Annotated in this window: 106 protein-coding genes, 6 tRNA genes and 11 pseudogenes (2 of these 123 cut by a window edge); 52 read left to right on the forward strand and 71 right to left on the reverse strand. The window is 70.6% G+C overall.

Annotated features, from left to right (window positions below; translation table 11 throughout):
- Both Pflav_RS33510 and Pflav_RS33515 read right to left on the reverse strand, forming a co-directional pair.
- Positions 1 to 68, reverse strand: partial view of a PAS domain-containing protein gene (locus Pflav_RS33510; RefSeq protein ID WP_173040763.1) — the 5' end (the start) only. The gene continues 391 nt to the left of window position 1, outside the view; 68 of the gene's 459 nt are visible here — the first part of the coding sequence; its start codon is at positions 66 to 68; its stop codon lies beyond the left edge, outside the window.
- Between the two features lie 109 nt (positions 69 to 177).
- Positions 178 to 834 (reverse strand): hypothetical protein, encoded by a 657-nt coding sequence (locus tag Pflav_RS33515; protein WP_415624356.1) that lies wholly within the window; start codon positions 832 to 834, stop codon positions 178 to 180.
- A gap of 250 nt (positions 835 to 1084) precedes the next feature.
- Between Pflav_RS33515 and Pflav_RS33520 the strand changes: the two genes are divergently transcribed.
- Positions 1085 to 2287 (forward strand): arginine deiminase, encoded by a 1203-nt coding sequence (locus Pflav_RS33520; RefSeq protein WP_173042784.1) that lies wholly within the window; start codon positions 1085 to 1087, stop codon positions 2285 to 2287.
- Positions 2288 to 2310: 23 nt separating this feature from the next.
- Here the strand turns inward: Pflav_RS33520 and Pflav_RS33525 are convergent, their stop codons facing one another.
- The 11 genes and pseudogenes from Pflav_RS33525 to Pflav_RS33575 form a co-directional block, all read right to left on the reverse strand.
- Entirely contained in the window at positions 2311 to 3189 is an 879-nt protein-coding gene (locus tag Pflav_RS33525; protein ID WP_173040764.1) for a DUF5926 family protein, read from the reverse strand.
- A gap of 53 nt (positions 3190 to 3242) precedes the next feature.
- Entirely contained in the window at positions 3243 to 3707 is a 465-nt protein-coding gene (locus tag Pflav_RS33530; RefSeq protein WP_173040765.1) for an ATP-binding protein, read from the reverse strand.
- Positions 3708 to 3725: 18 nt separating this feature from the next.
- Positions 3726 to 5186 (reverse strand): ATP-binding protein, encoded by a 1461-nt coding sequence (locus tag Pflav_RS33535; RefSeq protein WP_173040766.1) that lies wholly within the window; start codon positions 5184 to 5186, stop codon positions 3726 to 3728.
- Between the two features lie 86 nt (positions 5187 to 5272).
- Positions 5273 to 5608: a rhodanese-like domain-containing protein gene (locus Pflav_RS33540; protein WP_173040767.1), complete on the reverse strand. Its 336-nt coding sequence runs from the start codon at positions 5606 to 5608 to the stop codon at positions 5273 to 5275.
- Between the two features lie 14 nt (positions 5609 to 5622).
- On the reverse strand, positions 5623 to 6525 hold the full coding sequence (locus Pflav_RS33545; protein WP_462933168.1) for an LCP family protein: 903 nt from the start codon (positions 6523 to 6525) through the stop codon (positions 5623 to 5625).
- A 349-nt stretch (positions 6526 to 6874) separates the two neighbouring features.
- Complete coding sequence (locus Pflav_RS33550) at positions 6875 to 8062, reverse strand: LCP family protein (RefSeq protein WP_232072201.1); 1188 nt, start codon at positions 8060 to 8062, stop codon at positions 6875 to 6877.
- Positions 8063 to 8181: 119 nt separating this feature from the next.
- Positions 8182 to 9419, reverse strand: a pseudogene (locus tag Pflav_RS33555) (LCP family protein).
- A gap of 71 nt (positions 9420 to 9490) precedes the next feature.
- Positions 9491 to 10492, reverse strand: coding sequence for a UDP-glucuronic acid decarboxylase family protein (locus tag Pflav_RS33560; protein WP_173040770.1), 1002 nt, complete (start codon positions 10490 to 10492; stop codon positions 9491 to 9493).
- A gap of 165 nt (positions 10493 to 10657) precedes the next feature.
- The gene (locus Pflav_RS33565; RefSeq protein WP_173040771.1) at positions 10658 to 12334 is read right to left on the reverse strand and encodes a solute symporter family protein; all 1677 of its coding nucleotides are present in this window, start codon (positions 12332 to 12334) and stop codon (positions 10658 to 10660) included.
- Positions 12331 to 12684, reverse strand: coding sequence for a DUF485 domain-containing protein (locus Pflav_RS33570; protein ID WP_173040772.1), 354 nt, complete (start codon positions 12682 to 12684; stop codon positions 12331 to 12333). The genes Pflav_RS33565 and Pflav_RS33570 overlap by 4 nt, the downstream gene beginning before the upstream one ends.
- A gap of 162 nt (positions 12685 to 12846) precedes the next feature.
- Complete coding sequence (locus Pflav_RS33575; protein ID WP_173040773.1) at positions 12847 to 13389, reverse strand: flavin reductase family protein; 543 nt, start codon at positions 13387 to 13389, stop codon at positions 12847 to 12849.
- Between the two features lie 46 nt (positions 13390 to 13435).
- On the opposite strand from Pflav_RS33575, the gene Pflav_RS33580 reads away from it, so the two are divergent.
- Positions 13436 to 14404 (forward strand): glutamate ABC transporter substrate-binding protein, encoded by a 969-nt coding sequence (locus Pflav_RS33580; protein WP_173040774.1) that lies wholly within the window; start codon positions 13436 to 13438, stop codon positions 14402 to 14404.
- A gap of 86 nt (positions 14405 to 14490) precedes the next feature.
- Here the strand turns inward: Pflav_RS33580 and Pflav_RS33585 are convergent, their stop codons facing one another.
- The 12 genes and pseudogenes from Pflav_RS33585 to Pflav_RS33640 all read right to left on the reverse strand — a co-directional run bounded on the left by Pflav_RS33585 (position 14491) and on the right by Pflav_RS33640 (position 27597).
- Positions 14491 to 16152 carry an ABC transporter permease gene (locus Pflav_RS33585; RefSeq protein WP_173040775.1) on the reverse strand — a complete coding sequence of 554 codons (1662 nt, stop codon included), beginning with the start codon at positions 16150 to 16152 and terminating at the stop codon, positions 14491 to 14493.
- Positions 16143 to 16903: pseudogene (locus tag Pflav_RS33590) on the reverse strand (ABC transporter ATP-binding protein). Before Pflav_RS33590 ends, Pflav_RS33585 begins: the two are co-directional and overlap by 10 nt.
- A 16-nt stretch (positions 16904 to 16919) precedes the next feature.
- Positions 16920 to 18371 (reverse strand): DUF4153 domain-containing protein, encoded by a 1452-nt coding sequence (locus Pflav_RS33595; RefSeq protein ID WP_173040777.1) that lies wholly within the window; start codon positions 18369 to 18371, stop codon positions 16920 to 16922.
- 204 nt (positions 18372 to 18575) lie between these two features.
- Complete coding sequence (locus Pflav_RS33600; protein ID WP_173040778.1) at positions 18576 to 19607, reverse strand: HAMP domain-containing sensor histidine kinase; 1032 nt, start codon at positions 19605 to 19607, stop codon at positions 18576 to 18578.
- Entirely contained in the window at positions 19604 to 20290 is a 687-nt protein-coding gene (locus Pflav_RS33605; RefSeq protein ID WP_173040779.1) for a response regulator transcription factor, read from the reverse strand. The genes Pflav_RS33600 and Pflav_RS33605 overlap by 4 nt, the downstream gene beginning before the upstream one ends.
- 80 nt (positions 20291 to 20370) lie before the next feature.
- Positions 20371 to 22032 (reverse strand): sodium/solute symporter, encoded by a 1662-nt coding sequence (locus tag Pflav_RS33610; protein WP_173040780.1) that lies wholly within the window; start codon positions 22030 to 22032, stop codon positions 20371 to 20373.
- Positions 22032 to 22424 (reverse strand): DUF485 domain-containing protein, encoded by a 393-nt coding sequence (locus tag Pflav_RS33615; RefSeq protein ID WP_173040781.1) that lies wholly within the window; start codon positions 22422 to 22424, stop codon positions 22032 to 22034. Before Pflav_RS33615 ends, Pflav_RS33610 begins: the two co-directional genes overlap by 1 nt.
- 48 nt (positions 22425 to 22472) lie before the next feature.
- A complete protein-coding gene (locus Pflav_RS33620; protein WP_173040782.1) occupies positions 22473 to 23228 on the reverse strand; it encodes a LytR/AlgR family response regulator transcription factor in 756 nt (251 codons plus the stop codon).
- Positions 23225 to 24433, reverse strand: coding sequence for a sensor histidine kinase (locus tag Pflav_RS33625; protein ID WP_173040783.1), 1209 nt, complete (start codon positions 24431 to 24433; stop codon positions 23225 to 23227). The genes Pflav_RS33620 and Pflav_RS33625 overlap by 4 nt, the downstream gene beginning before the upstream one ends.
- Positions 24434 to 24456: 23 nt before the next feature.
- Positions 24457 to 25962, reverse strand: coding sequence for a sugar transferase (locus Pflav_RS33630; RefSeq protein ID WP_173040784.1), 1506 nt, complete (start codon positions 25960 to 25962; stop codon positions 24457 to 24459).
- Positions 25963 to 26241: 279 nt separating this feature from the next.
- Positions 26242 to 27114 (reverse strand): Fpg/Nei family DNA glycosylase, encoded by an 873-nt coding sequence (locus Pflav_RS33635; protein WP_173040785.1) that lies wholly within the window; start codon positions 27112 to 27114, stop codon positions 26242 to 26244.
- A 33-nt stretch (positions 27115 to 27147) separates the two neighbouring features.
- Positions 27148 to 27597 (reverse strand): NUDIX domain-containing protein, encoded by a 450-nt coding sequence (locus Pflav_RS33640; protein WP_173040786.1) that lies wholly within the window; start codon positions 27595 to 27597, stop codon positions 27148 to 27150.
- Between the two features lie 107 nt (positions 27598 to 27704).
- Here Pflav_RS33640 and Pflav_RS33645 point away from each other — a divergent pair, with 107 nt between their 5' ends.
- The 3 genes from Pflav_RS33645 to corA all read left to right on the forward strand — a co-directional run bounded on the left by Pflav_RS33645 (position 27705) and on the right by corA (position 30913).
- Positions 27705 to 28097 (forward strand): CBS domain-containing protein, encoded by a 393-nt coding sequence (locus tag Pflav_RS33645; protein ID WP_173040787.1) that lies wholly within the window; start codon positions 27705 to 27707, stop codon positions 28095 to 28097.
- A gap of 107 nt (positions 28098 to 28204) precedes the next feature.
- Entirely contained in the window at positions 28205 to 29299 is a 1095-nt protein-coding gene (locus Pflav_RS33650) for an aminotransferase-like domain-containing protein (protein WP_173040788.1), read from the forward strand.
- Between the two features lie 465 nt (positions 29300 to 29764).
- Positions 29765 to 30913, forward strand: coding sequence for a magnesium/cobalt transporter CorA (corA, locus tag Pflav_RS33655; protein WP_173040789.1), 1149 nt, complete (start codon positions 29765 to 29767; stop codon positions 30911 to 30913).
- Positions 30914 to 30959: 46 nt separating this feature from the next.
- Here corA and Pflav_RS33660 read toward each other — a convergent pair whose 3' ends face one another.
- A complete protein-coding gene (locus Pflav_RS33660; protein WP_173040790.1) occupies positions 30960 to 31541 on the reverse strand; it encodes a hypothetical protein in 582 nt (193 codons plus the stop codon).
- A gap of 118 nt (positions 31542 to 31659) precedes the next feature.
- Between Pflav_RS33660 and Pflav_RS33665 the strand changes: the two genes are divergently transcribed.
- Positions 31660 to 32193 carry a peptidylprolyl isomerase gene (locus Pflav_RS33665; RefSeq protein ID WP_173040791.1) on the forward strand — a complete coding sequence of 178 codons (534 nt, stop codon included), beginning with the start codon at positions 31660 to 31662 and terminating at the stop codon, positions 32191 to 32193.
- Between the two features lie 17 nt (positions 32194 to 32210).
- Positions 32211 to 33140 (forward strand): rhomboid family intramembrane serine protease, encoded by a 930-nt coding sequence (locus tag Pflav_RS33670; protein ID WP_173040792.1) that lies wholly within the window; start codon positions 32211 to 32213, stop codon positions 33138 to 33140.
- Here Pflav_RS33670 and Pflav_RS33675 read toward each other — a convergent pair.
- Positions 33117 to 33539, reverse strand: coding sequence for a PH domain-containing protein (locus Pflav_RS33675; RefSeq protein WP_173040793.1), 423 nt, complete (start codon positions 33537 to 33539; stop codon positions 33117 to 33119). The two genes, Pflav_RS33670 and Pflav_RS33675, sit on opposite strands and share 24 nt — an antisense overlap.
- A 70-nt stretch (positions 33540 to 33609) precedes the next feature.
- On the opposite strand from Pflav_RS33675, the gene Pflav_RS33680 reads away from it, so the two are divergent.
- The 6 genes from Pflav_RS33680 to Pflav_RS33705 all read left to right on the forward strand — a co-directional run bounded on the left by Pflav_RS33680 (position 33610) and on the right by Pflav_RS33705 (position 39007).
- Positions 33610 to 34743 (forward strand): acetyl-CoA C-acyltransferase, encoded by a 1134-nt coding sequence (locus Pflav_RS33680; protein WP_173040794.1) that lies wholly within the window; start codon positions 33610 to 33612, stop codon positions 34741 to 34743.
- Between the two features lie 131 nt (positions 34744 to 34874).
- Positions 34875 to 35369, forward strand: a complete 495-nt coding sequence (locus Pflav_RS33685; protein ID WP_173040795.1) for a hypothetical protein — start codon at positions 34875 to 34877, stop codon at positions 35367 to 35369.
- A gap of 96 nt (positions 35370 to 35465) precedes the next feature.
- Positions 35466 to 36152 (forward strand): response regulator transcription factor, encoded by a 687-nt coding sequence (locus Pflav_RS33690; protein WP_232072204.1) that lies wholly within the window; start codon positions 35466 to 35468, stop codon positions 36150 to 36152.
- Positions 36145 to 37536, forward strand: coding sequence for a sensor histidine kinase (locus tag Pflav_RS33695; RefSeq protein ID WP_173040797.1), 1392 nt, complete (start codon positions 36145 to 36147; stop codon positions 37534 to 37536). Before Pflav_RS33690 ends, Pflav_RS33695 begins: the two co-directional genes overlap by 8 nt.
- Before the next feature lie 119 nt (positions 37537 to 37655).
- Positions 37656 to 38183 carry a hypothetical protein gene (locus Pflav_RS33700; RefSeq protein ID WP_173040798.1) on the forward strand — a complete coding sequence of 176 codons (528 nt, stop codon included), beginning with the start codon at positions 37656 to 37658 and terminating at the stop codon, positions 38181 to 38183.
- Positions 38184 to 38305: 122 nt separating this feature from the next.
- The gene (locus Pflav_RS33705; protein WP_173040799.1) at positions 38306 to 39007 is read left to right on the forward strand and encodes a glycosyltransferase family 2 protein; all 702 of its coding nucleotides are present in this window, start codon (positions 38306 to 38308) and stop codon (positions 39005 to 39007) included.
- Here Pflav_RS33705 and Pflav_RS33710 read toward each other — a convergent pair.
- Entirely contained in the window at positions 38958 to 39857 is a 900-nt protein-coding gene (locus Pflav_RS33710) for a transketolase family protein (protein WP_173040800.1), read from the reverse strand. The genes Pflav_RS33705 and Pflav_RS33710 overlap by 50 nt on opposite strands.
- A 5-nt stretch (positions 39858 to 39862) precedes the next feature.
- Entirely contained in the window at positions 39863 to 40540 is a 678-nt protein-coding gene (locus Pflav_RS33715) for a transketolase (protein ID WP_173040801.1), read from the reverse strand.
- Between the two features lie 44 nt (positions 40541 to 40584).
- On the opposite strand from Pflav_RS33715, the gene soxR reads away from it, so the two are divergent.
- Together soxR and Pflav_RS33725 are read left to right on the forward strand one after the other, a co-directional pair.
- On the forward strand, positions 40585 to 41034 hold the full coding sequence (soxR, locus tag Pflav_RS33720; protein WP_173040802.1) for a redox-sensitive transcriptional activator SoxR: 450 nt from the start codon (positions 40585 to 40587) through the stop codon (positions 41032 to 41034).
- Positions 41035 to 41140: 106 nt separating this feature from the next.
- A tRNA-Ser gene (locus Pflav_RS33725) sits at positions 41141 to 41229 on the forward strand.
- Positions 41230 to 41303: 74 nt separating this feature from the next.
- Here Pflav_RS33725 and Pflav_RS33730 read toward each other — a convergent pair.
- Positions 41304 to 41705 (reverse strand): type II toxin-antitoxin system VapC family toxin, encoded by a 402-nt coding sequence (locus tag Pflav_RS33730; protein WP_173040803.1) that lies wholly within the window; start codon positions 41703 to 41705, stop codon positions 41304 to 41306.
- Positions 41702 to 41998: a type II toxin-antitoxin system Phd/YefM family antitoxin gene (locus tag Pflav_RS33735; RefSeq protein ID WP_173040804.1), complete on the reverse strand. Its 297-nt coding sequence runs from the start codon at positions 41996 to 41998 to the stop codon at positions 41702 to 41704. Before Pflav_RS33735 ends, Pflav_RS33730 begins: the two co-directional genes overlap by 4 nt.
- Positions 41999 to 42096: 98 nt before the next feature.
- Here Pflav_RS33735 and Pflav_RS33740 point away from each other — a divergent pair, with 98 nt between their 5' ends.
- The 5 genes and pseudogenes from Pflav_RS33740 (at position 42097) to Pflav_RS33760 (ending at position 45827) form a co-directional block, all read left to right on the forward strand.
- Positions 42097 to 42681: a hypothetical protein gene (locus Pflav_RS33740; protein ID WP_173040805.1), complete on the forward strand. Its 585-nt coding sequence runs from the start codon at positions 42097 to 42099 to the stop codon at positions 42679 to 42681.
- A 305-nt stretch (positions 42682 to 42986) separates the two neighbouring features.
- Positions 42987 to 43535: pseudogene (locus Pflav_RS49135) on the forward strand (ImmA/IrrE family metallo-endopeptidase); the annotation flags it as partial.
- A 389-nt stretch (positions 43536 to 43924) separates the two neighbouring features.
- On the forward strand, positions 43925 to 44812 hold the full coding sequence (locus Pflav_RS33750; RefSeq protein ID WP_173040806.1) for an NAD-dependent epimerase/dehydratase family protein: 888 nt from the start codon (positions 43925 to 43927) through the stop codon (positions 44810 to 44812).
- 9 nt (positions 44813 to 44821) lie between these two features.
- The gene (locus Pflav_RS33755) at positions 44822 to 45289 is read left to right on the forward strand and encodes a MarR family winged helix-turn-helix transcriptional regulator (protein WP_173040807.1); all 468 of its coding nucleotides are present in this window, start codon (positions 44822 to 44824) and stop codon (positions 45287 to 45289) included.
- A gap of 4 nt (positions 45290 to 45293) precedes the next feature.
- The gene (locus tag Pflav_RS33760; RefSeq protein ID WP_173040808.1) at positions 45294 to 45827 is read left to right on the forward strand and encodes a YbhB/YbcL family Raf kinase inhibitor-like protein; all 534 of its coding nucleotides are present in this window, start codon (positions 45294 to 45296) and stop codon (positions 45825 to 45827) included.
- Here Pflav_RS33760 and Pflav_RS33765 read toward each other — a convergent pair.
- Positions 45817 to 46542 (reverse strand): hypothetical protein, encoded by a 726-nt coding sequence (locus Pflav_RS33765; RefSeq protein WP_173042786.1) that lies wholly within the window; start codon positions 46540 to 46542, stop codon positions 45817 to 45819. The two genes, Pflav_RS33760 and Pflav_RS33765, sit on opposite strands and share 11 nt — an antisense overlap.
- 422 nt (positions 46543 to 46964) lie before the next feature.
- On the opposite strand from Pflav_RS33765, the gene Pflav_RS33770 reads away from it, so the two are divergent.
- Both Pflav_RS33770 and Pflav_RS33775 read left to right on the forward strand, forming a co-directional pair.
- Positions 46965 to 48485, forward strand: a complete 1521-nt coding sequence (locus Pflav_RS33770) for a peptide deformylase (RefSeq protein ID WP_173040809.1) — start codon at positions 46965 to 46967, stop codon at positions 48483 to 48485.
- Between the two features lie 143 nt (positions 48486 to 48628).
- Positions 48629 to 49414 carry a CPBP family intramembrane glutamic endopeptidase gene (locus Pflav_RS33775; RefSeq protein WP_232072206.1) on the forward strand — a complete coding sequence of 262 codons (786 nt, stop codon included), beginning with the start codon at positions 48629 to 48631 and terminating at the stop codon, positions 49412 to 49414.
- A gap of 12 nt (positions 49415 to 49426) precedes the next feature.
- On the opposite strand, the gene Pflav_RS33780 is transcribed toward Pflav_RS33775, so the two are convergent.
- Together Pflav_RS33780 and Pflav_RS33785 are read right to left on the reverse strand one after the other, a co-directional pair.
- The gene (locus Pflav_RS33780) at positions 49427 to 49846 is read right to left on the reverse strand and encodes a hypothetical protein (protein WP_232072208.1); all 420 of its coding nucleotides are present in this window, start codon (positions 49844 to 49846) and stop codon (positions 49427 to 49429) included.
- Positions 49810 to 50769, reverse strand: a complete 960-nt coding sequence (locus Pflav_RS33785) for a hypothetical protein (protein ID WP_173040811.1) — start codon at positions 50767 to 50769, stop codon at positions 49810 to 49812. The genes Pflav_RS33780 and Pflav_RS33785 overlap by 37 nt, the downstream gene beginning before the upstream one ends.
- A 901-nt stretch (positions 50770 to 51670) precedes the next feature.
- Here Pflav_RS33785 and Pflav_RS33790 point away from each other — a divergent pair.
- The 6 genes from Pflav_RS33790 (at position 51671) to Pflav_RS33815 (ending at position 54689) form a co-directional block, all read left to right on the forward strand.
- Positions 51671 to 51761 (forward strand) — tRNA-Ser (locus tag Pflav_RS33790).
- Positions 51762 to 51795: 34 nt separating this feature from the next.
- Positions 51796 to 51868, forward strand: a tRNA-Arg gene (locus Pflav_RS33795).
- Between the two features lie 227 nt (positions 51869 to 52095).
- Positions 52096 to 52362, forward strand: a complete 267-nt coding sequence (locus Pflav_RS33800) for a hypothetical protein (RefSeq protein WP_173040812.1) — start codon at positions 52096 to 52098, stop codon at positions 52360 to 52362.
- Positions 52359 to 52625 (forward strand): type II toxin-antitoxin system RelE family toxin, encoded by a 267-nt coding sequence (locus tag Pflav_RS33805; RefSeq protein WP_173040813.1) that lies wholly within the window; start codon positions 52359 to 52361, stop codon positions 52623 to 52625. Before Pflav_RS33800 ends, Pflav_RS33805 begins: the two co-directional genes overlap by 4 nt.
- A 171-nt stretch (positions 52626 to 52796) precedes the next feature.
- A complete protein-coding gene (gene purD / locus Pflav_RS33810) occupies positions 52797 to 54044 on the forward strand; it encodes a phosphoribosylamine--glycine ligase (RefSeq protein WP_173040814.1) in 1248 nt (415 codons plus the stop codon).
- A 51-nt stretch (positions 54045 to 54095) separates the two neighbouring features.
- Entirely contained in the window at positions 54096 to 54689 is a 594-nt protein-coding gene (locus tag Pflav_RS33815) for a hypothetical protein (RefSeq protein WP_173040815.1), read from the forward strand.
- On the opposite strand, the pseudogene Pflav_RS33820 reads toward Pflav_RS33815, so the two are convergent.
- From Pflav_RS33820 to Pflav_RS33830, 3 genes and pseudogenes are all read right to left on the reverse strand, one after another.
- Positions 54676 to 56230: pseudogene (locus Pflav_RS33820) on the reverse strand (AMP-binding protein). The gene Pflav_RS33815 and the pseudogene Pflav_RS33820 sit on opposite strands and share 14 nt — an antisense overlap.
- Positions 56227 to 57441 carry an acyl-CoA dehydrogenase family protein gene (locus Pflav_RS33825; RefSeq protein WP_173040816.1) on the reverse strand — a complete coding sequence of 405 codons (1215 nt, stop codon included), beginning with the start codon at positions 57439 to 57441 and terminating at the stop codon, positions 56227 to 56229. The pseudogene Pflav_RS33820 and the gene Pflav_RS33825 overlap by 4 nt, the downstream one beginning before the upstream one ends.
- A 1-nt stretch (position 57442) precedes the next feature.
- Entirely contained in the window at positions 57443 to 57895 is a 453-nt protein-coding gene (locus Pflav_RS33830; protein ID WP_173040817.1) for an SCP2 sterol-binding domain-containing protein, read from the reverse strand.
- Positions 57896 to 58022: 127 nt separating this feature from the next.
- Here Pflav_RS33830 and Pflav_RS33835 point away from each other — a divergent pair, with 127 nt between their 5' ends.
- Positions 58023 to 58601, forward strand: a complete 579-nt coding sequence (locus Pflav_RS33835; RefSeq protein ID WP_232072210.1) for a TetR/AcrR family transcriptional regulator — start codon at positions 58023 to 58025, stop codon at positions 58599 to 58601.
- Here Pflav_RS33835 and Pflav_RS49140 read toward each other — a convergent pair.
- Positions 58602 to 59412 (reverse strand): annotated as a pseudogene (locus Pflav_RS49140) (MaoC family dehydratase).
- Positions 59413 to 60738, reverse strand: coding sequence for a 3-oxoacyl-ACP reductase (locus Pflav_RS33845; RefSeq protein ID WP_173040819.1), 1326 nt, complete (start codon positions 60736 to 60738; stop codon positions 59413 to 59415).
- A 47-nt stretch (positions 60739 to 60785) separates the two neighbouring features.
- Here Pflav_RS33845 and Pflav_RS33850 point away from each other — a divergent pair, with 47 nt between their 5' ends.
- Positions 60786 to 62060, forward strand: a complete 1275-nt coding sequence (locus Pflav_RS33850; RefSeq protein ID WP_173040820.1) for an acetyl-CoA C-acetyltransferase — start codon at positions 60786 to 60788, stop codon at positions 62058 to 62060.
- Here the strand turns inward: Pflav_RS33850 and Pflav_RS33855 are convergent.
- Positions 62047 to 62478, reverse strand: coding sequence for a MarR family winged helix-turn-helix transcriptional regulator (locus Pflav_RS33855; protein ID WP_232072215.1), 432 nt, complete (start codon positions 62476 to 62478; stop codon positions 62047 to 62049). The two genes, Pflav_RS33850 and Pflav_RS33855, sit on opposite strands and share 14 nt — an antisense overlap.
- 100 nt (positions 62479 to 62578) lie before the next feature.
- On the opposite strand from Pflav_RS33855, the gene Pflav_RS33860 reads away from it, so the two are divergent.
- Both Pflav_RS33860 and purB read left to right on the forward strand, forming a co-directional pair.
- On the forward strand, positions 62579 to 62935 hold the full coding sequence (locus Pflav_RS33860; protein WP_173040821.1) for a hemerythrin domain-containing protein: 357 nt from the start codon (positions 62579 to 62581) through the stop codon (positions 62933 to 62935).
- A gap of 10 nt (positions 62936 to 62945) precedes the next feature.
- A complete protein-coding gene (purB, locus tag Pflav_RS33865) occupies positions 62946 to 64364 on the forward strand; it encodes an adenylosuccinate lyase (protein WP_173040822.1) in 1419 nt (472 codons plus the stop codon).
- A 160-nt stretch (positions 64365 to 64524) separates the two neighbouring features.
- On the opposite strand, the pseudogene Pflav_RS33870 reads toward purB, so the two are convergent.
- A pseudogene (locus tag Pflav_RS33870) lies at positions 64525 to 64872 on the reverse strand (heavy metal-binding domain-containing protein); the annotation flags it as partial.
- Between the two features lie 87 nt (positions 64873 to 64959).
- Positions 64960 to 65637, reverse strand: coding sequence for a S1 family peptidase (locus Pflav_RS33875; RefSeq protein WP_173040823.1), 678 nt, complete (start codon positions 65635 to 65637; stop codon positions 64960 to 64962).
- 281 nt (positions 65638 to 65918) lie between these two features.
- On the opposite strand from Pflav_RS33875, the gene Pflav_RS44210 reads away from it, so the two are divergent.
- The 6 genes and pseudogenes from Pflav_RS44210 (at position 65919) to Pflav_RS33900 (ending at position 70727) form a co-directional block, all read left to right on the forward strand.
- Positions 65919 to 66236 (forward strand): TMEM165/GDT1 family protein, encoded by a 318-nt coding sequence (locus Pflav_RS44210; RefSeq protein WP_197938801.1) that lies wholly within the window; start codon positions 65919 to 65921, stop codon positions 66234 to 66236.
- Positions 66233 to 66526 carry a TMEM165/GDT1 family protein gene (locus tag Pflav_RS44215; protein ID WP_197938802.1) on the forward strand — a complete coding sequence of 98 codons (294 nt, stop codon included), beginning with the start codon at positions 66233 to 66235 and terminating at the stop codon, positions 66524 to 66526. The genes Pflav_RS44210 and Pflav_RS44215 overlap by 4 nt, the downstream gene beginning before the upstream one ends.
- Before the next feature lie 136 nt (positions 66527 to 66662).
- Entirely contained in the window at positions 66663 to 66944 is a 282-nt protein-coding gene (purS, locus tag Pflav_RS33885) for a phosphoribosylformylglycinamidine synthase subunit PurS (RefSeq protein ID WP_173040824.1), read from the forward strand.
- A complete protein-coding gene (purQ, locus tag Pflav_RS33890; RefSeq protein WP_173040825.1) occupies positions 66941 to 67639 on the forward strand; it encodes a phosphoribosylformylglycinamidine synthase subunit PurQ in 699 nt (232 codons plus the stop codon). The genes purS and purQ overlap by 4 nt, the downstream gene beginning before the upstream one ends.
- A pseudogene (gene purL / locus Pflav_RS33895) lies at positions 67636 to 69979 on the forward strand (phosphoribosylformylglycinamidine synthase subunit PurL). The gene purQ and the pseudogene purL overlap by 4 nt, the downstream one beginning before the upstream one ends.
- A complete protein-coding gene (locus Pflav_RS33900) occupies positions 69972 to 70727 on the forward strand; it encodes a 2-phosphosulfolactate phosphatase (RefSeq protein WP_173040826.1) in 756 nt (251 codons plus the stop codon). Before purL ends, Pflav_RS33900 begins: the two are co-directional and overlap by 8 nt.
- 114 nt (positions 70728 to 70841) lie before the next feature.
- On the opposite strand, the gene Pflav_RS47670 is transcribed toward Pflav_RS33900, so the two are convergent.
- Positions 70842 to 73244, reverse strand: a complete 2403-nt coding sequence (locus tag Pflav_RS47670) for a carboxypeptidase regulatory-like domain-containing protein (RefSeq protein WP_173040827.1) — start codon at positions 73242 to 73244, stop codon at positions 70842 to 70844.
- A gap of 161 nt (positions 73245 to 73405) precedes the next feature.
- On the opposite strand from Pflav_RS47670, the gene Pflav_RS44220 reads away from it, so the two are divergent.
- From Pflav_RS44220 to amcA, 5 genes and pseudogenes are all read left to right on the forward strand, one after another.
- The gene (locus tag Pflav_RS44220) at positions 73406 to 73759 is read left to right on the forward strand and encodes a sterol carrier family protein (protein WP_377307641.1); all 354 of its coding nucleotides are present in this window, start codon (positions 73406 to 73408) and stop codon (positions 73757 to 73759) included.
- 122 nt (positions 73760 to 73881) lie between these two features.
- Positions 73882 to 75462, forward strand: coding sequence for an amidophosphoribosyltransferase (gene purF / locus Pflav_RS33915; protein WP_173040829.1), 1581 nt, complete (start codon positions 73882 to 73884; stop codon positions 75460 to 75462).
- Positions 75463 to 75531: 69 nt separating this feature from the next.
- Positions 75532 to 76679, forward strand: a pseudogene (purM, locus tag Pflav_RS33920) (phosphoribosylformylglycinamidine cyclo-ligase).
- A gap of 124 nt (positions 76680 to 76803) precedes the next feature.
- Positions 76804 to 77910 (forward strand): cyclophane-forming radical SAM peptide maturase AmcB, encoded by a 1107-nt coding sequence (gene amcB / locus Pflav_RS33925; protein ID WP_173042790.1) that lies wholly within the window; start codon positions 76804 to 76806, stop codon positions 77908 to 77910.
- Entirely contained in the window at positions 77879 to 78115 is a 237-nt protein-coding gene (gene amcA, locus Pflav_RS33930) for a multiple cyclophane-containing RiPP AmcA (RefSeq protein ID WP_173040830.1), read from the forward strand. The genes amcB and amcA overlap by 32 nt, the downstream gene beginning before the upstream one ends.
- Before the next feature lie 140 nt (positions 78116 to 78255).
- On the opposite strand, the gene Pflav_RS33935 is transcribed toward amcA, so the two are convergent.
- Together Pflav_RS33935 and Pflav_RS33940 are read right to left on the reverse strand one after the other, a co-directional pair.
- Positions 78256 to 78468 carry a DUF3073 domain-containing protein gene (locus Pflav_RS33935; RefSeq protein WP_173040831.1) on the reverse strand — a complete coding sequence of 71 codons (213 nt, stop codon included), beginning with the start codon at positions 78466 to 78468 and terminating at the stop codon, positions 78256 to 78258.
- Between the two features lie 215 nt (positions 78469 to 78683).
- Positions 78684 to 79766 carry a Leu/Phe/Val dehydrogenase gene (locus tag Pflav_RS33940; protein WP_173040832.1) on the reverse strand — a complete coding sequence of 361 codons (1083 nt, stop codon included), beginning with the start codon at positions 79764 to 79766 and terminating at the stop codon, positions 78684 to 78686.
- A gap of 170 nt (positions 79767 to 79936) precedes the next feature.
- Here Pflav_RS33940 and Pflav_RS33945 point away from each other — a divergent pair.
- Together Pflav_RS33945 and Pflav_RS33950 are read left to right on the forward strand one after the other, a co-directional pair.
- A pseudogene (locus Pflav_RS33945) lies at positions 79937 to 80775 on the forward strand (hypothetical protein).
- 256 nt (positions 80776 to 81031) lie between these two features.
- On the forward strand, positions 81032 to 81241 hold the full coding sequence (locus Pflav_RS33950; protein ID WP_007073996.1) for a BldC family transcriptional regulator: 210 nt from the start codon (positions 81032 to 81034) through the stop codon (positions 81239 to 81241).
- A 141-nt stretch (positions 81242 to 81382) separates the two neighbouring features.
- On the opposite strand, the gene Pflav_RS33955 is transcribed toward Pflav_RS33950, so the two are convergent.
- From Pflav_RS33955 to Pflav_RS33970, 4 genes are read right to left on the reverse strand one after another with little or no spacing between them, the layout of a single operon-like run.
- Complete coding sequence (locus tag Pflav_RS33955; protein ID WP_173040833.1) at positions 81383 to 82126, reverse strand: ABC transporter ATP-binding protein; 744 nt, start codon at positions 82124 to 82126, stop codon at positions 81383 to 81385.
- A complete protein-coding gene (locus tag Pflav_RS33960; RefSeq protein WP_232072217.1) occupies positions 82123 to 83076 on the reverse strand; it encodes an ABC transporter ATP-binding protein in 954 nt (317 codons plus the stop codon). Before Pflav_RS33960 ends, Pflav_RS33955 begins: the two co-directional genes overlap by 4 nt.
- 58 nt (positions 83077 to 83134) lie before the next feature.
- A complete protein-coding gene (locus tag Pflav_RS33965; RefSeq protein ID WP_173040835.1) occupies positions 83135 to 85771 on the reverse strand; it encodes an ABC transporter permease in 2637 nt (878 codons plus the stop codon).
- Positions 85768 to 88875: an FtsX-like permease family protein gene (locus tag Pflav_RS33970; protein ID WP_232072219.1), complete on the reverse strand. Its 3108-nt coding sequence runs from the start codon at positions 88873 to 88875 to the stop codon at positions 85768 to 85770. The genes Pflav_RS33965 and Pflav_RS33970 overlap by 4 nt, the downstream gene beginning before the upstream one ends.
- Positions 88876 to 89105: 230 nt before the next feature.
- On the opposite strand from Pflav_RS33970, the gene Pflav_RS33975 reads away from it, so the two are divergent.
- Positions 89106 to 89663 carry a hypothetical protein gene (locus tag Pflav_RS33975; RefSeq protein WP_173040837.1) on the forward strand — a complete coding sequence of 186 codons (558 nt, stop codon included), beginning with the start codon at positions 89106 to 89108 and terminating at the stop codon, positions 89661 to 89663.
- Positions 89660 to 90991 (forward strand): PrsW family intramembrane metalloprotease, encoded by a 1332-nt coding sequence (locus Pflav_RS33980; protein WP_232072221.1) that lies wholly within the window; start codon positions 89660 to 89662, stop codon positions 90989 to 90991. Before Pflav_RS33975 ends, Pflav_RS33980 begins: the two co-directional genes overlap by 4 nt.
- Positions 90992 to 91048: 57 nt before the next feature.
- On the opposite strand, the gene Pflav_RS33985 is transcribed toward Pflav_RS33980, so the two are convergent.
- The 3 genes from Pflav_RS33985 to Pflav_RS33995 form a co-directional block, all read right to left on the reverse strand.
- Positions 91049 to 91297 (reverse strand): hypothetical protein, encoded by a 249-nt coding sequence (locus Pflav_RS33985; RefSeq protein ID WP_173042792.1) that lies wholly within the window; start codon positions 91295 to 91297, stop codon positions 91049 to 91051.
- A gap of 157 nt (positions 91298 to 91454) precedes the next feature.
- Entirely contained in the window at positions 91455 to 92120 is a 666-nt protein-coding gene (locus Pflav_RS33990) for a hypothetical protein (protein ID WP_173040838.1), read from the reverse strand.
- A gap of 94 nt (positions 92121 to 92214) precedes the next feature.
- Positions 92215 to 93558 (reverse strand): ABC transporter substrate-binding protein, encoded by a 1344-nt coding sequence (locus tag Pflav_RS33995; protein WP_173040839.1) that lies wholly within the window; start codon positions 93556 to 93558, stop codon positions 92215 to 92217.
- Positions 93559 to 93735: 177 nt separating this feature from the next.
- Between Pflav_RS33995 and Pflav_RS34000 the strand changes: the two genes are divergently transcribed.
- On the forward strand, positions 93736 to 94125 hold the full coding sequence (locus Pflav_RS34000) for a hypothetical protein (RefSeq protein ID WP_173040840.1): 390 nt from the start codon (positions 93736 to 93738) through the stop codon (positions 94123 to 94125).
- A 284-nt stretch (positions 94126 to 94409) separates the two neighbouring features.
- Here the strand turns inward: Pflav_RS34000 and Pflav_RS34005 are convergent, their stop codons facing one another.
- From Pflav_RS34005 to crtI, 7 genes are all read right to left on the reverse strand, one after another.
- Positions 94410 to 94886 (reverse strand): NUDIX hydrolase, encoded by a 477-nt coding sequence (locus tag Pflav_RS34005; protein WP_173040841.1) that lies wholly within the window; start codon positions 94884 to 94886, stop codon positions 94410 to 94412.
- 94 nt (positions 94887 to 94980) lie between these two features.
- Positions 94981 to 95056 (reverse strand) — tRNA-Phe (locus Pflav_RS34010).
- Between the two features lie 23 nt (positions 95057 to 95079).
- A tRNA-Asp gene (locus Pflav_RS34015) sits at positions 95080 to 95153 on the reverse strand.
- 25 nt (positions 95154 to 95178) lie between these two features.
- Positions 95179 to 95251, reverse strand: a tRNA-Glu gene (locus Pflav_RS34020).
- 172 nt (positions 95252 to 95423) lie between these two features.
- Positions 95424 to 96239, reverse strand: a complete 816-nt coding sequence (locus Pflav_RS34025; RefSeq protein ID WP_173040842.1) for a polysaccharide deacetylase family protein — start codon at positions 96237 to 96239, stop codon at positions 95424 to 95426.
- Between the two features lie 44 nt (positions 96240 to 96283).
- Positions 96284 to 96835, reverse strand: coding sequence for an isopentenyl-diphosphate Delta-isomerase (idi, locus tag Pflav_RS34030; RefSeq protein WP_173040843.1), 552 nt, complete (start codon positions 96833 to 96835; stop codon positions 96284 to 96286).
- Positions 96832 to 98325 (reverse strand): phytoene desaturase family protein, encoded by a 1494-nt coding sequence (crtI, locus tag Pflav_RS34035; protein WP_173040844.1) that lies wholly within the window; start codon positions 98323 to 98325, stop codon positions 96832 to 96834. The genes idi and crtI overlap by 4 nt, the downstream gene beginning before the upstream one ends.
- 235 nt (positions 98326 to 98560) lie before the next feature.
- Here crtI and Pflav_RS34040 point away from each other — a divergent pair.
- The 3 genes and pseudogenes from Pflav_RS34040 to Pflav_RS34050 all read left to right on the forward strand — a co-directional run bounded on the left by Pflav_RS34040 (position 98561) and on the right by Pflav_RS34050 (position 102543).
- Positions 98561 to 99564, forward strand: a pseudogene (locus tag Pflav_RS34040) (LacI family DNA-binding transcriptional regulator).
- Positions 99565 to 99755: 191 nt separating this feature from the next.
- The gene (locus tag Pflav_RS34045; protein WP_173040845.1) at positions 99756 to 101342 is read left to right on the forward strand and encodes a glycoside hydrolase family 13 protein; all 1587 of its coding nucleotides are present in this window, start codon (positions 99756 to 99758) and stop codon (positions 101340 to 101342) included.
- Positions 101343 to 101982: 640 nt separating this feature from the next.
- Positions 101983 to 102543 carry a phosphatase PAP2 family protein gene (locus Pflav_RS34050; protein WP_173040846.1) on the forward strand — a complete coding sequence of 187 codons (561 nt, stop codon included), beginning with the start codon at positions 101983 to 101985 and terminating at the stop codon, positions 102541 to 102543.
- Between the two features lie 12 nt (positions 102544 to 102555).
- On the opposite strand, the gene Pflav_RS34055 is transcribed toward Pflav_RS34050, so the two are convergent.
- From Pflav_RS34055 to Pflav_RS34110, 12 genes and pseudogenes are all read right to left on the reverse strand, one after another.
- Positions 102556 to 103665 carry a LysM peptidoglycan-binding domain-containing protein gene (locus tag Pflav_RS34055; RefSeq protein WP_173040847.1) on the reverse strand — a complete coding sequence of 370 codons (1110 nt, stop codon included), beginning with the start codon at positions 103663 to 103665 and terminating at the stop codon, positions 102556 to 102558.
- A 27-nt stretch (positions 103666 to 103692) separates the two neighbouring features.
- Positions 103693 to 104124: a pilus assembly protein TadG-related protein gene (locus Pflav_RS34060; protein ID WP_173040848.1), complete on the reverse strand. Its 432-nt coding sequence runs from the start codon at positions 104122 to 104124 to the stop codon at positions 103693 to 103695.
- Positions 104121 to 104516 (reverse strand): TadE/TadG family type IV pilus assembly protein, encoded by a 396-nt coding sequence (locus tag Pflav_RS34065; protein WP_232072223.1) that lies wholly within the window; start codon positions 104514 to 104516, stop codon positions 104121 to 104123. The genes Pflav_RS34060 and Pflav_RS34065 overlap by 4 nt, the downstream gene beginning before the upstream one ends.
- A gap of 23 nt (positions 104517 to 104539) precedes the next feature.
- Positions 104540 to 104989 carry a TadE/TadG family type IV pilus assembly protein gene (locus Pflav_RS34070; RefSeq protein WP_173040849.1) on the reverse strand — a complete coding sequence of 150 codons (450 nt, stop codon included), beginning with the start codon at positions 104987 to 104989 and terminating at the stop codon, positions 104540 to 104542.
- A 5-nt stretch (positions 104990 to 104994) separates the two neighbouring features.
- On the reverse strand, positions 104995 to 105177 hold the full coding sequence (locus Pflav_RS34075) for a hypothetical protein (RefSeq protein ID WP_173040850.1): 183 nt from the start codon (positions 105175 to 105177) through the stop codon (positions 104995 to 104997).
- A 24-nt stretch (positions 105178 to 105201) separates the two neighbouring features.
- A complete protein-coding gene (locus tag Pflav_RS34080; protein ID WP_173042794.1) occupies positions 105202 to 106065 on the reverse strand; it encodes a type II secretion system F family protein in 864 nt (287 codons plus the stop codon).
- Positions 106065 to 106970, reverse strand: a complete 906-nt coding sequence (locus tag Pflav_RS34085) for a type II secretion system F family protein (RefSeq protein WP_173042795.1) — start codon at positions 106968 to 106970, stop codon at positions 106065 to 106067. Before Pflav_RS34085 ends, Pflav_RS34080 begins: the two co-directional genes overlap by 1 nt.
- Positions 106971 to 106995: 25 nt before the next feature.
- Positions 106996 to 108525: pseudogene (locus Pflav_RS34090) on the reverse strand (CpaF family protein); the annotation flags it as partial.
- On the reverse strand, positions 108515 to 109318 hold the full coding sequence (locus tag Pflav_RS34095; RefSeq protein ID WP_173040851.1) for a P-loop NTPase family protein: 804 nt from the start codon (positions 109316 to 109318) through the stop codon (positions 108515 to 108517). The pseudogene Pflav_RS34090 and the gene Pflav_RS34095, both read right to left, overlap by 11 nt.
- A 2-nt stretch (positions 109319 to 109320) precedes the next feature.
- Positions 109321 to 110007, reverse strand: a complete 687-nt coding sequence (locus Pflav_RS34100) for an SAF domain-containing protein (protein ID WP_173040852.1) — start codon at positions 110005 to 110007, stop codon at positions 109321 to 109323.
- Positions 110004 to 110909 carry a hypothetical protein gene (locus tag Pflav_RS34105; RefSeq protein WP_173040853.1) on the reverse strand — a complete coding sequence of 302 codons (906 nt, stop codon included), beginning with the start codon at positions 110907 to 110909 and terminating at the stop codon, positions 110004 to 110006. The genes Pflav_RS34100 and Pflav_RS34105 overlap by 4 nt, the downstream gene beginning before the upstream one ends.
- The gene (locus tag Pflav_RS34110) at positions 110903 to 111448 is read right to left on the reverse strand and encodes a hypothetical protein (RefSeq protein WP_173040854.1); all 546 of its coding nucleotides are present in this window, start codon (positions 111446 to 111448) and stop codon (positions 110903 to 110905) included. The genes Pflav_RS34105 and Pflav_RS34110 overlap by 7 nt, the downstream gene beginning before the upstream one ends.
- Positions 111449 to 111824: 376 nt before the next feature.
- Between Pflav_RS34110 and Pflav_RS34115 the strand changes: the two genes are divergently transcribed.
- A protein-coding gene (locus Pflav_RS34115) for a prepilin peptidase (RefSeq protein WP_173040855.1) crosses the window boundary here: on the forward strand, positions 111825 to 112139 show its start. 402 nt of this gene lie beyond the right edge of the window; only the first 315 of its 717 coding nucleotides appear in the window; it begins with the start codon at positions 111825 to 111827; the stop codon falls past the right edge of the window.

Consider the following 112139-nt stretch of genomic DNA (forward strand, 5'->3'; position numbering starts at 1 on the left):
TCCGGCTGTATTGTCGCGCGGGCTTCCGGCACGAACGCTTCCGAAATGGAGAGTTCGACGTGCGCCACTCCGCGCCTCCAATACGCTCCGCCGGCCCACCGCTACGCTAACCGGTCTCGGCACTCAACGCCGACCCGATCCTTCCGGCGGGTTTGTCCGGTACGGCTGGCTGGGACGCTACCGGCGGGAGCCCTTCTTGTCAGCGGCCGTTCGGCCCTCCTCGTACCACCGGTAGTTGGCCGCCGACCGGTACGGAGCGTTTAGCCAGGTGGACGGGTGACGAGCGACCCGGGAAAGCTTTTCCGCCGTGGCGGGTGTGATCTTCTGCCCACCGGCCACGAGCAGGCGGTCGAGCTCCCGGTGGGTCGCCACGAGGCAGTCCTTGGGCAGCCCGTACACACTGATCTGGCCCGAACCCACGAAGGTCAGCACGGGGGTGACCGGCACGGTCATGCCGACCGCGGCTGTGAGGGCCTTGCTCGCACGCTTGGCGTCGCGCCGCGCCTCGGCGAAGTAGGCCGGGCGCTTGCCGTTGATCTGCACCACGTCTCCGGCGATCATCACGCGGGCGCGACCGTGGTCGGCGACGGTGACGGCGAAGATGCCGCTCGGGCCGATCGCCAGGAAGCCGGCGCGCTCGTCGCGCGCCCGTCCCTCGACGTCGAGGACGACGGGCGCGTCATTCCGCGGCCAGTCGACGACGTGCCATGCGGGGCCGAGGTGGTCGAGGCGGGTGAGAGCGCGGGCACCCGCGGCCTCCACACGCCGCGCGTCGCGCTCGGCGCGCCGCCTGCGGGCCCACTCAAGGGCGGTTGGTCGAACCGCTTCGAGCATCGCTGACTGGTCGTCGCTCGTCGGGCCCTGGCCAGCGGGGGGTAGCGCCCGCTGCGGGGGACAGCACGACGCGCGGGGAAGACGGTCATCGCGGACCTCCGGCAAAAGGTCTCTCTAGTTGTGGTTTCACTACCGTACGTGGTTGAGCGGGTACTCAAGAAGGAGTGACCGGGAGATGAGTGGGGATGAATGCCGCATTCACGACCCGCCTCTTTTGTCAGATGGTGCTACCTGACTGACTACGCTGACCATTGTGGCCCATTACGTGGACAGTGAGGTTGGAAGACTCGTCACAGTGCTCCTCCACCGTCCGGGGCCTGAGCTGGCCCGGCTGACCCCGCGAAACAACGACTCGCTGCTCTTCGACGCGATCCCCTGGGTGGGCCGGGCGCAGGAAGAACACGACGCCTTCGCGGGCGCCCTGCGCGATCGGGGAGTCGAGGTCCTCTACCTGAGCACGCTGCTTGCCGAGACGCTCGCGATCGACGAGGCGCGGGCCGAGCTGACCGGCTTGGTACTCGCCGACGCGCGGCTGGGCGACACCCTGCGCCGGCGGGTGGCCGACCACCTGAGCTACCTGGACCCGGCGGGACTGTCCGGTGTGCTCATCGCCGGGCTCGCCCACGAGGAGCTGCGCGGCCGCACCGGAGGGCTGGTCTACACCCTCATGGACACGCACGAGTTCATCATCGACCCGCTGCCCAACCTGCTCTTCACCCGCGACTCGTCGGCGTGGGTACAGGACCGGGCCGCGGTGACCAGCCTCGCCATGCCGGCCCGGCGGCGGGAGACCACGCTGCTGCACACGATCTACCGGCACCATCCGCGCTTCGCCGGTACCCAACTCCTGTACGAGCCGGCCCTCGAACCCATCGAGGGTGGCGACGTCCTGCTCCTCGCGCCGGGGGTCGTGGCGGTCGGCGTGGGGGAGCGCACCACCCCGGCCGGTGCCGAGCGGCTGGCCCGGCAGATCTTCGCCGACGGGTTGGCGCACACGATCCTTGTCGTGCCGATCGCCCAGGAGCGGGCCACCATGCACCTCGACACGATCGTGACCATGGTCGACGTCGACGCCGTGCTGATGTACCCGAACGTGGCCGGCGCCCTCACCGCGTACACGGTGGTGGCCGGCGACGACGGCGAGCTACAGGTGGACGGGCCGGCACCGTTCCTGGCAGCGGCGGCCGACGCGATGGACCTCGACGCGCTCCGGGTCATCGACACCGGGCTCGACCCCGTGACCGCCGAGCGGGAGCAGTGGGACGACGGCAACAACACGTTGGCCATCCAGCCGCGCCTGTGCGTGGCCTACGAGCGCAACGTGGGTACAAACGCCCAGCTCGAACGCGCGGGCATCGAGGTGATCCCGATCCCCGGGTCCGAGCTGGGCTCCGGTCGCGGCGGCCCGCGGTGCATGTCCTGCCCGATCGTCCGCGAACCGCTGAGGCCCTAGCCGCACGGGGCTTAGCCAGCGGCTCAGCGCAGGGTCAGCTGGCGGCCCAGCAAGCCCTGCTTGGCGCGTCGAGCGGTCGCGTCGAGCGGGCTGTCGTCGGCGAGCACGTCGCTGTACCGCTTGGCGAAGTCGGCCAAGGGCGCTTCCCACTCCGCCGCCTCCGGGTCGCGGGGGATGTCCCACACCGGGACCAGCCGCCCGTGCGCGCGGAACATGCCGGCGAACTTCGTGTTTTCCCCCAGCAGCAGGTCGCCCGCCCCGGCGAGCCGGGCGAGGGCGTTGAGCGCGGCGTCCTCGTCGTCGGGCAGCACCCAGCGCACGTGCCCCTTCTCGGGGACCCGGCACCAGTACGCCGCCTTCGCCGCCGCCAAACGCACGGTCGGGTAGATCGAGGCGTTGGCCCGCTCCAGCGACGCCTTGACGTTGGGGTCGTCGGCGGCGTCGGCGTCCAGCCAGAACTCGAACGTGTCGTGCATGGTCACGTCGAGCGCGCCGTCGACCAGGATGTCCTGGAGACGGGGCCCCTCGCCGGGCAGGGCGGGCACGGCGACGGTGCCGCCCGGCTCGGTCTCCAGCGCGGAGAGCAGGGCGACGGCGAGATCGCGGGAGATGTCGCCGGACTGCACGTGGCGCTGGAGCCCGACGAAGACCCGGCCGTCCGGCTTGGTCATCGCCGGCCACGCCATCGGCAGCACCGTGGCCAGGGTGACGGACCGCTCGCCGTACTTCGTCACCAGCTCGGGGGTCAGCCGCAGGGGCGCTGACGCGGCCGGGACAAGCTCACGCAGCGCGATCCACTCGGCCTCGTCGGCCAAGCCCTCGAACGGACGGGGTACGAAGATGTCGCGCAGCTTCTGGCGCTTCGGCGCCGCCTCGGCGGAGTTCTTTCGACGCTTACTCACGGCGGTCCAGCCTAGGCTCTATGCGCGCGGCGCGGGGGCAAAGGCGCGGGCGGTCACGGACTTTCCCGCCGATCGTGGTCGAGGCTGCCGGACAGCTCGGCCCAGACGCTCTGCCCGAGACCGTCGCGGTCGACGCCCCACCGGTCGGAGAGGGCGGCGACGATGCTGAGCCCGCGCCCGTCGATGGCGTCCGCCGCGATCGCTCGGATCCGCGGCTGCTCCGTCGCGCCGCCGTCGGTGACCCGCACCTCGACCGTGTCGCGGTCGACCTCCTGGTCGGAGCCCGCCGGCCGCAGCCGCCAGGCCACTCGGACCACGCCGCCGGGCAGCGGGGTGGCGTGGCGCACGGCATTGCCGACCAACTCGGCCAGCACGGCGACGGCGTCTGCGAGGAGGGTGGGGTGGACCGCGTTACGAAGCTCGGTGGTGAGGCGTTGGCGGGCGATCCGCGCCCCGCGGGGATGGTGCGGGATGACTACACACCAGGCTCGCTCGGCCAGTGCCATCGAGACCACCATCGTGCCTCCTGCCCTCACCTATCCGCGCGGGAGTCGCACCTCTGCGACGGTACCGCCCCCTTCGCGGGGACGGAGGGACACCCACCCGTTTTGTCGCTCGACAATCCTTCTAACGAGATAGAGGCCCAAACCGGTCCCCGGATACCTCCTCCGGTCTCCCTGCTCGCCCTGCCAGAACCGATCGAACGCCCGCTCGACGTGCTCCGGTCGTACCCCGATGCCGCGATCGCTAACCCGGAAAACCACCGTGCGCTCCTCCGCCTCGGCGGTCACCTCCACAAAGGTGCCGGGATTCGAGTACTTCTCCGCGTTGGTCGCCAGCTCGGTGAGGACGGTGGTCATGCTCGCCCGGTCGCCATACGCCTTCGGGAGGTCGTCGGGAAGGTCGAGGGTGAGCCGCCGGCGCGAGTCCGCAGGGAGGGCGACGGCCGCCGTGCGCAGGGCATCCACGAGGTCGAACGGCGTGGGTGGGGCGCCGCCCACCTGACCGCCGTCGTTGGCCGCGGAGAGCAGGCGGTCGACGAGGCGGGCCAGCTCGCCGGCCCGCAGCCCGATCACGCGGGCGGCCTCCAGCCGGTCAAGCTCCGAGAGCGAATCCCAGTGATTACTGAGCGTATCCGCGTATCCCTTGATGACGGTCACCGGCGTACGAAGCTCGTGGCTGGTCACCGCGACGAAGAGATCGCGGTCGTGGTCGCGCCGGTATTGGTCAGTGGTGTCACGGAAGGTGACCACCCGTGACCCATACGTCCCCGGGAGCTCGCCCGCCGTGACCTTCAGCCAGCGGCCGTCGTCGAGCCGGTGATCGAGCACCTGGCCGGGGGTCGGCAGCGGGAACGGCAGCCGCTCGCCGAGCATCTTTTCCGCCGGGAAGCCGGTGACCTGCTCGGCGGTCGGATTCCACAGGCGGATGCGCAGGTCGCGGTCGACCACCGCGAGACCGTCGGCGAGCGCCGCGACCACCGGCCCGCTGCCGTGCACGGGTAGGCCGGCCTGGTCGCCGTAGAGGTGGGCGATGCAGCTGGCCAGGTAGGTCATCAGGGAGTGGTGCTCGGCGGTCGCGCCGCCCGCGGCATCGGCGAAATACGCATACAGGCTGCCGATCGTCGCGCCACTGATCTCCGCGCGCGCGTGCATCGCGCGGTGCAGGCCCCGGGCGCGCAGCTGGAGCGCGAAGCCGGCCTCGAACGCGGTGGCCGTCAGCTCGCTCGACTGCGCGCCGGCCAGCAGTCGCGCGTTTGCCGGGGAGCCCGGATTGACAGGGCGCCCCAGCGTCCAGTCGGTGGCCCCGCTCGCGGCGATGACCCGGCCGCCGGACGGCCCATACTCCACGAAGGTCATCCCGTCGGCGTGCAGCGCCCGCTGGCCGAGGCCGAGTAGGTCGCCCACCACAGGCAGGCCGGACACGCCTGACCTGGCCATCTCGACGACGGCAGCCTGGCCGACGATCAGAGCGGCGTAGTCAGGGCTCGGTGGCATGCCCCGAGTCTGCCCTGTGGGACTCCCGTTTCGCTATCACCGCGCTTTCTCTATCCCACACGGTGTCCGTCCCGGTTTCTGGAGATCTACAGCACGCGGGCCGGCTGTCCGCCCTCGCTGACCAGCTCACGGCCGGTGGCGGCCCAGTCCTGCATGCCGCCGTCCAAGTTGCTCACATTTTCCCAGCCGTTGCCGAGCAGGTAGGCCACCACCTGGCCGGAACGCCCGCCGGAGCGGCAGACGACGACGATGTCGCCGTCGGTGGGCAGCTCGGACAGGCGGGCGGGGATGTCCATCATGGGCACGTGGTGGGCGCCGGGTGCGTGGCCGGCCTCCCACTCGTCACGCTCGCGCACGTCGAGCAGGTAGGCGGTGGCGGGGATCTCCGCCGTGGTCACCGTGGGAATGTGAGGTCCGAACACAGGCCCCACTCTAACTACAGTTTGTTGATCCACTTGGGGTTGGCGTTGGCCCATTGGGGTACCTCCGCCCGCTTCAGGGCCGCGAAGAGGTCCGGGGCGGGGTCGTCCAGCAGCGCGTACGACGTGCCGCCGACCGTCTCCAGGTGGGCCGGGACCTGGAGGCCCACGAGGTCGTCGGCGCGCATGCCGTGCATCGCGAAGATCAGATCCTGGAGCGGTACCCCGTTGGTGTCCACGGTCAGCGACGACCCGACAGTCCGGATCAGCTGGTCCAGCTTGATCGGGTTGGTGACCATGCCGTTCTCGCCAACCTTCACCACGATGGCCTTGAGCAGCTGCTGCTGGTGCCGCTGCCGGTCGAAGTCGCCGCCCGGCAGGTCGTACCGCTGGCGGGCGTAGTCCAGCGCCAGCGCGCCGCTCATCTGGTGGCAGCCGAGGTCGAAGACATGGCCGGTGTGGATCGAGCGGGTCGGCGTGTCGACGCACATCGTCACGCCGCCGAGCAGGTCCACCACCCGCTGGAAGCCGGAGAAGTCGACGATGGCGGCGCCGTCGAAGCTGACGCCGGTGAGCCCGGTCAGGGTGGCGGAGAGCAGTTGCGTCCGCCCGTACGCGAACGCCGCATTGATCTTGTCGGTGCCGCGGCCCGGGATCTCCACGCGCAGGTCGCGCGGGATCGAGATCAGATACGCCTTGTCGTGCCCGGCGGGGATGTGTGCGATCACGATGGTGTCCGCCCGCTCCCCGTCCTCCGGGTCGTTCGCCCGCAGGTCAGTGCCGACCAGGAGGTAGTTGAGCGGCCCATCCGTGGCCGTAGCGCGCTGGCGGGCGGCGTCGTCGAGCAGCCGCTCCTGGGCGACCGAGCGCTCGTATCGCGATACGAGCACGCGCAGCCCCACGCTGCCCGCCACGGACATCAGCATGAGCGCGAGGCCGATACCGATGGCGAGCTTCGCCCAGCCGGGAGCCGGCGGCCGACCGGGTGGCCCCGGCGCCCCTGGTTCCCGCTCGATCGTCGACGTCGTCCCTCCCAGACCCGGCGGTGGCCGCTAAGCCCAGGCTAGGTCCGATTTACGGAGAGAGTGCCGATTTCAGCGAACGCCCGCACATCGCGCGCCCGGGTTTGGAGCCCGGGTCGGCCGCGGCGGCGGCCTCACCGCCAGCCGAGGTTTGGTCGTGAACCGCGCAGGGTGAGGCCGCGGGAGCGACGGTCTGGACCACCGCGGACATCGCGGTAGCTCATATCTCGATCTTGAAATTGATCTTCTAGGTCTTCGCGGTGAACTGCGGGTTGTTGAGCACGAACTCGGCGAGTCGGCCGTCGCGGACGGCCGCCAGCATCTGCAGAGACTCGTCGGTGAGCTGCTGGTAGTCGACGCCGCCGACCTTGACCGTATTGAACTTGCCGGCGTTGGTCTTGACGAGCACCAGGTCGTTGGCGGCTACGCCGCGCAGGGTGAAGACGAAGTCTTCGACCGGGATGCCCTGGGTGTCGAGCACGAACGCCTTGCCCGCCGCCTTGATGACGTCGTTGAGCTTGAGCGGGTTGGTGATCACGCCCTTGCTCGTCGCCTCCTTGGCGATGGCCTTGATGAGCTGCTGCTGGTGGCGCTGGCGGCCGTAGTCGCCGTCGGAAAGGCCCTTACGGATGCGGGCGTAGTCGAGGGCGAGCTCGGCGGACATCCGGCGGCACCCCTTCTCGTGCACGACCGGCTTGGCGCCCGGCGGCAGGTCCTGGATGCCGACGCCCTCCTTGTACCAGAGCTTGTAGATCTTGCCGGTCTTCTTGTCGATGCCCAGGTGGATCGACTCGGCGCGCTCGTCGACGCACATGTTGACGCCGCCCAGCGTCCTGACCACCTTCTCGAAGCCGGCGAAGTCGATGATCGCCGCGCCGTTGAACTTGATCCCGGTGATCGTGTGCACGGTCTGGGCGAGCGAGTCGACGCCGCGAGCCCGCTTCTCCAGCTCGGTGCCGGGACCCTGGTAGCCGTACGAGAAGGCGGCGTTGATCTTGTCGGTACCGCCGTTGAAGCCGGTCTTCGAATACGCCGGGATCTCCACCCGCCAGTCGCGGGGGATCGAGACCAGGTAGGCCTGGTCGTGCGAGGCGGGGATGTGCAGCACGACGATCGTGTCGGCCAGGACGGCCGTCTCGGAGCTGCCCTTGGGCCGGGCGTCGATGCCGACCAGCAGCATATTGACCGCGCCCTTGATGTCGTTGCCACCGGGCTGGCCGGCCGCGGCCGCGGCACCGCCGAGCAGGTTGGTGGTCTCGATGTTGGACGTGGCGTTGCCGATGATGACGCGGGCGCTGACGATCGCGGTGCCGCTACCCATCATGAGGACCGCGCCGAAGATGACCGCCAGGCGCGCCCAGAGCGGATCCCGCCGGCGCTTGCGCGGAGTGGTGACGTCCATCCCGGGGCGCCGCTGCCCGCGCTCCACCTGCATTCTGGGTCCGATCGCTGGGGGTCAGGTCCAGCCGGCAAGATACAGCCACTGGAGAGATTGAAGGTTAACAGCAGATGGCGTAGCCGGAAAGTTCCGGCTACGCCACCGACGGTTGTCGATCAACTACCCTGCTTGGGTGGCGGCGACACGTTGGCCGCCGCCCATTCCGCCATCTTGTCAGCGGACATCGCCTCGTACAGGGCCAGGGCCTTCTCCCTGTCGGAGACCACCACCGACTCGCCGTTGATGGTCTCGCTGCCCTTGTGCGGGCTGGTGAAGAACTGGAGGTTTTCGCCGCGCAGGCTGCGGAACTGGAGGGCCATGTCGACCAACGAGAAGTCCTGGTCCACGGTCACCGCGTCGGTCGTCGCCTTGAGGAACGAGTTGAGCTTCTTCGGGTTGGTCAGCGTGCCCGTGCTCGCCGCCTTGTCCATCAGCGCCTTCAGGAACTCCTGCTGGTGCCGTACCCGGGCGAAGTCGCCGTCCGGGAACTGCTTGCGCTGGCGGACCCAGTCGAGGGCCTGGTCGCCGTTCATGTGCCGCACGCCCTTGTGGAAGGTGCGGTACGGCTTGTGGATCGAGGTGACGGTGCGCTCCACCTTGAGGTCGACACCGCCGAGCGCGTCGGTGACCTCCTTGAAGCCGCCGAAGTCGATCGCCATCACGTGGTCGATGTGTACGTCGGTGAAGCACTCCACCGTGCGTACGGCCAGCGGGAGCCCGCCGAACGCGAAGGCCGCGTTGATCTTCCCGCGCTGGCCGCTGTCGCACGCCGCGCCCGCCTCCTTGGGGATGGGCACGTAGAGGTCGCGGGGCATGGAGACCAGGTACGCCTTGTCGTGGCTGGCCGGGATGTGCATCAGGATGATCGTGTCGGCGCGCCACTCGCTGGCCGAGTCGACCTGGGAGTCGGGGTCGCGGGAGTCGCTGCCGACCATCAGGATGTTGAGCGTCCCGTCGACCGTCTTGGCCGGCCGGCCGCCGGTCAGGTTCGAAAACGCGTCGGTGCGCTGTAGGTCGTTGTCGAGGTCGTTGACGTACTTCCACAAGCCCAGGCCGCCCAGCAGGCCGAGCACGAGGACCGCGATGCCGGCGACGAGCGCGATGCGCCGCCAGCGGGGACGCAGGCGGGGTCGCCGGCCACCGGGGTAGACGGGGCCGCCCGGCCCACCGGGGCCACCCGGGCCGCCAGGCCCCCGGCCGCCGCCGAATCCCCGGAGCGCACTGGTGCCCGACCGGGGGCAGCCGTGCCCGGCACGTAGGCGCGCCCGGAGATTCGTCCGGAATCGGGCTGGTTCATGCCCGGTACGGACGCCCGGCCGGTGCCGCCGCCGTGGGGAGACCTGGTCGCTGTCATGTAGTTCAGGGTAGGTCGGGAACGCTCGCGCGCCGTTAAGCCATCGCCGAGGCGGCACAAACCCGGGAGTGTCAGCCGACCCGCTGAGCGCTGAGCTTGCCAATCCGCTGGGCGAAGTGCTCGATCGTCCGGCGCAGCCCTTCCTCGACTCCCACTCGAGGGGCGAAACCAAGGCGGGTACGGGCGAGGGTCAGATCGGGGCGGCGCATCTCCGGGTCGTCGGCGGTGCGCGGCAGGTACGTGACGACGGACTCGCTGCCGGTCAGTCGGACGATCAGCTCGGCGAGCTCGCGCATCGAGAACTCGTCCTCGGTGCCGCAGTTGATCGGCCCGGTCTCGGTCGAGTCGAGGAGCATCAGGATGCCGCGGACGAGGTCGTCGACGTAGCAGATCGAGCGGGTCTGCGTGCCAGTGCCGTGCAGCGTGATCGGCTGGCCGCGCAGCGCCTGCGTGATGAACGTCGGCACCGCCCGCCCGTCGTCCGGGCGCATCCGCGGCCCATACGTATTGAAGATCCGCACGATGCCCACGTCGACCCCGTGGTGCCGGTGATAGGCCATCGTGGCCGCCTCGGCGAAGCGCTTTGACTCGTCGTACACACTCCGCACGCCGACCGGGTTGACGTTGCCCCAGTACGACTCGGGCTGGGGGTGCACCTTCGGATCGCCATACGCCTCCGAGGTGGAGGCGAGGATGAAGCGGGCGCCGTCCGCCCGCGCGCGGTCGAGCAAATGCAGCGTGGCCTGGGAGCCGACGCGCAGGATCTCGATCGGCAGCGTGGCGAAGTCGGTCGGGCTGGCTGGCGAGGCCATGTGCAGGATCGCGTCGAAGCGCTGGGCGAGCGCCGGATGGTGGTCGGGCAGCCCATCGGCAACGTCGGCCTCGACGAGCGTGAAGTCGGGACGCTCGCCCAGGTGGGCCACGTTGTCCTTGGTCCCGGTCACGAAGTTGTCGACGGCCACCACCGCGCAGCCGCGCGCCAGCAGCGCGTCGACAAGGTGCGACGGCACAAATCCCGCACCCCCGGTAACGAGGACGCGGTGACCTGCTCCGTATCGCGGGACTACGACCATGAGCGCAAGCCTACCGATTGATACCTACAGCCTCGCCCCCACGTACCCCGCCCGCGGCCAGCAGAACCCTCCACGCGCCCCCAAGCGGGCACGGAGGTACCCCAGACAGGGACGGACCCGCGCGGCTGTGGGCAGGCCGCGCGGGTCCGTCAGTGCGCCGGTGGATCAGTGCGCGCCCGCACCAGTGAGGGAGCGCACCTCCAACTCGGCGTATTTCTGCTCGTCCGTCTCCTTCGAGAGCATCGTGCCGATCCAGCCGCACAGGAAGCCGAACGGGATCGAGATGATGCCCGGGTTGTTCAACGGGAACCACTGCCAGTCGGCGGTCTTGAACATCGACGTGGGCGTCCCCGACACGACCGGCGAGAAGAACACGAGCACGACCGCGGCGAGCAGGCCGCCGTAGATCGCCCAGGTCGCGCCGGCGGTGTTGAACCTCTTCCAGAAGAGGCTGTACAGGATGGCCGGCAGGTTGCCGGAGGCGGCCACCGCGAACGCGAGCGCGACGAGGAAGGCCACGTTCAGGCTCTGGGCGAAGAGGGCCAGCACGATCGAGACCGCGCCGATGACGAACGCGGAGATCCGGGCCACGTTCACCTCCTGCTTTTCGGAGGTCTCGCCCCGTTTGATCACATTGGCGTAGAAGTCGTGCGCGAGGCTCGACGACGACGCGAGTGTCAGGCCGGCCACCACCGCCAGGATTGTGGCGAAGGCGACCGCGGCTATGACCGCTAGTAATACCGCCCCACCTGTGTCGCCACCGAAGAAGTCCACGCCGAGCGCCTCGGCGAGCTGCGGTGCCGCGGTGTTGCCGGCGGCGTTCTGGGCGCTGATCGCCTCGCCACCCACGAGCGCCGCGGCGCCGAAGCCGAGCGCGAGGGTGAAGAGATAGAAGGTACCGATGATGCCGATCGCCCAGAGCACGCTGCGCCGGGCCGCCCGGGCGGTGGGCACCGTGTAGAAGCGGATCAGGATGTGTGGCAGGCCGGCCGTGCCCAGCACCAGCGCGATGCCGAGCGAGAAAAGGTCGACCTTGTTATAGAAGGTCTGGGTGGCGTTGCCCGCGACTTCCTTGCCGTAATAGAGGCCGGGCTGGAGGAACGCCTCACCCTTGCCGGACGCGTCGGACGCGGCGCCGAGCAGCGAGGAGAGGTTGAAGTTGAACTTCGCCAGCACAAGCACGGTCATCAGCGCCGCGCCGCCCATGAGCAGGAACGCCTTGACGATCTGGACGTATGTGGTGCCCTTCATCCCGCCGACCGTGACGTAGATGATCATCAGGGCGCCGACCAGGACGATAGTGGCGATCTTGGCGGCGTCGGCGTCCATGCCGAGGAACGTCGTGCCGGGCCGGATGCCGAGCAGCAGCGCGACGAGCGCGCCCGCGCCCACCATCTGGGCGATCAGGTAGAAGATCGACACCGTGATCGTCGAGACGGCGGCCGCCGTACGCACCGGGCGCTGGCGCATCCGGAACGCGAGCACGTCCGCCATCGTGTACTTGCCCGAGTTGCGCAGGAGTTCGGCGACCAGGAGCAGCGCGACAAGCCACGCCACCAGGAAGCCGATCGAGTACAGGAAGCCGTCGTACCCGTACAGCGCGATGAGGCCGGCGATGCCGAGGAACGACGCCGCCGACATGTAGTCGCCGCCGATCGCCATGCCGTTCTGGAAGCCGGAGAACGACCGGCCACCGGCGTAGAAGTCGGTCGCCGTCTTGGTCTGGCGGCTCGCCCACACCGTGATCGCGAGCGTCGCGGCCACGAAGACCAGGAAGAGCGTGATGGTGAGCGTACGGGCGGTGGAGTCACCGGCCTCGGCCGCGAGGAAGGTGAGGTTCACGCGGCCTCTCCCTTCTCGGTCAGCTCGGCCGCGATCTTGTCGGCGAGCGGGTCGACCTGGCGGGCCGCGAACCGGGAGTACAGCCACGCGATCAGGAACGTGGACACGAACTGGAGCAGGCCGAAGACGAGCGCCACGTTGATGTGGCCGACGACCTTTGTGTCCATGAAGCCGCGCGCGTAGGCGGACAGGATCACGTAGAGCGCGTACCAGAGAAAGAACGCCACTGTCATCGGGAAGATGAAGCCGCGCAGGGTCTTACGCAGCTTCGCGAAATCCTCCGACTGCTGTACGGCGAGGTACCGCTCCTCTGGCACCGAGGTGGCGGGAGCGGGGGTATCCGTCGTCATGCGAAGTTCACCACCTTCGTAGGCGTAGGCGGGTGTCGGCAGGACGTTAAGAAGGGCGGTACGGATGACGGAACCCGCGATCGCGATCAAGGTCGTCGATTGCGCCGAACGGTTGTCTGCCTGCGCCGAGTGACGTGGATCACGCCGGTAACCGGTCGGGCCCTAACGCAACTCGCGGTACCGCCCACGGAAGTGGATCAAAGGCGAGTCGTCCGGGCCGACCTCGACCGCCTCGATCGTCGCCTCCACCAGCAGCCCCCAGCCGAACTCGCGCGCGCCATCCAGCCGGCAGCCGACCCAGGTGCCCACGCCGGCAGGCACCGGCCCGTACGGCGTCTCGGTCCAGTCATCGCCCCGGAAGAGGCCGCCGGGTGCGGGCAGGATGCCGGCGAAGCGGTCGGCCAGCTGCCTGTGCGCGGCGGCCAGCGGCGCCACCGCGAACCGCTCGGCGGCGCTCGCCGCGGCCCAGAGGTCGGACTCGTCGTCGACGATGCCGAGCAGCCGGCCAGGCTCGCCCCCGGCGACGACAGTGGACGAGACGGTGAGGCCGGCGGGGCCGGGAGCGGTCCAGAGCGTCACGGTCGAGGCGAGGCGACCGCGCAGCTGGCGTACGGGTGAGCGGGCCTGCCCGGGCGTCGCGAAGGGATCGGTGCTGTGGATCTGCGCCCCGGGCTCGGGAAAGCTCACCGACCCATCTTCGTTCATGCACCGTTCCGGCTGTCGTTAACCCCGTCCTCCTACCTTGCCGGCCATGAAGGCCAGGATCGGCGCGTCGTTGCTTGTGGTGGCGCTCCTCGCGGGTTGTGGGTCGGAGCCGGTGGCCGGGCCGATCCAGGAAAAGCTTCCGCCGCCGCGCCCGGTCGGCGTGGAAGACCCCGCGCCGGCATCGAGCAGCTCGCCCGAGGAAGGTGGGTGTGATCCGCGGGCCAGCTACCGGCCGCGCGGCGAGCGCCCAGCGCCGGGCGCCATGCCGGCCGGCTCGACGATGGCGAAGATCGCGGCCCGCGGCCACCTGATCATCGGTGTCAGCCAGACCACGTATCTCTTCGGGTACCGCGACCCGGAGTCCGGCGAGATCGTCGGCGTCGACATCGACATCGCCAGGGAGATCTCCCGCGCGCTCTTCGGCGACCCGAATAAGATCCGATTCCGATCGATGGCCGCCGCCGAGCGCATTCCCGCGATCAAGGCGGGCGAGGTCGACATGATCATCCGGACCACCTCCATGAACTGCGAGCGGTGGCGCGAGGTCGCCTTCTCCACCTCTTACTACGAGGCGCAGCAGCGGGTGCTCGTGCGAAGCGACTCGACGGTGCGCGGGCTCCAAGACCTCGGCGGCAAGAAGGTGTGCGGCGCGGCCGGCAGCTCAGACCTCGCCAACATCGCCGCCGCGCCCTCCAACCCGATCCCGGTCTCCGCAGTCGAGGTGCTCGACTGCCTGGTGCTGCTCCAGCAGGGACAGGTCGACGCGATCTCCAACGACGACGCCCAACTCGCCGGCTTCGTCGCCCAGGACCCCACCACCCGAGTGGTCGGCCCCGCGATCCGCGTCGAGCCCTACGGCATCATGATGTCGCAGTCGACTGTGGACCTGATCCGCTTCGTAAACAGCGTGCTCGACCGCATGCGCTCCGACGCCTCACTAGCCGCGATTTACAACAGGTGGCTAACCCCACTAGGCCAGGTCCCCAAGCCCCCACCAGCCCGCTACCGCGACTGACCTCAGCCCGCCGTGTTGATCAGGGAGCTGGTGGGCGTGTCGGTCGGCGCGTCGCTACACAAGGTCCCTGATCAACTGCGGCGGGGCTAGCGGTTTGGGCTTACCGCTTGGAGTAGTTCGGGCATTTGGCGGTCGAGCATGTCGCCGACCACGTAGGTGGCCAGCCAGGCGGCGGCCACGCCGTATGCGATGCCGGCCGGTGCGGCCAGCCACAGCCAGACCGGCGCGCCGCCGACGAGCGCGGTGACCACCACGATCGGGATGGCGACCGCGGTCGCGCCGATTAGGCCGAGGATGCTGAGCAGGCTCTTCGCCACGCCGGAGCCGGCGTTGATGGCGAATGGGTTGGAGGTCTCGGGCAGCGCATACGCGCCGTGCAGCGAGACGAAGAGGTTGATCGCGAGCCCCGAGCCGTACGCGGCGCCGAGCGAGCCGAGCATCAGACCGATGTCGGCCGGCTCGCGCAGGAATGCGGCCACGATCGCGGCGATCACGAGCAGCAGCGGCCCGAGGTACGTGGTGAACGCCATCAGCCGCGCGCGCAGCTCGACCGCGCCCGGGACGCCGGCCACCACGTTGGCCGCGTAGGCGCTGCCGTCGTACCCGAACTGGTTGGCGAGCGAAGCCGCGCCGATCACGCCGACGAAGACCATGGTCAGGCTGATCATGACGGGCGAGGTGGAGCCGGAGAGGCCACCCGAGCTGACATTGACCATCACGGGCATGACCACGCCGATCACCGCGAACGTGATCAGGCCGGCCCGTCGGCGCGCGTCCCGCCACCAGTAACGGGCCTCGCGGGCGGCAAGCGCGCCGTACCTGTTGCGCGGCAGCCACGGCATGCTCCGCGGGAAGAGCTGGTCGACAGCCGAATCGCTGGTCGCGGCGGCGGCCTTGGCCGGCCCCGCGCTCTCCGCGCCAAGCATCGCGGACTCCAACGTCCGCGACCACCACCACAGCAGCGCGGCCACCGTCGCGGCGGTGATGAGGAGCTTCAGGGGTACGGCCCAGGCGCGACCCGCCGCGACGTCGATGCCCATCGTGTACGGCGCGGCCAGCGGGGTCCAGCCGATCACCCGAGCGGGGCCGAGCAGCCGCTGCCAGTCCGCGTTCTCCAGGAGGGCGACCACGCCGATCTGTACCGGGCCGATCAGCGCAGCCACGCAGGCGAGCAGGATCGCGGCCATGTCACGCACCCGGCGGGACCGCAGCATAGTGGCGAACGCGCTGGTCACCGCCCGGCTAGCGACGATGCAAAGGATCAGCCCGGCGACCGTGCCGACGGCCTGCACCACCGCCGCGACCCACCCGCCGAGCAGCGCGGCCGCGATGACAAGGCCGCTTGTCGCCACTACCGCGGCCAGCGCCGGGACACCGATCATCGCGGCGGCCACCAGACCGGTGACGAGCGTGCGGCGGCGTAGCGGCAGCAGCGCGAACCGAGCTGGGTCGAGCGTCTCGTCGACGCCGAAGAAAACCAGCGGGAGGAGCGCCCAGCCGAGCACGAGCAGCCCGCCGCCGAGCGCCGAGGCCAGCACGGCGGCGTCGACGTTGTCGGTGAAGCCGGGTGCGGCCAAGAGGAAGAAGGCGCTGGCCGCCCACCACAGCCCGACCGCCAGGCCGAGGACGAAGAGGGCGATCCGCCATGATTTGCCGCGCATGTTGTTGGCCAGCACGCGCAGCTTGAGCCGGACAAAGAGCGCCGCCGAGGGCTGCCTCAGGGTCGGCTGCTGCTGGGTCAGAGCCACGCCAGCTCCTCACCGGTCGCCGTACGACCGCCGACCACCTCGACGAACACGTCCTCCAGCGACCTTTCGCCGCGTACCTCGTCCAGCGTGCCGACCCGCTTGATCGTGCCCTCGGCCATGATCGCGACGTGGGTGCACAGCCGCTCCACGACCTCCATCACGTGACTGGAGAAGATGACCGTGCCGCCGCCCGTCACGTACCTGTGCAGGATGTCGCGGATCCGCGCGGCGGACACCGGGTCGACCGCCTCGAACGGCTCGTCGAGTACGACCAACCGGGGCGCGTGCAGCAGCGCGCAGGCCAGCCCGATCTTCTTCTTCATGCCGGCCGAGTAGTCGACCACCAGCGTGCGGCCGGCGTCCGCCAGAGCGAGCACGTCGAGCAGCTCGCGCGCCCGCTGGTCGACGACCGCGGGGTCCATGCCGCGGAGCAGCCCGTGGTACGCGAGCAGCTCCGCGCCACTCAGCCGGTCGAAGAGCCGTACGCCGTCGGGAAGCACGCCGAGCAGCGCCTTGGCTCGCACCGGATCGGACCACACGTCGTGCCCCAGCACCCAGGCCGTGCCGGCGTCCGGCCGCAGCAAACCCACCGCCATCGAGAGGGTGGTGGTCTTTCCGGCGCCATTCGGCCCGAGGAGCCCGTAGAACGAACCGGCCGGCACGTCCAGGTTGACGCCTGCGACCGCCACCTTCGCGTCGAACCGCTTGACCATCCCCGGACCGCCAGCGCGGCATGCTCTACAGTCGTCACCTCTCCGACGTTAGCCCTACCAGGAGATGCGGACCGGGCCGCAGGCCTCCGACCAGGTGTACGTCGACGCGGGCTGCCCGCCGAGCGCGTGGCGGGCGCGGTCGGTGCCGATGTTCCAGCCGCGCCAGTCGTGATCCCGCTCCAGGTCGCGGGCCACGTCACTGAGCGCGCAGGAGCGCTGCGTGGCGGGGAGGCGATCCAGCGCGGGCACGGCGTCCGCGGAGAGCCCGGACAGGTACGCCACGTCGATCCGGCCACTGTCCTGGTAGCGGGCCACGTTGCGGTCGGCGATGAAGTGGTCCGGGTTGAGGACCGCCAGCCCGATCAGCGCCGCCACGCCACTGCCGATCGCGGCCTGGGGGAGCCAGCTCGCCCGCAGCCGTACGCCGGCGGCCAGCACCATCACGAGTACCGAGCCGAGCCACAGCTCGCAGGCGCTGACAAGTACCCGGAGGCGGGTGAAGCCGTACGCCTCCTCGTACGTGTGCATCCGGAAGAGCGCGGACGCCACGATCACCAGGCAGAGCGCGGCGAGCCCGCCAAGCAGGACGCGGATCATCAGCCGGTCGCGCGGGGTGTCGCGCGGTGCCCACCGGGCGGCCAGCGCCAGCACGCCGAGCGCCAGCGCGGTCACCACGAGGAGCTGCCAGAAGCCGCTTCGGGCGTACTCGGCGTAGGTCAGGCCGGCGGTGCTGAGCACGTGCTCCGCGCCGCCGAAGAGCACCGTGAGCTGCACCGCCACGAACGCGAGGAAGATCGCGTTGAGCACGACCAGCGGGAGTGTCCACTCCAGACGGCGCAGGCGCGTCTTGGCCGGCCGCTCCAGCCCAGCGAGGCGGGGTGGGGCGGCGAGCAGGTACGCGCCGCCGAGCAGGCCCAGGGTGGCGAAGGCGAAGACGTACACCCAGCGGGCGACGGCGGACGCGCTGATCTCCGGCGTCACCCTGCCGACGAGTTCGGCGAAGGCCGCGTCCGCCGATGCGAACAGTCCACCGAAGACCAGGAGGAGCAGCACCGACACCCCGATGGTGGCGCCGATCCGGGCCCCCGGTCCGCCGCGCTGCTGCCGGGCCAGGATCGCGGTGCCCCGGGTGACCCAGGGCAGGCCGCGCAGCGCCGCCACCGGCACGGCCACCGAGGTGACCAGCAGCGCCGGAAGGCTGCGGCCGGCGGTAACCGCGAGCGAGCCGGTCACCGCGGCGGTCAGCAGGCACAGGACGAAGAGCCAGCCGGCGGCGCGCACGGTGCCGACGCTGAGCAGTACCACCGTGGCGATCGTCCACAGTGGCCGGATGGCGCCCGCCTGGATCGTCGGCGGTACCGCCGGGCCCCGGCCGAGCATGGAGGGATGGGCCCAGCCGCGCAGCGACAGTGCCGTCAGGGCCGCCGCACCGGCCAGCCCGGCGATCGCCCACCCGACGCCTGGCCGGTCCAGCGGCACGCTCGCGGCGGCGACCAGACCGGCCATCCCCGTGGCGCCGAGCGCGACCGCGTCAGCCGGTCTGGATGGACCTGGCCAGCGGCTTTCTAGCGCTGTGGGCGGGCGTGGACCGTGTACCGGCCGGAATGGGCGCATCGGGGGTGCGGTCTGTACTGTCATCGCTTTCCTCCGGTTTTGGGCAGGGTCCATCGGCCCGGCGCGGTGCGCGAGGGCATGTGTGGTGCTGGAAAGTCAGGCGGGCGTGGGGATGGTGACCCTGATGCGGCAGCCGCTCTTCGCCTCAGCGGGCGGGTCGAGCGCGGCGATCGTGCCGCCGTGCATCTCGACTACCCATTGCGCGATCGCCAGCCCGAGCCCGGTACCCCCGTCGGTGTCGTCCCGCTCCCCGCGGGTGAACCGCTCGAAGACCCGGGCGCGCTGGTGCCGCGGGATGCCGTCGCCCTCGTCGAGCACCTCGAAGCGGCAGTGGTCGGCCTCGGGGCGCGCGGTCACGAGCACGGTGCCGCCGGGCGGGCTGTGGCGAGCCGCGTTGTCGAGCAGGTTGGCGAAGACCTGGCGCAGCCGGTCCGGATCCGCCTGTACGGTGCCGGCCGCCTCGGGCACCCGTACCCGAAAATCAACCTGGCGCCCCGCCCCGACCGCGGTCACCTCGGCCTCCCGGACCACCTCGTCCAGGAAGTCGGCGATGTCGAGGTCGACCCGGTCGAGCGGCACCACCCCCGCGTCCAGCCGGGAGAGGTCGAGCAGCTCGGTGACCAGCCGGCCGAGCCGCTCGGACTGGGCCAGTGCGGTGCGCAGGGCCTCGGGGTTGGGCTGCGCGACGCCGTCCACCATGTTTTCCAGTAGGCCCTGTAGGGCGGTGATGGGCGTACGCAGCTCGTGCGAGACGTTCGCGATCAGCTCCCGCCGCTGCCGGTCGGCGGCGGCGAGGTCGGCGGCCATCTGGTTGAACGCCCGCGCCAGCTCGCCCACCTCGTCGCGGGAGGTGGCCCGCACCCGCCGCGTGTAGTCACCGCGCGCCATCGACCGTGCCGCGGCGGTCATCTCCCGCAGCGGCGAGGTCATGCCGTGGGCCAGGATCTGCGAGGTCACCAGCGCGACGGCGATGGCGGTGAACGACGTCCGGTACGCGATCCACCCGATCCCCAGCCGAAACACCACGAGCCCGGCAAAACCGGAGCAGACAAGGAGTATGCCCAGCTTGAGCTTGATCGACCGGACCGGGTCGAGCGGTCGCGGGAGCAGATCCCAAAGCGCGGTCATGGGGCAACCTCCAGTGCGTACCCGACCCCGTGCACAGTGCGGATGAGGTCGCCGCCGAGCTTTCGGCGCAACGCTTTGACGTGGCTGTCGACGGTACGGGTGCCACCCGCCGCCGCCCACCCCCACACGTCGGCGAGGAGCTGCGCGCGGGGGAGAACGGTCCGTGGCCGCCCAGCGAGGTGTACCAGCAGGTCGAACTCGGTCGGCGTGAGGTGCGCCTCGACCCCACCCCGCCGTACCCGCCGCTCGGCCTGGTTGATCTCGAGGTCACCCAGCCGGATCGTGGGCGCGTCCTCTCGCACCGCCGCGGTCGCCCGCTCGAACCGGCGCAGCAGCGCCTGCACCCGCGCGGACAGCTCGCGCATGGAAAACGGCTTTGTCAGGTAGTCGTCCGCCCCGACGGCCAGCCCGACGAGCAGGTCAGTCTCGTCGTCGCGCGCGGTGAGCATCAGCACGGGTACCGGCCGCTCCGCCTGGATCCGCCGGCACACCTCCAGCCCGTCGAAGCCGGGCAGCATGACGTCGAGCACGACGAGGTCCGGCCGCATCTGCCGGGCCGCCTCCACGGCGCCCGGCCCGTCGCCCGCGATCCGCACGGTGAACCCTTCGGCCCGCAGCCGTGCAGCGACAGACTCGGCGATCGTTCGCTCGTCCTCCACCACCAAAACCCGCCGCTCGCTCATGTCCGGCACTCTATGCACCGTCGATGGAGACCTAAGGCGCGAGTTGTGAACGACCTGTGGAGAACCGCGTCAGGCATCGATCAGAGGCGCAGGGACTCGGGGGCGTGGAGGCGGAGCATCGTCGTACCCACGTCCGGCGGCGTGCGGCGGCGGGTGGCCAACGATACGGCGACCATGACCGCGAACGCCAAGGGCACCGTCCACGCGGCAGGCTGGGCGATCAGCGCGGCCGACCACCCGTGCAGCGGCGGGCCGAGGATCGTGACGAGCACCGCGCCGACCGCGGCACCGCCGCCGGCCAGGATGCCGGCCGCCGCGCCGAGGTCGGTCAGCCGGCGCCACCAGATGCCGAGCACGAGCAGCGGGCAGAAGCTGGATGCGGCGACCGCGAAGGCAAGCCCCACCACCTGAGAGACGTCGAGGCTGGCCACGTTGAGCGCGAGCACGACCGGCACCAGGCCGCCGACCAGCGCGGCCACCCGGAAGTCCCGTACCGAGCCGCGCTGGCCGGGGCCTCGGTCGCCGGCGTGGGCCAGCACGTCGGTGGAGATGACGCCGGCGACGCTGGTGAGCAGGCCGGAGCTGGACGACAGGAACGCGGCGAACGCGCCCGCCGCGACAAGCGCGGCCAGCATCTGACCCAGCATGCCCGAGCCGAGCACCGCGACCGGCAGCAGCAGCACGACCGCGTCGGTCTCGCCGGTTATCAGCAGCTGTGGCGTGTAGACGCGGCCGAGCACGCCGTACAGCGTGGGTAAGAAGTAGAAGAGGCCGACCAGCGCGAGGACCACCAGCGTGGTGCGGCGGGCGGCGGCGCCGTTGGGGTTGGTGTAGAAGCGCACGAGTACGTGTGGCAGCCCCATCGTGCCGAGGAACGTAGCCAGGATCAGGCTGTACGTGCCGAAGAGCCCACCCGCGTCGTTTCCCGGCAACAGCCAGTCCAGGTCGTTAGCGGTGTCCACACCGGACACATGCGGCACCTGGTCACCTGCCTGGAACGTCAGCTCCTCGCCGGCGCGTACCTCCTGTGTGGACCCGTCGGGGAAGGTGAGGGTCGCATGGTGCTCGACCACGAGGCTTGTCGCGGCGGGGAAGGTGAGGCCGTCGGACGGTGTCACCGGCGGACGTCCGTCCGCCTGCCAATGCAAAACCATAAATATCACGGGTACGGCGAGCGCCGTGAGCTTCAGCCAATACTGGAACGCCTGCACGAACGTGATCGCGCGCATACCGCCCAGCGCCACGTTCGCGGTGACGACCACGCCGACGAGGAGCGCGCCGAGCTCGTAGGGGCCGCCGGCGACGGTGGTCAGCGTCAGCCCCGCGCCTTGGAGCTGCGGCACGAGGTAGAGCCACCCGATGAACACGACGAACGCGGTGGCCAGCTTGCGAAGGCCGCGCGAGTGCAGCCGTACCTCGCAGAAGTCCGGCAGTGTGAACGCGCCCGAGCGGCGCAGCGGCGCGGCCACGAAGAGCAGCAGCGCGAGGTATCCGGCGGCGAAGCCCACCGGGTACCAGAGGACGTCGACGCCGTACTTGAGGATGAGCCCGGCGACACCGAGGAACGACGCCGCCGACAGGTACTCGCCACCGATCGCGGCCGCGTTCCAGGTGGGGCTGACCACGCGCGAGGCGACCAGGAAGTCGGACGTGGTGCGGGCCAGCCTGAGGCCGTAGAAGCCGATCGCCAGCGTGGCGAGCGTGACCGCGACGATAGCGGGGACGGTGTACGGGTTGTCCATCAGCGTTCCGGGCGGCGGACCACGGCGGTGAAGTCCTGCTCGTTGCGCTCGGCCAGGTAGACGTAGGCCCAGCCGACCGCGACGAGGAACGGAAACGCGACGACGCCGAGCAACACCCACGGCAGGCTGATCCCGACGACCTTGATGGTGCTGGTGGCCGGCGCGATGGCGAAGAGCAGCGGCAACGCGCCCAGCCCGATGGCCACCACCACGGATAGCCGCAGGGCGAGCGCGAGCTGTGCGCGCACGAGCCCCCGCACGAGCGCGTCGCCCACCTGGGTCTGCTCGGCGAGCTCCGCCCGAGCCCGATCATGGTCGCGGCGGCGCACCACCTCGGCCAGCACGATCCTGGTCCGCTCCGGCGTACCGGCGCCGGTGGTGAGCTGCTCCATGTCCGGCAGTCTCACCCACCACGAGCCGATGTCAAGCGCTGAGGCCTTCTAGCGGTTCCAGTCCTGCTTCGCCGCGCGTACCAGCTTGTCTTTCAGCTCTCGGGTATGGCGGCGGGAGACCGGCAGCTCGGTCTCGTCGACGACCACGACGTAGCCGGAGCCGGTCAGTCGCAGCTCGGCGATGAGCCGAAGCTGTACCAGGTACGACCGGTGGATACGGACAAACCCGGCATCCGCCCAGCGCTCGGCAAGCGTGGCCAGCGGCACCCGGACCAGGTGCGAGCCGTCTGCCGTGTGCAGGCGGGCGTAGTCGCCCTGGGCCTCGACCCACCGCACCGCCGAGCGGGGCAGCATGCGCGTGGTGCCGGCCAGCTCGACCGGGATCGTCGGGTCTTCCTCGGGGCGTGGTGCCGCCGCCGCGCCAGCCGGTACGACGCGTGAGCTGACCACCCGGCGTAGCGACTCGCCGATCCGCTCCGGCTGTACGGGCTTGCGCACATAGTCCGTAACGCCGAGGTCGAAGGCGTCCACCGCCGCGTCGTCGTAGGCGGTGACGAACACGATCGCGGGCGGGCGGGCGAAGCGGCGCAGCACGCGGGCCAGCTCCATGCCGTCGAGGCCCGGCATCCGGATGTCCAGGAACACCACGTCGACATCGGTGTCGCGCAGGACGCGCAGCGCCTCGGTGGCGTCGGAGGCGGTGTGCAGGCGGCCGACGCGCGGGTCCGTGCGCAGCAGGTAGGCGAGCTCGTCGAGGGCCGGCGGCTCGTCGTCGACGGCCAGGACGCGCAGGAAGGCATTCACGGGCTCGTCCGGACCGCGGGGTGGAACTTCGGCACTCGCATGCTCACCTTCGTACCCGCTCCGAGCCCGGTCTCCACTACCAGGCCGAACTGGTCTCCGAAGACGGAGCGGAGTCTTTCGTCCACATTGGACAACCCAACGTGGCCGGAGTCGTGGCTGTCGGCCGCCTCGGCGACCCCGGCGACCAGCACTGCCGGATCCATGCCCACGCCGTCGTCCTCGACGGTGATGTGGCACTCGGCGCCGGCGTCACGGGCCTCGATGCTCACCATACCCACGCCCGGCTTGCGGGACAGGCCATGCCGCACGGCGTTCTCCACCAGCGGCTGGAGGCACAGGAACGGCAGGCCGACCGGCAGCACCTCCGGCGCGATCTGTAGCCGCACCTGGAGGCGGTCGCCGAAGCGGGCCCGCTCGATGGTCAGGTACCGGTCGATGGAGCGCAGTTCCTCGGCGAGCGTGGTGAAGTCGCCGTGCGAGCGGAAGGAGTACCGGGTGAACTCGGCGAACTCCAGGATCAGCTCGCGCGCCCGCTCCGGGTCGGTACGCACGAACGAGGCGATCGCGGAGAGCGCGTTGTAGACGAAGTGCGGGCTGATCTGGGCGCGGAGTGCGCGTACCTCGGCCCGGGCCAGCATCTCCCGGGAGGAGTCCAGCTCGGCGAGCGCGAGCTGGGCGCCGGCCCAACGGGCGGTCTCCAGCGTCGCCTGTACGAGCCCGGGTGCCGGCTGGTCGTCGGCGATCGCCACGAGCGCGCCGGGTGCCGAGCCGTCGGGGCCGGACATCGGCGCCACCACCGCGCCCCGTACCGGGCAGTCCACCCGGTCGCAGGGGAGCTCGCCGGGACCGAGCACGGTGGAGCGGCCGGCAGTGAGCGCCTTCCGGGAGGCGGCGACGAGCTGGGCGGAGTGGTGGGTGCCGCGACCGTCGAGCGCCAGGACCGCCTCGCCGTCGACTAGCGCCAGGCCGGGCGCTTCGACGAGCGCGCGCAGGTGCCGGATCGCCTTCCCCGCGCTCGCCTGGCTGAGCCCGGTGCGCAGCGAGTCGGCAGCGAGGCCGGCGGTGTGCAGTACATCGTACGTCGCCCGCTGGGTCGCGGTGGCGATGCTGCGGCGGGCGCGCAGCCGGGCCACTCCCCAGACCGCCGCCGCCAGCGCGCTGACCAGCGCGACGACGGCGAGCACCGCGGAGAGGTTCGATCCCACAGCTTGTATTCTGCGCGGATCTTCTAGTAGGCGCCCTTCCGGGCGAGCACCACGCCGACCGTGCGCCAGAGGATGCTCAGGTCGTACGCCAGGGACCAGTTGTCCACGTAGTACAGGTCGAGGCGCACCGCCTCGTCCCAGGAGAGGTCGGAGCGGCCCGAGACCTGCCAAAGGCCGGTGATGCCGGGGCGGACCAGCAGCCGCCGCCGCACGTCGCCGAGGAAGTCACCGTCGTCGGCGGGGAGCGGGCGGGGGCCGACGAGCGACATTTCGCCCCAGAGCACGTTGATCAGCTGGGGCAGTTCGTCGAGCGAGCTGGCACGCAGGAAGCGGCCGACCGGGAAGACGCGGGGGTCTTCTCTGATCTTGAAGAGCATGCCGTCGGACTCGTTCTGGTCGACCAGCGAGGCGAGCCGGTCCTCGGCGTCGACGTACATGGTCCGGAACTTCCAGACCCGGAACGTCCGACCCTCGTGACCGACGCGCGGCTGGCGGAAGAAGACCGGGCCACGGTCGGACAGCTTGATAGCGATCGCGATCGCGAGGAACACCGGAATCAAGACCAGGAGTCCGAGGCCGGCGGCGATCCGGTCGAGCAGGTTTTTCGCCAGCCAGCCGATACCGGAAAGCGTGGGCTCTTCGACGTGCAGCAGCGGCAGGCCCTCGATCGGCCGGATGTGCACGCGCGGGCCGGCGATGTCGGTGAGCTGCGGAGCGACGACAAGGTCGATACCGGTGCCCTCGAGCTGCCAGGCAAGGCGGCGCAGCTCGCCGGGCTCGGCGCTGGCCGAGCCACACACCGCGATCGTGTCGGCACCGACCTCGCGGACCAGCGTGAGCACGTCGCGGCCCGAGTGCACCGGCACCGGAGTCTCGATCCCGCGGGCCGCCGCGTACCCATCGGTGATGTGGATGGCGACCGGCACCAGGCCGGCTGCCGGGCTGCGGGTGACCGCCGTGTAGACCTCCAGCGTCTCCGGCAGCGTGCCGATGAGCAGCATGCGGTGGCCGGCGTGGCCCGCGCGTTTGCGCACCTGGTGCAGGACGAACCGGGCCGCGTAGCGGGCGACGAGGATCAGCACCGTGGCGCCGACGAGGGCTGTGGCCACGGTCAGTCGGGATAGGTCGGTCTTGGTGGCGAAGGCGAGGAACGACACGCTCGCCATGACCGTCACCGAAGCGCGCACCACTCGTTTGAACTCATCGGTACCGAGGCCGAGATAACGGCGGTCGTAGGCGCCATTGGCCCAGAGCATGATGAGCCAACCAAGCGGCAGCAGCACGTACGCCACTGTCTGGAACCACGTCTCGTCGGCGTCCTGGAAGCCGGAGACGGCCTGGTCGTACGCGCTGATGGAGATAAGGCTGGCCAGCGCGGCCGCCGCATAGTCGAGCAGAAGCAGCATCGCCGTGTACGGGCGGTGCCAGCGGGATGCCCGCCTGCGGGCGCGGGCCCACGCCGAGCGCGGCACACCGTTGTGCGATGGCGGCGTCGGCGTCTGGATCTCGAAGCTGTCGACGTGGCGCACGGTCCTGCTCCGGCCTGTGTTGGCTACCGGGCGTTGGAGGCTTGTCGTCACCTCACCTACGTCCTCCCGCTTTGCACGTGCCGCCCATGTGCCGTCAGGCTCGGGACTGACCACCGCATCAGTCTCCCATGGTCACCGCGGCGGATCGGTGACCGCAGAGACAATACGCCCCACCGTGATCGAATGGGACCATGGACCGGGCCACTATACCGAGCGTTGTCCACCCGGGATGTGCCCATTGGGTCCGGTTTGCAAAACCGTAGGTCACAGCCACTTCGCCTAGCGCACGAGCCGTGACAGTCTGCGATCGGCGAGTGGCTTCCCGCCGGTCTGACAGGTTGGGCAGTACTGGAGGCTGGAGTCGGCGAACGACACCTCCCGGACCGTGTCGCCACATACCGGGCAGGGCAGCCCGGTGCGCGCGTGCACCCGCAGACCCGAGCGCTTCTCGCCCTTGAGCTCGGCGGCGCGCTGGCCCACCGAGCGGGTCACCGCGTCGGTCAGGATCTCCCGGACCGCCGCGTGTAGCCGGGCCATCTGCTCGTCGGTCAGCCGGGTCGTGATCGCGAACGGGGAGAGCTTCGCCGCGTGCAGGATCTCGTCCGAGTAGGCGTTGCCCACCCCGGCCAGTACCTCCTGGGCGGTCAGCACCCCCTTGAGCTGTCCTTTGCGGCCGCGGATGCGCTCGGCGAACGTGGCCTCGTCGGCGGCCAGCGCGTCCGGCCCGAGCCGGGAGATGCCCGGCACCAGCGCCGGGTCCTTCACGAGGTAGGCGGCGAGGCTCTTCTTGGTGCCCGCCTCGGTGAGGTCGAAGCCGGAGCCGTCGTCGAGCCGCACGCGCAGCGCGATCGGACCCTTGCCCGGCTTGAGCGGCGCGCCGCTGTTGAACGAGTCGCGGTAGTGCAGCCAGCCGGCGCGCGAGAGATGCACGACCAGGTGCAGGTCGGTGTTGGACGCCTCGCCGATGTGGACGTCGAGGAACTTGCCGTACCGGCCGGCGCCGGTGATCTCCAGTCCGGCGGCCGCGGTCGGCGGCGGGTCGTACGTCTTGAGGGCGCTGAGCGCGACGACCTCGATGCGGTCCACGCGCCGTCCAGCGGCCCGCTCGCGAAGGTACGCGGCGAGCGCCTCCACCTCGGGCAGCTCAGGCATGTCACAAACGGTAGCCGGAAATGGCCCGGTCGATCAGAGGCCAAGCAGGTGCAATGCGGCGAAACCGTCGTCGGCGATGCGGCGGATCAGCCCGTTGTTCAGGTCGCGGTGCTCGTCAAGGACGCTGGCTTCACTCTCCGTAATCCATCGCCACTCGGTGTGCTTCCCTGGCTCCAGCCGTGGGCGGCCGAGATCGCCGTCGACGCGCACCAGGAAGTCGGTCTCGACGCGCTCGATGCCGTCATCGCCGGTGTACGTGTACTCACCGACCGTGCCGAGGACGACCGAGACGGTCCAGCCGGTTTCCTCCTCGACCTCTCGCCGTAGCGCGTCCTCGAGGCCCTCTCCGGCTTCCAGGTGACCGCCGACGATGTCCCAGGTGTTGGGAAACAGGCGCCGATCGGGTGACCGGCGCTGGATGAAAATGCGCCCGTCGTCGTCGACGATCAAGGCGCCAGCGCAGCGTAGAGGCTCCGTGGGCACGGTAAGAATCTATCTACCTGACCCGCTTCCGGACAGAACGCAAGTCTTGTAGTTCTGTCTCCGTTCGGGTGACCATGTCCGTACGGTGCCTTGAGGGGTGATGTGCGATGCGCGTCCGCGATGCCATGTCCAGCCAGGTTCTCGTCGTCGGCCCCGAGCACACGCTGCGCCAGGCCGCCCAGATGATGGCCACCCGCCGCATCGGATCGGCCGTCGTGATCGACCCCGACTCCGAAGGGGTCGGCATCATGACTGAGCGTGACGTTCTCTACGCCATCGGCCGGGGCCTCGACCCCGACGTGGAGCACACTTCCGCCCACCTCACCTGGGACGTGGTCTACGCCAGTCCCGACTGGACGCTCGAAGAGGCGGCCGTGGCGATGGCCCGCGGCGGGTTCCGCCACCTCGTCGTCATGGAGGAGAGCGAGGTGCTGGGGGTGATCTCGGTCCGCGACATCATGCGGGTGTGGGCCGAGCAGCACACCGCCGCCAACGTCTGAGGGCGCCGAGGGCCGCCCCGGGTGGCCCGATTTGGCATCCCACGAACGGTCACTTCTCCGTATATCTGTATCGTGAAGATCAACTTCGGTCCGTACGCTGTGCAACCATGACCGCCGAGCAGCTGATCTCCTTCGCCCGTGGCGCGCCGTCGCTGGACATCGTCGATGTCGAGGGCCTCAAGGCCGCCGCCGTCCGCGCGTTCGACGCCGATCCCGGCGGGATCACGGCCTACGGGACATCCGTCGGCTACCCGCCCCTGCGTAAGTGGATCGCCGACAAGCACGGCGTCTCCGTCAACCAGGTGCTCGTCACCAACGGCTCGCTCCAGGCCGACGCGTTCCTCTTCGACTACCTCGTCGGGCCGGGCGACGCCGTTGTCGTGGAGCGGCCGACGTACGACCGCACGCTGCTGAACCTGCGCAAGCGGGGTGGCGAGATCCACGCGGTCACGCTCCAGGAAGACGGCATCGACACCGACGAGCTGCGCAAGCTCCTGGAGTCCGGGGTGCGCCCGAAGCTCGCGCACATCATCCCGAACTACCAGAATCCGGCCGGCGTCACGCTCTCCATGGCCAAGCGCGAGGCGCTGCTCGAGCTCGCCACCGAGCACGAGTTCACGATCTTCGAGGACGACCCGTACGTCGACATCCGCTTCCGCGGCGAGGCGCACCCCTCGATGCTGTCGCTCGACGAGACCGGCGTCGTCGTGCACGCCTCCAGCTTCACCAAGACGGTCTGCCCCGGCGTGCGGGTCGGCTACCTCGTCGGGCCGGCACCGCTGATCGGCGACATCGCCAAGCGGGCCACCAACCTCTACATCTCGCCCGGCATGGTGGCGCAGGCGATCGTGCACCAGTTCTGCGCGTCCGGCGACATCGACCGCTCGGTCGAGACCGTCCGAGCCGCGCTGGGCGAGCGCGCCCGCGTCCTGGCGACCGCGCTGCGCGAGCACATCCCAGGTGTGCGGTTCACCGAGCCGGACGGCGGCTACTTCCTCTGGATCGAGCTTCCGGACGACGTACTGGCGGACGACGTCTTCACCGCGGCCGCCGAGCGGGGCGTCGCCGTGGTCAAGGGCAGTGACTTCCTGCTGGAGGGCGGGGAGCACGCGCTGCGCCTGGCGTACTCCGCCGTGACCGTGGATCAGATCGAGGAAGGCGTACGCCGGCTCGCCGCCGCGGTCCAGGCCGTCCGAGGCTGATTCGCATCCCAGCAAGACGCCGGGGCGCAGCGGAGTGATTCCGCGGCGCCCCGCAATTATTCTGTCGGATTTCCGACAATGTGCCATCGTCACCGGCCCGGGGTTCCCCTAGGGCCGGCTAACGGATCACAATGCTGCGAGCAATCGCTATGCGGTTGACCCCATAAGCAAAACCCCCGCCCCCATCGGCGCCGGGTGGGCCGCTCGCACCCCCCACCCCCGACGCGGCCGGTCCACCTGGCGCCTCAGCCATCAAGCGGTACAGCTCCCTCCCCGCAAGCAGGGCATCTCTCTCGCCAGGGGCGCCCGCAGGGGCTGGCCGGGCGGATCTTTCGCGAACGCTGCAACGGTCCGGATGGCGACCGGCGGCGCCCACGGACGGCTGCATACAACGTCGGTATGCGACCCTCAGGAGCGCGCCGGTCTGAGACGGGCGGGAGCCGTGATGCATAGGAAGATGGATGTATGGCGGATGAGGGCGCCCCGCGCGCGGACGGGGTAGCGCGGCCACTGGCTCGCACCTGGGCCGCACCCGTTCGGCGAGCGATGACCAAGATGCTGAGCCCGGTCGAGGCGCCGGCCCGGCGGGAGCACACGCCCCCCTCGGTGCGGAGTTCGATCGTCGACTGCGCCCTCTACATCGATGGCGAGCGCCAGCCCGGCACGTGGCACTACGCGGAGGCGCTGGCCGCGGCCCGCCGGGAGAAGCAGCGGCACGCGTTCGTCTGGCTGGGGCTGCACGAGCCGGGCGCCGCCGAGATGGCCGACATCGCCGAGACGTACGGGCTGCACGAGCTCGCCGTCGAGGACGCGGTCAAGGCGGAGCAGCGCCCCAAGCTGGAGCAGTTCGGCGAGGTGAGTTCGCTGGTGCTACGTACCGCCCGCTATGTCGGCGAGGGCGAGCTGACCGAGACGTCCGAGGTGGTGGAGACCGGGCAGGTGATGCTCCTGATCGGTCCGGCCTTCGTGATCACCGTCCGGCACGGCGACGCCTGCCGGCTCACCCCTGTCCGGGCCGACCTGGAGAGCAAGCACGACCTGCTCGCCCAGGGGCCGTGGTCGGTGGCGTACGCGGTGACCGACCGGGTCGTCGACCTCTACGTGGAGGTGGCCGACCAGGTCGAGGTCGACCTCGACCTGCTGGAGGCGGAGGTCTTCGGCCGCCACTCGCACGGGCGGATCCAGCGGATCTACCAGATGAAGCGGGAGCTGGTGGAGTTCAAGCGGGCGGTGATGCCGCTCCAACGACCCCTGATCACGCTGACCGCGCAGGTCAACCGCGATGTGCCGAAGGAGATCCGGCGCTACTTCCGGGATGTACAGGACCACCTGACCCGTACCGTCGAACAGATCAATTCGTACGACGACCTGCTCAACTCGGTGCTCCAGGCGCGGCTGGCACAGGTGACGGTCGATCAAAACAACGACATGCGCAAGATCGCGGCGTGGGCCGCCATCGCCGCCGTGTGGACCGCGATCGCCGGCATCTATGGCATGAACTTCACACACATGCCGGAGCTGACCTGGACCTACGGCTATCCCGTGGTGCTGGCGCTGATGCTGAGCATCTCGCTCGGGCTCTACCGCTTCTTCAGGAAGAACGGCTGGCTCTAGCTAGGCGCGGACCGGCGGGGCCCCGGACAGGCCCCGCCGGTAACGGTCAGCGACGGCCCTTGGTCGTGTCGACGACGCCGTCGAGCGTCTCGGAGGCGATCGTCCCGTTCATCGTCGGGTCGACCGTTCCGTCCATCTTCTCGTCGGCGTCGGCAGCGATCGGCCCCATCGCCTGGCTGGGGTCGTACTCCTGCCACTGCTGAAGCTTGCGACGGCGCATGACCAGCGCGCCCGTCGCACCCATCGCGGCTCCGGCGACCATCAGCCCGGCCAGCATCGGCCAACGCCTGCGGGACGTCCGCGACTCCCTCTTGGGAGTGACCGCCCGCATCTTGGCGGCGCCGGCCCGGCCCGCACTGCGCCCAGCCCGCTTGGTGGTGCGGCCGGCCTCACGAGCGCCCTCCGCCGCGGCTGCGGCCAGCGGCCCGAGCGCCGCCAACGTGGACTCCCACCCGTGTGACGCGCCATCCCGGACCCGCTGCATGCCATCGGCTGCCTTCGGGCCCATCGTCTCACCTACGCCGCCCGCGGCATGCGTGGCGGCCTGCATGAAGTGATCGAAACTCTCGCCCAGCTCAGCCTTGACCAACTGGCTACGCGTCTGGTTGCGCCGCGCAAATCCGAGCACCGATACCCACCTCCTCGCCTTTCTACCCAGTCATCCTGCCTCTTCGGATGCCTTCGCACTGCCGGAACGGGCACATGGGAGGATCCGCATTGAACTGACCAACAACCGAGGAGTACCCGTGGCTGACGCTCTCTACGCCACCCTGCACACCAACCACGGCCCTATCAGGTTGGAGCTCTTCCCCAACCACGCGCCGAAGACGGTCGAGAACTTCGTGGGGCTCGCCAAGGGCACGAAGGCCTACACCGACCCGACGACGGGGCAGCCGGGCTCGGGGCCGTACTACAACGGCACGCTCTCGCACCGCGTGATCAGCGGCTTCATGGTCCAGATGGGTGACCCGACCGCCACCGGCCGGGGCGGACCGGGCTACACGTTCCCGGACGAGATCCACCCCGAGCTGTCCTTCGACCGCCCGTACCTGCTGGCCATGGCGAACGCCGGGCCGGGCATCAACAACGAGGGCACGAACGGCTCGCAGTTCTTCATCACGGTCGGCCCGACGCCGCACCTGAACCGGCGGCACACGATCTTCGGGCAGGTCGCGGACGAGGCGTCGGCCAAGGTCGTCGACTCGATCGCGAACACTCCGACCGCCGGCGACCGCCCCGTCAACGACGTGGTCATCGAGCGCGTCGAAATCGAAGGCTGACAGGTACCTTTGCCTCTATGAGTGAGTCTCCCGTGACCGTGCCGGTCTGCTACCGCCACCCGTCGCGCGAGACGTATGTCCGGTGCGTCCGGTGTGACCGGCCGATTTGCCCGGACTGCATGCGAACGGCCTCCGTCGGGCACCAGTGCCCGGAGTGCGTGGCCGAGGGACGACGCACCCAGCGACCGGCGCGCACCGCCTTCGGGGGCAGTGCCGCCGGTCGTGAGGGGTACGTCACAAAGGTGCTGATCGGCCTCAACGTCCTGGTGGCGCTGATCGGCGTCGCCTTGGCCGGTTCGAGTTCGCTCTTCGACGGCGGGCTCTTCACCAGTGGCGGTCGCCTCCAGGCGATCGGCGGGGTGGTGGCCCACTCGGTCACCGTCAACAACCAGGGCGTGTTCCTGGGCAACATCCCGGGCTTCGGCGACGTCTATCCCGGCGTCGCGGACGGGGCCTACTACCGCCTGATCACGGCGATGTTCATCCACTATGGGCTCGTCCACCTCGCGTTGAACATGTGGGCGCTCTGGATGCTCGGCCGCAACCTGGAGGCGGTGCTCGGGCCGCTCCGCTTCCTCGCGCTCTACCTGCTGGCCGGCCTCGGTGGCAACGTCGCCTGCTACCTGATCACCCCCGACAGCCTCGCCGCCGGCGCGTCCACCGCGGTCTTCGGGCTCTTCGCGGCGTTCTTCATAGTCCTGCGCAGACTCGGGCGGGACACTTCGGCCGTCATCGGCATCCTCGTGGTCAACATCGTGCTGACCTTCGCCGTGCCTGGGATCTCGATCGCCGGCCACCTCGGCGGCCTCGTCGTCGGGAGCATTGTCGGTGCCGTCATGGCGTACGCGCCAGCGGCGCGCCGGACACTGGTGCAGGCCGGGGGCAGCGGGGCGGTGCTCGTGGCGCTCGTGCTCCTAACGCTGCTACAGACGTCCGCCCTCACGTAAGGGCCCGAGCGCGGCGGCCACCTCAGAGGGCGGCGCGCCAAGGTCGTACTCGCTGAAGAGGTGTATCGACTCGCCCGCGTCGATCTCCAGTGTCTCGGTGCGGATGCCGCGCCTCGGCCGGGTGTCCACCCGTACCCGCTCGATCTGCGACCAGGCCAGGCGACGGCGGCCGGCGAACCCCGCGACAAGCGTGACCCCGTCGGGGTCGGCGGCGAGTCGCACCGGCGCGAGCAGGTCGCGCGAGGCCCAAATGGCGAGGGCGGCTGCCACGGCGGCGGCCAGCACGAGGCGGACCGCGTCGCCGTCGGCGAAGAGGATGCCGACGGCCAGGAGCGCGGCGGCCACGGCCAGCTTTGCGGCGGGCACCTTCCGGGGCACACGCCAGGTAAGGGCGTCCATGCGCCAATTTTGGCCTGGGCGGCGCGACCGCTCTCGGACCGGGCGCTACCGGAGAGTAATGTCCATCAGTATGAGGGACGCGGTCATCGTCGGCGCGGTGCGCACCCCGGTCGGGCGGCGCAAGGGCGGCCTTTCCGAGATCCATCCGGTGGACCTGTCGGCGCACGTGCTGCGCGCTCTCGCCGAGCGCACCGGCCTCGACCCGGCGCACGTCGACGACGTGTTCTGGGGCTGCGTCTCGCAGATCGGCGAGCAGTCCTGGAATATCGGCCGCAATGCCGTCCTCGGCGCGGGCTGGCCGGAGTCGGTGCCGGGCACCACAATCGACCGCCAATGCGGCTCCAGCCAGCAGGCCGTGCACTTCGCCGCCGCGACGGTCCTTTCGGGCCAGGCCGACCTCGTCGTGGCCGGCGGCGTCGAGTCGATGACGCGGGTGCCGATGGGTTCCAGCGCGGCCGGCCAATGGGCGTTCGGCGACGGCGTGCGCGAGCGCTACGGCGACGCCGGCTTCAGCCAGGGCGTCGGCGCCGAGATGATCGCCGAGCGGTGGGCTTTCTCCCGGTCGCAGATCGACGAGTACTCGCTGGCCAGCCACCAGAAGGCGGCCGCGGCGCAGGACGCCGGCGCGTTCAAGGCGGAGATCTCGCCGATCGGGCCGATCGACGCGGACGAGGGCATCCGGCGGGACACCTCGCTGGCGAAGCTTGCCGAGCTGGCCACCCCGTTCAAGGCCGATGGTGTGGTCACCGCCGGCTCCGCGTCGCAGATCTCCGACGGCGCCGCCGCGCTCGCCGTCACCACGAGCGACTGGGCACGCGAGCACGGCCTGCGGCCGCTCGCCCGCGTCCACACCGCGGTGGTCGCCGCCGACGACCCGGTCATCATGCTCACCGCGCCGATCCCGGCCACCGCGAAGGCGCTGCGCCGCGCCGGGCTGGGCATCGAGGAGATCGGTGTGTACGAGGTGAACGAGGCGTTCGCCCCGGTGCCGCTGGCCTGGCTCGCGGAGACGGAGGCGGATCCCGGGCGGCTCAACCCGCGGGGCGGGGCGATCGCGCTGGGCCACCCGCTGGGCGGCTCTGGCGCCCGCATCATGACCACGATGCTCCAGCACATGCGGGACAACGGGATCCGCTACGGACTCCAGACCATGTGCGAGGGCGGTGGCATGGCCAACGCAACGATTCTGGAACTTCTACAGTGAACTTTTCTCAACTCGGGCGACGCGGCGTCTGACCTGCCCCTTTACCGCAGGCAGGGCGCACCTCGGGGAGGCAGAAAAAGGTTCACCGTGCAACCCGCGTCACATACCGTTAGCAAGTCGTTAAACGCGGCATGGACGTGTTCTCCCGAACGTTCTTGCCCGCCGCCGCTGAGGCTGGCGTGGCCATCTCCACCGTGAGCCGCCACATGCCCGTCTTCCGACGGTGCGTAGAGGCCGACGACGCGACGGTCCTGGTCACCCGCTGCCTCCGGCCCGACCGCCCCATGCAGGGCGAGTTTCTGCTGCTGCTGACATACCGGCGCTTGGTGGTGACCCAGGAGACCCGTGTGTTCCACCGGCTCCGCCTGCACCTGAACACCGAGCTTCGACACCTCAGCAACGTCACCTGGAATCCGGACCCGCGGGTCGCCGCGGTGGAGCTCGCCGCCACCGCGGTCGACGGCATCCGCGAAAGGTTCTGGATCAAGACCGGTCACCCAAAGCAGGTCTGGCACCTGGACGCGCTACTCAGCCACGTCTTCCGTCCCCGTTTGGTGGCCGAGCGCGCCCGGCAGGCACCTCGCGTAACAGCGCTGGAAACGCTGCGCGTGCCGGCTGCCGCCTGACTGGGCCGGGGCGCCCCGACTCCCCGTGCGGGGCGCCCCCGCCCGTACGTTCCTCTAACATTCCGTTGTTTTCCGGCCGCCCGCCCGTCGGACATGATGGGTGCCGTGGAGCCGAAGGGCCTGGTGCTCGTCGTAGAGGACGAGCGAGCCATCGCCGACCTCGTCAGGATGTACCTGGCCAGGGACGGCTTTGGCGTGCACGTCGAGCACGACGGCACGGCTGGGCTCGCATCGGCACGGCGGCTGCGGCCGGTCGCTTGCGTGCTCGACATCGCGCTGCCCGGCCTGTCCGGCACGGAGGTATGCCGCCAGCTGCGCGAAGACGGCGACTGGACGCCGGTCATCTTCCTTACCGCCCGCGACGACGAGGTCGACCGGATCGTCGGGCTGGAGCTGGGCGCCGACGACTACGTGACCAAGCCGTTCAGCCCGCGCGAGCTTGTCGCCCGGGTACGCGCGGTGCTGCGCCGCACGGCCGGCACGCCCGAGGAGCGGCCGCACACGGTCGGACCGGTCACGCTCCATCCGGGCCGGCGCTCGGTCACCGTCGACGGCGCACCCGTGCAGCTGACCTCGACCGAGTTCGACCTGCTGGCCCGCCTGATGGGCCGGCCCGGCCGGGTCTTCACCCGGGAGGAGCTGCTGGCCAGCGTCTGGGGGTACGCGGCGCACACCGGTACCCGGACGGTCGACGTGCACGTGGCGCAAGTACGCGCCAAGCTGGGCGCCGGCGCGACAGTGCTGCGCACCCACCGGGGCGTCGGGTACGCGGTCGATGCCTGACCGCCCTGAGCTGACCCAACTGCTGCCGATCGTCCGGCGCCGCCCCCTCGGGCGTACCCTCACCGCCCGCGCGGTCCTCGCCGCCTGCGCGGTGGCCGTGGTGTCCGTGCTGGTGACCGCCCTGATCGCGGTGCCCATCGCGGTTCGGGGCGCGGAGCGGCAGGCACGCGACTCGCTCGACCAGCAGGCACAGGTCGCCGCGAAGCTGCTGCGGCCACGCCTCACCAGCGGCCGTACCGGCGACGAGGAGCGGCTTGTCCGGCAGCTGCGCACCGAGGAGATCGACGCGTACCTGATCCGGGCCGGCCAGCCCGACCGACCGGGCCTCCCGCCGCAGATCGTCGCGCGGATCACCGCCGGTCTGAACGTCAACACCCGCCGCCCGATCGACGGCCGTCCGTCGATTGTCGTCGGGCGCGCGCTCCCCGGCGGCAACGGCATCGTGCTCACCTCGCCCCGGCCGACCGGGCTGTGGCGGCAGGTCGTGGGGATCATCTGGCTGCCCTTGCTCGCTGGGCTCGCGGCTGGCCTCGGCGCCGGCGTGCTGATCGCCCGCCGCATGGTCCGCCCGATCCGCAACGCGGCCACCGCCGCCGCCCGGCTGCGTGCCGGTGACCGGCGCGTACGGGTGCCGGTCGAGCCGCCGCAGGAGGCCGCCGACCTGGCGTACGCCCTCAACGACCTCGCCTCCGCCCTGGCCACCAGCGAGGGGCGGCAGCGCGAGTTCCTGCTGTCGGTCTCGCACGAGCTGCGTACGCCATTGACTGCGATCCGCGGTTACGCCGAGGCGCTCGCCGACGGCGTGGTCGCGGCCGAGGGCGCGCAGCGGGCCGGCCAGACCATGCTCGCCGAGGCCGAGCACCTCGACCGGCTGGTCAGCGACCTGCTCGCATTGGCCAGACTGGAGGCGGCCGACTTCCCGCTGGCGCCGGTACGGATCGACCTGGCCGCACTTGTCCGGGAGGCCGCCGAGTCGTGGGGCGGTAGGTGTGCCGCGGCCGGTGTGGTGCTGCGAGTGGAGCTCCCCGCGTCCGAGGTGCCCGCGTTCAGTGATCCGGGCCGGATCCGGCAGGTGGTCGACGGCCTGTTGGAAAACGCGCTGCGCATCCTGCCGGCCGGCGCGCCCGTGGTGCTCGCCGCGTGGCCGGCGCCGGCCGGTGCGGTGATCGAGGTGCGCGACGGCGGGCCGGGACTCACCGACGACGACCTCGCCGTGGCGTTCGAGCGTGGCGCGCTGCGGCAGCGCTACGAGGGGGTACGCAAGGTCGGCAGCGGCCTCGGTCTGGCGCTCGCCGCCGGGCTCGTACGGCGGCTGGGCGGGGCGATCGAGGCTGGGCACGCGCCCGAGGGAGGCGCCCGATTCACGGTCACCGTTCCTAAATGATCGCTCCCTCGCCGTCGTCGAGGGTGAGCGCAGCGGTCCCCGCTCGCTCTGGGCCTTCCTTACGAAGCCCGTACACAGGCTTGACGGTCCCCTCGCCGGCCCGGCCGACGATGTTCCACATGAAACATCTCGGACTGGTGGTGGCCAGCGGAGTGCTGGCGTTGGGACTTGTGGGGTGCGGCAGCGGGCCGGTACAGGACGCTGGCGAGACCGCGGTCGAGGTAGCGGCGGCCATGGGTGTGGAGGGCCAGGCGCTGGCGGCGATGGGGCTGGACCCGTCGCCTTCCGCTTCCGCTTCCGGACCTGCTTCTGCTTCCGCGAAGCCCGACCGGAAGGAACGGCGCAAGGCCCGCGTCCTGCTGCGGAAGAACACCCTCCACGGTGAGGCGGTCGTGCAGACCAAGGAGGGCACGAAGACGGTCGCCGTCCAGCGCGGCGAGGTGACCGAGATCGACGACGATTCGGTCACCGTGAAGTCCACTGACGGGTACACGGCGACCTGGAGCTTCGCGGCCGACCTGCACGTGGTGCGGCACTCCGCGACCGTCCAGCCCGAAGAGATCAAGCCGGGTACCCAGGTCGGCGTCGCGGGTGCCAAGGACGGCGAGAACTACGTCGCCCGGCTGATCGTGGTGCCACGCGCCTAGCGAACCTCGTACGGACTCCCCGGCGGGCGGGGACCGGGGAGTCCGATTCGTACCCATCCGCATGCGCTGAATCTGATCAGGTTAGGCTTGGCGGGATATCGCAAGCGGCCCGTGGAGACCCCGTGAAGCTGTCCATCCTGATGCCGGTCTACAACGAAGAAGATCGCGTGGCGGAGGCCTTGAAGCAGGCGCTCGCGGTCGACTACCCGTGCGAGATCGAGCTGGTGATTGTCGACGACGGCAGCCGGGACGGCACAGCCGAGGTGCTCGGACGCACCGACGACGCCCGGGTGCGGGTGATCACCCACAAGCGCAACGCCGGCAAGGGCGCGGCGATCAAGACAGCGGTGAACAGCGCCGAGGGCGAGTACATGGTGATCCTCGACGCCGACCTCGAGTACGACCCGCAGGACATCCCCAAGCTCCTCGCCCCGGTGCTCGACGGCCGCGCGAAGGTGGTCTACGGCAACCGCACGTTCGGCAGCCGCAGCGCCTACAGCTTCTGGTACGTGGTGGGCAACAAGGCGGTGACCACCGCGGCGAATGTGCTGTTCAACTCCTACATCGGTGACCTGGAGACCTGCTTCAAGCTGATGCCGGTCGCGCTGTACCGGTCGCTGGACATCCACTCCCGGGGCTTCGGGATGGAGGCCGAGGTGACCGGCAAGCTGCTCCGCCGCCGCATCCGGCCGTACGAGGTGCCGGTCAGCTACACCGCCCGCGGCCGCGAGGAAGGCAAGAAGATCACGTGGAAGGACGGCGTGGAGGCGCTGTTCATCCTCGGCCGCGAGCGGGCCCGCCACCCGGTGCCACAAAAGCGCTGATCGACTGCCGGAGGCCGGCCGCGTCCAGCCCTTGCCACCGCGCGTGGTCCTCGGGGCTGCCGTAGCGGCGCAGGTCCACGCACTCCACACCAAGGCTCAGCAGGCGGTGCGGCAGGTCGCGGAGTGCGTCCGACACCACAGCGCTCGACGTGCCAGCTAGGTAGGGCTCGACAAGCACCACGTCGCTGTGGCCCAGCGCCCGCAACCCCTTGACGTCGAACGGGCGCGGCGTGTTCGTGTACGCCAGCGTCACGTCCAGCCCCTCCATGGCAGCCAGCACGGTGTCGAGCATCGGCCCGACCGCCACCACCGCCGCGCGGCTACCCCGCCGGATGGTCTGCATGCCGGTCGTCGGTCGCCCCTCCGCGTTGTGCTGGGTGGAGAGCCGGATGTAGACAGGCTCGTCGTGGGCGGCCGCCGCGGTCAGCAGCGGTCCGACCTCGTCAGCATGACCGGGTACATGTACCGTCCAGCCGCCCAGCGTGTCGAAGAGCGCGACGTCGCCCGGTGACTGGTGGGTGCGCCCCTCGGACGAGGCGTCGTAAGAAGCGCCGATGCTGACCAGCACCGCACCCACGCCCTGGTGGTTGAGGTCCAGCTTGATCTGCTCGTATGCCCGGTCCACGACGAATGGCGCGTACGAGTGCACGATCGGCCGCAGCCCGGTCAGCGCGAGCCCGCCGGCGACGCCGAGCATGAGCTGCTCGCGGATGCCCACGTTGACGACGCGGTCGGGGTGCGCGCGGGCGGCCGGCGCGAAGGCGGCGCCGGAGATGTCGGCGAGCACGACGGCGGTACGCGGATCGTCGTCCAGCAAGGCGGTGGCAGTGTCCACAAAGGTCTGTCGCATCGTTCTCACCCTTTCTTTTCTACGACCGCGACCACGACGTGCGGCGCGGTACCGGTGTGCGCCCGCAGTCCACGCTCGATCGCGTCGTGGTCCCGACCGTCGACAGTGGACGACGTCCACCCGTGAAACCGGCGAGCGATCCCGCCCGGCCACCCGTGCGTGGAGGACTGGTTGTCGATGACGATCGCGGTGAGGCTGGCGAGGCCGGTCGCGCCCGCGTATGCGATCGCCTCGTGGTTGGCACCCTCGTCGAGCTCGGCGTCGCCGGTCAGCACGTACACCCGGGCGTCGGTGAGGCCCTGCGCCCGCAGCCCGAGCGCGGTGCCCACGCCCAAGCCGAGGCCGTGGCCCAGCGAGCCGGAGCCGATCTCCACGCCGGGCACGAGCAGGCGGTCCGGGTGGTGCCCGAGCCGGCTGTCCGGCCCGGCGAGATCGTCCAGCCACTCCTCCGGGATGAAACCCTTGGCCGCCAACACGGCGTAGTAGGCGGCCGGCCCGTGACCCTTCGAGAGCAGGAAACGGTCGCGGTCCGGGTCGTCGACCCGGTCGGGTGCGGTGCGCAGCACCCGGTCGTAGAGCACCCAGAGCACGTCGAGGGTCGAGTAGGCGCTGGGTGCGTGTTTCTCGTCGCCCGTCAGGCGGGTCAGCAGCTCGCTGATTCTCGTGGTTGTCGGTGCGGCCATATCGATAGGGTGCAAGCTGAAGCGGACTTCAGCTCAAGGGATCTATGACCGACACCTCACTGACCATCGGCGAACTCGCCCGCCGCTCCGGCGTGGCACCCTCCGCGCTGCGGTACTACGAGCGGCTGGGCCTGATCCGCGCCGTCCGTACGGGCGGCAACCAGCGCCGGTACCAGCGCGCCGAGCTGCGCCGGGTGGCCTTCATCCGGATCTCGCAGCAGGTCGGGGTGTCGCTGGAGGAGCTCCGCGAGGCACTGGCGTCCCTGCCCGAGTCGCGCACACCCACCAAGGCCGACTGGGCGGCACTGTCCGCCCGCTGGCGCGGCCGCCTGAACGACCAGATCGCCTTCCTGGAACGCTTACGCGACGACCTGACCGGCTGCATAGGCTGCGGCTGCCTGTCACTGCAACGCTGCCGCCTCTACAACCCGGACGACGAACTGTCCGCCGACGGCGCGGGCCCGCGCCTGCTGCTGCCGCCCGGCGCCAGCTGACGTGGTCGCCCACCTTTACGGCCACGGTGTCCCACCCGTGAACCTGGGCCCCATGGCACACTAGGCACGGCCGCACCCAGCGCTCGACGCCGAGGGTCGCGGCCGAGGAGGGTTCGCCTAGTGGCCGATGGCGGCGGTCTTGAAAACCGCTATGGGTGGTGACACTCATCGTGGGTTCGAATCCCACACCCTCCGCTCCCGAACAGCGAAAAGCCCATCTGACCAGCGCGAACGTGAGGACACAAGGGCCGCCTGGGTCGATACCTCACTCAACCTCGCGGGTCGATCACCGGGATTCCGGCGTCCTTTGCCGCAGCTGCCAGCCGGTCGTCATACGTGGCTAGGCCGTCCAGATCCGGCCCGAGCACCCGTGCGGTGGCCAGGTGAATCGCGTCCAGCGACCGCAGCATCCGGTCCGGCTCGTTCATCGCCGCGTCCACGACCTCATCGTCGATGCTCACGTAGCTGAAGGCCAGCAGGAGTGCCCTCGCATCCGGCAGTGCCGCTGGCATGGCACGGCTGACTGCGCGGATCACCTGGATCCGCAGCAATGTCGAGCTGACCCACGATGCGCCCGTGCTTTCGTCGTAGAACGCGGCGAACGCGCGGGAATGGCTCTCCTGCGCCAGCAACTTAAGCGCGGCGGAGGTGTCGATGTAGTAAAGGCTCACCAGCGTTCCTCGTCGCGCAGGGCCGCGAGGGCATCGCCGAGGCGGTCGGTGCCGTCGCCGGCTCGCATCCGCGGCCGAAATCCGGGCCGTACCGCCAAACGAGCCCGACCCGCCTCGACCAAGCGGTCCAACACCGGTGTCGGCTCGCGCTCGCCCACCGGCACGATCCGCGCCACGAGCTTGCCGTACTCCGTCACGTCGATCGTCTCCCCATGCCGCACGCGCGCCAGCACCTCACTGGTGTTGTGGCGTAGCTCCCGCAGGCCGACTGAGTGCTCACCGAGAGTCGTCATAACCGAAAATGTATCACAATTTTGTGGCCACATAGAGCCGCGCGGCAGCGGCGGCGTGGCGGGGTGACGGGTGTGAAGTTGCGTGTCATCTTATGCCCATGGCTTCGTACGGCCGGGCGCTCAGCGCTCTCCACCCCACCTTCGCGACCATCTTCCGGAGCCTCGAAGAAGGTCTTGAAGAGGCCCAGCGCTACCACACCGAACGGCAGTACAAGCGCTCCGACGATCCCCACCTGTACCTCCATCTCGCCCGCCGCCGGGCCTGTGCCGTCCTGGAGGAGGAAGGGCTCGCGGCCCGGCTGGTCGACGACAGCGCGGCGCTCAACATGTCCGGGATCCTGATCCACCACCAGGGGTTCGCCGTCCGCGTCCTCCATGCCCAGCGGGGCACCGCCGGTGAGATCGAGGTGCCGGTGCCTGGCCCTTCGAGGCCGCGGCAGGAGTTTTGGCGGCAGGCCTCGGCTATCCCGGGGCTGGAGACCGACAACCTGCTGCTGCTCTGGCTGGACGACAAAGGCGTTCTCCAGGATCCGATGGTCCTGATTCGCCCGCTCCGTGGTGACAACCTCAAGGCAAACCTCCAGTTGGAGTGGCGCGGAAAGATCTATCGAGAGATGGCTAAGCTGCGAGCGGAAGACCTGGTTGGCCTTGAGCCCGACTGGCAGGCGGACCGGCTGGCCTAGACGACGACCAGCGGCAGCGGGCGAAAGGCGGCATACAACGGCCGTCTGGTGGTGTGACCAGCACCTAGGAGACAGAGATGGTCTACGGCGAGCGCATCAGGCAGGTGCGGGAGATGCACCGGATGACGCAAGCCGACCTCATCAAAGAGGTGCCGTCGCTCACCCAGTCTCGGTTGTCGCGCATCGAAAAGGACCTGGCGACGATCGACGAGGAATCGCTGGCGCTCGTGGCGGCGTTGACGGGCGTCGCGGTGGGCTTCTTCGCCCGGCCGCCGACACCCGGCTTCTCGGTCCTATCCCCTCAGATGAGGTCGCGTAGCCGGCTGACGCAGGGGGAGAAGTCGGCGGCGCTTCAGTGGGCGCGGCTGGTCGACGAGGAGTACCAGCATCTGCGAAGCGGGGCGCGTGCCTTGCCGGTCAGGCTGCGGCGGACGCCTGGCGCGACGCCGGCGGAGGCCGCCGCGGAGGCCCGGAAGATCCTGGGGTTCTCGCCGCATCAGCCGCTTCCCTACCTGATCCTGGCGGCGGAGCGGGCTGGCGTGACCGTCCTGGGGCTTCCGTACGCGATCGAGACGCTCGACGCCTTCTGCGCCTGGCGGCGGGGCGAGCCCGTCATCGCGCTGCTCGGCGGTGTGCCGGCTGATCGCGTGCGGTTCAGCGTGGCGCACGAGATAGGCCACCTGCTGCTGCACCAGCCCGGCCAGACTGGGCCGGGCATCGAGGCCGAGGCGGACATGTTCGCGGCCGAGCTGCTTACCCCACTCGCGGCGCTGCGGGGCGTGATGCCGCACAATCCCACGTTGAGCGCGCTCGTGATGCTCAAGACGATCTGGGGTGTATCGGTGAAGAGCCTCGTCCGCCGGGCGAAGGAGCTGGGGGCGGTCGATGGCGACCGGGCGCTGAGCCTGTACAAGCAGATGAGCTCCCGCGGGTGGAACAAGCGCGAGCCAGGCTACGTGGCCCCCGAAAAGCCGCGTGCCCTCCGCAAAATGGCGGAGATCGTGCATGGCCCGGCGATACGGACGGAGCGGTTCGCGGCGATGGCCGCCTGGTCGGAAGAGCTGGCGCTCGACGTGCTCGCCCAGCACGCCAGCCCGGACGAACTCCCACACGAGCCAGCGGCGACGAAGCACGAGCCAGCGGCGACGAAGCATCAGCCCGCGCCGGCCAAGCAGGTGACCGGCTACGCGAACGTGATCCCGCTGCGACCCGCGCCCTCCCGTCCGGCGGATAGGCGACCACGATGCGCGTCCTCGTCACTGGCGGCCATGGGTACCTGGGCAACGCCGTCTGCCGTGCCCTCGGCGACACCGGCCACCACGTCACCATGCTCAGCCGCCGCTCCGGTATCGACGTCCGGGACCGGGTCGGGGTCGCCGGCGCAGTCGAGGCCGCCCAGCCCGAGGCCGTCTGCCACCTCGCCGCCCTCACCCGGCCGCGCGACTCCTTCGCCGACCCACTCAGCTACTTCGACGTCAACGTCGGTGGCACGCTCAACCTCCTCCTCGCGCTCGACCGGCCCGTCCCCTTCGTCCTCGCCTCCAGCAGCATCGTCTACGGCGGGCAGCACACCGGAGCGCTCACCGAAGACCTCCCGGTCAACCCGGAGAGCCCGTACGCCGCCTCGAAGGTCGCCGCAGAGCAGTTGGTCGCCGCGCACGCAGCTACCGGGGCGGTCGGTGGGGTGGTGCTGCGCTGCTTCAACATCGCGGGCGCGGCCGGCGGCGTCGGCGACACGGACACCACGCGGATCATCCCCAACGTCTTCCGGGCGATCACCGGCCAGCTGCCCCACGTGACCCTGAACGGGGACGGTTCGGCGACCCGCGACTTCGTGCACGTGGAGGATGTGGCGCAAGCCGTGGTGAACGCGATCGAGCGGGCTACGCCCGGCGAGGCCGAGACGTACAACATCGCCAGTGGCGTCGGCACGAGCATGGCGGGCATCGTCGCGGCCGCCGAAGCGGTCACGGGCAAGAAGGTGGAAATCAAGCGGCTGAGCCCGAAACCCGAGCCGCCGCACCTCGTCGCCGACATCGCGCGGGCCAGGGCCGAGCTGGGCTGGGAGCCACACCGCTCGACACCCGACCGTATCGTCACCGACGCCTGGGCCGCCTGGGCTGCGGCCTAGGGTGCTGGCATGCAGACACCCGATGAGGTACCGGCGTCCTCCTCGCGGATGTGGGAGATTCCGAGCTGGCTGCTGGTTCAGACGGCCGCGCACGCCTCCCGGCTCGTGTCGGATGGGTTCGCGGCCGTCGAGGCGCGCGGCTACCACTTCAGGGTGCTGGCCACCCTGGACGAGCTAGGGCCGGCCAGCCAGGCCACGCTCGGGCGGCGCGGCGGCATACACCTCAGCGATCTTGTGACGACCATCAACGAGCTGGCCGATCGGGGGTTCGTCGAGCGCTCGCCGGACCCGGAGGACCGGCGGCGCAACGTCATCACCATCACCGCCGCGGGGCGGCGGCAGCTGCTGAGGTTGGAGAAGCAGCTGGCACAGGTACAAGATCAGCTGCTCGCCCCGCTCTCGCCCGAGGAGCGGGACGAATTCGCGCGGTTGCTCACTCGGCTTCTCCGGCACCACATTCAGCGAGTGCAAGGATGACGGTATGAGTCTTGACCGTCCTATCGCACCGGACCCGTACGAGCTGCTCCCGGCCGTACCCACGTTCACGCTGACCAGCAGTGACCTCGACGAAGGCCAGCCGTTCGACGCGGCCTTCGCCCACGGCAGCGTCGGTGGCCAGGATCTTTCGCCCCAGCTGGCCTGGTCGGGCTTCCCCAGCGAGACCCGCAGCTTCGTCGTGAACTGCTTCGACCCGGACGCGCCGACCCCCAGCGGCTTCTGGCACTGGAACCTGGTCAACCTGCCGGTCTCGGTCACCGAGCTGGCCCGCGGCGCCGGCGCTGAGGACGTGCACGGTGGTTTCCACGTCCGCAGCGACTACGGCACGCGGGCTTACGGTGGCGCCGCGCCGCCCGCGGGCGACCGACCGCACCGCTACTACTTCGCCGTCCACGCGGTGGACGTCGACGCGCTCGACGTCACGCCCGATGTCTCGAACGCGGTGGTCGGCTTCAACCTGACCTTCCACACGCTCGCGCGGGCGATCCTGGTGGCCACCTACCAGGTCAAGGCTTGATGCAGCAGCCAGTGCAGATCTTGGGCTGAGGGAGGGTGAACGCGAGGCAGCACGTCTTGCGTTGCACCGTCAGCTCGCCGTTCTGGCCGGGCACCAGCTCGATCAGGTCTTCCAGGCCCAACGTCGTAAGCAGCGTGCCGATGTGCTCCGCGGTCGAACCGGGGAGGACATCGGCCGCGCGCAGGATGCCGTGGGCGATGCCGGAGCTGACCGAGCCGAGCAGCGTACGGGGGCCGACCCGCACCTCGCCGTGGATCGCGTCGAGCATCGGGCTGAGGTGGGCGTCTAGCAGCGAGGTCCGCAGCGCGCCGAGCAGGGCCGCCTCGTCGCGCATCACCCGCACCTGCGGCAGGCCGGAGAGCGCCAGCGGGTCCGAGGGGAGCACCGCGACGGCCACCGAGCGGCGGTACCCGAGCGTGAGCAGCGGCCGCTGGTCTTCGAAGTGCATCAGCACGTCATCGGGGTAGAGCAGGGGCACGCGCCGCGCCGAGGCCCAGCCGAGCACGACGGGCAGCGAGAGCCAGTACGTGTACGCCTTCCACGCCAGCGCGGCCGCGGCGTGCGGCGACGCCTGCCACCGGTGCTTCGCCGAGTCGAGCAGGTCGGGTAGGCGACTGCCGTCGACGAGGCGGGACGTGGGGATCCAATCGGCGGTGGAGAGCTCGGGCACCACGAGGCCGGGCGTGAGACCTGGCAGGTCGTCGGTCCCGAACATCGCGCGAAGCGTGGACGTGATCGGCGCGAGCAGGTCGGCACCGGCGATCCGGTGAGGAACGACAGTGGTCACTTTGCGTCGCCTTCTGCACGGCGAGTGACGTACGCGGTCAGACCGGGCAAGTGCCAGATCCGGTACCGCGTAAACGTAGTCACCAGGCCACTTCCCTTAGTTTCTCAAGCCGACGGATCACCCTAACGTACTAAGGCTAGGCTAACCAGAGGGTCTCGCTCGCGTCTCCCTTTCTGCTCAGAACATGTCCTCAGTCACACTCCGTATGGGGCTACGCAGAGTAGCTGCCCTATGCGTCTGAGTAGCTGAACTGCCCGTCTGTCAAGGTTTTTGTCGGTAACGCGCCAGTTCATGTTCCGCCGAGCGGCTAGGAAAGCAGACTGAAAGTCCCGGCCCGAGGTAACCAAGAGATGACGACATCGCCCATCGAGCGGGCTGCGGACACGTTCGCGGCCGAACTGGCCCGATGGCGGGTTGAGCGCAGCATGAGCAAGAAGCAGCTCGCGGCCCGCATGGGCTTCGACCCGTCCTACGTCAGCCATGTCGAAGGCCGCCGACACCGTCCGACCGAAGACTTCGCTCGCCGTGCCGAAGCCGTGCTCGGCGCGGGCGGCGCGATTTGGCAGCGCTACCAGGAGTACGACGAGCTGCGTCATGCCAGGTCCTCGGCGAGTCACCGAGACCCGCCGGTGCCCGAGCAGTGGCTGCCGCCCGGCACCGGCTTGATCGTGGAGCAGGAGGTGGCCACGCTCTCGTACCGCGAGGGCTCGTACCGGTGCGTCATCCGCCGGGCCCTCTACAACGCGGGCACCGAGCCCGTCACCCGCTACCTGATCAGGGTGGCCGTCGACAGGTACCCCCATGATCCGGAGAAGTCCAACCGGCACCACCGCGATCATCCGCTCAGCTTCGCCGAGCTCGACCTCCAAGCGTGGTGCGGGGAGGAGCCGGCTCGAGAGGCGATGGAGTACCGCAAGAAGCACGACCGGGACGCGTTCAAGGAGGTCTGGCTCCTCTTCGAAAACTCCGAGGGCCGCTTTCCGCTCTATCCCGGCCAGCGCACCATGATCGAGTACGCCTACACGGTGAGCCACGACAAGTGGGGCCAGTGGTTCCAGCGCGCCGTGCGGCTGCCCACTCGGCGTCTCACGGTGCGGCTCGACTTCCCCAACTGGCTCGACGCGCAGGTGTGGGGCGTGGAGACGTCGCTGTCGGCCGAGGAGGCGCCGCTTCGTACCCCGGTCGGCCGGCGTCCGGAGGGCGAGCGGACGATCTTCGAGTGGACGACCGAGTCGCCGCCACTCAACGCCCGCTACAGGCTGGAGTGGCGTTTCCGGGGCCACAACGGCCCGCCGCCGTCCGGCCTCGCCATCGCGGTGCGGGCCAGCGACCGCATGCGCGCAGTTGGCATCGTGCAGCGCGGCGCCGACACGCTCCGCCAGGCGGCTCGGCAGTTCGATCTCCCGCACGACGAGTCGGACGCCCGGGACGTCGTCGACCGGCTGGTCGGGGCGCTCGACCGGGTCGAGGAGCTGCACACGTTCAGCAAGGGCGTGGGCTTGGCCGCGCCACAGATCGGGCTGCCCTGGGCCGCCGCGGTGGTGCGCCCTGCCGACCGCACGGCCGAGCCGGTCGTGCTGCTCAACCCTCGGGTGGTCGAGTCGTCGCCCGAGACCGACGAGCAGTACGAGGGGTGCATGTCCTTCTTCGACGTGCGTGGTCATGTCTCGCGGCCGCTTGTGCTCCAGGTCGAGCACGCGAAATGGGACGGCGGGCGACTGATCACGACCTTCGAGCAGGGCATGGCACGGCTTGTCGCGCATGAGATCGACCACCTCGAAGGCCGGCTGTACGTCGACCGCATGACACCCGGCGTCCCGCTGGTGCCGGTCGAGGAGTACCGCGAGGCCGGGAACCCCTGGCGGTACTGAGTGCCTAGATCGGCGGGCTCCCGCCGATCTAGGACAGGCCTCAGCGGGCGCCTCCACGCTCACGTACTGCCCATCTTGTGCGATTCGGTTGATCTTGGGGTGGTAGGCGACAGCTCCGGCGGCGCGTCGGGCACAGTTACCGGGTGAAGGTTGAGCTAGCCCCGCCGCCTACCGGGCGCGACTACACCACCCGCCGAAACGAGGTGCTCCTCGTCCTCGGCGTCTCGCTTGGACAGTCGGCCATCTATGCGATGGTCTCCATCACGGCGCGGCTCACCGCCAACCGCCCGCTCTCCGAGCAGACCGCCACCCTCAACGCCTCGGCGTCGCCTCGGCCGTACCTCGACCTCACCTACCAGCTGCTCGGGATCTTCTTTGCGCTGGTCCCGGTGCTGCTGGCGATACACCTGCTCAATCGCGACCGCGACGCGCGGGCGACCCTCGGCCTCGACCGCCGGCACCCCGTCTTCGACGTGCTGTTCGGCATGATATTGACGGTGGCGATTGGCTTCCCTGGCATTGCCCTCTACCTCGGTGCGCGCCAGCTCGGCATCAACGCCAACGTGGTGCCGGCCGCGCTACCCGACCTGTGGTGGGCGTTGCCGGTGTTGATCTTGGCTGCCGCACAGAACGCGATCCTCGAAGAAGTGGTCGTTGTCGGATATCTGATGACCCGCCTCGAGGAGCTCGGGTGGCGGGTACGAGCCGTCATCGCGGCGAGTGCCCTGCTTCGCGGCTCCTACCACCTGTACCAAGGCTTCGGTGGTTTTGTCGGCAATGCGGTGATGGGCGTAATTTTCGCGTTCTTCTACCTGCGCACGAGGCGTGTACTCCCGCTGGTGATCGCGCACACGCTGCTGGATGTGGTGGCCTTCGTCGGGTACACGCTGGTGAAGGACATGACCTGGTTCCAGCGCTTCTTTGGCTGACGCTCGACCGCGCTAGCTGGTGCGGAAGCGTGCCCGAGCCCGGTACCCGAGCCGCTCCACCGCCGCCGCCACGCCCAGCGCAGCCGTCACCGGCATCACACCAGGCAGCCGCCGCACGACCATGCGCACCGCCACCCACCCACGCGGCTGACTGGACAACGGCATCACCAGCCGCCACGCCGCCAGCAGCGCCGGCGGCCCGTTCACCTCCAGGTCGGCCGCGGTCGCTTCGGACAGCGCGGCCCGGGCCGCGTCCGCGCTGGGATGCACCCCCAGCAGCACCAGCAGGTCGACCGCCCGCTCGGCGTCGAGCGGATCGTGCCCGTACGCCGCTGCCAGATGCAACACCAGCGCCGCCTGAGCCCACGCGGTCGCGGAAAGCTCGGCCACCGGCATCAACCGCCCGAACGCCACCGACACCGCACCGCCCACCCCGCCATCCGCACGAAGCGCCGAGTGGCCAGCCGCGCCAGCCCGTCGGCCGTCGCCGCCGGGTAGGTAGCCCGCGTCTGTGCGGCCCAGTCGCGCGCGTGCGGCCCGATCGCCCGCACGGCCGCAAGAGCCAAGAGCTCCGGGGCATGTCCAGGCCGATCGAGGACCCGCGGCGTGATCGCCGGTCCATCTTCCGCATTGGTACGTTCGACGACCGGCCCACCCACGAGGGTGACCGCCTTCCGGGCCGAGGTGCCGCCCGCAGCCGCCGCCCGCGCGGCCGTGGTCGCCGCCACTTTCCGAGCCGCCGTCTCGGCGCCCTCCTTAGCCACCTCAGCGGCGGTCGCTGCCGCCTGTGCCCGGGCCGGCTCCGCCTCGGTCGGCGCTAGGTGCGCCGGCGCGGCCTCGTCTGGCTGGCTTGGCACCGCTGGCTCGTTGGCGCGCGCGTCGTTGGCTGGCTGTGCTGGGGCTGGTTCCGCTTCGGTGGGCGTCCGTTGTGCGGGCGCGGCCTCGTCCGGCGTCGTGGCCTCAATCGGCTGGCTCGGCGCCGACGGCGCGTCGTTGGCTGGCTCTGCCTCGGTCGGCGTCCGCTGTGCGGGTGTGGCTTCGTCTGGCGTTGCGGTCTCGATCGGCTGGGTCGGCGCCGGCGGCTTGTCCGGGAGCGCGTCCTTGGCTGGGTCTATCTGGGCTGGCTCTGCTTCGATCGGCGCTCGCTGCGCCGGTGCGGCCTCGTCCGGCGTCGCGGCCTTGGCTGGCTGGCTCGTCGCCGCCGGCTCGCCGGCGACCGCGTCCGGCTCTGTCTGGGCCGGCTCCGGTTCGGTCGGCGTCCGCTGTGCGGGTGTTGCTTCGTCTAGCGTCGCGGTCTCGATTGGCTGGCTCGTCGCCGCCGGCTCGTCGGGACGCGCATCGTTGGCGGGCTCCACCCGGACTGGCTCCGTTTCGGTCGGCGTCCGCTGCATGGGATCGGCCTCGGCTGGCTGGCTCGGCGGCGGCGGCTCGTCCGGGCGCGCGTCCTTGGCTGGCTCGGCCCGTGTCGTGGCATCGGCAGGCCCGGTTTGCGCGGCCGCCGCTGGGGCTGGCTCCTCCCGGGCGGCGCTCTTGGCTCGCTGAGTCCGCGCCGGCGCCTCGTCAGATTCCGCCTTCTTAGCCGACCGGCTCCGCGCGGCGGCCTTCGCCGCTGGCTCGTCCTGGGTCCTGCTCCTGGCCGGCCGGGTGCGCGTCGGTGCATCCTCCTCTTGCGCGCCTGTGGCGTTCGTCCTGGCTGCTGGCGTGCGCGGAACCGAAGCCTCCGTGGCTGACACGTCCGGCGTGGTCCGTTTGGCTGCCCGTGCCCGTGGTGCCGGCGCGTCGGGGTTGGTCGCCTTGGCTCGGCGTGCGCGGGGAGCTGGCGTTTCCGTATCCGTCGCTGTTGTGTCGGGGCTGGTCGCCTCCGCCGGTCGCGCGGATGGCGGTGCAGCCTTCGCGGCCTCCGCGTCCGGGCCGGTCTGCGTGGCCGGCCTGGTGCGCGGGTCTGGCTCGTCAGAGGGCTCGTCCGGCAGCGTCGGCGCCTGGAACAGCACGGAAGGCGCAGGCCGGCGGGCCGGCGGCCGGCGCGGCGGAGGCGGCGGTGTCGGGTCCTCTTCCGGCGGGGTGAAGGCAGCCTTGGAGGGGCGAGACCGCTCCCGCCGGCCGCCCGGGCGCTGCTCCTCCTCCATGAAGACGGAGCCTAGTCCCGACGGGCCCGAAGCACCTCCCGGAAACCCGGCCGCCGACGACCCTGCCGCTTTGCCGCCACGGACGGGCGCACGGTATCCTCGGCGGGCGGTGGTCTGCGACGGCCACCTGGGAGACTTCGCCTAGTCTGGTCTATGGCGCCGCACTGCTAATGCGGTTGGGGTCTTAACGCCCCTCCCGGGTTCGAATCCCGGAGTCTCCGCGCGAAGGCTGGTGTGTATGCTGGTCGAGCACCTGCGCCCGTAGCTCAATGGATAGAGCATCTGACTACGGATCAGAAGGTTAGGGGTTCGAGTCCCTTCGGGCGCGCAATACGAAACGGCCTCCCGCCGCAGGTGGGAGGCCGTTTCCCGTCGTAGTGCCATCGACCTGCCTCGCCGCGACCTGGCGCAGCAGGTGCTTGTAGATCCGCCGGGTGACGTCCGGGCTCGCGTGGCCGAGGATCATCTCTACGGCCTCGATCGGCACGCCACTGGCCAGCTACGCCTAGCCGCTTGACGGCCGGGTTCAGGTGACCCGGGGTTAAGCTCACCGGTATGACGGCTGCCTTTGCAGACGACGAACCCTCGATCCCGCCAACTGACGTGGACTGGGACACGATGCTTAGCCGGGTCCGCGAGATTGCCGACAACGAGGATCGTTCGCCAGGCCTGCGCGCATGGGCGAGAGCCCAGATGGCCCAGATCCTTGCGATCATCGAAGCCGCCGAGCTTGAGCAGGATGCAGCAGACGTGACCGCGGCGCTGGTAGAGCGCGGTGAGTCCATGCCGGCCGAGCAGCTGTGGGCGGAGCTGGGAGTGTGAGCGGGCGATACGAGGTCGTATTCCGACCAGCCGCCGCCCGCCAAATCAAGGCGCTCGACAAACCGACCCAAATCAAGGTCAAGGACGCCACTGAAGCTCTCCGCGACGATCCGCGGCCACCTGGTTGCGTCAAGATGGCGGTCGGGAAAGACCTCTACCGCGTACGAATCGGCGACTACCGAATCCTGTACATCATCGAAGACTCGGTACTGGTCGTGACTGTGGTCAAGGTCGGCAACCGACGGGACGTTTACCGTCCCTGAGTCACCGGCCTAGGGGCTGCTCCTGGGTCTCATGGCCTGATGGCCTCATTGCCACAGCCCCAACCCCGCATTCGCGTACCTGCGGCGCCTGATCACGAGGACCTCCGATCTTTCGCCGGTGCCTGGTTAGATGTGGAAAGCCTGAGCAACGGGGCGGGCTAGGATCCCCACGTGCGCGTACTGCTTATTGGCGGTGGTGGGCGGGAGCACGCCCTGGCCCTCGGCTTGGCTGCTGATCCCGCGACCGAGCACCTCATCGCTGCCCCCGGCAATCCCGGCATCGCCGCGATCGCGGAGATTCGGGCAGTGGAGGTGGCCAGCCCGGAGGCTGTCGCCGCCCTCGCGGTAGAGAGCGGGGTTGACCTCGTCGTCGTCGGGCCGGAGGCGCCGCTCGTCGCTGGCGTCGCCGATGCTGTACGGGCCAAGGGGATCGCTTGCTTCGGGCCCTCCGAGGCGGCCGCTCAGCTCGAAGGCTCCAAGGCGTTCGCCAAAGATGTGATGGCGGCGGCCGGCGTGCCGACGGCGCGGGCGCGTGTCTGCGCCAGCCGTGACGAGGCCGCGCGGGCGCTCGACGAGTTCGGCGCGCCGTACGTGGTGAAAAACGACGGGCTGGCCGCAGGCAAAGGTGTCGTTGTCACCGGTGACCGGGACGTGGCGCTGGCCCACGCGGAGTCGTGTGGGCGGGTCGTGATCGAGGAGTACCTCGACGGGCCCGAGGTCTCGCTCTTCGTGGTCACCGACGGCGAGGCGGCCGTGCCGCTGATGCCCGCCCAGGACTTCAAGCGGGTCGGCGACGGCGACACAGGCCCCAACACCGGTGGGATGGGTGCCTACGCGCCGCTCGACTGGGCGCCTTCCGGGCTTGTCGACGAGGTCATGAGGGACGTCGCCCACCCCACGCTCGCGGAGATGCGCCGGCGTGGGACGCCGTTCGCCGGGTTGCTCTACATCGGACTTGCGCTGACCAAGGCGGGGCCGCGGGTCATCGAGTTCAACGCGCGCTTCGGCGATCCCGAGACGCAGGTGGTGCTCGCGCTGCTGGAGACGCCGCTGGCCGGCCTGCTCCACGCGGCCGCCGCCGGCACGCTCGCCGCCCACCCGCCGCTGCGGTGGCAACAGGGCGCCGCCGTCACGGTCGTGCTGGCGTCGCAGGGGTATCCGACCTCGTCCCGTTCCGGCGATGTCATCACCGGCGCGGAGCGCGCCGGCATCATCCACGCCGGCACCGCGCGCCGGGCCGCCGACGGTGCGCTCGTCTCCGCGGGCGGCCGAGTCCTATGTGGTACGGCGACCGGCCCCGACCTGGCCGCCGCCCGCGACGCCGCCTACGCGCTCATCGACGGGGTGACGCTGGAGGGGGCGCACCGGCGGTCGGACATCGCGCTGGCCGCGGTGGAGGGTCGCGTGCGCGTGCCCTAACGGCACGAACCTGGGATCACCGCAGCGTCACCTGGACTTACCGTCAGTGTCATGAAGAACCGGACGGCAATGCTCCTGCTCGCGGGCGCTGTAGTGTTCGCCAGCTCGATCGGCGCGGTCGCTGGCTGTGTCTCCATAACCGGGGGACGCGATGGTGAGATTAGTGCCGGCAGCACGCCGTCACCAAGCGCCGACGCCGTCCTCGGCACCCCTGAGGCGACGCCCAGCCCCAGCCCGACCGCGACGCGCGAGACGCCTACAGAAACCGAAACCACGAAGACCACAACCACCACCAGGACCACCACGCGCCCGCCGGAGGAGTACGGCCCGCGCATCGAGTACTTCCGCATTACGCAGAAGCCCCAGTGTCCACAAGGGACCAGTGAGTACCCGGTCGAGGGTGTGCCGGTGATCGTGGAGTGGAAGGTGACCGGCGCGGAGCAGGTCACGATCTCCGTCGACGGGCCCGGGGTCTACGGCACGTACTCCGCTGAGGGCTCGGAGACCTTCACCTTCTCGTGCGGTGGGGCCGCGGACGGCGAGACGGTGAAGCACACCTACCTGCTCAAGACGGTGGGCGGCGGGTCGACCAAGTCGAAGCAGCTCACGGCCACCGCCACGGCCCACGAGATCACTCAGGTCTAGGCAGATCGCGGGCGACCACCTTGCCGGTGGCGTTGCGCGGTAGGTACGGCACGAAGTAGACGTCCCGCGGTACGCAGTAACGGGCCCGGTAACGGCGCACGTACTCGCGTACCGCGTCGGCGTCTAGCGTCTCGCCTCGGTGCAGCGCGAGGTAGGCGGCGAGGCGCTGGCCGTACTCGGGATCCGGCACGCCGATCACCGCGACCTCGCGTACCTGCGGCAACTCGGCGAGCAGGTTCTCCACTTCGGACGGGAAGACATTCTCGCCGCCCGAAATGATCATGTCGTCTTCCCGGCCCACTACGAACAGAAGCCCGGCGTCGTCGATCTGGCCGAGGTCACCGGTGGCGATCAGGCCGTCGTGCGATTCCTCCTCACCCCCCGAGGTGTACCCCTCGAAGAGCATCTCGTTGCCCACGAAGATCCGCCCGACCTGGCCCGGGGAACGGGCTGCCCGCTCGGCCCGAGGATCGCCAGGCGGGTGCCGTGTGGAGGGCGGCCGGCGGTCTGCGGCGCGGCCCGCAGGTCACGCGGGGTGGCGATGGAGGCCCAGGAGACCTCGGTCGACCCATACAGGTTGTAGAGCACGTCGCCGTAGCCGTCCATGAACCGGGTGGCCAGCCCGCCCGGCAGCGCTGAGCCGCTCACCGCCACGACACGCAGCGGGTTTGGGTGCGGCGGCGGTACCTCCAGCAGGCGCTGAAGCATCACCGGCACGGCGAAGAGTCCGCGTACCCCGTGCTGGGCCAGGAGCGCGACGCAGCCGGCCGGCTCGAAGCGGCGCTGGAGCACGACGGTGGCCCGCAGCGCGAACGAGACCTGGAGCGCCGCGTACCCCAGGTGTGGAAGAGCGGCGCCGCGATCATGATGCGATCGCGGGCGTACAGCGGAATGCGGTGGATGATCGACACCAGCGGACCGAAGCCGGCCGGCGTGCGGCGGCGGGCACCCTTGGGCGTACCGGTCGTGCCGGACGTGAGGACGATCGTGCGGCCGTCCCGCTCCGGCGGTCGCAGCTCACCCGGCGGCGCCCCGGCCACCAGCTCGGCCGCCCGCTCCTCGGTGATCCGCTCCACGCTGGGCGGCAGCGCGAGCACCTTCTCCGCGAACTCCGCGTCATGGACAAGGACGCGCAGCCGCTGCTCCTCGGCGACGGCGGCGAGCTGGGCCGGGGAGAGCCCGGTGTTGATCAGCACCGTGTCCGCGCCGAGCAGCGTCCCCGCCACCATCGCCTCGACAATGCCGGCGTGGTTGCGGCAGAGGAGGCCGATGCGGTCGCCGGCCTGCACGCCGGTCGTACCGCGCAGCGCCCGGGCCAGCCGCTCGGCGTTGCCCAGCAGCCGGCCGTACGTCACCTCGCCACGCCGTTCGTCGATGATCGCTACGCGCTCCGGGTCCCGCGCGGCCGCCTGGCGCAGCTCGCCGGAGAGGCTGAAGCCCCACCGACGTAACGCGTTGAGCTGGGCGGCCACCCGAAGCGGCGACCCGGGCGCGAGCAGTCCGCGCCGGGTCAGTGTCGCGACGACGAACGGCGTGATCATCGAATCTGTACGCCGGAGATGGCGCGGGCGATGACCAGGCGCTGGATCTCGGACGTACCTTCGAAGATCGTGTAGATCTTGGCGTCCCGGTACCACCGCTCGACGGGGTGCTCGCGCAGGTAGCCGGCGCCGCCGAGCAGCTGGACCGCCCTCTCCGTGACCGCCACGGCCACTTCACCAGCCTTGAGCTTGGACATCGAGCCCTCGCCCGCCTCGAACGCGCGGTTGTTCCGCCCCATCCAGGCGGCCCGCCACACCAGCAGCCGGGCGGCGTCGATCTCCATCTTCATGTCCGCGAGCGCGAACGCCACGGCCTGGTTTTCCACGATCGGCCGGCCGAACTGCACCCGGCCGCGGGCGTACTCCAGTGCGTACTCGTACGCCGCGCGGGCCACGCCGATCGCCTGGGCGCCAACCGTCGGGCGGGTCAGCTCGAACGTGCGCATCGCCGCCTGGCCGGCGGACCGCTGCCCGGAACGGACCCGGTCGAGCCGCTCCAGCAGCTTCTCCCGCCCACCGAGCAGGCACCGCCCCGGCACGCGTACGTCGTCGAGGAACACGTCGGCGGTGTGCGACGCGCGTAGGCCGAGCTTCTTGAGCTTGCCGGGCGAGGAGAGCCCTGCCGTGCCGGGCGGCACCACGAACGCGGCGTGCCCGCGCGACCTGAGCTCCGGGTCGACCACAGCGGTCACCACGTGGACGGCAGCGATCCCGCCGTTCGTCGCGTACGACTTCTGCCCGTTGAGCACCCACTCGTCAGTGGCCTCGTCGTAGACCGCGCGGGTGCGGATCGCGCCGACGTCGGAGCCGGCCTCGGGCTCGGTGTTGCAGAACGCCGCCACCGCCGGCTCGTCAACAGTGCCGAAGCAGGGCGGTACCCACTCGAGCATCTGCTCCGGGGTACCCGAGCCGTAGATCGAGGCGACCGCGAGCGACGTGCCGAGCAGGGCCAGGCCGATGCCCGCGTCGCCCCAGAAAAGCTCCTCGTTGGCGATCGGCAGGGAGAGACCGGTGGGGTCGGACCAGCAGTTGCCGAGGAACTCGAACCCGTACAGCCCGATCTTCGCGGCCTCCTGGATCACCGGCCAGGGCGTCTCCTCGCGGGAGTCCCACTCGGCGGCGGCTGGGCGCACGACCTCTTGGGCGAAGCCGTGCACCCAGTCCCGCAGGTCCCGCTGTTCCTCATTCAGGTCGAGCGAGAATTCCGCCATCTCAGGCCTTGGGGATGTCGAACAGGTTGGCGATGTTGGCGGCAAGGCCCAGGTCGCCCTTTGCCTTCAGCTTGCCCGTCATGAACATCATCACCGGGTTACCAGCGCCGGAGACCACCTTGAGGAACTCGACCGGCCCCATCGTGAGGCTCAGCTTCGGGTCGCTGTCCGGCGACGGCGACAGCGTGCAGACGCCGTCCGCGATCACGACCTCGTACGTGTCCGTGCCGCCGTCCGAGCGACCGGTGATGTTCCAGTGGATCACCGCGTTGGTCGAGCCGGCCCGGTCGGGGCGGAAGAGCGAGGGCATGCGCGCGAACACCTCGTCGAGGATCTTCTGGCGCATGTCGCTCGCCATTACCTCCTTGATCTGGGCGTCCGGAGCGGACTTGACGATCTGTGCGAACTGCTTGGGATCGACGCTGGAAAAATCAGACAGGTCGAAGTCGGTCATCGTTCGATGCCTCCGGATGAGTAGTTACCCGCGCGTAACCTTACGCACGGGTAGGTATGCTGGCAAGGGTGACCGCGGTTTCAGGCCCCCGACCTTCAAACGACTGCCGCGGGCGGTACGTGAGCAGATGATGCTCGACTCTGCCGTCCGCGTGTTCTCCCGGCGTGGATTTCACGCGGCGAGCATGGATGAGATAGCAGAGCAGGCCGGCATTTCCAAGCCGATGGTGTACGCGTACCTCGGCACCAAAGAGGAGCTTTTCGTCGCCTGCCTCCAGCGCGAGGGCACCAGGCTGATGGAGGCGATAGCGGCCGAGGTCGTCGGCGCGGACACGGCGGACCGGCAGCTCTGGCGCGGCCTCCGAGCGTTCTTCACGTTCGTCGGCGCGCATCGGGACGGCTGGGCGGTGCTCTATCGGCAGGCACGGGCGCAGCAGCCGTTCGCCAGCGCGTCGGCCGAGATGCGCGAGCGCATGGTCGAGGTGGTCGCGATGATGCTCGGCCGGGCCCTCGCCGCCGAGGGCCGCGAGGTCCGCGACACCGAGCTCCAGGTGATGGCGAACGCGCTGGTCGGCGCGTCGGAGTCGCTCGCCGACTGGCTGGCCGACCACCCCGAGGCCGACCCGGAGAAGACCGCGACCTGGATGATGAACGTCGCCTGGCTGGGCGCCGCACAGCTCCTGCGCGGGGAGACCTGGACGCCCTGACTACGCGGTCACCGACCCGACCAGGTGCGGCTTGCCCGACTTGGCGTTGTGCAGCGTGAAGACCCACTCCGAGTCGGCCGCTTCCTGAGCCGCCGCGAAGGTCACTGTGGATGGTAGGACCACCGGCAGCTTGAACGAGACGTCCACCGTGTACGCCTCGGGCAGGCGCCCCTCCAGCGCGGCCAGGCAGCGGGCCTTGCTCCACATCCCGTGCGCGATCGGCTGGGCGAAGCCGAAGAGGCGGGCACCGAGACGGGACGTGTGGATCGGGTTGTGGTCGCCGGAGACGCGGGCGTACTCGGTACCCACTCGAGGGTCACCCGCCACCGGGCCGCCGGCGGGGTGGCTCTGCCTGCTCGCCCTCCCGCCGGCTGGCCGAGGCTTTGCCCTCGCGGCGCAGGTACGTCGAGACATCCCGCCACACCACCTCGCCTCCCACCGAGGCGGTCGCCACGACGTCGAGTTGGCGACCGCGCGGGTGCTCACGCAGGTCGGCGGCTTGTACCGACATGTCGAGCCGCTCGCCCGCGTCGATCCGGCGGCGCAGCTCGATCCGGTTTGCCACATGGACGAGCCCCACGACCGGAAACGGGAAGTCGCGCCGGGACATCAGGCGGAAGGCCAGCGGAAACGCGAGCACGTGCGGGTACGTCGCGGGCAGCGTGTCGGCGAGGCGAAAGCCGCAGACCCGGCTGTACTCGGCGAGGTGGGCGCGATCCACGGTCGCGCCCGCCCGTTGGAGCACAGTGTCGGGGAGCCAGCCGGGCCGGTTGAACCCGGGTACGAGACCGATCGCGGCGCGTGCGTACATTCATGCCCCCAGCAGGCTCTGGCCACAGACGCGGACGACGTTGCCGGTGATGCCACCGGACGCGGGAGATGCGAACCAGGCGATCGTCTCGGCCACGTCGACCGGGAGGCCGCCCTGCGCCATGCTGTTCATCCGGCGTCCGGCCTCGCGGATCATCACCGGCACCTTCGCGGTCATGCGGGTCTCGATAAATCCGGGCGCGACCGCGTTGATGGTGATGCCCCGCTCGGCGAGCACCGGCGCCATCGACTGCACGAGGCCGATCACGCCCGCCTTGCTGGTGGCGTAGTTTGTCTGGCCGCGGTTGCCGGCGATGCCCGCGATCGAGGCCACGCCGATCAGGCGACCGCCGACGGGGATCAGATCGCGGTCCAGGAGTACCTCGTTGATCCGCTCCTGACTGGAGAGGTTGACGTCGAGCACCGAGTCCCAGCGGTCTGCGTCCATCCGGGCGATCGTCTTGTCGCGGGTGATGCCCGCGTTGTGCACCACGATGTCGACCCGGCCGTGCCGGCCGCCCATGTGGTCGGCGAGCCGGTCGGGTGCACCGGCGGCGGTGAGGTCGAGCTGGACCGCGGTACCCCTGATCTCGTTGACCACCGCGGCGAGCGCGTCGCCGGCGGCGGGCACGTCGAGGCCGATCACCTGCGCGCCGTCGCGGGCCAGGATCCTCGCGATGGCCGCGCCGATCCCGCGGGCCGCGCCCGTGACCAGGGCGACCTTGCCGTCGAGCGGCTGCTCCCAGTCGACCGGCAGGTCGATCGCGCTAGCCGGCGCGATGCGGATGACCTGCCCGGAGACGTACGCCGAGCGGCCGGAGAGCAGGAAGCGGACCGTGGACTCGACCGCGCCCTCGGCACCCGGGGTGACGTAGACGAGCTGGGAGGTCGTGCCGCGGCCGAACTCCTTGCCGATGCTGCGGGTCAGCCCTTCGATGGCGCGCTGGGCGGTGGCCTGGCGGGGCGACTCGCACGCCTCAGGCGGGGTACCGAGCACGATCACGCGGCCGCACGGGGTGAGCGAGCGGGCGTTCGGATGGAGGAAGTCGTACAGCGCGCGCAGTCCGGTGGAGTCGGTGATGCCGGAGGCGTCGAAGACCAGGGCGGCGTACCGCGCGCCGTCGTCCGGAATGCCGGCGGCCTTGAGGATCTCGCGGACCGGCTCGTGCAGGCGGCCGCCCGGGGCGGCGTCGACCAGCACAGGCCCCGGCACGAGCGGGGCGCCGGGGCGGTAGCGGCGCAGGCGGGGTGGTGCGGGCAGGCCGAGGCGCTTGACGACCGCCCGGCCCGCACCAGAGTTGGCGAAGGTCGCATACCGATCAGCCATACGAGTATCCTACTGGCGAGTAAGGTTCTCGGGGAGAGGAAAGTACCGTGCGAAGGGTCGCGATCATCGGTGGCAACCGGATCCCGTTCGCCCGTTCGAACAGCCGGTACGCCACGGCGTCCAACCAGGACATGCTGACCGCCGCGCTGGACGGCTTGATCGCCCGCTACGGGCTCGCCGGCCAGCGCCTCGGCGAGGTGGTGGCCGGTGCGGTGCTCAAGCACTCGCGCGACTTCAACCTAACTCGCGAGGTGGTCCTCGGTTCACGGCTGGACGCGCACACGCCGGCGTATGACGTGCAGCAGGCGTGCGGCACCGGCCTGGAGGCCTCCATCCTGGTCGCCAACAAGATCGCGCTGGGCCAGATCGAGGTGGGCATCGCCGGCGGTGTGGACACCACGTCGGACGCACCGCTCCAGCTCAACGAGGACATGCGGCGCGCACTGCTCCAGATCAACTCGGCCCGTACGCTCGGTGGGCGGCTGCGCGCGGCTACCCGGCTGCGCCCGCATCAGCCGTTCCGCCCAGAGGTCCCGCGTAACGCCGAGCCGCGTACCGGGCTGTCGATGGGCGAGCACGCCGCGATTACCGCTGTGCAGTGGGGGATCGACCGCGCGGAGCAGGACAAGCTGGCACTGGAGTCGCACCAGAAGCTTGCCGCGGCGTACGAGCGTGGGTTCTTCGACGATCTGCTCACGCCGTACCTCGGCCTGGGCCGTGACCAGAATCTGCGCCCGGACACCTCCCTGGAGAAGCTCGCCGCGCTCAAGCCGGCGTTCCGGACTCCCACCGGGGAGCCGACCATGACCGCCGGCAACTCCTCGCCGCTCACCGACGGTGCGGCGGTCGTGCTGCTCGCCTCCGAGGAGTGGGCGGCCGCGCACAACCTGCCGGTGCTGGCCTGGTTCGTCGACGCCGAGACGGCCGCGGTCGACTTCGTACACGGCGCGGAGGGCCTGCTCATGGCGCCCACGTACGCGGTGCCTCGGCTGCTGGCGCGCCGCGGGCTCACGCTCCAGGACTTCGACTTCTACGAGATCCACGAGGCATTCGCGTCGCAGGTGCTCGCCACGCTGGCGGCCTGGGAGTCGCCCGAGTTCTGCAAGGACAAGCTCGGCCTCGACGCGCCGCTCGGGTCGATCGACCGGGCCAAGCTGAACGTCAACGGCTCGTCGCTGGCCGCGGGGCACCCGTTCGCCGCGACGGGTGGCCGGATCGTGGCCACGCTCGCCAAGCTGCTCGCGGAGCGGGGCTCCGGCCGCGGCCTCATCTCCATCTGCGCGGCGGGCGGCCAGGGCGTCGTCGCGATCATGGAGGGTTGAGCGCCTCCTCGTACGCCAGCAGCGTGTCGACGAACATCTGGCGCTGCGCCGGGGTCAGGGGCGCGAGCGCCTGCCGCCAGGCGACCGCGCCCTTGCCCAGCCACTCGTTGATCGCCGCGTGGTGCTCGTCGGCGATGCTCACGATCGTTCGCCGCCGGTCGGTTTCGTCCTCCCGCCGCCGCAGGATTCCTTGGCGGCTGAGGTCGCCGACCATCAGGCTCACCGTCGCCGGCGCCACCTCCAGCCGGGCGGCCAGCTCGTTGACGCCGAGCGGCCCCTCGAAGAGCAGGTACGCGAGCAGCGACAGGTGGCGCGGCGCGAGCGAAAAGGACGCCAGCGCGTCCGGCACCCGGTGCCGTTTGACCCGGCCGACCAGGCGCGGCATGAAGAGCAGCAGCGTGCGGATGGCGTCGTCCACAGCCAGACCGTCGGGCGTTGACACTAGCTTTCTCCGTAACTTACCTTTGCTGACAAAGATGCTTTGCTTGCAAAGCAAATCTTCCTGACGGGGTGAGGATATGACGGACCGAGCGCTTGGGCTTGGTGACCAGCTTGTGCAGATCCACGACGTGCTGCGGCGTGACCTCGCCGCGCTCCGGGCGGGTGACCTGCCCGCCGCCGACCTGAGGGTGCACTGCCTGGCCTTTTGCGGAGCGATCACCGCACATCACACCAGGGAGGACGGGGCTTTCTCCGACTTCGAGCGGCAGATGCCCGAGCTTGGGCCGCTGCTGGCGCGGCTCCGCATGGGGCACGCCATGATCGCCCGCCGGCTCGAGGCGGGGATCGACGACCTCGACGAGCTGGCCGCGGAGCTGGAGGCGCACTTCGCCTACGAGGAGGAGCACCTCGTCCCCGCGCTCAACAAGCTGTGAGAATGGGCCGGTGATCCCAAATGTGCTCGCCGCCCGCTACGCGTCCTCCGAGCTGACCGCGATCTGGGCGCCCGAGGAAAAAGTGCGGCTGGAGCGGCGGCTGTGGGTGGCCGTCCTGCGCGCGCAGCGTGACCTGGGCATCGAGGTGCCGGATGGGGTCGTGGAGGCGTATGAGCGGGTGCTCGACAACGTCGACCTCGCCTCGATCGCCGCCCGCGAGCGGGTGACCCGCCACGATGTGAAGGCGCGCATCGAGGAGTTCAGCGCGCTCGCCGGTCACGAGCACGTCCACAAGGGGATGACCTCCCGCGACCTGACCGAAAACGTCGAGCAGCTTCAGGTGCGCCGGTCGCTGGAGCTGGTCCGCGACCGGGCGGTTGCCACCCTCGCCCGGCTGGCCCGCCTCGCGGTCGAGCACTCCGACCTGGTGATGACCGGCCGCTCGCACAACGTCGCCGCGCAGGCCACGACGCTCGGCAAGCGGTTCGCGTCGGCGGCCGAGGAGCTGCTGATCGCGTACGAGCGGCTGGATGACCTCATCGACTGGTACCCGTTGCGCGGCATCAAGGGCCCGGTCGGTACGGCCGCCGACCAGCTTGACCTCTTCGACGGTGACGCCGAGCGGCTCGCCGACCTGGAGCGGCGGGTGGCCACGCACCTCGGCTTCAGCCGGGTGCTGGACAGCGTCGGGCAGGTGTACCCGCGGTCGATCGACTTCGCCACGGTCGCCGCGCTGGCGCAGCTCGTCGCCGGCCCCTCCGCACTGGCCACGACCATCCGGCTCATGGTCGGGCAGGAGCTTGTCACCGAAGGGTTCCGCCCCGGCCAGGTGGGCTCCTCGGCGATGCCGCACAAGATGAACACCCGGTCCAGCGAGCGGGTCAACGGGCTCGCGGTGATCGTCCGTGGCTACCTGTCGATGGTCGGCGAGCTCGCTGGCGACCAGTGGAACGAGGGTGACGTCTCCTGCTCGGTGGTGCGCCGGGTCGCGCTGCCGGACTCGTTCTTCGCGACCGACGGGCTGTTCCAGACGTTCCTGACCGTGCTCGACGAGTTCGGCGCATACCCGGCGGTGATTGCCCGCGAGCTGGACCGCTACCTGCCGTTCCTGGCCACCACGAAGATCCTGGTGGCGGCGGTGCGGCGGGGCGTCGGGCGGGAGGCCGCGCACGAGGCGATCAAGGAGCACGCGGTGGCGGTGGCGCTGGCTATGCGGGAGAAGGGCGTCGCGGAAAACGACCTCTTCGACCGGCTCGCGCTCGACAGCCGGCTGGGGCTGAGCCGCGCGGAGATCGACGCGCTGGTGGCCGACCGGGAGGCCTTCGTCGGCGCGGCGGCGGCGCAGGTGCGCGCGGTGGTGGACCGGATCGCCGAGGTGGTGGCCCGGCATCCGCGGGCGGCCAGCTACACGCCCGCTCCGATCCTCTAGCGCGGCGCCGAGTTCCGTTGCGCGCTGGGTCGGGGAGAACCTCCCCGACCCAGCGGCGTGACACGGCCCACCAGGTCGCGGGCCGTGCGGCCCACCGGCAGCTCATACGGCCGGCGGTCGCCCGGTGGCTCAAGGCAGTGACATGCTCCACTGCCTATGCGACTACTTTCGTCACCACGACCGCGGTGCCGTACGCGCACAGCTCCACCCACAGCGTGCCGGTGTCGCGGTGGTCGAACCGCATGCCGATGACGGCGTTTGCCCCGCGCTCGCGGGCGGCCTCTCCCAACTTGGAAACGGCCTCGGTGCGCCAGCGCAGCAGGTGCTCGGGCGCTTTGGGGTCGTAGGCGCCGCCGCGGAGTGACTTCACACCCTCGGCGAACGCGTTGCGGGTCCGGGCCATCGAGATGATGACTTCTCCCAGGACAGCGTGAACGTGGTACCCAGGCAAGTTGTCCGTCGTGACGACGAGCACACCGAGAAAGTAGGACTTTCCGGACGCGAACATGAGGGCAATCGGCGGAAGCACCCGCGTACCGCAAAACCGCGCGGCGCGGACAAGCGTCCGCGCCGCGCTAGATCGAGGCAGTAACTGTCACACACCCGACACCGAGCGAATCCAGGCCCGGTTGTACGCGACGCTGCCGTAGTTCTGGATGTTCACGCCGTCCGCGGTGGAGGCGACGCCCACCTGCTGGCCGTTGTAGAACTGCGGCCCACCGGAGTCGCCGCGCCACGCGTTGCCGTTGATCCGGGTGGTGCGGATCGCCTGGCCGCCGTACGCGTCGGTGGCGCTGTTGCTGGTCACGCGCACGTTGGCGGTCTTGAGCTGGGTCGACGCGCCGCAGCCGCTGTAGCAGGTCATGCCCCAGCCGTAGATCGAGTTGGTCGAGCTGATCGGCGGGTTGCTGCTGGCCAGCGTCACGTACGACGTGCTCACCGAGCTGCTGAGTCGCATCAGTGCCAGGTCGTTCTGCGCGAACGTGGCGGACACGGTACGGGTCACGCCGCCGGAGGTGCGGTTGACGCTGCCGACCCGCACCGACATCGTGCCGTTGAGGCAGTGCCGGGCGGTGAGCACCCAGTTCGCCGCGATGATCGTGCCGGAGCAGGTGAACGAGCCGTTGGCGAGCACAGCGGCGGCCCACGGGGCGGACGACACGGTACCGCCGCCGATGATCAGGGGCGTGGGGTCGGCGACGGCCGCGCCGGGTACCACGAGGGCGCCGGTGACCGTGGCGGCGATGGCCGCGGCGGCGAGGCGGATGCGCATGGCAACTCCTTCGTGAGGGGGTTTGCCACACGCTAGGAAACATCGATGATCGTCCACAAATCACATTGCAGTCATATCGCAATCGCAGATATGGCCGCATGACAGGTATAGTCGCTGCTCAGCGAAGGGGAGTAGCCCCCAATCGCGCGGTCGACACACTGGCGCCTCGAGCGCCCGGCCGCGCGGACCGCCTCACGGCGGTGGGCGAGACCTTCGACCCAGGCCCGCGTGGGCCGGGTCGAGGGGCGCCCCGTCTCCCGGCCCGGCCGGGAAGGATCCCGATGGAGTACCTGCTCGTCGCGCTCACCGCGTTCGTGCTGATCCTGCCGGTGGAGCTGCCGGACAAGACGTTCGTCGCCACCCTCGTGCTCAGCACCCGCTTCCCGGCGCTGCCGGTGTGGCTCGGCGTGATCGCGGCGTTCGGTGTGCAGTGCCTCGTGGCCGTCGGCGCCGGAACACTGCTCTCCCAGCTGCCCCAGCGGCCGGTCGCGCTGGTCGCCGCCGCGCTCTTCGGGTCGGCGCGGCGATCCTGCTCCGCGGCGCGCGGCGCGCCGACACAGAGGAGAAGGAACAAGAGGAGGAGTACGCGGAGAAGGTGACCCCGTCGCGGAGTGGCCTGCGGGCGGCCGGCGCGAGCTTCGTGGTGCTCTTCACGGCCGAGTGGGGCGACCTGTCCCAACTGCTCACGGCCGGCCTGGTGGCGAGCGGCAAGCCGGCGATCCCGGTCTTCTTCGGCTCGTGGGCGGCACTGGCCGTGGTCTCTGGGCTGGCTGTACTCCTGGGGCGCTGGCTGCTGCGACGCGTCCGGCTGTCACTCGTGCGGTACGTCGCGGCCGGTGTCTGTGCCGTGCTCTGCGTGATCACCGTCATCGGTGCTGTGACCGGTTGAGCAGGGCGGCCGGTGCGTGGTTACGACGCTCTACCAGGTACGCTGGTCAGCGCTCGCTTCCATTCGCGAGGCGGCACACACATCCGGCCCATCGGCCGATAGCGGCAAATTCTGCGTACACAGTCAGGAGTGTCCAGTGGCTCGCGTCGTTGTCGACGTCATGCTCAAGCCGGAGATCCTCGATCCGCAGGGTCAAGCGGTCGCCAGTGCGCTGCCCCGGCTCGGCGTCAACGATGTCACCTCTGTGCGGATCGGCCGGCGCATCGAGATCGAGTTCGCCGGTGAGCCCGACCTCGACCGGGCCCGGGAGATCGCCGACAAGCTGCTGGCCAACCCCGTGATCGAAGACTTCACGGTGCGTGTCGACACGACCGGCAGCGACTCGCGGGAGTCGCAGCCGGCGGAGGCACCGGCATGAGCACGCGGGTGGGTGTCGTCACGTTTCCGGGGTCGCTCGACGACGGTGACGCGGCTCGCGCCGTGCGGGTCGCCGGCGGCGATGCCGTGGGGCTGTGGCACGCCGACCCCGACCTGCACGGCGTCGACGCGGTGGTCCTGCCCGGCGGCTTCTCGTACGGGGACTATCTGCGCGGCGGCGCCATCGCCCGGTTCGCCCCGGTGATGGAGACGATCGCCGCGGCGGCCCGCGAGGGCCTGCCGGTGCTCGGCATCTGCAACGGCTTCCAGATCCTCTGCGAGGCGCACATCCTGCCCGGGGCGCTCATCCGCAACCAGCACATGCACTTCCGCGCGCGCGACCAGCGGCTGCGCATCGAGGCGGTGCAGCCGGTGTGGACCAACGCGTTCACCGACAGCCAGGACGTCGTCATCCCGATCAAGCACGGTGAGGGTCGGTATGTGGCGGACGAGCGCACGCTCGACGAGCTCGAGGCAAACGGCCAGATCGTCGCGCGTTACGTCGGCGGCAACCCCAACGGCGCGCAGCGCGACATCGCCGCGATCAGCAACGCGGCTGGCAACGTTGTCGGCATGATGCCGCACCCCGAGCACGCGGTGGACGCCCTGACCGGGCCTTCCACCGACGGCCTCGGCTTCTTCACGTCGATGTTGAAGTTCCTCGCCGGCGCTCCGGCGGACCAGGGAGCGTCATGACAACACAGCCCGAGGTCACCGTCGTCGTGGACGAGTTCGACGGTGGCCCGGATACGGTCCAGCGCGCCGCCGCCACGCCCGAGGAGCTCCAGCCGTACGCCGAGCTGGGCCTGCGCGACGACGAGTACGAGCGGATCCGTGAGGTGCTCGGCCGCCGGCCGACCCAGTCCGAGCTGGCGATGTACTCGATCATGTGGAGCGAGCACTGCTCCTACAAGTCGAGCAAGGTGCACCTGCGCCAGTTCGGTGAGAAGGTGCCGCCCAGCGACAAGCTGCTCGCCGGCATCGGCGAAAACGCGGGCGTCATCCAGGTCAGCGACGACATCGCGGTGACGTTCAAGGTCGAGTCGCACAACCACCCGAGCTACGTCGAGCCGTACCAGGGTGCCGCCACCGGCGTCGGCGGCATCGTCCGCGACATCCTCGCGATGGGTGCCCGGCCGGTCGCCGTCATGGACCCGCTGCGCTTCGGCGCCGCCGACCACGAAGACACCGCCCGCGTGCTGCCCGGCGTGGTCAGTGGCATCGGGGGTATGGAAACAGCCTCGGCCTGCCCAACATCGGCGGCGAGGTCGTCTTCGACCCCTGCTACCAGGGCAACCCGCTGGTCAACGCGCTCTGCCTCGGCGTGCTGCCGGTCGACCGCCTGCAAAACAAGGCCGCTACCGGCCCGGGCAACATCGTGGTGCTGATGGGCGCCAAGACCGGGCGTGACGGCATCGGTGGCGTCTCGGTGCTGGCCAGCGCGACGTTCGACGACGAGAGCGAGCAGCGCCGCCCGTCCGTGCAGGTCGGCGACCCGTTCATGGAAAAGCTCCTGATCGAGGCGTGCCTGGAGCTCTACGACGACCGGCGGGTCGTCGGCATCCAGGACCTCGGTGGCGCCGGCCTGACCTGCGCGCTGACCGAGACCGCCGCGGCGGCCGGCACCGGCATGAAGGTCGAGCTCGACCTGGTGCCGCTGCGCGAGCCGTCGATGGCGCCGCACGAGATCCTTGCCAGCGAGTCGCAGGAGCGCATGCTCCTGATCGTCACGCCCGACCAGCTCGAAGCCGTGCTCAAGACCGCCGCGCGGTGGGGCGTGCTGGCCACCGCGATCGGCGAGGTCACCCCGCCCGGCCCCGAGGGGTTGCCCGGCCGCCTCACGATCACCTGGCGGGGACACACGGTCGTCGACGTGCCGCCGGGTTCGCTCGCCGACGACGGCCCGGTGTATGCGCGGCCGATGCGTGAGCCCGCCGACCTGATCCTGATCCAGGCCGACCGCGCCGAGACGCTGCCCCGACCGTCCACACCGGACGCGCTGCGGGAGACCGTGCTGCGGATGATCGCCTCGCCGAACCTCTGCGACAAGACCTGGGTGACCGAGCAGTACGACCGGTTCGTGCTCGGCAACACCGTGCTCGCCCAGCCCGAAGACGCCGGTGTGATCCGCATCGACGAGCGCACCGGTCTCGGTGTGGCGCTTTCCGTCGACGGAAACGGGCGGTATGCGCGGCTCGACCCGTACGCCGGGGCGAAGCTGGCACTCGCCGAGGCGTACCGCAACGTCGCCGTCACTGGCGCAAAGCCGCTCGCGGTCACAAACTGCCTCAACTTCGGCTCGCCCGAGGACCCGGCCGTCATGTGGCAGTTCGCCGAGGCCGTGCGGGGGCTCGCCGACGGTTGCGTCGAGCTTGGCATCCCGGTGACCGGCGGCAATGTGAGCTTCTACAACCAGACCGGCGCTGCGGCGATCCACCCGACCCCGGTCGTGGGCGTGCTCGGTGTGATCGACGACGTCGCGCAGCGGGTGCCGATGGGCTTCCCCAAGCCGGCCAACCCCGAGGGCGACATCATCTTCCTGCTCGGCGAGACCCGGCTGGAGCTGTCCGGCTCCGAGTGGGCCTGGGTCGAGCACGAGCACCTCGGCGGCGTACCCCGCGGGTCGACCTGGCCCGCGAGCGGGCGCTCGCCGAGCTGCTCGCCGAGGCCGCGCGGGTCGGCCACCTCAGCGCGGCGCACGACCTCTCCGACGGCGGTCTCGCGCAGGTGCTGGTGGAGGCCTGCCTGCGGCGGGGCGTCGGCGCCCGGATCGCGCTGCCCGAGGAGTTCGCGACCGGCTCGATGCCGTTCGTCTTCCTCTTCAGCGAGTCGGGTGGCCGGGCGATGGTGTCGGTGCCGCGCGGCCACGAGAAGGCGTTCACCGCGCTCTGCACGGAGAGCGGCGTGCCGTGGACCCCGCTGGGCGTGACCGACGAAAACGGCGGTCAGCTCGAGGTCCGCAACCAGTTCACGATCGGGCTCGACGAGCTGCGGGAGGCGCACACCGCGACGCTGCCGCGCCTCTTCGGTGCCTGAGCCGGTCTTCGCGCAGCCTGGCGCGGGAGTCCGTTTCGACTGGGGCCTCGCCGGTGCATCTGAGCTGGGCCGCGTCTGCGCGGTACTGGTCGTGGTGGACGTGCTCTCGTTCACCACGTCGGTCGACGTCGCGGTCGGGCGCGGCATGCGGGTGCACCCCTTTCCATGGGGCGCGCAGGCCGACGACTTCGCCCGCCGCATCGGCGCCGTCGCTGCGGTCGGCCGGCGGGCGGTGAGCGAGGAACGCCCCTGGTCGCTGTCGCCGGCCACGCTGCGGTCCGCGCCGGTCGTGCCCGACCTTGTGCTGCCTTCGCCGAACGGCTCGGCCATCTCCGCCGCCGCGAGCGCGACCGGCCTTCCGGTGCTGGCCGGCTGCGTCCGCAACGCACCCGCCGTCGCGCGCTGGCTTCTCTCCCGGGGGTACGGGACCTCGCGCGCCCCGGTCGGTGTGGTGGCGGCCGGCGAACGGTGGCCGGACGGCACACTCCGCCCAAGCGTGGAAGACCTGCTCGGCGGGGCTGCGGTACTCGACGGCCTGGCCGACGCGCCGGGCGGCCTTTCGGTGGAGGCGGCGGTGGCGCTATCCGCGCTGACCGGCGTGCCGGACGTGCCGGCGGCGATCCGGGGCTGCGCGTCCGGGCGGGAGTTGGCCGAGTCGGGGTTCGCCGAAGACGTCGAGATCGCTGTCGAGGCGGGCGTCTCGGACGTGGTACCGGTGCTCGACAAGGGCGTCTTCGCCGCCACCTGACGCCGTTTGACGCCGGCCGGTTGGTCGCTCGCGGCGGAGCCGTGGAGCTGGGCTAGATAGCGAAGTGGCCGCGTCCCTTTCGGGCGCGGCCACTTTCTAACGCTGTCTGGTCGGTCAGTCGTCGAGCCAGTCGAGCGAGCGACGCTCACCACGGCCGGCCGGCTGCTGCGGACCGCCCCGGCCGGAACGCGGCCCAGCCTGGTCGTCGTAGTAGCCGCCCTGCTCGTCGTAGCCACCGCCGCGCGGGTCGTGGCCAGCGCCCCGCTGCTGCGGCACCTGGTCGTAGCCACCGCGCTGGTCGTAGCCGGACTGCTGGTTGCCGCCGTAGCCGCCACCACCCTGGCCGCCGCCGTAGCCGCCACCTTGGTCGTAGCCACCGCCGCCGCCACCGGCGCCACCGGCCGGCCGGCCGTAGCCGCCGTCCGAGGGGCCGTAGCCGCTCTGGTCGTAGCCGCCGCCGGAACCGTAGCCACCGCCGCGGTCAGGCTCGGGCTCGCCGCGGTAGCCACCGCCACCGCCACCACCGCCGTAGGGGCCGGACTCGTACGACGAGGGCTGGGACTGGCCGTAGCCGCCGCCCGACGCCTGGCCGCCACTGTTGCCGTCCCAGCGGCCGGTGGGCTCGTCATACCGGTCGCCACCCTGGCCGCCGCCACCACCCTGGCCGCCGTAGCCGCCGCCACCACCCTGGCTGCCGCCGTAGCCGCCGCCCGAGGGCTCACGGTAGTCGCGGCCGCCGCCGTAGCCGTCGTCGCCGCCGCGCCCGCCACCGGCACCCCCGTACTGGCCGGCGGGCGCCGCTGGGCTGCCGTAGCCGCTCGGAGCGGCCGGGCCGCCGTAGCCGTTGGCGCCGCCGCGGTCGTAGCCGCCGCCCTGGCCGGCCGAGGGACCGTAGTCGCCGCCGCTGGCCGGACGGCCGTAATCGCCGCCCGCAGGGGCACCGTTGGGCCCGCCGTAGCCGCCGCCGCTCGTCGGGCCACTGGGACCGCCGTAGCCGCTACCGCTGGTCGGGCCGCTCGGGCCGCCATAGCCACTGCCGCTGGTGGGGCCGCCGTAGCCGCTGCCGCTGGTCGGACCGTAGCCGCTGCCGCTCGTGGGGCCGCTCGGGCCGCCGTAGCCGTCGCCGCTCGGGCGTCCGTACTCACCGGCGCCACCGGCTGGGCCGCGACCGTAGGCGCCGGCGCCGTTAGGACCACCCGCCGGGCCGCCGTAGCCGTTGCTCGGGCCGGACGCAGCGCCATACACACTCGTGGCGCCCGCACCGCCGGGGCCGTAGCCGCCGCCGGCGGCACCCTGGCCGTTGTAGCTCGGGCTCTGCGGCGGCAGCGGCGCGCCATACGGATCGGGGAACTCATCGACCGGCGGCACCGGGCTGTGCATCATCGTGGGCGCGTCGGCGATCGAGGGGCGGCCCACCATCGTCGGCGCCGGGCCGGCACCCGGGCCGGCTATGCGGGTGGCGTCGTTGGCGGGGTGGTAGACACCCGCGGCGCCGGGCACCGGCGTGCGGCCACCGGACCGCAGCGGCTCGTCGTCATCCACGCCGGGCTCGCCGCCGTCCTGCTTACGCCGCACGACGAGGAGCACGATCGCTCCGACACCGAGGGCGACGAGCAGGCCACCGACGATGATGAGGAGCCAGGAGCCCATGCCGCCGCTGTCAGACTCGCTCGACGCATTCTGCGCGGCCAGGTCGGACGCATCCGCGGCTGGCTCCTCGCTCGGCTCACCCGCCGCCTCTTCGCTCGGCGGAACGGACGCCTGCGCCGACGGGGTCGCCGCGGCCTTCGTCGACTTGAGGGCGAACGTGCCGACGGTCACCGACTGCCCAGCGTTTCCGTTGACCTTCTTGGTGTCGGGCTCCTCGTAGTCCTCGTGAGAGACGCCGATGAGGAGCTCGCCGGCCGCGATTGGCTGGCCCTGGCAGCTCGTGAACCGGTAGTTGCCGCTGCTGCTCGTGTTGGTCGTGCAGTTGTGCCCCTGCGCGTCGAGCAGCGCGACGAGCGCGCCCTCGACGGCGTCGCCGGTGGCCGTGTCCTTGACCTTGCCGGACACCTGCCTGACCGTCTGCTGCGGCGGTGGCTGCTGCTGCTCTTGGCCGCGGACCGTGACCTGTCGCTGGTCGGAGTCATTGTCACCGCCGGCCGCGGCGTTGACCCGGACGTTGCCCTGCCGCTGCTGGCCGGCGGGGACGTTGCCACCCACCAGCTGTGCGGTGAACGTGATGGTCTCGTCGGCGTTGATCTGGCGGGCGGGGACGTTGCAGTCGCCCTGGCACGTCAGACCGTCGAACGTCTCGACACTGATCGCGAAGGTCGTCGCGTCGTTGTTGTTGTTCTTGACGGTGAACTGGAGCTGAGCCTGCTGTCCAGCCTGGATCGTCCCGGCGGACAGGTTGGTGATCTGGACATCAGGATCCTGCGCCGATGCGGGCGCGGGGAAGGCGACGGCTACGCCGACAACCAGCGCCCCGACCACACCGGCGCGAAGCATCCAGGCTTGTCGGTGCGTAGTCACGTCCACCGCCCTTCCGTATCCGTCATCCCGCTCGCGGCCGCCACAGCGCAGCAACCAGCCTCGTGACAAGTACACCGTCGGCAACTATGCCTTGTTTGGGGGTACCCGCGCGACCCAGGGGCCGGACGTTGTGGAGAAACTCAGGGTCGTATCGTCCCGACGTGTCCCCTGCGCACAATAAGTCCGTCGCCGTGGCGGCAGTCCTCGCGGAGCTAGACGCTGGGCGAACGCCCGACAGGTCGATGCTGCGTGACGCGGTCCGGGAGCTCCTCTCCGCCCTCGCACGCCGCGCGCCTGGACGGTCGGTGGAAGTGCGAATTCCACCATACGGTGCGGTACAGGTCGGCGAAGGGCCGCGACACACCCGGGGTACGCCGCCGAATGTCGTGGAGATGGACCCGGTCACCTGGGTCCGATTGGCCACCGGTCGGATCGGGTGGGACGAGGCGGTTACGCAGGGACGCATCAGCGCGAGCGGCAGCCGGGCCGACATATCCGACTACATACCTATGTAACACCGTAGCCATTTTACGATCTCGGTAACGAGAGGAAGCCGAAAGGTGGCTCTCTGTTATCGGCCTTGCCTCGCGTACACTGTGGCGACAGGAAGTCCCGGATCAGCACTGAGGAGCGGCAGGTGCCCCGAGGCGACGGCCGGTTGAGCCACGACCTCGACCCCCAACGGCCCGGCCCGCAAGATGCTTGCGGCGTGTTCGGTGTCTGGGCGCCGGGGGAAGAGGTGGCAAAGCTCACTTACTTCGGCCTGTATGCGTTGCAGCACCGTGGCCAGGAGGCCGCGGGCATCGCCGTCAGCGACGGCTCCGGCGTTGTGGTCTACAAGGATTTGGGCCTGGTCGCACAGGTCTTCGACGAGCCCACGCTGGCCAGCCTCCGCGGCCACCTCGCGATCGGGCACGCGCGCTACTCCACGACCGGCGGCTCGACGTGGGAAAACGCGCAGCCCACGATTCGCGCGACGCCAGCCGGCACCACGATCGCACTGGCGCACAACGGCAACCTGGTCAACACCGCTGAGCTCGCGCGCGAGGCGACCTCGCGCGGGCTCAACTCCGACGGCGCCACCTCGGACACCCCGCTGGTGACCATGCTGCTGGCCAGCCGCCCCGACCTCTCCGTCGAGGCGGCCGCGCTGGAGGTCCTGCCCACCCTCCGCGGCGCGTTCAGCTTTGTCTTCATGGACGAGACCACGCTTTACGCCGCGCGCGACGCGCACGGCGTGCGTCCCCTCGTGCTGGGCCGGATGGAGCGTGGCTGGGTGGTCGCCAGCGAGACCGCGGCGCTGGACATCGTCGGGGCCAGCTTCGTCCGCGAGGTGGAGCCGGGAGAGCTGATCGCGGTCGACGAGCACGGCTTGCGCTCGGCCCGCTTCGCCGCACCCGAGCCCAAGGGTTGCCTCTTCGAGTACGTCTATATAGCCCGCCCGGACACCACGATCGCCGGCCGCAACATCCACGCGGCCCGGGTGCAGATCGGCCGGCAGCTCGCCAAGGAGCACCCGGTCGACGCCGACCTCGTGATCCCGGTGCCGGAGTCGGGCACGCCCGCCGCGATCGGCTACGCGGAGGGCTCCGGCATCACCTACGGCGCCGGCCTGATGAAGAACTCGTATGTGGGTCGCACCTTCATCCAGCCGTCGCAGACCCTTCGCCAGCTGGGTATCCGGCTCAAGCTCAACCCGCTCCGGGAAAACGTCCGCGGCAAGCGGCTCGTGGTCGTCGACGACTCGATCGTTCGCGGTAACACCCAGCGGGCGATCGTGCGGATGCTGCGCGAGGCCGGCGCGCTGGAGGTGCACGTGCGCATCTCCTCCCCGCCGGTCACCTGGCCGTGCTTCTACGGCATCGACTTCGCCACCCGGGCCGAGCTGCTTGCCAATGGTCTGGACATCGAGGGCATCCGCCGCTCGATCGGCGCCGACACGCTCGGCTACGTGTCGCTCGCCGGCCTCATCGCCGCCACCGAGCAGCCGAAGACGCGACTGTGCCGCGCCTGCTTCGATGGCGAGTACCCGATCGAGCTGCCCGCCGGCAACCTGATCGGAAAACACGTGCTAGAAGGCGTCGACAAGCGTGTCGGCGCCGATGGCGGCACCGTGGGGGCGCCGCATGACCACGAGGCCGGGGTCGAGCGCTCCGCGCCTGGCGCACATCCACTGGTCGCCAGTCCTGGCGGCGGGGACGCGCTGCACCGCCCGTAGCCAGTTCGTCGAGAGATCCTCGATCGCTACCCAACGCGGCCTTGCCGCGAATGCACAAAGGGGAGAACCGTGACGCACGTGACCGAGCGCAGCAGTGCGGGCGCCAACGGTGGCGGAGGCAGCCGTCAGCCGTGGAGCGCGGGGTCCAGCCGGTCCGGCCGCAAGCGCACTGTGACGTACGCGGACGCCGGGGTGTCGATCCACGCCGGAGAGCGGGCGGTCGAGCTGCTGAAGTCCAAGGTGCATCGGACGCTGCGGCCGGAGGTCATGGGTGATCTCGGCGGTTTCGCCGGGCTCTTCCGCCTCGACGTCAAGAAGTACAAGAACCCGATCCTCGCCTCGTCCACCGACGGCGTGGGCACCAAGCTGGTGATCGCGCAGCAGCTCGACATCCACGACACGGTCGGTATCGACCTCGTCGCGATGGTCGTCGACGACCTGGTGGCGTGCGGGCGGAGCCGCTGTTCCTGCTCGACTACATTGCCTGCGGCGAGGTCGTGCCGGACAAGGTGGCCGAGATCGGTGCGGGCATCGCCGACGGCTGCCGGTACGCGGGCTGCGCGCTCCTCGGCGGCGAGACGGCCGAGCACCCCGGCGTGCTGCGCCCGGATGAGTACGACCTGTCCGCCACTGGCGTCGGCGTGGTCGAGGAGAGCGAGATCCTGAGCCGCGACCGGGTCGAGGTCGGCGACGTGGTGATCGCGATGGGCTCCTCCGGCCTGCACTCCAACGGCTTCTCGCTGGTGCGGCACGTGCTGCTCGGCGCCGGCCGCATGCGCCTGGACACGGTGGTGGAAGACTTCGGCCGGCAGCGCACCCTCGGCGAGGAGCTGCTCACGCCGACCAAGATCTACGCGCGCGACTGCCTGAAGCTGATCGAGGAGTGCGAGGTGCGCGCGCTCGCCCACGTGACCGGCGGCGGCATCCCGGGCAACCTGGTGCGCATCCTGCCCGAGCACGTCGACGCAGTGGTCAACCGCTCCACCTGGAAGCCGCAGCCGATTTTCGAGTTGGTGCAGGCCAAGGGGCGGATCGACGACCCCGAGATGGAGTCGACGTTCAACATGGGCGTCGGCATGTTCGCGATCGTCTCGGCTGACGACGCCGACCGGGCGTTGGCGTTCCTCGCCGGCCGTGGCATCGCCGCCTGGCAGGCCGGTGAGGTCATCGAGGGCACCGGGATGGTGCAGATGATCGGCCAGCACACGCGCGGCTAGCTCTCCGTCGCTGATCTGGAAAAATCTGCCCGGGTGGATTCACTGGCGCGGATATATTCTAGATCGACGGGGGCGGCGGTGGAGGAGTTTCACGTTGGCGGGCCATCATCAGGCGTTCAGCGGGATGCATGGCATCGCCCCGGTGCCGACGTACGTCGTCATGCAGCCCACGACGCTGTGCAACCTCGACTGCGCGTACTGCTATCTCCCGTTCCGCTCAGACGACCGCAAGATGCCGGCGGAGGTCGCGTCGGCGGTCGCCGGCGCGGTGAATGGGTGGGCCGCAAGTCGCCGCTTCTCGGTGGTATGGCACGGCGGTGAGCCGCTCGCTGCCGGGCGGGAGCACTTCGCGGCGCTGCTGGCGCCGTTCGACCGCGGCGTCGAGCACCACGTACAGACCAACGCCACGCTGATCGACGACCGGTGGTGCGAGTTCTTCGCTACTCACGAGGTCCGGGTCAGCGTGAGTGTCGACGGCCCCCGCGACCGCAACGCCGAGCGGGTCACCCGCGGTGGGCGCCCGTCGTACGACAGCGTGATGCGTGGCGTCGAGGCGCTCCGGCGCCACGGCATCGGCTTCTCGGCCCTCTGTGTCGTGGCGCAGCCGGAGCCCGGGCTCGCCACTGAGCTGTACGAGTACTTCCTCGACCTCGGCTGCGACGTGCTCGGCATCAACATCGAGGAGCTGGAGGGGGTCAACGCCCGCTCCAACGCGCGGGACCCGGCAGCGGTCGCCGGCTTCTGGTCCGAACTCGTGGGCGCGTGGCGCCGCGACCCGCGCATCCACGTACGCGAGGTGGAGTGGTCCCTGCGGTACGCGGCCGCGGTCCTCGACGGTACCGCCGACGATGTACTGCCCAAACAGCTCGATCCCATTCCCACGATCGGGTACGACGGCTCGGTCGTTCTGCTCTCCCCGGAGCTGGCAGGGTTCACCGACCCCCGGTACGCGGACTTCACCAGCGGCAACGTTCTGACCAGCCCGCTGCCTGACATCATCGCCGGTGCGGCCTTGGGTACCCCGTGGGTGGCCGAGTTCCTCGCCGGCGTGGAAGCGTGCCGGGCCACCTGTCCCTACTTCGGCTTCTGCGGCGGTGCGCACGCCGCCAACAGGTACTTCGAGCATGGGCGTTTCGACGGCACGGAGACCGATCACTGCCGCAACAGCAAGATCCATCTACTAGAGGGAGTGTTGGACCATGCCCGAGACCACGCGCCACCGGCAGCCTGACGCTGCTCTCGAACAGGCGGGCGCCGACCCGGTGGCTTCTCGGGTGCACGCCGCCCGTGCCGGGCTGACCGCCCTGCTCAGCGAGGCCGAAGAGGCACGCCGACAGCGCGCCGAGGCCGCCCCCACTGACTCCGGCGCGGTCTGCGCCTGGAACCACTTCGAGAACATCCCCACGTTCTACAACTGGAACAACCGTCCCCGTTGAGAAGCTGAGGCCCCCCACCGGACTGGCTCCCAGGGCACCCCGACGAGAAAGCGGGGTGCCCTGATCGCGTTAGGCGGGTGACGTGGCGCGGGCACGCATGAGCACGCGGTGACAGCCGCGTGCTCAAGTGTGACTACCGGTCAACGGGCGCGTGGCGCCCAGTCGTCCGGATCGTCTGCGTCGTCGTCCTCGTCATCATCGACGTATTCCTTGTACTCGTCGTCGATGACGTGGTCCGACTTGCCGCTGCCGGAGAGTTCTCGCTGCAAGGCGGCGAGGTCGGTGTTCGGGGAGTGGTACTTCAACTCCCGGGCCACCTTTGTCTGCTTGGCCTTAGCACGGCCGCGCCCCATGGCTCGACCCCCTCGCACAGAATTCGGGGCAGCCCAAAGGCGGGCCCCGATGACGTCAGGCATCTCTCGTGGCTCTTACGGTACATGGGGATGCCACGGTTCGGCACCTCGGGTTACCCGCGCCACCCCCGCGCGTCGCGTGAGATCGCCCGGATCCGGTCTCTCCGGTGGGTAAGGGTCGTTTTGCGGAATCGGTCATGACCCGTCAGCGTCGATCAGCTGAGGTGGATCGAACGCAGTCGGCCGACCTCCGCCATCCGCCGCTCAGCCAGGTGGTCCGCGGCTACGGCGGGCGGTACCCCGTCGGCGTCGGCGAGCCGCAGGATGTCCCTCGTGGTCTCGTAGATCCGGCTGGCCCGCAGCTTCGCCCGCTCGAAGTTGAAGCCCTCGATCTCGTCCGCCACCTGGATCACGCCGCCCGCGTTGACAACGTAGTCAGGCGCGTACAGCACGCCACGGTCGGCGAGCAGCTTTTCGATCCCGGGGTGGGCGAGCTGGTTGTTGGCCGCGCCGGCGACCACCTTCGCGCGCAGGATCGGCACCGTGTCGTCGTCGAGGGCACCGCCCAGCGCACACGGCGCATACACGTCGATGTCGGAGGTGATCAGCTCGGTCGTGTCGGCGACGATGTCGACCCGGGGGTGCAGCTGACGCACAAACGCGACAGCCGCCTCGTTGACGTCCGTGGCGACCACCTTGGCGCCATCGTCGAGCAGGTGGCGCACGAGCACCCTGCCCACCTTGCCCAGCCCGGCGACGCCGACGCGGCGCCCGGCGAGCGTGGGCGCGCCCCAGGTGTGCTCGGCGGCCGCGCGCATGCCCTGGAAGACGCCCCAGGCGGTGAGGATCGAGGAGTCGCCGGCGCCGCCGTGCTCGGCGCTGCGGCCGGTCACGTAGCGGGTCTCGCGGGCCACCACGTCCATGTCCGCCACGTACGTACCGACGTCGCAGGCGGTGTAGTAGCGGCCGCTGAGGGACTGCACGAAGCGGCCATACGCCCGCAGGAGTGGCTCGGTCTTGATGTGCTCCGGGTCGCCCCAGATGACCGCCTTGCCGCCGCCGTGGTCGAGCCCGGCGAGCGCGTTCTTGTACGCCATACCGCGGGAGAGGTCGAGCACGTCGCGGAGGGCGTCCTCTTCGCTCGCGTACGGGTAGAAGCGGGTGCCGCCGAGCGCGGGGCCGAGCGCGGTCGAGTAGATGCCGATGATCGCCTTCAGGCCGCTCTTCTGGTCCTGGCAGAAGACGACCTGTTCGTGAGCGGCGGAGTCCTGGCCTTCGGTGCTGGTGAACACGTGCATGGGTTGCCTCCGGGCAGTCGTTGTGACCCTTTTGGGGTACGGGCGACTTGAACGACCGGCAGGGGGTCGCCGGCCTGAGCTGAGCCTAATGCGGGTGCCCCGGTGTGGCGGTACCGCCAGATTGGTGACGGCAACGTTGTCGGCGTACTTTTTCGTGGGAGGATCGCGCCGTGCCGTCGCTGTTCGCTTCGTATTTGCGGGTCTATGAGCCGTTGACCGCCTTCGACCGCGATCGTCAGATGTTCTGGCGGCGGTACGTCCGGGAGGGTCGCGCGGTGGCGCCCCTCGAGGGCCGGGCCGCCAGCGCACCGCGGTCCTCGAGGCGCTCGGCGCCGGCTGGACCCGGCTGCCCGACCTGCCCGATGAGGCGTACGTCCTGGAGGCCGACGACACGTTGCTGGTCTGTCCCTGGAATCTGCGCGTCCGGGTCGCTGAGGCGGCGCTGAGCGCCCGGGACGGGGTGCCCTCGGTGCTGGCCGACGCGTTCGTGCCGCCGATCCTCGCGGGCCAGGCGAAGGCGATCGTCGAAGACTGGCGCAGCGGCGCTCGGGTGCTTGAGCACGGGGTGCCGCGGGTGCACGAGCAGATCGCGACGTGGGGCGTGCCGCTGCGGTGGTTCGTCTTCGTCGACGCGGAGGAGCGCGAGCTTGTTACGCGGCGTGGGCGGCGGGCGTTGCGCTACCGCACCGAGATCTCCAAGGCGCGGCGGCGGGCGCACCGGGGTGTATCTGTGCTCCGCAAGTCGGTGGGGGACGCACCGATCACCGAGGCGGTGGAGGAAGGCGCGCGTTGGTTGGAAGAGTTCCACCCTCGGTCCGTGGTGGAGCTCGACTACGGCGGTCTTGTCGACCTTCTGTCGGACGAGGTGCTGGAAGCGGACGATTCGCCCAAACTTGTCGCCGCAGGGTTGGCTGGACTCTCTCGCGGGGACGCTGACGCAGCGACCGAGGCCTACGAAAAGCTGGTGTCAAGGTGGCGCGCAGTACAGTTACTGGAACGGTGCAATTAAGGCCGATTTCAGCCCAGTGGGCGCGCTCCCAGAGGCCGGACGCAGGTAGTTGGCTAGTCACGAAGGGTGACAGAGCGTCCACTAAAGACGGTTTCTGGCGTATAAAATCACCATAAATCGGTCATTGCTCATCCGTCCATCCAGGGACGTTAGGCCGTTCGGCCCATGTCGGACATCGGGGACTAGCCGGACCATGGGAGACGCGTCGGCCGGCGGGACCCCGGCCGATGTCTATAGGTATGTGGAGGAGTGACCGATGGCATCGCGTACGCATGAACCAGAGCCGCTACTCACGCCGGCCGAGGTGGCGTCGATGTTCCGTGTTGACCCGAAGACCGTGACCCGGTGGGCGAAGGCGGGAAAGCTCAGTGCGATCCGGACTCTGGGTGGCCACCGGCGTTACCGCGAGTCAGAGGTTCGCGCCCTGCTGCAGGGGCAGATTCCCCAGCAGCGCCAGGGGGACTGACGGACCGCTCTCCCAGTCGAAGCCTTTTGTGCGAGGGGCGGGACACCACACAGGTGTCCCGCCCCTCGACTTTTGTGGGAACTAGGGCCTATCTGGTGGGTCTTTGTGGGCCGCAGCCCCACAAGACCCACCAGATAGGCCCTAGGCCAATGCGGGATCTGGGCTGGCCAGGGCGCCGTCGCGGAGCATGAGCACGCGATCGGCCATGTCGATGAGGCTGGCATCGTGGGTGGCCACCAGGGCGGTCATGCCGCGCGCCCGGACCAGCGCCCGAAGCAGGTCCATAATGGACCGTCCGGTCTCCGAGTCGAGCTGTCCGGTGGGCTCGTCGGCGATGAGCAGCTGGGGATCGTTGGCCAGCGCCCGGGCGACCGCCACGCGCTGCTGCTGGCCGCCGGACAGCTCGTACGGCCGCTGCGCCGCGTGCGCTCCCAGCCCCACCATCTCCAGCAGCATCGCCACCCGCTCCTCGCGCTCGGCCGGCGGCACCTTGGCCAGCCGCAGCGGTACACCAACGTTTTCCGCCGCGGAGAGGATAGGTATAAGGCCGAACGACTGGAAAACGAACCCGATCGTGCCGCGCCGCAACAACAGCAGCTCCTGCTCGCCGGCCGCCGTGACGTCGTGCCCCGCCACGTGCACGGTGCCGGAGGTCGGGCGGTCCAGCCCGCCGATGAGGTTGAGCAGCGTGGTCTTGCCGGCGCCGGAGCGGCCCCGGATCGCCACCAGCTCGCCCTTGCCGGCCGTGAAGCTCACGTCGCGTACGGCGTGCACCACCCGGCCGCCGCTGCCGTAGTCGCGGCTCACGCCCTCTACCTGGACGATCAGTGAACCGTTAAAGGTGGGAGCGGAGGCATCGCGCGATCCAGGTTGAAAAAAGTTCATCCTTCACCATCCCCGCGGCGGACCTCGACGTGGTCGGGTTCGAGATTCAGCTTGACCCGCTCGCGCAGCGCCAGCGCGTCGACGAAGGCGGCCGGCAGCTGCATGCGGCCGGCCCGGTCGAGCAGTGCGTACTCCTCGGTCACCAGCTCGTGCGAGCCGTCGTCAGCCACCCGCGCCGAGCGGCGTACCTCCGAGGCGGTCCGCCCGTCGCGGATCGCGACCGTGCGGCGGACCTGGGCCGCCACCTGCGCGTCGTGGGTGACCACGACGATCGTGACGCCCAGCTCCGCGTTGATGGTGCGGAGCGCGCCGAAGACCTCCCCGGCGGTGGCCTCGTCGAGCTCGCCAGTGGGCTCGTCGGCGAAGAGCACCTCCGGGTCGTTGGCGACCGCCACGGCCACCGCGCACCGCTGCTGCTCGCCACCGCTCATCTGAGCCGGCCGGCGATCCGCGCAGTGCGCGACGCCGACCATCTCCAGCAGCTCCAGCGGGCGCGTGCCGGCACGGCGGCGGGCCAGGCGCATGGGCAGCTCGACGTTTTCTTTCGCGCTCAGATACGGGAGCAGGTTGCGCGCGGTCTGCTGCCACACGAAGCCGACCATGTGCCGCCGGTAGCGCAGCCGCCGCTTCGCCGACATCGTGAGCAGGTCGACGCCGGCCACTCGGGCGATCCCGGCGGTAGGCACGTCGAGGCCGGAGAGGATGTTGAGCAGGGTCGACTTGCCCGATCCGGAGGCGCCCACGATCGCGAGCAGCTCGCCGCGGTCGACCACGAGGTCGAGCCCCTGGAGCGCGACGACCTCGACGCCGTCGGTCTTGAAGATGCGCACCAGGCCGTCGCAGACTATGTGGCCGCGCAGCCGGTCGGTGCCACCCGCCCGCGCCGCGGCCCGCTCGGCCGCCCGCTGCTGTAGCTCTGCCAGGCTGGGCGTATCGGTCGTGGCCGTCACCGTGTCCCTCCGGTCACTCGCTCCGCATCGGCCCGAGGAGGCCGCCTCCGCCGCTCTTTCATGAGCCCTCCTCTCCCACGCGTAGCACCTCGCCGAGGCGCATCCGCCGGTTGACGACATTCTCGACGACCACCGCGGCGGCCAGGGCGGCCACCACGAGCACCAGCACCGCGCCGACCAGGAGCGGATCGAGCGCGGTACGCACGGCCGCGCCGCTGGTGAAGTTCGACAGGCCCAGCGCCGGCGCGATGACCCGGGGGAGGAACACCCCCACCAGGCCGCCAGCCAGCACGGCGATGGTGACCAGGGGCACCAGCTCGTACACGAGCAGGCCGCGGCCCTGGCTGCCGGAGAGGCCGAGCGTGCGGAGGCGGGAGAGCACCTGGCCACGTATCCGGGCGCCGGCCAGCACGGTGAACCCGACCGCGAGCAGCGCCAGCGTGGTGGCGCCGACAGCCCCGGTGGTGAATGTGAAGCTGAGCACCTCGTTGGCGCCAGTCTCGTCGAGGGCCTGGCGACGGTCGGCCCAGGTGGTGACCGTGACCCCCTCGGCCGCCTCCGGCGCGCTCGCCGCGCGCAGCGCCTCCGCGCTCGCGTCGCCCGCGATCAGGAACAGGTCCGGCGCGATCACCGCGGGGTCGGGCAGCGCCTGTCGCGGCAGCACGATGAACCGCCCGGACGCCGCGGGCACGCCCGGGAACGCGTCTGCCACCGCCGCGACGGTGAAGTCGTACAGGTGGCCGCGGATTGTCGCCACGCCGCCGGCGCCCGCCTCTGCGGCCACTTCGGGAGAGACCAGCGCGGGTACGGTGCCACCGCCGGGTCGGGCGTCGACCAGCGCGGGCGGTGGCGAGACCCCCACACCGCTGTCCGCGATCACCCGGGCGAGGGCAGCGGCGTCCACAAGGGCTACCTGCACCGTGCTGGTCGCGCCGTCCTCGGTCCGGTACGAGCTCGCGGGGTCGATGGTCACCGGCGCCACGGCGGTCACACCGGGCACGGCGGCGACCCGGTCGGTGGTCTCCGACGGGAAGGCGTACCCGGACACCTGAGCGTCGGCCGGGATCTCCAGGTCCGTGGCGCGGTCCCGGGCCTCGCCGATCGAGGACATGACCACACCACTGAAGATTCCGGTGGCGATCGCGACCACAAGTACCGCCAGCGGGCCGATCGTGACCGGAGCGCCGCGACCGGCGCGGGCCAGGCCCAGGAAGGCGACCGCGCCGCGGGCCCGGGCGGCGAGCTTGCCAAGCTGGCCCAGCGGCCACGGGAAGACCCGCAGGGCGACGATCGCCGCGCCGACGGCGAGCAGCACCGGCACCGAGGCGAGGTACGGGTCGACGCTCCCGTCGGGGCTGAGCCCGCGCCGCCGCAGCAGGTACGCGCCGAGGACGGCGACCAGCAGGAAGAACAGTTCCGCGGTGAGCCGGCGTACCGAGGGCCGGTGCCGCACGAGATCCTGGCGCCGTGCGGTGAACGACAGCCGTCGCTGGCTAAGCGCCGCGAGCACCGGGATCGCCAGCGTGGCCACCGAGCCCGCGCCCACGACCAGCCAGCCGGTGGCGGCCGGACGGCCGGGTACGTAGCTACCGGCGAGCCAGCCCGCGGCCGTGGCCAGCGGGAGTACCACCAGCGACTCGGCCAGCGTCCGCCCGCCGATCGCCGCGATCGTGCCACCCCGCGCCCGCAGTAGCGCGAACTCCTCCCGCCGCCGCTCCACCGCCAGCGTGGCGGCGAGCGCGATCAGCCCGAGGAGCGTGGCGACAAGCCCGGCCTGCACGACCGCCAGCAGCGCCGAGACCGCCCGTAGCTGCCCGTCGAACTGGACGAGCGTGGCATCGAGGCCGGCCGAGGCTGTCATACCCGGCGCGGGCGGGGTGCGCTTGACCTCGCTGAGCGCGGTCGTCACCGACGGGAGCAGGGCGCCGTCGATGCGGTTTTCGTCGATCCGGTAGCGCCACGAGAGGACGGGCGAGCCCAGCCTGGGGGCTGCCACGCCGAGGCCGGCGCCGTCGGTCACCGCCTGCGCGGCCGCCGGGGCATCCGGTATGCCTGGCAAGCCCGGGAACGGCACGAACGTGAGGCGGATCGTGTCCCAGGGGAGGGCGGTGGCGTCCTCCGGCTCGAAGACGCCCACGACGGCGAACCGCACCAGGCCGCCCTCCGGGCCCGTCTGCTGGTTCGGGGTGACCTCCAGGACGGTGCCCACCTGCGCGCCGAGCTGCTCGGCCACCGGCGTGGACAGGGCCACCTCGACGATCGTGACGCCCGCGCTGTTCGCCGGCCAGCGGCCGCTCGTGAGGCGTACCCGCTCGGCCATCCCGGCCTGGGTGCGCAGGCCCAGGAAGGTACGCGGGCCGGACGGCGGAAACGTGATCCCCTCCAGCCCGGCGGTGAACCATCCGTCGCTGACCAGGCCGGGCAGCGGCGCGGGCAGCCGGTCCCGGTGCGCCGGAATCGCGTCCACCGCGCCGCTCAGCGTGGGGTCGGCGTCGAGCGTTTCGGGACGCTGCTGGAGCGTGATGTCCCGGCCCGAGTACGGCAGGCGGGCCACGTCCTCGTGCAGCGCACGGTCGCTGAGGTCGTTGGCCAGCCGGGGCGCCGCCGTGATCAGCAGGGCGGCGACCAGGGCGAGAGCGGCGAGCAGCCCGAACTGCCCGGCGAAAACCCGTACCCGCCAGAGAACGCCGCTCATGCGTCCGCCCCGATCCGTAGCTGGGCCGCGATCATCCGTTGTCGGGCGGCGAGGGCCACCGACGCGCTGAGCACGAGCGTGAGCAGCAGAAGGCCGCCAGCGGTCGCGCCGACTGGCGACCACACGACGGTCAGCAGCGGCTCCGGCACCGGGCGCCCGGCCGCGGGCGTGAGGATGACGAGCGGCGCCATTGTCGCGGCCACGCCGATGCCGACCACGAGCCCGACGAGTACCCCCACGCCGGCGAGGAATGTCTGCTCGGCCACCAGCGAGCGCCCGAGCAGTCGCGGGCTCGCGCCGAGCGTGTGGAGCACGGCCAGCTCGCCGATCCGGCGGCGGGCGGTGGCCCGGATGTCGACGCCGATGCCCATCGCCGCGATGAGTACCGCGCCGAGGGCGGCGGCGAAGAGCGCGGCTCGGGCACCCACGCCGTACGGGTCACGGCCGGCCTCCTCCGCGGCGGCGCGCCGGTCCAGCACCTCGATGCCGGGGAGCGCGGCAGCGGCCGTGGCCGTCGCATGCGGATCAGGCCCGGTCGCGAGCCACCACTCCTGCGGCTGGCGCACCTCGCCGTACCCGTAGAAGGCCTCCGCGGCCAGCGAAGGTAGGTCGGCGAGCAGCGCGGCGGCGTCCTCCGTGCCGGGAACGGCCGAGACCGAACCGGCGATCCGGACGCCGACCTCGCCCTGCCCGAGCGACATGCGGGTCTCGTCGCCGTCGCCGATGCGCAGCGCGGAGAGCGCCGCCGGCGTGGCCACCACCGGCACCGGTGCGGCCTTGCGGGCCCGGGTTACGACAAGCGTGACCGGCTGCGAGTAGCCCCACAGGCCGGCGTTCGGCAGGGTGTAGTCGACGGTCGCCTCGGCGCCGCTGGTGGCCTCGCCGCCGGCCCGGGTGCGTGCCTGCCACGGCCCGGCAGCGCCCAGGTCGACCGGAGCGTCCCCGGCCGTCAGCGACCGCACCCGCCAGCTGACCCGGAAACCGGCTGGCCCGCCGCTGCTGACTAGGAAACCGGCCAGCCGTACCGGCTGGAGATCCGCCGGCAGGTCGACCGCGAAGCGCAGTGGGTGGCCGTTGCTGCTGCGGCCGAGCGGCACTCGTCGGTACCCGCCCGCCACCGCGAAGACCGCGTCGGTCTGCACCGGTGGCTCGGGGGGCGAGAAGAACTCGTCAGTCCAGCTGGCCACCTCGGTCTCCACCGCGCCGGAGATCCGCTGGGTCGTGGGCGGCAGGTCGACCACCGGCGCCTCGACGCGCGCATCGCTCAGCTTTGTGAAGAGGCCCTGTGGGGAGCCGCCGGCGAGGTCGTCCCGGAGCCGCACCACACCGTTCGCCTGGGCCGCATCCAGCGAGATCACCGAGGCGCTCTCGCCCTCTGCGCCCAGCCTTAGGCTGTCCCGCCAGGCCGGCAGTACCGTCTCCACGCCCGGCAGCGCGGCGACCTCGGCCGCCCGACCCTCGGGCGCGAACCGGGTCCCCTCGAGCAGGCGCAGGTCGGCGCCGACCTGGTGGTCGGCCTGGTCCACTATGGAACGCTCGGAGGTGCCGGCCAGGCACCACGCGAGCGTGCTGACCGCGACGGCGAGCGCGAGCAGGAGCACCGGGCCGGCCTGCGGGCGCCGGCCGGCCTGCCACATGCCGAACATCGTGGCGTTCCACGGCTTGCGGTCGACCGCCCGCTCGGCGAGCCGGGTCAGCGGCGGCAGGGCACGCAGCGCGATCGCCGCGCCGGCCAGCACGCCGAGGGTGGGGCTCGCCGCGAGCAGTGGGTCGATGCCGAGGTTGCCACCGGCAAGCGGGGACGAGTACTGCCGCAGCTGGAACCAGCCGAGCACCGCAAGGCCCACCAGCGCGATGTCGAGGCTGGCCCGCTGGGCGGCGGCGCGGCGGGACGGCCGGGAGCGGCTGGCCATCTCTGCCGCGTACGTGTCGCCGCGGCGCAGCGCCGGGCCGAGCATCGCCAGTGCGCACCCGGCCGCGGCCAGCCCCGCCACCGCCCAGGTCAGCGCGTCGAAGCGCGGGGTCAGCCGGAGGGCGCCGGCGGCGAGCATAGGCACCCGGTCGACGTACCGGAGGATCTGGCTGGCCAATATCGGTGCGAGCACCGCCGCGGGGAGGACGACCAGCGCGGCCTCGCGTGCGGCCAGGCCGGCGAGCTGTGCCCGGGCCGCGCCGCGCGCCCGCAGCAGCGCCGTCTCACCGCGGCGCTGCTCGGTCATCAGTACGGCGACGAGCACCAGCGCGTATCCGCCGAGCACCACCATCAGCAGCATCGGCGTGATGAGCGCCGAGCGGCCGACCAGGTCGGCCCGCTCCAGGCGTCCGGTGAGCTGGTCCAGTCGGGAGGTGACCAGGCCGGACGAGCCCAGCCCGATGTCGTCGGCCAGCGAGTCGACCGCCGCGGTGGTGGCCTGGCCGAGCCCGTCGAGCTCGGAGAGCGGGGCGCCGGCCAGGTCCGGCTCGATCAGCCAGGCGGCCGAGGCGCTGGCCGCGAAGCCGCTGAGGAAGTCGGCGCGGTCGACGACGAAGGGTCCATAAGTAGAGGACTGCGGCGCGGCGCCGTCGACGGCGTCTTGGGCGAGGCGCCAGTACGGTGCGTTCGGGTCGCGGGGCCGCCAGATGCCAGAAACCTCGATCTCCGAGGACTTGCGGCTCAGCCGGTCGTGGATGGCGACCCGCTCGCCCACCTCGAGGTGCAACGTCCGGGCGGCCGCCTCGCCGACGGCGGTACGCACGGGTGTGGCGCCCGGCTCCGGCCACGTGCCGCTCACCAGCTCGGCGTGCTCCCGCAGGCCCTCGAGGAACGAGACCGACGCGAAGACCACGCCGTCCTTGTCCGGGCGGGCCTCACCGACGTCGCCGGTGAGCTGACGCCCGACCGCGTACCCGGCGGTGGACACGTGCGCGTCCCGCCCGGCGAAGCCGCCCGCGTAGCGATCGTGGACCGCGGCATCCCGCGCGGCGAACTCCCTGCCCCCGGCCGGCCCCTGCACCAGGATCGACCGCTCCTCGGGGCTCGCCGACTCGACGGCGCTGCGCGCACCGGCGTCGACAACCTCGCGGCTGTAGTCGGCCAGGCCGGTGAGTAAGACGGTCGCGATCAAGGTCGCACCTGTCGCCGCGAGGAGGAGACTCTTCACTCCACGGGCACGACGAAACACCAGCCTCATGCGTCTCCGTCTCTCCGCCGCCTACGAGAGATTTGATGACCCGGGGTGCGGAGAAGGTTGGCACGGTTACCGGAACGTAATCTGCGCGCCTCGGCGCGCCGCGCGTACCACACAGTAGTGAGAAACCTACACTCTGATTGCCTCGCGGCCGGTAGCGTCGTTACATGAGGGTCGCGCGGGTCCGGCTGCTCCAAAACGCGGCCGCCAGTCTGTGCATCCTCCTTGTGCTTGTCGCCATCGCGGTGGGCCTGCCCGCGATCGACAGGTCGCTCCCCGCCGAGCAGGCCGTCCCGCCCCACGAGCCGTACGAAGTGGGCGCCGGGGTGACCGTGGTGCCCCCGGCCGGCGCCGCGCTCGACGTGACCCGTACCCGACCCACCGCCCGCCAGGGCACCGCGCTGTTCGTCCTCGGACGGGTGCGGTACGTGATCGTGGTGGCCCCCTTCGACGGTGAACTCGAAGGCGCGGTCGACAGGTTGCGCCGCAAGGTGATCAACGCCGACGGGCAGCTCGACGCGGGCCTCCCGGCACTCACCGGCACCGGACTCGTCGGCCACGAGGGGGCGTACACGACACCGGACCGGGCGGGGCGGTACGCCGTGTTCCTCGCGCCGGACGTCTCCATCGAGGTCACGGTCAGCGGCACCGAGACCGAGCTCGCCGAGACCGAGCAGGTGATCGAGGCGAGCATCGCGACCATCACGTACCAGGAGAGGCTGTGACAGTGACGGCCGGCTGCCCGGGCGGGCACGGCGTCCCGCCGCGGAGCGCCCGAACCGCGCCCGTACACCCCGCACCCGCCTGGGCGCGGAGCCACAAGTCGCTGCTGCTGCCCGCCTTCTGGCTGGTGGCGCTCATGATGGCGGTGGGCGCCGCGCGCACGGTACTGCTGATCCGGCACTCGATCGCGGAGTACCCGGTGGCGACCACCGCCGCGCTCGCGCTCTTCGCCGTGTACGCGGTGCCCTTCTGGCTCTTCGTCTCCGCGCTCGACTACCTGGAGCGGGAGCCGCCGCTGCTGCTGGTGATCGCGTTCGGCTGGGGCGGGCTTGTCGCCACGACCGTCTCCGCGCCAGGCAGCACCGCGATACAGAACATGCTCGCCAAGGGGTACTCCCCGGGCTTCGCCGCCGCCTGGGGCTCGGCCATCGCCGGTCCCACAGTGGAAGAAATCGTGAAGACGCTCGGCGTCGTAGCGATCGTGCTGATCGCCCGCGCGCAGATAAACAGCGTGCTCGACGGCGTCATCTACGGCTCGCTTGTCGGGCTCGGCTTCCAGGTGGTCGAAGACGTCGTGTACGCGGTGAACGCGGTCGCCGCGGCGGGCCGGGGCGACGACATCGGGCCGGTCGTGGCCACCTTCTTCGTGCGCGGCTTCCTCGCCGGCCTGTGGAGCCACACGCTCTTCAGCGCGCTGGCCGGCGCCGGCGTGGCGTCGGTCGTGGTGCGCACCGACCGTACGCTGCGCTTCCGGCTGGGCGTCGCGGCGGTCTGCTTGTTCGGCGCGTGGTTCTGCCACTTCCTCTGGAACTCGCCGCTGCTGGCCGTCGAGGTCGGCGACAACGGGTACCTGCTGATCGTGGTGTTGCTGGCGAAGGGCATCCCGCCGTTGCTGGCGATCCTGCTGCTGGTGCGCAGCGCGCGGCACCGTGAGGCGGACTACTACATCGCGCAGCTCACCGCGCTCGACGACCGGGACATCGCCACGCCCGCCGAGCTGCACGTGCTGGGTTTGGGGCACATGCGCGCCAACGCGCGGCGGTACGCGTACGCGCGGGCGGGAGTGATGGGGCGGCGGGCGGTGCAGCGGCTACAGCGGGCACAGGCGAGCCTCGCGCTGGAGTTGAGCCGGGCGCAGACCACGCACGATCCGGCCGCGCTGGGCCAATGGCGGGACGAGGTACTGCGGCAGCGGGCGCGGCTACGGTCGCTGGGCCACCCGGAGGCGGTGGCGGTCGACCAGCGGCGCGGTTCGATGCGCCGGCGCATGATGATCCTGGCGGTCACGCTGCTGCTGCTCACCGCGGCGTGCGCGGCGCTGTCCCTCTGAGCGCACATCAGGGGCGCCCCGGCCTGGGACGCCCCTGACTCTGTACGCGGTGCGGGTCTAGCTGGTCGGCGGGAGACCGCCGTCGCCCTCGACCACCTGGTCCGGCGTGCCGTCCTCGTCCAGATCGGACATCGTGACGTTCACCTTGCCGTCGCCGTCGGTGTCGAACTGGTAGAGGTCGGTCTTGCCGTCGCCATCGGTGTCGGCGGCCCACAAGTCGGTCTTGCCGTCCTTGTTGGTGTCCATCTTCAACAGGTCGACGCGCTCGTCGCCCCTGGTGTCGACCGTTTCCTGCGATTCGCTCATGGCCGTCCTCGCTTCGGTGCGGGTGGCCATGAAGCTCCAAGCGCCCTGGGCTTGTTGCTTCGCTTGCTCATGGCCGTCCTCGCTTAGGGTGTCGTCTGGTCCCAGGTCCAACGGCACCCTAAGCGTCGGTGACGGTCTGTGCCAGCCAGGAGGGCGATCAGCTCGCGGCGTACGGGTTCACGGGCGGCGGCGGGGTGACGGTCTGCGGGGCGGCCGTCTGCTGCTCCGGCGTGCCGTCGTGGTTCGCGTCGCTCACGGCCACGTCGGGGGTGCCGTCGTGGTTGGTGTCGACGAAGGCCACGTCCGGCTGACCGTCGTAGTCGACGTCGGCGATCCAGGTGTCGGCCTTGCCGTCGTAGTCGGTGTCCAGCGTCACGTGGTCGACCTTGTTGTCGTCGTTCAGGTCGGCGGCGGCGTAGTCGACACGGCCGTCAGCGTTGGTGTCGGCGAACGCGGCGTCGAGGTCGCCGTCGTCGTCGTAGTCCTTCAGGATCGTGTCGAGGCGACCGTCGTGGTTAGCGTCCACATAGGTCGTGTCGGCGTACCCGTCGCTGTCCGTGTCGTGCTTCACGACGTCCGCGTAGCCGTCACCGTCGAGGTCGACCACCGTGTCGGTGGAACCGTCGGGGTTGTGCTGCACGATCGAGTCGGGCTGGCCGTAGTGCGGCTCCTCGTAGTGCGGCTGGTCGTGGCCGTACGGCGGCTGGTCGTGACCGGGCTGGTCGTAGCCGGGCTGGTCGTGTCCACTGTCGCCAGCGTTGCCGAAGCCCTCGTGTCCGGTACCGGGGTCTTCGGTCAGGGTCGGGTCGTCGAACTCGCTCATCGTGGGCTCCGTTTCGGTTATTGCTTCCGTGATGAGGGAACCGTACGGCCCGGACACCACCCGAGGGATCCCGGAAACGTGCCACCCCCGACGACTAGTGGCGGAGCTCCACACCCGCCGCGACGAGGGCCTTGATGACGTTCGCCGACTCACCAAAGCCGATCACCAGTACCGCATCAGCCTTGAAGTCTTTGATCTCCTTGGCTCCGCCGCTGAAGTCGAGCGGGGCGGCCGGGTCCTCCGGCGGGTCATAGGTCAGCAGCTTGATGTTGGCGGCGTTCACGCCGGCCTTTTCCAGCTCGGCGCGGACGTTGTCCTGGAGGCCCTGGCCGTACGAGTCCTTACGGGCAACGATCGCGATGTGCTGCGGACCGTCGCGCAGGATCACGTCGGCGAGCGCCTTGCCCTGGAGCAGGTCGGAGGGGGCGGTACGGAAGTAGAGCCCCTTGTCGTCGATCTCACTCAGCCCCGCGTCGGTGTTGCAGGGCGAGAAGAGGATCAGGCCGGCGTTCACCACGTCCGGCAGCACGGCCCGGGAGATACCCGAGGCGCCCGCGCCGATGATGACGTGCACGCCGGCGTTCACGTGCGACGCGACCGTCTGCTTGGCCTTCTCCGGGTTTGTGCCGTCGTCGCCGTCGATCCACTCGACCGGCTTGCCGAGGACGCCGCCGGCGGCGTTGATGTCGCGGATGGCCAGGGCGGTGCCGGCGGCCAACGGCGGGTTGGCCAGGGCCAGGTCACCGGTCTGCGGCAGCAGCCCGCCGATCTTCAGCGGCGCGCCGCTCTGCGCGTCGCCTCCGCCGTCAGCAGGGCGCGCGGCCGGTGCGGGCTTGGTGGTCGTGGACGACTCGTCGCCCGCGCCCACGAACTCCGTCTTGCCGTCGTCGAGGCGGTCGCTGGAGCCGAAGTGGAGAGTCGCGTAGCTCGCGGTGGACGGCTCACCCGCGTCGGTAAAGCCACCACGCTTGAGCGAGACCCCGCGGTACTCGATGTCCTTGCCGGCGCGGGCGAGGGTCAGGCAGTCCTTCGCGGTGTCGCACCGCTCACCCTCTGTAGTCACGCCGTTGATGTACTTTGCGATCTCACTAGGCGCGGTGCTGCCGGCGAGCTGTGAGGCGAGCGCGCTGATCACCACGGCGTCGTAGCTCTCGCCGGAGTAGATGTAGTCGCCGAGGTTGGCGTCGATCGAACGCAGCCGCTCTTTGAAGTCGTCGGAGAGCGGGGTCAGCGGCGTCGTGCCCTTCATCCCGGCAAGCACCCCTGCCTGGTCTTTGAAGGCCTCACCGAACGAGTTGATCATATTGCCGTCCGACCCGTAGAGGCGAACGGGGCCGGCGGGGATGTCCTCCGGCGTGTCGCCCGTACTTCCACAGCCCGCGATGGCGAGCATGAACGCGGTGCAGGCGGCGATGGCAGCGCTGCGCGAGCGGTACATGGCTTGTCCTCCCTCCCCGGGGGTCGGCGGGGTCCGCTGGGGACACTAGCGTGCCACCCGTACGCAGTGTGACTGTGGTCGCTGGCCATTCTCGTACGTGCGAGTAACTTGCGCTGCATTGGCCCACGTTGCGGCTTCACCGAGCGAGCCTTGACCCGGCGACATACCCTTCGCCTCGTGACGGATGTTCCGCCCGAGGCGTTGGACGATGCCGCCCAGGTGCTCCGCAGCGCGCTGGCCGGCGACAGTGACGCAGTTGTCGGGACGTTCGACGCGGTGGTCGACCGCTCCGGCGTGGCTGGGGCGTATGACGTGGCGTGGTGCATAGCGGCCACGATGGTCGGCGACAACGTGCAGCGGGGCCGCTGGACGCTCGACTTCCCCGGCATCGACGAGGCCCGCTACGACGCCCGCTGGGTGGCCCGGTTCGTCAGCGCGTACGCCAACGCCGACTCCTCGACCGGCGAGGCCCTCTTCGGCGCCGCGCTGGCCGACGGCCAACTCCCCGAGTGCCTTCTGACCCTCGCGGGGTCGGCCGTCGCCACCCTGCGCCGCCGCGCCGCTTAGCTTTCCGCCAGGAAATACCCCGGTCAGGAGCCGCGCGAGCGTCTCGTGCGGCACACCGTGCCAGGCACCGTCCGGGCCAAAAGACAAAATCAAGACCAACAAAATTGGGTACGCCGTACCAGCCCCAGAGGACCTGACAGCCCGTCTCGACCCGGTGCTCAGCACGGTGTACCTGGTCTTCATGAGGGGTACTCACCTGCCGCGGGTGAGGCAGTCCGACTGGGCCGCCTGCTCGCCGAGCTGTAACGCCGCTTCCTCAAGCGCCGCATCTCCGAGCTGGATGCCTAGCCGAGGTACGGCTTTGCGTCGCCAGCCAGGTAGTGGTCGATCCGCATGCGCATGGAGCGGTGCATCTGGAGCGCGCCCACCGCGTCCGGCGGCACCCAGTGGACCTCGCGGGACTCGTCGCTCGGGGTGGGCTGGCCACCCAGCGGCCGGGCCGTGAACACCACGGAGAACTCCTGCCGCACCTCGCCGTCACTGGTGTAGTGGATGACGTGCCGCGGATCGGTGTAGATCCCGACCAGCCCGGTGACCTCGACCCGGACCCCGGTCTCCTCCAGCGTCTCCCGGACGGCGGCCGCCGGAAGCGACTCGCCCAGATCCATCGCGCCGCCAGGCAAGGCCCAATTGTCGTTGTCCGCCCGCCGGATCAACAGGATCTCGCCAGCGCCGTTGACGACAACGACGTTGACCGACGGCACCACGGTATTGGCCCGCGGCGCGGCTGGATCGTCGAAGTAGTCGATGCGCCCCGGCATGCCTCACATCATCCCTGACGCATCCCTGACACGAGAAAGCAAAACGCCGACCCGCGTTTCCACTGGTCGGCGTTCTGATAGCCCGGCGAAGGGCTGGTGGCCAGGGCGGGGTCGAACCGCCGACCTTCCGATTTTCAGTCGGACGCTCGTACCAACTGAGCTACCTGGCCAGGCTCTCGGCTCATCTTAACCGCGGTCCTGACGGGACTTGAACCCGCGACCTCCGCCTTGACAGGGCGGCGAGCACTCCAACTGCTCCACAGGACCTTGCTCCTCCGGCTGGGCCGGACCGTGCCCCCAACGGGATTCGAACCCGTGCTACCGCCTTGAAAGGGCGGCGTCCTGGGCCACTAGACGATGAGGGCGGGCCTCGCCATCATTGCACATCGCAAGTCAGGCAGCTTTGCTCCCATCCGGCCCCGCCGGAGGCTTCGAAAGCATACGCGACGCGCGACCTTCCCTCCAAACCGATACCTGGCGCGTCGCATTCCCCGCAGATGCCTACAAGCTCCGCGCCACCGAGCCAGCTGGGCTGGGTCACCGGAGCAGGGCGATCCCGTACTTGTGCTTCAGCTCACTCACGATGCCTGGGCAGGCGGCCAGTGTGGCGGCGCGGTCGCCGCCGCCGTCGTGCAGCAGCACGATCGAGCCCGGGCGGGCCTGGTTGATGACGCGGGTACGGATGGCGTCGGCGGTCGGCTTCTTCCAGTCCAGGGGGTCGACGTCCCAGCCGAGCGCGGTCATGCCCAGGTCGCGGGAGACCTTGACCGCGGCGGCCGTCCACATACCGCCCGGGTGACGGAAGAACTTGATTTTGGCGCCGGGCACCGCGCGCCGGATCTCGCGGTTGGTGGCCTCCAGGTTGGCGCGGATCTCGGCCTCGGGCTTGGTGCCCAGGTCGAGCTCGTGGTGCCAGGTGTGGTTGCACAGCGTGTGGCCCTCGCGCACGATGCGTTTGACCAGCGCCGGGTACTGCTTGACCTCGGTGCCCACCAGGCAGAACGTCGCCTTCACGCCGGTCTGGCGGAGCAGGTCGAGCACCTTGGGCGTCCACACCGGGTGCGGGCCGTCGTCGAAGGTCAGGGCGATCTTCTTGCTGCCGGTGAGCCGCCGCGTCTCGATCGGGCCGGTGCCCTTCGGCGGCTTGGGTGACTTCGGCGGTGGCTTATGTCCTGGCGTGCTGGACGGCGACGGTGGCGGGGCGTCTGGTGATGCGGATGCGGAGGCCGCCGGCATGCCGGGGCCAGGCTCCACGAGGATCGTGTCGACCGGTCCGCGGCCAAGCGCCCATCGCCCACCGACCAGCAGCGCAAGTACGACCAGCGCGCTGACGATGGCGGCTCGTTGAGTCACGTCGAGTACTCCCGACGGTTCGGGAACAGAGCGACAAAACCCTACTAGAGTGCCCGCTGAGAATCGAGGTTCAGCTTTGCCACCACGCCCGACAACCACGGAGCGTAGTCGTCAGGCCGCGCGTCGAGCCGAGCGCGCAACTCGTCGAGGTCGACCCATCGCAGCTCGTCCACCTCGGCGGGATCGGGGCTCATCGGGCGGTCGGCGGCGATGTGGCCGAGCAGTACGTGGTCGTACTCCACCTCGACACGGGCGGTAACGGGGTCCTCGGCGCGGTACACGTACACGCCTAGCTCGGTCAGCGGCATCGGCGTCATCCCGAGCTCCTCGCCGAGCCGCACGTTGGCCGCCTCCACCACCGGCTGCCCGGGTGCAGGGTGCCCGCAGCAGGCGTTGCCCCAGCGCAGCGGGAAGCGGGTCTTGACGGCCGCGCGGCGCTGGAGCAGCACGCGCCCCTCGGGGTCGGCGAGCAGCACCGAGAACGCCCGGTGCAGCATGCCTGGCGCACGATGTGCGGCGTCGACGGTGGCCCGGCCCACCGGGTACCCGTCGCCGTCCACCAGCTCGACGAGGTGGGCCTCCCGGTCCGGGGTCATGCGGCACGCCCGGTGACGCGCTGAGCGGCGATTTTGCCGGAAATGAGCACCATGGGTACCCCCACACCGGGCTGTGTGCCCGAGCCGACGAATACGACGTTTTCCAGAGTGGAGTGCAGATTGCCCGGGCGGAACGGGCCGGTCTGCCAGAAGCTGTGCGCGGCCGCGAACGGGGTGCCCGCCGCCATCCCCAGATCGGCCCAGTCGGCCGGCGTGACCACGTGGGACACTTCCACACCCGCGCCGAAGTCCGTGTAGCCGCGGGCCTCCAGCACCTCGATCAGCTCCGCCGCGTACCGCTCGCCGAGACCGCCGCGCCAGTCCAGGTGGCGGCCGCTGGTGAGGTTGGGCACCGGGGCGAGCACGTAGTACGCGTGGCGGCCGTCCGGCGCGAGCAGCGGGTCCGTGCGGCTGGGGTTGGTCACGAGGAGTGACGGGTCGGACATCAGCCGGCCGCGCCGGATCACGTCGTCGAACGCGGCTTGCCACGTACGTCCGAAGTGGAGGTTGTGGTGCGCCATCCGCCGGTACTCCTGGGTGGATCCGACGTGGAGCACCACGCACGACGGCGAGTAGCGCAGCGGGCGGTGGCGCCCTGGCGGCAGCAGGTCGCGGCGGGCGACCGGCACGTCGGGGTTGAGCACCACGACGTCGGCCGGGATGCGCTCGCCCGCCCCGGTGCGTACGGCGACCGCGCGGCCGGCGGAGGTCTCCACGCGGGTGACCGTGGTGCCGTACCGGATCTCGACGCCGTGCTTCTCCGCCGCGCCGGCGAGGGCCCTGGGGACCGCGTGGATACCGCCGCGCGGGAAGTACACGCCGGCGACCGAGTCGAGGTACGCGATGACGGCGTAGATCGCGAGCGCGTCGCGCGGGGCGAGGCCGGCGTACATGGCCTGGAACGAGAAGATCCGCCGGGTACGCGGGTCGGCGAAGAACTGGTCGATCTTCGACTGGAGCCGCCCGAACGCGCCCATGCCCAGCAGCCGCAGCAGGTTGGCGGTGAGCAGGTCGGCGGGTGAGTCGAGGTTGCGCTCCACGAAGTCGGCGCGCTCCAGCTCCCACAGCCGCTTTGCGTAGTCCACGAAGCGCAGGTAACCCTCCGCTTCGGATGGCCCGCAGACGCGGGCCACCTCCGCCACCATCCGGTCCGGGTCGGTGATGACATCCATCGTGGAACCGTCTGGGTAGTGCGCCCGGTACGCGGGGTCGAGCCGGCTCAGCTCCAGCCAGTCGGTCAGCCGCTCACCCACCGCGTCCAGCGCCTCGGCGATCAGGTCGGGCATGGTCAGCACGGTCGGGCCGGTGTCGAACTCATACCCGTCCAGGCTCAACCGCCCGGCTCGCCCGCCCGGTACAGCTTCACGTTCGAGCACGGTGACCTGACGCCCCGCGCCAGCCAAGTGGAGCGCGCAGGCGAGCCCGCCGAGGCCGGCGCCGACCACCACGACCCGGTCGGTCCGCCCGCTGACTCTTCGCTCGCTCGGCACGCGATCGAGCGTAGCGACTACCTGCGCATATGCCGTACGTTTCCAGCCCTCGCCGGCGATCTCAGTCACCCGTTGGTGGCAGCCCGGTAGCCGCTAGGTGTTGGGCTACATGATCTACGCATTCTGGAACTTTCGCCCATGCGATTGAGAATCCTTGCGTGATCTGCGTTAAGAACTCACCCGTGAGCTGGCCTGAGATGTCAGTTCTTGCAGCGGCTTGACGTACGATTTCGCCGTGACACGACGCCTAACCGAGGTCGCCAAGAAGGCGGGCGTCAGCGAGGCCACCGTGAGCCGCGTGCTCAACGGCCGCGAGGGCGTGTCCGAGGCGACCCGGGCCGCGGTGCTGACCGCGCTTGACGTGCTCGGCTACGAGCGGCCCTCCAAGCTGCGCGGTGAGCGCGCCCGGCTGGTCGGCCTCGTCCTGCCAGAGCTGCAAAACCCGATCTTCCCGGCGCTCGCCGAGGCGGTGACCGGCGCGCTGGTGCAGCGCAGCCTCTCGCCGATCCTCTGCGCCCGCACGATCGGTGGTGTCTCGGAGACCGACTTCCTCGAGATGCTGCTGGAGCACCAGGTGTCCGGCGTGATCTTCGCCGGTGGCAACTACGCGATGGCCGACGCGTCGCACGACCACTACCGCACGCTGCGTGAGCGCGGCCTGCCAGCGGTGCTGGTCAACGCGGGTGTCGAAGGGCTGGGCTTCCCGTGCGTCTCGACCGATGACGCGGTGGCGGTGGAGCAGGCGTTCGCGCATCTGGTGTCGCTCGGCCACCAGAAGGTCGGCGCGCTACTCGGTCCGGAGGACCACGTGCCGTCCCGTCGCAAGCTCGACGCCCTCATGGCCGCGGCCAAGGGAGTCCGGACGTGACCTGCGATGTCGAGCGCGCGAGCTTCTCGATGGAGGGTGCCCGCCCGGCGGCCACTCGACTGGCGGAGCGCGGCGTGACCGGCATCCTCTGCGCCAGCGATGTGCTCGCCCTCGGTGCGGTCCGGGCGGTCCGGCGCCTGGGCAAGCGGGTGCCACAGGACGTCTCGATCGTCGGCTTCGACGACTCCGCGATCATGACCTGCACCGACCCACCGCTGACCACCGTCCGCCAGCCGATCGAGGCGATGGGCCAGTCGGTCGTCGACCTGCTCGTGCAGCAGATGGAGGGGGTCGGCGTGCCGTCGGAGGAGCTGTACTTCGAGCCGGAGCTCGTGGTGCGCGGCTCGACGGCGCCGGCACCGAGGACCTGACCGTTTAGACCCGACCTGACCAGGGCGTCCCACCGACCGGTGGGACGCCCTGATTGTTTCTGTCTCGTATCCTAGTTCTTTCAGATGTCAGTCGTATTCTTGCGTACTCAAGTTTGGCTTTGTATCGTCATCGCCACGAAACCCGGCAGGCGCGAGTCCGGAAGACCACCACGACAGAGTCGAGGGAACGAATGGCCACAGCAGACAACTGGTGGCGCGGCGCCGTCATCTACCAGGTCTATCCGCGCAGCTTCGCCGACGGAAACGGCGACGGGATCGGCGACCTGGCGGGCGTCCGGGCGCGCCTGGACCACCTGGTAGAGCTGGGTGTGGACGCGATCTGGCTGAGCCCGTGGTACCCGTCGCCGATGGCCGACGCCGGCTACGACGTGGCGGATTTCCGGGACATCGACCCGGTCTTCGGCACGCTCGACGAGGCTGAGGCGCTGATCGGCGAGGCCCACAAGCGGGACATCCGCATCATCATCGACATCGTCCCCAACCACTGCTCCACCGCGCACCCGTGGTTTGAGGCGGCGCTGGCCGGCGGGCCGGAGCGGGAGCTCTTCTGGTTTCGCCCCGGCAGCGGTCCGGACGGCGACGAACCGCCGACCGACCTGCGCTCCATCTTCGGCGGCCCGGCCTGGACCCGGGTCCCGGACGGCGAGTGGTACCTGCACCTGTTCGCCCCCGAGCAGCCCGACTTCAACTGGGCCCACCCGCGGGTGCGCGAGGAGTTCGAGGACATCCTCCGCTTCTGGCTCGACCGCGGGGTCGACGGCATCCGCATCGACTCGGCCGCGCTGCCGATGAAGGACCCGGCGCTTGACGGCATCGAGGCGTACACCGACCTGGACGGCGTGCACGACATCTACAGGTCGTGGCGGCGGATCGCGGACAGCTACCCGGGTGACCGGATCCTGATCGGGGAGGTGTGGTTACCCGATCCGCTGCGCTTCGCCAACTACCTGCGTCCCGACGAGATGCACACCGCTTTCAACTTCGACTTTCTCTGCTGCCCCTGGAACGCGGCGGCGCTGCGTGAGTGCGTGGACGCGACGCTGACCGCGCACGAGCCGGTGGGTGCGGCGGCCACGTGGGTGCTCTCCAACCACGACGTGACCCGCCACGTGACCCGGTACGGGCGGGTCGACAGCTCGTTCAGCTTCGCCAGCAAGCGCGAGGGCGTCCTGGCCGACCTGGAGCTCGGCGGCGTACGGGCTCGGGCGGCGGCGCTGCTCACCCTGGCGTTGCCTGGCTCGGCGTACGTCTACCAGGGCGAGGAGCTGGGCCTCTGGGAGGTCGAGGACATCCCGCACGAGCTGCGTCAGGACCCGATGTGGCACCGCTCCGGACATACCGACCCCGGGCGCGACGGCTGCCGGGTGCCGCTGCCGTGGTCCGGGATGGAGCCGCCCTTCGGGTTCAGCCCAGCGGGCACCTCGGCGCAACCGTGGTTGCCCCAACCGTTGGACTGGAAGGATCGCACCGTCCAGGCCCAGTCCGGTGACCCGTACTCGATGCTGGAGCTGTATCGGACAGCGGTGCGTATCCGGCGCGCGGAGGCTGCCCTCGGCGACGGCGGCATGCGTTGGTTGGACGCGCCCGAGGGCGTCCTCGCTTTCGCGCGCGAGCCTGGCTTCGCGTGCGTCCTCAACCTCTCGACTACGGCCGTGCCCCTGCCCGCGCACGGCGAAGTGCTGCTCGCGAGTGGCCCTCTCGACGGCGACGCGCTGCCCGTCGACACCGCGGCCTGGCTGCGCCTCGACAGGGGATGAGCGGTTTGTGAGCGGTTGCTGCCGCCGGGACAGTGGTGGCCGCTCACAAACCCCATTTAGTCGGTTTCAGCGTTTTAACACGATTCGTTGTCGAACGGGCGCGAACCGGACCGAGCTGGCCAAGGGGAATCTGACGTTCCCCGGTGGCGTTGCGGTCGGTCGGAGGGCGCCATCTGAGCTGCGGCTTTGACCCGATCAGGGCGTCTCGCTTCGGCGGCGCCCTGGTCGGCTTTTGTGTGTACCCCGACCCGCCCGGAACAAAGCGCGAGGTGGGTCGTTGTGCGTGGGGTCACACGGATAACCGTTGTTCTGATATAGAGATTTCACTTAGCGTTGAATTGCGTAAACCGTGGATGAAATCTCGGTGGGGGACGGCGATGGCAGTCACGGAAGAGGTTACGCGGCCCGCTACGGGTCCGCATACGGCGTCACCGCCGGCGAGCCAAGCCCCGGGTCGATCCCGGGCGGCGCGCTTGCGCGAGCTCGTCATCGAGGTGGTCTTGATCGCCTCGATGATGGTTATCTACCAGGGCATCAGGCATCTTGCCGACGGCCAAATGGGCGTTGCGTTTCGCCATGCGGACTGGATCTGGGAGGTCGAACGGGCACTTCGCCTGCCCAGCGAGGCGATGATCCAGCATTGGGCGCTGTCCTGGGGGCGACCGCACGGTTGGCCAACCTCTACTACGTCGGCGTCCACTTCCCTGGCACGATCGCGGCGATGGTGTGGCTGTGGGTCCGGCATCGCCCCGACTACCTGCGTATGCGCACCGAGATGGCGGTCCTCACGGGGGCCGCGCTCTTCGTGCACGTCATCTTCCCGCTCGCGCCCCCGCGGCTGGTCAGCGGCTTCGGGATGGTCGACACGATGATCAGCACCGGACCGTCGGCCTACCCGGACAGCAGCACCGCGGGGGTGGCCAACCAGTTCGCCGCGATGCCCTCGCTGCACGTCGGTTGGGCGCTGCTCGTGGCGATCGCGGTGATCCGGGTGACGAGCAGCCGGTGGCGGTGGTTGGCGCTGGCACATCCGGCGCTGACTGTGAGCGTGGTGGTGATCACCGCCAACCACTACTGGCTCGACGGGATCGTGGCCGCGATCCTGCTCATGGGTGCGATCCACCTGGTGAGCCTGCGCGCGAAATACGCCGCCGGGCTGCCGGGACAGCCGCTGCCGAGCTTCTCCCGCGTGCTGCTCTGAGCGTGCCGCGGTTCATCTTGACCGCCGCTTCGCGGTGGGCCGTGCGGTCAGGGGCGGCGGGTGCGCTGGCGGGCTGCCCGTCGCTTGTCGCGGAGGCCGAGCAGCACGCCGATCTGGGCGCCGACCAGGCTGGCCGCCGTCAGCACCGCGGTCACCGCGAGCGGCAGGTTGAGCCCTTCCTTCTCGCCAGGCCGGCTCCGGGCGGCGTCCACCTGCTCGTCGTCCTGCACGGTGGGTGGTGGCGGGACGTACGGCACGGCCGGCTCCTCGGTCACAGAGGTCGACGGGGTCGGCGCGGGCTTCACCTCGGCCCCGCCCCTCCCGGCCGCGGGCTCGGTTTCCGCCGCGCGTCACCGGGCTGCTCCCCATCGCCGGGTCGCTCGCCAGCGGTGGCAGGCGGCGGGGCGGGCTTCTCGGCAGCTGACGGGGCGGTACGGCGACCAGGCCGGTGGCGTGCTGGCGTAGGCCTCCATCGGCAGCGCCCTCCGGCAGGTGCAGCTTCTGCCCCGGGCGGATCAGGTCCGGGTCACTGATCTTGTTGAGCTTGGCCAGCTCCGGGTAGCGGTCGAACTCGCCCAGGTAGCGGTCGGCGATGTGCCCGAGGTAGTCGCCGCGTTCGACGCGGTAGACCGGTACCGGATCCTCGTCCGCGGCTGCTGCGGCGGTGCGCTCCCAGGCCGCGGCGGCGGGGGCGGATACGGCGGCCGGCGTGTAGGGCGCGGCGGCGTACGAGGTGGGTGGCGGGGCCGTGGCGGCCGAGGCCATCGCCGGGCTCGCCCCGATGATCAGAGCGACGCCGCCGATCAGGGCCGCCGCCATGCGCTGCTGCCGTCGCATACCGGGCAGCCGGGGTACCGGGATGCGCAGCACCCGCGCCGGGATCTCCACCAGCACCGACAGCGCGAACGTGGCCCAGCCCAGCCAACCCACCACCGCGAGCGCCCGCAGGAAGAGCTGCCCGTCGTCGCGGGTGGTGAGCGCGTCGCCGATCTCGGAGAGCGCGGGCACGTGGTCGGGCAGCGGGTTGCCGGCGAACACGGCCAGCGCGACCGGCGCGCCCACCAATAGTCCAACGAGGATGACGAGCGCGCCCAAGCCCTTGACAACCCGTCGTAGACGCATGGCGCCGACTCCTTTCTAGGGGCCTAACTACTCGTCGGGCGTGGTGAGCAGCACCGCCGTGGCCGTACCGGTCACCGTGCTCGTGTCGGAAAACCCGAAGACATCGAGAAACTTGTTGTCGTACGTGACCGAGACCTCGACCTGGATCAGCGGCTCGCCGCCCGGGCCGGTGGAGAACGTCGGCGGCGGCCCACCCACCCCGGCCGCCGCCCGGTAGGCGTCGACGGCCGCGACCGCCTCGGCCTCGTCGATCTGCGTGGGTCCGCCCTCGATCGCCTGCGCGCGGTCGATCGACTGGCCGCCGGCGCGGGCCGCCTCGGCGGCGAGGTTGTGCGCGCGCTGGAGGGCACCGAGCTGGCCGGCGCCGTCGTACGCCAAGCCGATGACCATGAGCATGCCGGCGAGCGCGATCGCCAGGAAAATACTGACCCGCCCGTCGTCCCGCCGCAGCGCCTTCATCCGCGGCTCCGGTAGCGGTCGAGGGGCGATACGTAGGTAGCGACGACGGTCTTGGCGCCCGGTATGCCCGGCATGACCAGGTCGGCGAAGGAGACGGTGCAGCTCACGGTGGCGGTGACGGTGGCCGGCTCGCCAAGCTCGGCACCGAAGCCGCTGGTGTCGACCGCCACCGCCAGGCTGTCGCCGCAGTCCAGGCCCTGCGCGTCGAGGGTGGCGTTGGCCGCCGCCTCGCCCTCGGTCTCGGCGGTCGTGGCCGTACGGGCCAGTGACGCCGTACGCGCGGCTTCGTGCGCGGCCAGGTCGACGGCGTTCTGCGCGATCGCGGTGCGGCCGGCGACCGCTGCCAGCACGATCAGCATGAGGAACGCCGGCGCGAGGATGGCTATCTCCACGGAGACAGACCCTCGATCCCTCGTCACGGCGCGTCCTCGTCGACGAAGCGCTCCACTGGCCCGCGTGCGGTCTGGCTGACCGTCCAGCCGATGCCCGGGATCACCGACACCACGTTTCCGGTCACCGTGGCCGTGACCTGCTCGTCGTCGCGCGCCACCTGTACGTCCCAGCCGACCAGCCACCCGCCGGTGTCCGCGATGAAGTCGCTCGCCTGCTCCTCGCCAGCCGCCGGCGACACGCCGTTGAGGGTGCGGGTGGAGCTGACCGCCACCTGGGCCGCGTTGAGCGCGACCGCGCGGGCCAGAAACCACGCACCCACCTGGATCGACGCGAACGTGAGGATCAAGATTGCCGGAAACGCGATCGCCAGCTCGACGGGTGTCGCCCCGCGGTCGCGGCTGCCGGCGGCAGCCAGGCGTCGCCGGACCGCGTCGACGGCCCGGCGCACGCGGACGACCGTGCGGCGACGCATCCCGGCTACGGCGTAGAGCCGATCGAGCCCATGAACGAGTCGACCAGGCCGCTCGCCGCCAGCACCACCGCACCGGCCGCCGCCGCCAGGCCGGCGATGATGATCGCGGTCGGCACCGGACTGTCGCCCCGGTCGCGTTCGGCGGGATCGCGCAACAGCGCGATCCGCGTCCACAGCATCTTGATCATCGGTTTCCTCCGGGTTGCGGTGGCTCAGATTCGGGCCAGGAACGGGTACATGACGAAGCCGACGAGCACGAAGACCAGCAGCGCGCCGGGCACGTCGAGCCGGCTGGTGATCGCCTCGGCACGGGCCAGGTTGTCGGTGCGGATCTGGTCGCGCAGCGAGTCGGCGCGTACCCGCAGCGTCTCGTGCACCTGGGCGCCCTCGGTGCCGGACGCCTGGACGATCGCGCCCACGTCGCCCAGCTCCGGTACGCCGATCTTCTCGGCCAGCGTGCGCAACTCGTCCCACGGCGACTGCATCTGCATCTGCGCCATCCGCAGCGACTCGCGCAGCCGCTCGAAGACCCAGCCGTCGCAGACCTCGGCCGCGCGTTCCAGCGACTGCACCGGGCCGTGCGCGGCGGAGAGCTGGAGCGCGACAAGGTCGAGGTAGGTGCAGACCGCCTGGGTGAACTCGCGCCGCGCCGCCTTCGCCTTGGCGAGCACGTCGGCATGCGCCACCAGCGCGAAGAGCGCGGCCAGGCCGAGCCCGGCCGCCGTCGGGATCACGAACGGAAGCGACAGGCCCGCGGTGCGGGCGGCCAGCGAGAGGAACGCGGGGATGGCCAGGCCGATCAGCGCCGACAGGATCAACGAGAGGGTGTACTGCTCAGGCGTCTTAGCGAGCAGCGCCAGCTCCTTCATCGGCGGGCGGGTCCACCGCGACAGGCCGCTGAGCCACTCCAGCCGCCGGCTGGGCCGTGTGGTGCGGAGCGCCGCGGGCGGGTGCAACCGGTGCAGGGCCGGGCCGAGCGCTGGGGTGGCCGGCAGCGCCTCGCGTACGACAAGGAAGATGCCGAGGCCGAGTACGGCGCCGCCGACGATCCCGATGATCAGGTACGGGTTGCTCATCACCCCTCCCGCCGCTCGTCGGGGATCGCCAGGAAGCGCACCGGCTCGGGCGGCAAGCTCATCGCCCGGGTCCAGGCGAGCAGTGCGACGAACGTGCCGCCGAGCACCACCAGCACGGCCTGGCCGGTCGGTGTGCTGTACGGCTCCATGTACTGGGGGTTGAGCAGCCCGTACGCCAAGGTCAGCAGCGTCATGCCGGTGAGGAAGCGGACCGCGAAGCGCGGCTGCGTGCGCTTGGCCTCGACCTCGCGCCGCGTCGCCACCTCGGCCGCCGCGGCGGTCGCGATGGAGGAGAGCACATCGCCGAGCCGCTCGCCACGGTCGCTCAAGTGCAGGATCAGCGCGGCGACGACCTGGTCGCACATCGGATCGCCGAGGTGCCCGGCGAACGCGAGCAGCGCGTCGCGGGCGTTCCAGCCGGCCTGGAGGCGGGCGGCGAGCAGCGCCACCTCGTCGCCGATCTCCTCGGGCGCGGTGGAGACGGTCGCGATGATCGCCTGCTGCAACCCCTGGCCGGTGCTGGAGACGTCCCGCAGCCGGCGGGTCCACTCGCCGACTGCCTCGATCCGCGCGATCGCCAGCTTTTCCGCCTGCCCGACGCCGAGGAGCCAGGGTGCGCCCGGGACGGCGATACCGACCAGCAGGCCGACCATCGGCAGGCCGCTCACCAGCCAGGCGAGCGATCCGGCGACGATCGCGGATACCACCACGACCTGGTGGCGGCGGCGCTCGGCGGCGCTGCGGCCGGTGCCACTCCAGAGGCGGTGGAGGCGGCGGCTGGTCCGGGAGGGCGGCTTCGTCGGCGACCTGGTGCCCACAATGGACATCACGGCCAGCACGAGCCCGCCGACGCACGCGGCACCGGAAATCAGCGCGATCAGCTCGATATCCGCTGGCCCGGTCATGACCGCCTCCGTAGCTCGCTGTGCCGGGGCGCCGCCAGGCACCGGTGCGGGCCTCGATGTAGCGGCTGAGCACGCGCGCGTCGTACCCGACCCGCATGAGCTGCTCGCGGATCCGCTCGGGCAGGTGCATCGGCACCGCTCGACCGTCGGCGCTCGGGCCGAAGATCGTGGTCGTCGCGATCCGCGCGCCGTCGCCGACCCCGACGATCTCCTCGATGTGCGACACGAAGCGGTGCTTGCGGCCACCGATCGCGGTCTCGTCTTCGACCGTCACGTACACGATCAGGTCGAGCGCGTTGCCGGCCATCCGCCGGGCCTGCTCGACGGTCATCTCCCGGCCGTGCGAAAGCGCGAGCTCGATGATCCGCTCGCTGACCCCGCCCGGGGTACGCGCGTGGATCGTGCACATCGACCCACGGCTGGTGGTCATCGCCTGGAGCATCGGCACGATCTCCCGCGACCGCACCTCGCCGACGATGATCCGCAGCGCACCCATCCGCAGCGACACAGGGATCAGGTCGGCGATCGTCACCTCACCCGCCGGCCGCCCGTCGGCGCCGCGCTCGCCGTGCCCCTCGCGCGACTCGAAGCTCATCACCGCGCGGTGCCGCTGCCCACGCCGGGCCGGAAGCAGCTCACGGCTCTCTTCGAGCAGCACGTACGGCTCGTCGGGCGGGATCTCCGACATCAGCGCCCGGATCACCGTGGTCTTACCGGCACCGGCCAGCCCGGCGACCATGACGTTGAGGCCGGCCCGCAGCGAGGCGCGCAGGAAGTCGCGGATCAGCGCATCCACCATCTCGTCGAGGTCGGGGCGGCCACCGGCGATGTCGTCGAGGGTGACGTCGAGCGTGTTGTGCTTGCGGATCACCGCATACGGCCGGTGGCTGACCAGGTAGACGGCCGCGAGCCGGCTGCCGTCGGGCAGCTGGAGGTCGAGCGTGGGCTTGGACGTCGAGAGTGAACGCTCGGTCGCGCCGGCCCGGCGCGCGGCCGCCTGGAGGATGTCGACAAACTCCTCGTCGCTGTCGGCGATCGGGGCGGCCCACTCCACGCCGCCGCCGTGCCGGGTGATCCGTACGTGGTCGCAGCCGAGGATGTGTACCTCCTCGATCGTGTCGTCGACCAGCAGCGTCTGGAGCCGGCCCAGTCCGACCAGCTCGGCGGTGACCTGGTCGAGCAGCATCCGCTCCTCGACCGCCTGCATCGGGGTTCCGCCGCGCCGAACGGTGTCCGCGTACTCCGAGACGACGGCCACCGCCAGCCGTACCCGCTCGACGTCCTCCTCCTCGGGCGTGAACTCGCGGCCGCGCTGCCACTGGGTCAGCCGTTCGGTGAGCTGGCGCCGCAGCTCACGTACCACGGAGAAGTCGGCCGGCTGCGGCGGCGGGGGAGGTGCCGGCGGCGTCGGCCCGGGCGGGAGGGCGGGCACGTTGTGACCGTTGGCGGCCTGGTGGCGGCCGACGTGCACCTGCGGCAGCCGGACCGGTGGCGTGGTCGAGGTCGCCTCCGGCTGCCGCGTGCGCGGGTCGTGGGTGACCGGCTCAAACCGCATCCGGTACCCCCGCGGGCAGGCTTCGCCAGCCCAGCCGTGCGCGACGACGGTCGAGGATCGCGTTGATCGGCACCTCGAGGGCGTTGGCAGCACGCATGAGCGGCCGGTTTGCCTTTACCGTCCCGCCCAGCGTGAGTACCTCCGCCGTGCGCGGGTCGTGCGGCAGCCGCGCGATGACGGGTACCTCCAGCGCCTTGCTGATCTCGCCCTGCGCGTGCCCGTCGCCGACCACCAGCAGGCGGAGCGAGCCGGCCGCGACGCGATGCTCGCGGAAGTCGCGCTGGAGCGCCGCGATCGTGGCCCGCGCGCTGGAGAGGTCGGGCAGCCGAGCCCCGGTCACGACAAGCACCAGCGCGGCGGCGCGCAGGATCGGCCACGCCGGGCTGGGCGCGTGCAACCGTCCACAGTCGACTATTACGTCGTACGCCGGCTCGCCCTTTTCCAGCGCGAGGAAGAAGTCGGCGAAGCGCTGCCACAGTGGACTGACACTGCCGACCTGTGCCGGGTCGACGATGCCGGGCAGCAGCAGCCGCTCGCGCCGGGGCGCGTCGAGGTCGATCAGCTGGGACCAGAAGTCGTGGCCCAGCCGCCCATCGCGCAACTCGGCCACGGCCAGCTCGCCGATGCCCCGTGGACCAGGCACCGCACCGCCGAGGTACCCCGCCATGATCGAGCCGCCGGCCGGGTCGCACTCGGCGAGCACGAGCCGCCGGTGCCAGGTGAGCGCACAGGCCAACGCCGTTGTTGTCACCCCGGGCGACCCCTTCGGCGAGACCAGCGCGACGATCGCCATGGTCAGGCAGCCCCGGTGAGGATGACGGCCAGCCGGTTCTGCGCGGCCAGCGTGACCACGGCCGGCGCGTCCCGCCCGGCCAGCGCCAGGTAGACGACCACGGTCGTACGGTCGGGACCCTTGTCGTCCGGCTCGGCGGCGTCGACGACCGTCGCCTCGTACCGTGTGGTCTGCGACGTGCGCACCTCGCCGGTGGTCGAGGTGTTTTGCGGCGGCGTGCTGACCAGCAGCACCTTGTCGCCGGGGCGCAGCTCCTTGGCCGGCACCTGGTTGGGCTTGAGGCCGATCGCGACCTGCTGCTGGCCGGGGCCGAGCAGCGGCTTGTCGGTGAGCTGGTCCATCGTGATCAGCGTCCCGGGCACCAGCGTCACAGCGGCCCGCTTGCCGAGCACGTCGTTGATCTTGTCGGCCGACACCGGCGAGAGCCCGACGCCACCGGCGACCTGCACCGAGCGCAGGTCGTCCGCGGTCAGCGCGGTGCCCACCGAGACCGGCCGGGCGACGGCGAGGTACGTGCCCGTCGCCCGCACCGAGGTCACGGCGAAGGCCGCGCCCAGGCCGCCGAGCGCGATCAGCAGCACGGCGAGGCCGAGCAGGCCGGGGCGCATCCGCCGCTGCCGGACGACACGCGGCGGCTCGACCGGCGCGTCGACCGGGCCCGCCACCCGATGGTTAGCCGCAACGCTCACTCGGTCACCACCTGGAGCTCGTTGATCCGGATGCCGACGGTGGCCTGCCGGGTCTCCGGCCCGATCGTGCCGGTCACGCCGCTGCTGCTGGTCCACTCGACCGTCCAGGACGTGGTCGCGGTGATGGTGAACTTCTGGCCCGGCTGCTGCTTGCTGGACTTCGTGAAGACGTAGCCACAGTCCGGCGAGGGGCCGGTCGCGCCCTTCGGGTACGGCGTGCCGCCACCCGGACAGCTGATCGGCGGACCGCCGTCGCCCAGGTCAAAGGTCAGGTTGGTGACGCTGGCCGTGATTTCCACGCGCAGCCCACGCTCCTCCGCATCGTTGGAGATCGGCCCCCAAGTGTCGGAACCCTTTCCCACCCAGAGCCACACAGGGAGTCCGACAAGTCCGGCCCCGTTTGGATCGGGCTTGATCTGGAGGTCGGGCGTGCCCAACGTGATCTCGGCCAGCGCGCTACGGGCCAGCGTCTCCGGATCGGGTGGCGGCTCGACGCCAGCCGGTGCGTCGTCGAACCACTGCGGCGTCTGCACGCCGGCCAGGCAGGTCGGTGTGTACCAGGCGCCGTCGGCGCCGCCGCCGGGCCGCGGCGGCAGCTGTGGCTCGGTCAGCTTGTAGTAGCACTCGTCGGACTGGTTGAACCAGCCGAAGACCGGGTCGAAGCAGGCGATCGGCTTGCCGCCTCGGGTGCAGGTGCGCTCGCCGCCGCCTCCGTCGCCGCCACCACCGTTGTTACCGCCGCCGTTGTTTCCGCCACCCTCGTTGCCCGGGTCTTCGTCGATGACGTGGCAGCTGTCCGCGCCGGGCGGGCACTCGCCGATCGGCGGGGCGGCGACCGCCGCCGACGGGACCGTGAACACCACGAAGGCGGCCGCGAGGGCGGCCAGGCGGCGGGTCAGCATGGCTGGTCCTGGTGAACCGCACCGTCGCTGATCAGCCAGCGGCCATCGGGATAGAGGGTCGCGGTGGCGGTCGCCACGTATCGGCCACCAGCGGCGCCGGGCACGGGCTTTTTGCTCTTTGCGTAGACCATCTTGTATCCCGAGGAGTCGATGCAGTCCTGAATGGACACAGTCGGTGGATCGGCAGCCAGGTCGAGGGCGCTCACTCGCGGATCGGAAATCATCTTTCCGGTGCGAATGGCACCGTGTGTCTCAAGGTCGCGCACTGTGTCTCTGACCCGGGTGAGGAGCGGATCAGCGAGATATTTCGTCAGCGCGGGATGGGTGGGATCCGGATCCGCCGACGCGTCGCGGGAGGCTGCGAGATATCCGTCATACGCGGCCAGTGCTGCCGTCGAAGCAGCTTTCGCGTCCGGGCCGGCGGAGGCGGCCGTGCTCGGTGCGGCGGCTGGAGGCGTGGCCTCGCCGGCTGACGAACAAGCGCTGACGAGCAGCGCTACAAGGACCGCAGAGGCTCGGCCCAGGTGCTTTGCGGGCAACGGTGTTTCCTCTCCCCCTGGCTCGCGATTGGCGCCTCCGAACCGCTCGCGTGCCCTTTTCTTTCCCTTGCTGTCTTGCCCCCCAGGCAATTTTTGCGTTGAGAACCGTCGCCGCGCGGTCGGCGGACGGATGGTGCTCTCACCCAGATGGGCAGCATAGGCTGACTGCCGCCGATGCAACAGAGGCAATCCAAATGATCACGTGGAGTGATGATCGTCGGCGGCCGGATGCTGGGAAGGGTGCGATGGACATTGATGGGCCGGATCCCGGTATCAACACCTATGTCCACGCGCATCTCGCACGTGTGGCGCCGGTTGGGGTCGGGTGTGCCAACGTGATCTTCCGAATCTGGCCGTTTACCCTGCGTGGTGCCCCATGATCTGGATCGGGGTGGCCGCCATCACAGGATTGCTGCTCGGCCCACTACTGCGTGCGCAGGTCTTTGTGCACACAGTGACGGTGGGTACACCTTGGCGGCACACCTGCCCGCACTGCGCGGCGCGGCTGAGTGGCGCGTTCCTCCCGCCCACCGGCCGCTGCCCGAGTTGCCGCGCGCGGATCGGGCCGCCGCCGGCGCTGGTCGAGTTGGTGGCCGCCGCGACGCTGGCGGTGGTCGCCTGGCGGGTGCACGAGCCGCCGCCGTTGCTCGCCGTCGCATGGATCGCGCTGTTCGGTGTGGTACTGGCGCAT

This window comes from Phytohabitans flavus (genome assembly GCF_011764545.1).
GTDB classification, from domain to species: domain Bacteria; phylum Actinomycetota; class Actinomycetes; order Mycobacteriales; family Micromonosporaceae; genus Phytohabitans; species Phytohabitans flavus.

Excerpts from the sequence above, each read along its gene's own strand:
- Pflav_RS33535 (WP_173040766.1), bottom strand. The coding sequence starts at position 5,186 with ATGCCACCGAGCCCTGACTACGCCGCTCTGATCGTCGGCCAGGCTGCC.
- Pflav_RS33950 (WP_007073996.1), top strand. The coding sequence starts at position 81,032 with ATGGCATCGCGTACGCATGAACCAGAGCCGCTACTCACGCCGGCCGAG.
- Pflav_RS33860 (WP_173040821.1), top strand. The coding sequence starts at position 62,579 with ATGACGGACCGAGCGCTTGGGCTTGGTGACCAGCTTGTGCAGATCCAC.
- idi (WP_173040843.1), bottom strand. The coding sequence starts at position 96,835 with ATGACCCCGGACCGGGAGGCCCACCTCGTCGAGCTGGTGGACGGCGAC.
- purQ (WP_173040825.1), top strand. The coding sequence starts at position 66,941 with ATGAGCACGCGGGTGGGTGTCGTCACGTTTCCGGGGTCGCTCGACGAC.
- Pflav_RS33995 (WP_173040839.1), bottom strand. The coding sequence starts at position 93,558 with ATGTACCGCTCGCGCAGCGCTGCCATCGCCGCCTGCACCGCGTTCATG.
- Pflav_RS33610 (WP_173040780.1), bottom strand. The coding sequence starts at position 22,032 with ATGGACAACCCGTACACCGTCCCCGCTATCGTCGCGGTCACGCTCGCC.
- Pflav_RS33815 (WP_173040815.1), top strand. The coding sequence starts at position 54,096 with ATGAAGAACCGGACGGCAATGCTCCTGCTCGCGGGCGCTGTAGTGTTC.
- Pflav_RS33595 (WP_173040777.1), bottom strand. The coding sequence starts at position 18,371 with ATGGCCGGTCTGGTCGCCGCCGCGAGCGTGCCGCTGGACCGGCCAGGC.
- Pflav_RS33875 (WP_173040823.1), bottom strand. The coding sequence starts at position 65,637 with ATGCGCATCCGCCTCGCCGCCGCGGCCATCGCCGCCACGGTCACCGGC.
- Pflav_RS33825 (WP_173040816.1), bottom strand. The coding sequence starts at position 57,441 with ATGGCGGAATTCTCGCTCGACCTGAATGAGGAACAGCGGGACCTGCGG.
- Pflav_RS33560 (WP_173040770.1), bottom strand. The coding sequence starts at position 10,492 with ATGGTCGTAGTCCCGCGATACGGAGCAGGTCACCGCGTCCTCGTTACC.
- Pflav_RS33700 (WP_173040798.1), top strand. The coding sequence starts at position 37,656 with ATGAAACATCTCGGACTGGTGGTGGCCAGCGGAGTGCTGGCGTTGGGA.
- Pflav_RS33985 (WP_173042792.1), bottom strand. The coding sequence starts at position 91,297 with ATGAGCGAATCGCAGGAAACGGTCGACACCAGGGGCGACGAGCGCGTC.
- Pflav_RS33550 (WP_232072201.1), bottom strand. The coding sequence starts at position 8,062 with ATGCAGGTGGAGCGCGGGCAGCGGCGCCCCGGGATGGACGTCACCACT.
- Pflav_RS33545 (WP_462933168.1), bottom strand. The coding sequence starts at position 6,525 with ATGTCCGTGGCGGGCAGCGTGGGGCTGCGCGTGCTCGTATCGCGATAC.
- Pflav_RS34080 (WP_173042794.1), bottom strand. The coding sequence starts at position 106,065 with ATGAGCAACCCGTACCTGATCATCGGGATCGTCGGCGGCGCCGTACTC.
- Pflav_RS33755 (WP_173040807.1), top strand. The coding sequence starts at position 44,822 with ATGCAGACACCCGATGAGGTACCGGCGTCCTCCTCGCGGATGTGGGAG.
- soxR (WP_173040802.1), top strand. The coding sequence starts at position 40,585 with ATGACCGACACCTCACTGACCATCGGCGAACTCGCCCGCCGCTCCGGC.
- Pflav_RS33715 (WP_173040801.1), bottom strand. The coding sequence starts at position 40,540 with ATGGCCGCACCGACAACCACGAGAATCAGCGAGCTGCTGACCCGCCTG.
- Pflav_RS33955 (WP_173040833.1), bottom strand. The coding sequence starts at position 82,126 with ATGAACTTTTTTCAACCTGGATCGCGCGATGCCTCCGCTCCCACCTTT.
- Pflav_RS33740 (WP_173040805.1), top strand. The coding sequence starts at position 42,097 with ATGGCTTCGTACGGCCGGGCGCTCAGCGCTCTCCACCCCACCTTCGCG.
- Pflav_RS33760 (WP_173040808.1), top strand. The coding sequence starts at position 45,294 with ATGAGTCTTGACCGTCCTATCGCACCGGACCCGTACGAGCTGCTCCCG.
- Pflav_RS33605 (WP_173040779.1), bottom strand. The coding sequence starts at position 20,290 with ATGAGCGAGCGGCGGGTTTTGGTGGTGGAGGACGAGCGAACGATCGCC.
- Pflav_RS33830 (WP_173040817.1), bottom strand. The coding sequence starts at position 57,895 with ATGACCGACTTCGACCTGTCTGATTTTTCCAGCGTCGATCCCAAGCAG.
- Pflav_RS33635 (WP_173040785.1), bottom strand. The coding sequence starts at position 27,114 with ATGCCTGAGCTGCCCGAGGTGGAGGCGCTCGCCGCGTACCTTCGCGAG.
- Pflav_RS34085 (WP_173042795.1), bottom strand. The coding sequence starts at position 106,970 with ATGACCGGGCCAGCGGATATCGAGCTGATCGCGCTGATTTCCGGTGCC.
- Pflav_RS34070 (WP_173040849.1), bottom strand. The coding sequence starts at position 104,989 with ATGCGTCGCCGCACGGTCGTCCGCGTGCGCCGGGCCGTCGACGCGGTC.
- Pflav_RS33530 (WP_173040765.1), bottom strand. The coding sequence starts at position 3,707 with ATGGTGGTCTCGATGGCACTGGCCGAGCGAGCCTGGTGTGTAGTCATC.
- Pflav_RS33765 (WP_173042786.1), bottom strand. The coding sequence starts at position 46,542 with ATGTTCGGGACCGACGACCTGCCAGGTCTCACGCCCGGCCTCGTGGTG.
- Pflav_RS33515 (WP_415624356.1), bottom strand. The coding sequence starts at position 834 with ATGCTCGAAGCGGTTCGACCAACCGCCCTTGAGTGGGCCCGCAGGCGG.
- Pflav_RS34060 (WP_173040848.1), bottom strand. The coding sequence starts at position 104,124 with ATGAAGGCGCTGCGGCGGGACGACGGGCGGGTCAGTATTTTCCTGGCG.
- Pflav_RS34005 (WP_173040841.1), bottom strand. The coding sequence starts at position 94,886 with ATGCCGGGGCGCATCGACTACTTCGACGATCCAGCCGCGCCGCGGGCC.
- Pflav_RS33675 (WP_173040793.1), bottom strand. The coding sequence starts at position 33,539 with ATGGACGCCCTTACCTGGCGTGTGCCCCGGAAGGTGCCCGCCGCAAAG.
- Pflav_RS34095 (WP_173040851.1), bottom strand. The coding sequence starts at position 109,318 with ATGGCGATCGTCGCGCTGGTCTCGCCGAAGGGGTCGCCCGGGGTGACA.
- Pflav_RS33580 (WP_173040774.1), top strand. The coding sequence starts at position 13,436 with ATGAAGGCCAGGATCGGCGCGTCGTTGCTTGTGGTGGCGCTCCTCGCG.
- Pflav_RS33935 (WP_173040831.1), bottom strand. The coding sequence starts at position 78,468 with ATGGGGCGCGGCCGTGCTAAGGCCAAGCAGACAAAGGTGGCCCGGGAG.
- Pflav_RS33575 (WP_173040773.1), bottom strand. The coding sequence starts at position 13,389 with ATGAACGAAGATGGGTCGGTGAGCTTTCCCGAGCCCGGGGCGCAGATC.
- Pflav_RS33615 (WP_173040781.1), bottom strand. The coding sequence starts at position 22,424 with ATGGAGCAGCTCACCACCGGCGCCGGTACGCCGGAGCGGACCAGGATC.
- Pflav_RS34105 (WP_173040853.1), bottom strand. The coding sequence starts at position 110,909 with ATGCTGACCCGCCGCCTGGCCGCCCTCGCGGCCGCCTTCGTGGTGTTC.
- Pflav_RS44210 (WP_197938801.1), top strand. The coding sequence starts at position 65,919 with ATGGAGTACCTGCTCGTCGCGCTCACCGCGTTCGTGCTGATCCTGCCG.
- Pflav_RS33570 (WP_173040772.1), bottom strand. The coding sequence starts at position 12,684 with ATGACGACGGATACCCCCGCTCCCGCCACCTCGGTGCCAGAGGAGCGG.
- Pflav_RS33650 (WP_173040788.1), top strand. The coding sequence starts at position 28,205 with ATGACCGCCGAGCAGCTGATCTCCTTCGCCCGTGGCGCGCCGTCGCTG.
- Pflav_RS33600 (WP_173040778.1), bottom strand. The coding sequence starts at position 19,607 with ATGACCGCGCTTTGGGATCTGCTCCCGCGACCGCTCGACCCGGTCCGG.
- Pflav_RS34055 (WP_173040847.1), bottom strand. The coding sequence starts at position 103,665 with ATGCGTCTACGACGGGTTGTCAAGGGCTTGGGCGCGCTCGTCATCCTC.
- Pflav_RS33975 (WP_173040837.1), top strand. The coding sequence starts at position 89,106 with ATGAGGGTCGCGCGGGTCCGGCTGCTCCAAAACGCGGCCGCCAGTCTG.
- Pflav_RS33965 (WP_173040835.1), bottom strand. The coding sequence starts at position 85,771 with ATGAGCGGCGTTCTCTGGCGGGTACGGGTTTTCGCCGGGCAGTTCGGG.
- Pflav_RS33835 (WP_232072210.1), top strand. The coding sequence starts at position 58,023 with ATGATGCTCGACTCTGCCGTCCGCGTGTTCTCCCGGCGTGGATTTCAC.
- Pflav_RS33990 (WP_173040838.1), bottom strand. The coding sequence starts at position 92,120 with ATGAGCGAGTTCGACGACCCGACCCTGACCGAAGACCCCGGTACCGGA.
- Pflav_RS33770 (WP_173040809.1), top strand. The coding sequence starts at position 46,965 with ATGACGACATCGCCCATCGAGCGGGCTGCGGACACGTTCGCGGCCGAA.
- Pflav_RS34075 (WP_173040850.1), bottom strand. The coding sequence starts at position 105,177 with ATGATCAAGATGCTGTGGACGCGGATCGCGCTGTTGCGCGATCCCGCC.
- Pflav_RS33800 (WP_173040812.1), top strand. The coding sequence starts at position 52,096 with ATGACGGCTGCCTTTGCAGACGACGAACCCTCGATCCCGCCAACTGAC.
- Pflav_RS33710 (WP_173040800.1), bottom strand. The coding sequence starts at position 39,857 with ATGCGACAGACCTTTGTGGACACTGCCACCGCCTTGCTGGACGACGAT.
- Pflav_RS33680 (WP_173040794.1), top strand. The coding sequence starts at position 33,610 with ATGAGGGACGCGGTCATCGTCGGCGCGGTGCGCACCCCGGTCGGGCGG.
- Pflav_RS34045 (WP_173040845.1), top strand. The coding sequence starts at position 99,756 with ATGGCCACAGCAGACAACTGGTGGCGCGGCGCCGTCATCTACCAGGTC.
- Pflav_RS33690 (WP_232072204.1), top strand. The coding sequence starts at position 35,466 with ATGGGTGCCGTGGAGCCGAAGGGCCTGGTGCTCGTCGTAGAGGACGAG.
- Pflav_RS33695 (WP_173040797.1), top strand. The coding sequence starts at position 36,145 with ATGCCTGACCGCCCTGAGCTGACCCAACTGCTGCCGATCGTCCGGCGC.
- Pflav_RS33750 (WP_173040806.1), top strand. The coding sequence starts at position 43,925 with ATGCGCGTCCTCGTCACTGGCGGCCATGGGTACCTGGGCAACGCCGTC.
- Pflav_RS33645 (WP_173040787.1), top strand. The coding sequence starts at position 27,705 with ATGCGCGTCCGCGATGCCATGTCCAGCCAGGTTCTCGTCGTCGGCCCC.
- amcB (WP_173042790.1), top strand. The coding sequence starts at position 76,804 with ATGCATGGCATCGCCCCGGTGCCGACGTACGTCGTCATGCAGCCCACG.
- Pflav_RS33845 (WP_173040819.1), bottom strand. The coding sequence starts at position 60,738 with ATGGCTGATCGGTATGCGACCTTCGCCAACTCTGGTGCGGGCCGGGCG.
- amcA (WP_173040830.1), top strand. The coding sequence starts at position 77,879 with ATGCCCGAGACCACGCGCCACCGGCAGCCTGACGCTGCTCTCGAACAG.
- Pflav_RS33685 (WP_173040795.1), top strand. The coding sequence starts at position 34,875 with ATGGACGTGTTCTCCCGAACGTTCTTGCCCGCCGCCGCTGAGGCTGGC.
- Pflav_RS33940 (WP_173040832.1), bottom strand. The coding sequence starts at position 79,766 with ATGCACGTGTTCACCAGCACCGAAGGCCAGGACTCCGCCGCTCACGAA.
- corA (WP_173040789.1), top strand. The coding sequence starts at position 29,765 with ATGGCGGATGAGGGCGCCCCGCGCGCGGACGGGGTAGCGCGGCCACTG.
- Pflav_RS33670 (WP_173040792.1), top strand. The coding sequence starts at position 32,211 with ATGAGTGAGTCTCCCGTGACCGTGCCGGTCTGCTACCGCCACCCGTCG.
- Pflav_RS33735 (WP_173040804.1), bottom strand. The coding sequence starts at position 41,998 with ATGACGACTCTCGGTGAGCACTCAGTCGGCCTGCGGGAGCTACGCCAC.